This is a genomic window from Streptomyces profundus (assembly GCF_020740535.1).
Classification (GTDB): domain Bacteria; phylum Actinomycetota; class Actinomycetes; order Streptomycetales; family Streptomycetaceae; genus Streptomyces; species Streptomyces profundus.
In genome coordinates this window covers 4,674,531-4,789,873 of the sequence record NZ_CP082362.1, presented here as the reverse complement: position 1 = coordinate 4,789,873, position 115,343 = coordinate 4,674,531, and the positions used below count along the sequence as shown (strand labels likewise).

107 protein-coding genes, 1 tRNA gene, 1 pseudogene and 2 CRISPR repeat arrays (1 of these 111 only partly in view) are annotated in these 115,343 nt (G+C 70.4%); of the genes and pseudogenes, 56 read left to right on the top strand and 53 right to left on the bottom strand.

Going from position 1 to position 115,343, the window contains the following annotated elements; translation table 11 throughout:
- Positions 1–593 precede the first annotated feature (593 nt).
- From K4G22_RS21135 to K4G22_RS21080, 12 genes are all read left to right on the top strand, one after another.
- Entirely contained in the window at positions 594–1,388 is a 795-nt protein-coding gene (locus K4G22_RS21135) for a hypothetical protein (RefSeq protein WP_228081866.1), read from the top strand.
- Positions 1,389–1,750: 362 nt separating this feature from the next.
- Positions 1,751–2,002 (top strand): hypothetical protein, encoded by a 252-nt coding sequence (locus tag K4G22_RS21130; RefSeq protein WP_228084177.1) that lies wholly within the window; start codon positions 1,751–1,753, stop codon positions 2,000–2,002.
- Positions 1,999–3,546 carry a TrbL/VirB6 family protein gene (locus tag K4G22_RS21125; protein ID WP_228081864.1) on the top strand — a complete coding sequence of 516 codons (1,548 nt, stop codon included), beginning with the start codon at positions 1,999–2,001 and terminating at the stop codon, positions 3,544–3,546. The genes K4G22_RS21130 and K4G22_RS21125 overlap by 4 nt, the downstream gene beginning before the upstream one ends.
- Complete coding sequence (locus tag K4G22_RS21120) at positions 3,543–4,439, top strand: PrgI family protein (protein ID WP_228081863.1); 897 nt, start codon at positions 3,543–3,545, stop codon at positions 4,437–4,439. Before K4G22_RS21125 ends, K4G22_RS21120 begins: the two co-directional genes overlap by 4 nt.
- Entirely contained in the window at positions 4,436–6,223 is a 1,788-nt protein-coding gene (locus K4G22_RS21115) for a VirB4 family type IV secretion system protein (protein ID WP_228081862.1), read from the top strand. Before K4G22_RS21120 ends, K4G22_RS21115 begins: the two co-directional genes overlap by 4 nt.
- Entirely contained in the window at positions 6,220–8,610 is a 2,391-nt protein-coding gene (locus tag K4G22_RS21110; protein WP_322785118.1) for a DUF8128 domain-containing protein, read from the top strand. The genes K4G22_RS21115 and K4G22_RS21110 overlap by 4 nt, the downstream gene beginning before the upstream one ends.
- A gap of 107 nt (positions 8,611–8,717) precedes the next feature.
- Positions 8,718–9,566 carry a replication-relaxation family protein gene (locus tag K4G22_RS21105; protein ID WP_228081861.1) on the top strand — a complete coding sequence of 283 codons (849 nt, stop codon included), beginning with the start codon at positions 8,718–8,720 and terminating at the stop codon, positions 9,564–9,566.
- Positions 9,563–10,510, top strand: coding sequence for a C40 family peptidase (locus K4G22_RS21100; RefSeq protein WP_228081860.1), 948 nt, complete (start codon positions 9,563–9,565; stop codon positions 10,508–10,510). Before K4G22_RS21105 ends, K4G22_RS21100 begins: the two co-directional genes overlap by 4 nt.
- A 112-nt stretch (positions 10,511–10,622) precedes the next feature.
- Positions 10,623–10,946, top strand: coding sequence for a hypothetical protein (locus K4G22_RS21095; protein WP_228081859.1), 324 nt, complete (start codon positions 10,623–10,625; stop codon positions 10,944–10,946).
- Positions 10,943–12,175 (top strand): ATP synthase subunit B family protein, encoded by a 1,233-nt coding sequence (locus K4G22_RS21090; protein ID WP_228081858.1) that lies wholly within the window; start codon positions 10,943–10,945, stop codon positions 12,173–12,175. Before K4G22_RS21095 ends, K4G22_RS21090 begins: the two co-directional genes overlap by 4 nt.
- On the top strand, positions 12,172–12,744 hold the full coding sequence (locus K4G22_RS21085; RefSeq protein WP_228081857.1) for a hypothetical protein: 573 nt from the start codon (positions 12,172–12,174) through the stop codon (positions 12,742–12,744). Before K4G22_RS21090 ends, K4G22_RS21085 begins: the two co-directional genes overlap by 4 nt.
- Positions 12,744–13,355, top strand: a complete 612-nt coding sequence (locus tag K4G22_RS21080) for a hypothetical protein (RefSeq protein ID WP_228081856.1) — start codon at positions 12,744–12,746, stop codon at positions 13,353–13,355. Before K4G22_RS21085 ends, K4G22_RS21080 begins: the two co-directional genes overlap by 1 nt.
- A 147-nt stretch (positions 13,356–13,502) precedes the next feature.
- Here the strand turns inward: K4G22_RS21080 and K4G22_RS21075 are convergent, their stop codons facing one another.
- The 24 genes and pseudogenes from K4G22_RS21075 to K4G22_RS20965 form a co-directional block, all read right to left on the bottom strand.
- On the bottom strand, positions 13,503–14,324 hold the full coding sequence (locus K4G22_RS21075; protein WP_228081854.1) for a phosphotransferase enzyme family protein: 822 nt from the start codon (positions 14,322–14,324) through the stop codon (positions 13,503–13,505).
- A gap of 337 nt (positions 14,325–14,661) precedes the next feature.
- Complete coding sequence (locus K4G22_RS21070; RefSeq protein WP_228081853.1) at positions 14,662–15,321, bottom strand: hypothetical protein; 660 nt, start codon at positions 15,319–15,321, stop codon at positions 14,662–14,664.
- A gap of 25 nt (positions 15,322–15,346) precedes the next feature.
- The gene (locus K4G22_RS21065; protein ID WP_228081852.1) at positions 15,347–16,063 is read right to left on the bottom strand and encodes an SPDY domain-containing protein; all 717 of its coding nucleotides are present in this window, start codon (positions 16,061–16,063) and stop codon (positions 15,347–15,349) included.
- Positions 16,064–16,107: 44 nt separating this feature from the next.
- Complete coding sequence (locus K4G22_RS21060) at positions 16,108–16,854, bottom strand: SPDY domain-containing protein (RefSeq protein ID WP_228081851.1); 747 nt, start codon at positions 16,852–16,854, stop codon at positions 16,108–16,110.
- Positions 16,855–17,436: 582 nt separating this feature from the next.
- The gene (locus K4G22_RS21055; RefSeq protein WP_228081850.1) at positions 17,437–20,025 is read right to left on the bottom strand and encodes a BTAD domain-containing putative transcriptional regulator; all 2,589 of its coding nucleotides are present in this window, start codon (positions 20,023–20,025) and stop codon (positions 17,437–17,439) included.
- Positions 20,022–20,486, bottom strand: coding sequence for a pilus assembly protein TadG-related protein (locus tag K4G22_RS21050; protein ID WP_228081849.1), 465 nt, complete (start codon positions 20,484–20,486; stop codon positions 20,022–20,024). The genes K4G22_RS21055 and K4G22_RS21050 overlap by 4 nt, the downstream gene beginning before the upstream one ends.
- Positions 20,483–20,884 carry a TadE family protein gene (locus K4G22_RS21045; RefSeq protein WP_228081848.1) on the bottom strand — a complete coding sequence of 134 codons (402 nt, stop codon included), beginning with the start codon at positions 20,882–20,884 and terminating at the stop codon, positions 20,483–20,485. The genes K4G22_RS21050 and K4G22_RS21045 overlap by 4 nt, the downstream gene beginning before the upstream one ends.
- Positions 20,881–21,270: a TadE/TadG family type IV pilus assembly protein gene (locus K4G22_RS21040; protein ID WP_228081847.1), complete on the bottom strand. Its 390-nt coding sequence runs from the start codon at positions 21,268–21,270 to the stop codon at positions 20,881–20,883. The genes K4G22_RS21045 and K4G22_RS21040 overlap by 4 nt, the downstream gene beginning before the upstream one ends.
- Positions 21,263–21,484, bottom strand: coding sequence for a hypothetical protein (locus K4G22_RS21035; protein WP_228081846.1), 222 nt, complete (start codon positions 21,482–21,484; stop codon positions 21,263–21,265). Before K4G22_RS21035 ends, K4G22_RS21040 begins: the two co-directional genes overlap by 8 nt.
- Before the next feature lie 41 nt (positions 21,485–21,525).
- On the bottom strand, positions 21,526–22,419 hold the full coding sequence (locus K4G22_RS21030) for a type II secretion system F family protein (RefSeq protein WP_228081845.1): 894 nt from the start codon (positions 22,417–22,419) through the stop codon (positions 21,526–21,528).
- Entirely contained in the window at positions 22,416–23,315 is a 900-nt protein-coding gene (locus K4G22_RS21025; protein ID WP_228081844.1) for a type II secretion system F family protein, read from the bottom strand. The genes K4G22_RS21030 and K4G22_RS21025 overlap by 4 nt, the downstream gene beginning before the upstream one ends.
- The gene (locus K4G22_RS21020) at positions 23,312–24,667 is read right to left on the bottom strand and encodes a TadA family conjugal transfer-associated ATPase (protein WP_425336731.1); all 1,356 of its coding nucleotides are present in this window, start codon (positions 24,665–24,667) and stop codon (positions 23,312–23,314) included. The genes K4G22_RS21025 and K4G22_RS21020 overlap by 4 nt, the downstream gene beginning before the upstream one ends.
- Positions 24,664–25,389, bottom strand: coding sequence for a hypothetical protein (locus tag K4G22_RS21015; RefSeq protein ID WP_228081843.1), 726 nt, complete (start codon positions 25,387–25,389; stop codon positions 24,664–24,666). Before K4G22_RS21015 ends, K4G22_RS21020 begins: the two co-directional genes overlap by 4 nt.
- Positions 25,390–25,430: 41 nt before the next feature.
- Positions 25,431–25,976, bottom strand: coding sequence for an SAF domain-containing protein (locus K4G22_RS21010; RefSeq protein WP_228081842.1), 546 nt, complete (start codon positions 25,974–25,976; stop codon positions 25,431–25,433).
- Positions 25,977–26,153: 177 nt separating this feature from the next.
- On the bottom strand, positions 26,154–26,294 hold the full coding sequence (locus K4G22_RS21005; RefSeq protein ID WP_228081841.1) for a hypothetical protein: 141 nt from the start codon (positions 26,292–26,294) through the stop codon (positions 26,154–26,156).
- Between the two features lie 725 nt (positions 26,295–27,019).
- Entirely contained in the window at positions 27,020–27,502 is a 483-nt protein-coding gene (locus K4G22_RS21000) for a hypothetical protein (RefSeq protein ID WP_228081840.1), read from the bottom strand.
- 230 nt (positions 27,503–27,732) lie between these two features.
- Complete coding sequence (locus K4G22_RS20995; RefSeq protein ID WP_228081839.1) at positions 27,733–28,440, bottom strand: Scr1 family TA system antitoxin-like transcriptional regulator; 708 nt, start codon at positions 28,438–28,440, stop codon at positions 27,733–27,735.
- Positions 28,441–28,467: 27 nt separating this feature from the next.
- Positions 28,468–28,605: pseudogene (locus tag K4G22_RS32090) on the bottom strand (transcriptional regulator); the annotation flags it as partial.
- 114 nt (positions 28,606–28,719) lie between these two features.
- Positions 28,720–29,181: an NUDIX hydrolase gene (locus K4G22_RS20990; RefSeq protein WP_228081838.1), complete on the bottom strand. Its 462-nt coding sequence runs from the start codon at positions 29,179–29,181 to the stop codon at positions 28,720–28,722.
- 30 nt (positions 29,182–29,211) lie between these two features.
- Entirely contained in the window at positions 29,212–29,628 is a 417-nt protein-coding gene (locus tag K4G22_RS20985) for a DUF7848 domain-containing protein (protein WP_228081837.1), read from the bottom strand.
- Positions 29,621–30,073 carry a hypothetical protein gene (locus tag K4G22_RS20980; RefSeq protein ID WP_228081836.1) on the bottom strand — a complete coding sequence of 151 codons (453 nt, stop codon included), beginning with the start codon at positions 30,071–30,073 and terminating at the stop codon, positions 29,621–29,623. The genes K4G22_RS20985 and K4G22_RS20980 overlap by 8 nt, the downstream gene beginning before the upstream one ends.
- Positions 30,070–30,570, bottom strand: a complete 501-nt coding sequence (locus K4G22_RS20975) for an ATP-binding protein (protein WP_228081835.1) — start codon at positions 30,568–30,570, stop codon at positions 30,070–30,072. The genes K4G22_RS20980 and K4G22_RS20975 overlap by 4 nt, the downstream gene beginning before the upstream one ends.
- Positions 30,567–30,806 carry a DUF7848 domain-containing protein gene (locus tag K4G22_RS20970; RefSeq protein ID WP_228081834.1) on the bottom strand — a complete coding sequence of 80 codons (240 nt, stop codon included), beginning with the start codon at positions 30,804–30,806 and terminating at the stop codon, positions 30,567–30,569. The genes K4G22_RS20975 and K4G22_RS20970 overlap by 4 nt, the downstream gene beginning before the upstream one ends.
- Entirely contained in the window at positions 30,806–30,979 is a 174-nt protein-coding gene (locus tag K4G22_RS20965; protein ID WP_228081833.1) for a hypothetical protein, read from the bottom strand. The genes K4G22_RS20970 and K4G22_RS20965 overlap by 1 nt, the downstream gene beginning before the upstream one ends.
- Before the next feature lie 594 nt (positions 30,980–31,573).
- Here K4G22_RS20965 and K4G22_RS20960 point away from each other — a divergent pair.
- From K4G22_RS20960 to K4G22_RS20925, 8 genes are all read left to right on the top strand, one after another.
- Positions 31,574–32,473: a helix-turn-helix domain-containing protein gene (locus K4G22_RS20960; protein WP_228081832.1), complete on the top strand. Its 900-nt coding sequence runs from the start codon at positions 31,574–31,576 to the stop codon at positions 32,471–32,473.
- A gap of 2 nt (positions 32,474–32,475) precedes the next feature.
- Positions 32,476–32,673, top strand: coding sequence for a DUF397 domain-containing protein (locus tag K4G22_RS20955; RefSeq protein ID WP_425336730.1), 198 nt, complete (start codon positions 32,476–32,478; stop codon positions 32,671–32,673).
- A gap of 244 nt (positions 32,674–32,917) precedes the next feature.
- Entirely contained in the window at positions 32,918–34,255 is a 1,338-nt protein-coding gene (locus K4G22_RS20950) for an NsdA family TPR-like regulatory protein (RefSeq protein WP_228081831.1), read from the top strand.
- Positions 34,252–35,139: an aminoglycoside phosphotransferase family protein gene (locus tag K4G22_RS20945; protein ID WP_228081830.1), complete on the top strand. Its 888-nt coding sequence runs from the start codon at positions 34,252–34,254 to the stop codon at positions 35,137–35,139. Before K4G22_RS20950 ends, K4G22_RS20945 begins: the two co-directional genes overlap by 4 nt.
- Positions 35,140–35,476: 337 nt before the next feature.
- Positions 35,477–35,904: direct repeats of the CRISPR family, unit length 30 nt; unit sequence GGTCCTCATCAACCCCGGAGGGTTCGCAAC.
- A gap of 689 nt (positions 35,905–36,593) precedes the next feature.
- A complete protein-coding gene (locus K4G22_RS20940; protein WP_228081829.1) occupies positions 36,594–37,091 on the top strand; it encodes a hypothetical protein in 498 nt (165 codons plus the stop codon).
- 11 nt (positions 37,092–37,102) lie between these two features.
- A complete protein-coding gene (locus tag K4G22_RS20935) occupies positions 37,103–37,672 on the top strand; it encodes a GNAT family N-acetyltransferase (protein WP_228081828.1) in 570 nt (189 codons plus the stop codon).
- A 181-nt stretch (positions 37,673–37,853) separates the two neighbouring features.
- Positions 37,854–38,747: a phosphotransferase enzyme family protein gene (locus K4G22_RS20930; protein ID WP_228081827.1), complete on the top strand. Its 894-nt coding sequence runs from the start codon at positions 37,854–37,856 to the stop codon at positions 38,745–38,747.
- A 100-nt stretch (positions 38,748–38,847) separates the two neighbouring features.
- Positions 38,848–39,048 (top strand): DUF397 domain-containing protein, encoded by a 201-nt coding sequence (locus K4G22_RS20925; protein ID WP_228081826.1) that lies wholly within the window; start codon positions 38,848–38,850, stop codon positions 39,046–39,048.
- Positions 39,049–39,174: 126 nt separating this feature from the next.
- Here the strand turns inward: K4G22_RS20925 and K4G22_RS20920 are convergent, their stop codons facing one another.
- Both K4G22_RS20920 and K4G22_RS20915 read right to left on the bottom strand, forming a co-directional pair.
- The gene (locus K4G22_RS20920; RefSeq protein WP_228081825.1) at positions 39,175–40,605 is read right to left on the bottom strand and encodes a UDP-N-acetylmuramoyl-tripeptide--D-alanyl-D-alanine ligase; all 1,431 of its coding nucleotides are present in this window, start codon (positions 40,603–40,605) and stop codon (positions 39,175–39,177) included.
- 146 nt (positions 40,606–40,751) lie between these two features.
- Complete coding sequence (locus K4G22_RS20915; protein WP_228081824.1) at positions 40,752–42,092, bottom strand: NsdA family TPR-like regulatory protein; 1,341 nt, start codon at positions 42,090–42,092, stop codon at positions 40,752–40,754.
- A gap of 29 nt (positions 42,093–42,121) precedes the next feature.
- On the opposite strand from K4G22_RS20915, the gene K4G22_RS20910 reads away from it, so the two are divergent.
- Entirely contained in the window at positions 42,122–43,933 is a 1,812-nt protein-coding gene (locus K4G22_RS20910) for a UDP-N-acetylmuramate--L-alanine ligase (RefSeq protein WP_322785117.1), read from the top strand.
- On the opposite strand, the gene K4G22_RS20905 is transcribed toward K4G22_RS20910, so the two are convergent.
- Positions 43,930–45,339 (bottom strand): UDP-N-acetylmuramoyl-tripeptide--D-alanyl-D-alanine ligase, encoded by a 1,410-nt coding sequence (locus K4G22_RS20905; RefSeq protein ID WP_228081823.1) that lies wholly within the window; start codon positions 45,337–45,339, stop codon positions 43,930–43,932. The genes K4G22_RS20910 and K4G22_RS20905 overlap by 4 nt on opposite strands.
- A gap of 132 nt (positions 45,340–45,471) precedes the next feature.
- Here K4G22_RS20905 and K4G22_RS20900 point away from each other — a divergent pair, with 132 nt between their 5' ends.
- On the top strand, positions 45,472–46,416 hold the full coding sequence (locus K4G22_RS20900) for a D-alanine--D-alanine ligase family protein (RefSeq protein WP_228081822.1): 945 nt from the start codon (positions 45,472–45,474) through the stop codon (positions 46,414–46,416).
- A 1,163-nt stretch (positions 46,417–47,579) separates the two neighbouring features.
- Here the strand turns inward: K4G22_RS20900 and csb2 are convergent.
- From csb2 to cas3g, 4 genes are read right to left on the bottom strand one after another with little or no spacing between them, the layout of a single operon-like run.
- Positions 47,580–49,022, bottom strand: a complete 1,443-nt coding sequence (csb2, locus tag K4G22_RS20895) for a type I-G CRISPR-associated protein Csb2 (RefSeq protein ID WP_228081821.1) — start codon at positions 49,020–49,022, stop codon at positions 47,580–47,582.
- Positions 49,019–50,098, bottom strand: coding sequence for a type I-G CRISPR-associated RAMP protein Csb1/Cas7g (gene cas7g / locus K4G22_RS20890; protein WP_228081820.1), 1,080 nt, complete (start codon positions 50,096–50,098; stop codon positions 49,019–49,021). The genes csb2 and cas7g overlap by 4 nt, the downstream gene beginning before the upstream one ends.
- Entirely contained in the window at positions 50,095–52,302 is a 2,208-nt protein-coding gene (gene cas8g1 / locus K4G22_RS20885; RefSeq protein WP_228081819.1) for a type I-G CRISPR-associated protein Cas8g1/Csx17, read from the bottom strand. The genes cas7g and cas8g1 overlap by 4 nt, the downstream gene beginning before the upstream one ends.
- Complete coding sequence (gene cas3g / locus K4G22_RS31680; RefSeq protein WP_265590241.1) at positions 52,299–54,806, bottom strand: type I-G CRISPR-associated helicase/endonuclease Cas3g; 2,508 nt, start codon at positions 54,804–54,806, stop codon at positions 52,299–52,301. The genes cas8g1 and cas3g overlap by 4 nt, the downstream gene beginning before the upstream one ends.
- Before the next feature lie 1,165 nt (positions 54,807–55,971).
- On the opposite strand from cas3g, the gene K4G22_RS20865 reads away from it, so the two are divergent.
- Positions 55,972–56,059: transfer RNA gene (locus K4G22_RS20865), tRNA-Ser, on the top strand.
- A 798-nt stretch (positions 56,060–56,857) separates the two neighbouring features.
- Positions 56,858–57,420: a CRISPR direct-repeat array (repeat unit 30 nt; unit sequence GTTCCTCATCAACCCCAGAGGGTTCGCAAC).
- A 127-nt stretch (positions 57,421–57,547) separates the two neighbouring features.
- On the opposite strand, the gene cas2 is transcribed toward K4G22_RS20865, so the two are convergent.
- From cas2 to cas6, 8 genes are read right to left on the bottom strand one after another with little or no spacing between them, the layout of a single operon-like run.
- On the bottom strand, positions 57,548–57,811 hold the full coding sequence (gene cas2 / locus K4G22_RS20860) for a CRISPR-associated endonuclease Cas2 (RefSeq protein ID WP_228081818.1): 264 nt from the start codon (positions 57,809–57,811) through the stop codon (positions 57,548–57,550).
- A 10-nt stretch (positions 57,812–57,821) separates the two neighbouring features.
- Positions 57,822–58,802 (bottom strand): type I-B CRISPR-associated endonuclease Cas1b, encoded by a 981-nt coding sequence (gene cas1b, locus K4G22_RS20855; protein WP_228081817.1) that lies wholly within the window; start codon positions 58,800–58,802, stop codon positions 57,822–57,824.
- Entirely contained in the window at positions 58,802–59,332 is a 531-nt protein-coding gene (locus K4G22_RS20850; RefSeq protein ID WP_228081816.1) for a CRISPR-associated protein Cas4, read from the bottom strand. The genes cas1b and K4G22_RS20850 overlap by 1 nt, the downstream gene beginning before the upstream one ends.
- Positions 59,329–61,719: a CRISPR-associated helicase Cas3' gene (gene cas3, locus K4G22_RS20845; RefSeq protein WP_228081815.1), complete on the bottom strand. Its 2,391-nt coding sequence runs from the start codon at positions 61,717–61,719 to the stop codon at positions 59,329–59,331. Before cas3 ends, K4G22_RS20850 begins: the two co-directional genes overlap by 4 nt.
- Positions 61,716–62,411 carry a CRISPR-associated protein Cas5 gene (cas5, locus tag K4G22_RS20840; RefSeq protein ID WP_228081814.1) on the bottom strand — a complete coding sequence of 232 codons (696 nt, stop codon included), beginning with the start codon at positions 62,409–62,411 and terminating at the stop codon, positions 61,716–61,718. The genes cas3 and cas5 overlap by 4 nt, the downstream gene beginning before the upstream one ends.
- Positions 62,408–63,466, bottom strand: coding sequence for a type I-B CRISPR-associated protein Cas7/Cst2/DevR (gene cas7i, locus K4G22_RS20835; RefSeq protein WP_228081813.1), 1,059 nt, complete (start codon positions 63,464–63,466; stop codon positions 62,408–62,410). Before cas7i ends, cas5 begins: the two co-directional genes overlap by 4 nt.
- The gene (locus tag K4G22_RS20830) at positions 63,466–64,917 is read right to left on the bottom strand and encodes a hypothetical protein (protein ID WP_265590240.1); all 1,452 of its coding nucleotides are present in this window, start codon (positions 64,915–64,917) and stop codon (positions 63,466–63,468) included. The genes cas7i and K4G22_RS20830 overlap by 1 nt, the downstream gene beginning before the upstream one ends.
- Positions 64,905–65,606, bottom strand: coding sequence for a CRISPR-associated endoribonuclease Cas6 (cas6, locus tag K4G22_RS20820; RefSeq protein ID WP_265590239.1), 702 nt, complete (start codon positions 65,604–65,606; stop codon positions 64,905–64,907). The genes K4G22_RS20830 and cas6 overlap by 13 nt, the downstream gene beginning before the upstream one ends.
- A 700-nt stretch (positions 65,607–66,306) precedes the next feature.
- Here cas6 and K4G22_RS20815 point away from each other — a divergent pair.
- The 5 genes from K4G22_RS20815 (at position 66,307) to K4G22_RS20795 (ending at position 72,225) form a co-directional block, all read left to right on the top strand.
- Positions 66,307–67,728 (top strand): ATP-binding protein, encoded by a 1,422-nt coding sequence (locus tag K4G22_RS20815; RefSeq protein WP_228081812.1) that lies wholly within the window; start codon positions 66,307–66,309, stop codon positions 67,726–67,728.
- 827 nt (positions 67,729–68,555) lie between these two features.
- Positions 68,556–69,038 carry an NlpC/P60 family protein gene (locus K4G22_RS32010; RefSeq protein ID WP_228081811.1) on the top strand — a complete coding sequence of 161 codons (483 nt, stop codon included), beginning with the start codon at positions 68,556–68,558 and terminating at the stop codon, positions 69,036–69,038.
- Entirely contained in the window at positions 69,016–70,698 is a 1,683-nt protein-coding gene (locus K4G22_RS20805; RefSeq protein WP_228081810.1) for a serine/threonine-protein kinase, read from the top strand. The genes K4G22_RS32010 and K4G22_RS20805 overlap by 23 nt, the downstream gene beginning before the upstream one ends.
- 282 nt (positions 70,699–70,980) lie before the next feature.
- Positions 70,981–71,412, top strand: a complete 432-nt coding sequence (locus K4G22_RS20800; RefSeq protein ID WP_228081809.1) for a DUF7878 domain-containing protein — start codon at positions 70,981–70,983, stop codon at positions 71,410–71,412.
- 42 nt (positions 71,413–71,454) lie between these two features.
- On the top strand, positions 71,455–72,225 hold the full coding sequence (locus K4G22_RS20795; protein WP_228081808.1) for a transposase: 771 nt from the start codon (positions 71,455–71,457) through the stop codon (positions 72,223–72,225).
- A 172-nt stretch (positions 72,226–72,397) separates the two neighbouring features.
- Here the strand turns inward: K4G22_RS20795 and K4G22_RS20790 are convergent, their stop codons facing one another.
- From K4G22_RS20790 to K4G22_RS20775, 4 genes are all read right to left on the bottom strand, one after another.
- Positions 72,398–73,219, bottom strand: coding sequence for a phosphotransferase (locus K4G22_RS20790; protein ID WP_228081807.1), 822 nt, complete (start codon positions 73,217–73,219; stop codon positions 72,398–72,400).
- A gap of 738 nt (positions 73,220–73,957) precedes the next feature.
- Positions 73,958–74,692: an ABC transporter ATP-binding protein gene (locus tag K4G22_RS20785; protein ID WP_228081806.1), complete on the bottom strand. Its 735-nt coding sequence runs from the start codon at positions 74,690–74,692 to the stop codon at positions 73,958–73,960.
- 6 nt (positions 74,693–74,698) lie between these two features.
- On the bottom strand, positions 74,699–75,274 hold the full coding sequence (locus K4G22_RS20780; RefSeq protein ID WP_228081805.1) for a hypothetical protein: 576 nt from the start codon (positions 75,272–75,274) through the stop codon (positions 74,699–74,701).
- 26 nt (positions 75,275–75,300) lie between these two features.
- Positions 75,301–76,611: a DUF7224 domain-containing protein gene (locus K4G22_RS20775; protein ID WP_228081804.1), complete on the bottom strand. Its 1,311-nt coding sequence runs from the start codon at positions 76,609–76,611 to the stop codon at positions 75,301–75,303.
- 101 nt (positions 76,612–76,712) lie between these two features.
- On the opposite strand from K4G22_RS20775, the gene K4G22_RS20770 reads away from it, so the two are divergent.
- Positions 76,713–76,937: a transposase gene (locus K4G22_RS20770; protein ID WP_228081803.1), complete on the top strand. Its 225-nt coding sequence runs from the start codon at positions 76,713–76,715 to the stop codon at positions 76,935–76,937.
- 133 nt (positions 76,938–77,070) lie between these two features.
- On the opposite strand, the gene K4G22_RS20765 is transcribed toward K4G22_RS20770, so the two are convergent.
- The 3 genes from K4G22_RS20765 to K4G22_RS20755 form a co-directional block, all read right to left on the bottom strand.
- On the bottom strand, positions 77,071–78,528 hold the full coding sequence (locus K4G22_RS20765; RefSeq protein ID WP_228081802.1) for a serine/threonine-protein kinase: 1,458 nt from the start codon (positions 78,526–78,528) through the stop codon (positions 77,071–77,073).
- Positions 78,529–79,305: 777 nt separating this feature from the next.
- Entirely contained in the window at positions 79,306–79,866 is a 561-nt protein-coding gene (locus K4G22_RS20760; RefSeq protein ID WP_228081801.1) for a GNAT family N-acetyltransferase, read from the bottom strand.
- A gap of 208 nt (positions 79,867–80,074) precedes the next feature.
- Positions 80,075–80,695, bottom strand: coding sequence for an NAD(P)-dependent oxidoreductase (locus tag K4G22_RS20755; RefSeq protein WP_228081800.1), 621 nt, complete (start codon positions 80,693–80,695; stop codon positions 80,075–80,077).
- A gap of 54 nt (positions 80,696–80,749) precedes the next feature.
- On the opposite strand from K4G22_RS20755, the gene K4G22_RS20750 reads away from it, so the two are divergent.
- The 4 genes from K4G22_RS20750 (at position 80,750) to K4G22_RS20735 (ending at position 84,378) form a co-directional block, all read left to right on the top strand.
- Positions 80,750–81,097 (top strand): winged helix-turn-helix transcriptional regulator, encoded by a 348-nt coding sequence (locus tag K4G22_RS20750; RefSeq protein WP_228081799.1) that lies wholly within the window; start codon positions 80,750–80,752, stop codon positions 81,095–81,097.
- A gap of 513 nt (positions 81,098–81,610) precedes the next feature.
- Positions 81,611–82,240: a hypothetical protein gene (locus K4G22_RS20745; RefSeq protein ID WP_228081798.1), complete on the top strand. Its 630-nt coding sequence runs from the start codon at positions 81,611–81,613 to the stop codon at positions 82,238–82,240.
- Between the two features lie 169 nt (positions 82,241–82,409).
- Entirely contained in the window at positions 82,410–82,952 is a 543-nt protein-coding gene (locus K4G22_RS20740; protein WP_228081797.1) for a hypothetical protein, read from the top strand.
- A 226-nt stretch (positions 82,953–83,178) separates the two neighbouring features.
- Positions 83,179–84,378, top strand: a complete 1,200-nt coding sequence (locus K4G22_RS20735) for a hypothetical protein (protein ID WP_228081796.1) — start codon at positions 83,179–83,181, stop codon at positions 84,376–84,378.
- Positions 84,379–84,567: 189 nt separating this feature from the next.
- On the opposite strand, the gene K4G22_RS20730 is transcribed toward K4G22_RS20735, so the two are convergent.
- On the bottom strand, positions 84,568–86,292 hold the full coding sequence (locus K4G22_RS20730) for a S8 family serine peptidase (RefSeq protein ID WP_228081795.1): 1,725 nt from the start codon (positions 86,290–86,292) through the stop codon (positions 84,568–84,570).
- A 324-nt stretch (positions 86,293–86,616) separates the two neighbouring features.
- Between K4G22_RS20730 and K4G22_RS20725 the strand changes: the two genes are divergently transcribed.
- The 3 genes from K4G22_RS20725 to K4G22_RS20715 all read left to right on the top strand — a co-directional run bounded on the left by K4G22_RS20725 (position 86,617) and on the right by K4G22_RS20715 (position 88,803).
- Positions 86,617–87,210, top strand: a complete 594-nt coding sequence (locus K4G22_RS20725; RefSeq protein WP_228081794.1) for a hypothetical protein — start codon at positions 86,617–86,619, stop codon at positions 87,208–87,210.
- A gap of 318 nt (positions 87,211–87,528) precedes the next feature.
- Entirely contained in the window at positions 87,529–88,188 is a 660-nt protein-coding gene (locus K4G22_RS20720) for a hydrolase (protein WP_228081793.1), read from the top strand.
- Between the two features lie 225 nt (positions 88,189–88,413).
- On the top strand, positions 88,414–88,803 hold the full coding sequence (locus K4G22_RS20715) for a nuclear transport factor 2 family protein (protein ID WP_228081792.1): 390 nt from the start codon (positions 88,414–88,416) through the stop codon (positions 88,801–88,803).
- A gap of 87 nt (positions 88,804–88,890) precedes the next feature.
- On the opposite strand, the gene K4G22_RS20710 is transcribed toward K4G22_RS20715, so the two are convergent.
- The 4 genes from K4G22_RS20710 to K4G22_RS20695 form a co-directional block, all read right to left on the bottom strand.
- Positions 88,891–89,172, bottom strand: a complete 282-nt coding sequence (locus tag K4G22_RS20710) for a (4Fe-4S)-binding protein (RefSeq protein WP_228081791.1) — start codon at positions 89,170–89,172, stop codon at positions 88,891–88,893.
- A gap of 32 nt (positions 89,173–89,204) precedes the next feature.
- Positions 89,205–89,513 (bottom strand): GNAT family N-acetyltransferase, encoded by a 309-nt coding sequence (locus K4G22_RS20705; RefSeq protein ID WP_228081790.1) that lies wholly within the window; start codon positions 89,511–89,513, stop codon positions 89,205–89,207.
- A 133-nt stretch (positions 89,514–89,646) separates the two neighbouring features.
- Positions 89,647–90,114 carry a MarR family winged helix-turn-helix transcriptional regulator gene (locus K4G22_RS20700; protein ID WP_228081789.1) on the bottom strand — a complete coding sequence of 156 codons (468 nt, stop codon included), beginning with the start codon at positions 90,112–90,114 and terminating at the stop codon, positions 89,647–89,649.
- Between the two features lie 175 nt (positions 90,115–90,289).
- The gene (locus K4G22_RS20695; RefSeq protein ID WP_228081788.1) at positions 90,290–91,309 is read right to left on the bottom strand and encodes an acetylxylan esterase; all 1,020 of its coding nucleotides are present in this window, start codon (positions 91,307–91,309) and stop codon (positions 90,290–90,292) included.
- 222 nt (positions 91,310–91,531) lie between these two features.
- On the opposite strand from K4G22_RS20695, the gene K4G22_RS20690 reads away from it, so the two are divergent.
- From K4G22_RS20690 to K4G22_RS20655, 8 genes are all read left to right on the top strand, one after another.
- Positions 91,532–92,599: a LacI family DNA-binding transcriptional regulator gene (locus K4G22_RS20690; protein ID WP_228081787.1), complete on the top strand. Its 1,068-nt coding sequence runs from the start codon at positions 91,532–91,534 to the stop codon at positions 92,597–92,599.
- On the top strand, positions 92,596–94,194 hold the full coding sequence (locus K4G22_RS20685) for an FAD-dependent oxidoreductase (RefSeq protein ID WP_228081786.1): 1,599 nt from the start codon (positions 92,596–92,598) through the stop codon (positions 94,192–94,194). The genes K4G22_RS20690 and K4G22_RS20685 overlap by 4 nt, the downstream gene beginning before the upstream one ends.
- A 41-nt stretch (positions 94,195–94,235) precedes the next feature.
- Entirely contained in the window at positions 94,236–96,215 is a 1,980-nt protein-coding gene (locus tag K4G22_RS20680) for an ABC transporter substrate-binding protein (protein ID WP_228081785.1), read from the top strand.
- Positions 96,216–96,242: 27 nt separating this feature from the next.
- Positions 96,243–97,235 carry an ABC transporter permease gene (locus tag K4G22_RS20675; RefSeq protein ID WP_228081784.1) on the top strand — a complete coding sequence of 331 codons (993 nt, stop codon included), beginning with the start codon at positions 96,243–96,245 and terminating at the stop codon, positions 97,233–97,235.
- Positions 97,236–97,245: 10 nt separating this feature from the next.
- Positions 97,246–98,367, top strand: a complete 1,122-nt coding sequence (locus tag K4G22_RS20670; RefSeq protein ID WP_228081783.1) for an ABC transporter permease — start codon at positions 97,246–97,248, stop codon at positions 98,365–98,367.
- A gap of 7 nt (positions 98,368–98,374) precedes the next feature.
- Positions 98,375–99,457: an ABC transporter ATP-binding protein gene (locus K4G22_RS20665; RefSeq protein ID WP_228081782.1), complete on the top strand. Its 1,083-nt coding sequence runs from the start codon at positions 98,375–98,377 to the stop codon at positions 99,455–99,457.
- Positions 99,454–100,521: an ABC transporter ATP-binding protein gene (locus tag K4G22_RS20660; RefSeq protein WP_228081781.1), complete on the top strand. Its 1,068-nt coding sequence runs from the start codon at positions 99,454–99,456 to the stop codon at positions 100,519–100,521. Before K4G22_RS20665 ends, K4G22_RS20660 begins: the two co-directional genes overlap by 4 nt.
- A gap of 126 nt (positions 100,522–100,647) precedes the next feature.
- Positions 100,648–102,207 carry a cellulase family glycosylhydrolase gene (locus K4G22_RS20655; RefSeq protein ID WP_228081780.1) on the top strand — a complete coding sequence of 520 codons (1,560 nt, stop codon included), beginning with the start codon at positions 100,648–100,650 and terminating at the stop codon, positions 102,205–102,207.
- A 45-nt stretch (positions 102,208–102,252) separates the two neighbouring features.
- Here the strand turns inward: K4G22_RS20655 and K4G22_RS20650 are convergent, their stop codons facing one another.
- Positions 102,253–102,486 (bottom strand): hypothetical protein, encoded by a 234-nt coding sequence (locus tag K4G22_RS20650; protein ID WP_228081779.1) that lies wholly within the window; start codon positions 102,484–102,486, stop codon positions 102,253–102,255.
- A 73-nt stretch (positions 102,487–102,559) separates the two neighbouring features.
- Positions 102,560–104,353, bottom strand: coding sequence for an AMP-dependent synthetase/ligase (locus K4G22_RS20645; protein WP_228081778.1), 1,794 nt, complete (start codon positions 104,351–104,353; stop codon positions 102,560–102,562).
- 506 nt (positions 104,354–104,859) lie between these two features.
- On the opposite strand from K4G22_RS20645, the gene K4G22_RS20640 reads away from it, so the two are divergent.
- The 12 genes from K4G22_RS20640 to K4G22_RS20585 all read left to right on the top strand — a co-directional run.
- On the top strand, positions 104,860–106,278 hold the full coding sequence (locus K4G22_RS20640) for an NsdA family TPR-like regulatory protein (RefSeq protein WP_228081777.1): 1,419 nt from the start codon (positions 104,860–104,862) through the stop codon (positions 106,276–106,278).
- Between the two features lie 355 nt (positions 106,279–106,633).
- The gene (gene fabG / locus K4G22_RS20635) at positions 106,634–107,338 is read left to right on the top strand and encodes a 3-oxoacyl-ACP reductase FabG (protein WP_228081776.1); all 705 of its coding nucleotides are present in this window, start codon (positions 106,634–106,636) and stop codon (positions 107,336–107,338) included.
- 279 nt (positions 107,339–107,617) lie between these two features.
- Positions 107,618–108,712, top strand: coding sequence for a beta-ketoacyl-[acyl-carrier-protein] synthase family protein (locus K4G22_RS20630; RefSeq protein WP_228084170.1), 1,095 nt, complete (start codon positions 107,618–107,620; stop codon positions 108,710–108,712).
- The gene (locus K4G22_RS20625) at positions 108,709–109,245 is read left to right on the top strand and encodes a beta-ketoacyl synthase chain length factor (RefSeq protein WP_228081775.1); all 537 of its coding nucleotides are present in this window, start codon (positions 108,709–108,711) and stop codon (positions 109,243–109,245) included. Before K4G22_RS20630 ends, K4G22_RS20625 begins: the two co-directional genes overlap by 4 nt.
- The gene (locus K4G22_RS20620; RefSeq protein ID WP_228081774.1) at positions 109,242–109,748 is read left to right on the top strand and encodes a hypothetical protein; all 507 of its coding nucleotides are present in this window, start codon (positions 109,242–109,244) and stop codon (positions 109,746–109,748) included. Before K4G22_RS20625 ends, K4G22_RS20620 begins: the two co-directional genes overlap by 4 nt.
- 17 nt (positions 109,749–109,765) lie before the next feature.
- Complete coding sequence (locus K4G22_RS20615) at positions 109,766–110,428, top strand: UbiX family flavin prenyltransferase (protein ID WP_228081773.1); 663 nt, start codon at positions 109,766–109,768, stop codon at positions 110,426–110,428.
- Entirely contained in the window at positions 110,403–111,875 is a 1,473-nt protein-coding gene (locus K4G22_RS20610; RefSeq protein ID WP_228081772.1) for a UbiD family decarboxylase, read from the top strand. Before K4G22_RS20615 ends, K4G22_RS20610 begins: the two co-directional genes overlap by 26 nt.
- Positions 111,876–111,932: 57 nt before the next feature.
- Entirely contained in the window at positions 111,933–112,397 is a 465-nt protein-coding gene (locus K4G22_RS20605; protein WP_228081771.1) for an FAS1-like dehydratase domain-containing protein, read from the top strand.
- Entirely contained in the window at positions 112,394–112,816 is a 423-nt protein-coding gene (locus tag K4G22_RS20600; RefSeq protein WP_425336728.1) for a MaoC/PaaZ C-terminal domain-containing protein, read from the top strand. The genes K4G22_RS20605 and K4G22_RS20600 overlap by 4 nt, the downstream gene beginning before the upstream one ends.
- 51 nt (positions 112,817–112,867) lie before the next feature.
- Entirely contained in the window at positions 112,868–113,872 is a 1,005-nt protein-coding gene (locus tag K4G22_RS20595; protein WP_228081770.1) for a beta-ketoacyl-[acyl-carrier-protein] synthase family protein, read from the top strand.
- Entirely contained in the window at positions 113,869–114,942 is a 1,074-nt protein-coding gene (locus K4G22_RS20590) for a C45 family autoproteolytic acyltransferase/hydrolase (protein ID WP_228081769.1), read from the top strand. Before K4G22_RS20595 ends, K4G22_RS20590 begins: the two co-directional genes overlap by 4 nt.
- Positions 114,939–115,343, top strand: partial view of a 4'-phosphopantetheinyl transferase family protein gene (locus tag K4G22_RS20585; RefSeq protein ID WP_228081768.1) — the beginning only. 420 nt of this gene lie beyond the right edge of the window; the window shows 405 of its 825 coding nt (coding positions 1–405); its start codon is at positions 114,939–114,941; its stop codon lies off the right edge, out of view. The genes K4G22_RS20590 and K4G22_RS20585 overlap by 4 nt, the downstream gene beginning before the upstream one ends.

The following is a 115,343-nucleotide window of genomic DNA, read 5'->3' as shown; positions in this document are numbered from 1 at the left end:
TCCAGGCACAGCAGCGGCACAGGAGCACGGCGCGGGCCGTGGTGGGTGAACTCGCGACGGACACGGTCGATCGCCCACTGGGGCAGGAGCGGACTGGACGGGTCGTCAGTGCGCTGGTGGGGCTTTCCGGCGGGAGAGGGCGGGGCCAGCCACACGGTGGGGGGCGGCATCGAACTCGGGTGACGAGGCGCGGGGACAGGGGCTGCGGCCATGGCGCGGTGCGTGGACGGGGGCGCGGTCTCGTGCTGACACCCCTCATAGGGAAACCCGTCACCCCACCGTGCCAGCGCCGGCCGCGAGTTCCCTCGAACGCAGCACCCCCGCGCTCGGATGGCGAAGTCGCTGGTCAGGGGCGAAAGCGCAACGGTGACGCGTAGAGCGCTTGGCTCGCTCCTGGGGCGTCGATCCGGCGAGTGGTCAGGACTTTTCTCGGGGATTCTTCGCGCCTGTTCTCAGCTCGAACGGTTCCGGGTCGCCGCTGGTCAGGGGCCTGTTCGCCGTGCGTGGGGCGCGCGGGTGGCGCGGGTGTGGTCCGGGCGGTGCGGGGTGGTCGCTCGGCGCTGGCGAGGGTGTGGCGGGGGTGGTTGGCAGTGATGGCGGTGTTCGTGCACCACCGATCGCTGTTGGAGGCGTTCATGCACCGTCGAGTTTCCGGATCACCCGAGCCTGAGCGGGCCGGGGTGCGGGAGTTCTTCTCTCCGTTGGATGAGTTGGACCGGGTATTCCTGCGGTTGGGGCAGGAAGGACGTCCGGTGCGGTTGCCGCTGCCGGACGAGGAGGGTCCTGGGCTGGAGGTGGGAGAGCTGCGCGTGGAGTTGGCGCACCCGGCCACGAGTCCGGAGCGCAGGGCACACATCTGGAGTTCGGCCGTGGCGCGGGCCCGGCAGGGTGGGGAGCCGTGGGTGACCGTGGTCGCCGGGTTCGCGGTGCCGGTGCTGCGTCGCGTGCTGTCACGGGTCCCACGCGGCAAGGTCGAGCGTGGCGAGGTCGAACAGGAGATGCTGGCGGCGCTGACGGCCGCGGTACGCAGTCTCAACCCGTCGGCTCCGCAGCTGGACCGGGAGCTGTTCCGGGCCGCCGACCGGGCGGCACACCGAGCCGCGTATGCGGCAACCCGGCGAGCCCACCACACAGTTCACGCGCTGGACGATCGACCGATGGACCCGGCGCTGCTGAGGGCCTCAGAAGGCGAGGACGAGTACCTGGTGCTGTGGCGGGCCGTGGAGGACAAGGTGGTGACCCGCCGGCAGGCCCAGGTCGTCGCACTGACCCGGTTGAACGGGGAGTCGATGACGGCGCTGGCGCACGAGTGGCGGGTCAGTCGACGGCAGCTGTACCGCCTCCGGGAGCAGGCCGAGACGCGGCTGGCCGAGCACCTGGCCAGTTGAGTCGCGGTTGCGATAAGGGTGGCTGACCTGCGGTTTGGCACAGCCGACGGGGTCACTTCTCTATAGAGGGCGGATACCCGTACCGGTCGGGCCGGCCGGGTGTCCGCCCTCTTCGGTGGTGGCCGGGCCCCTTTGGGCTCGTGCTGACACCCGAGTCGTTTCCCACCTTCTGCCTCCTGTGGAAAGGAGTGCGTGCCGGCGGGGTGCGACCCGGTCGCCGCTGAAGAGGGCTGCTTGTCGCCGTTCGGCGCGCTGCCCTGTTGGAGGTGCCCCCTGTGTTGTTCGACTCCGTATCCGCCCGCCGACGCCGTCTGGGGTTGGTGTCGCTGTTCGCCGGTGTGTTGGTGCTGGCCGGTGCCGGGGTGGCCTGGGGGGCGGAGCGGTCGATCGAGGCCGTGGTGGTCAACCTGACCACGTGGATCGTGGGGATCGTGGCCCTGCTGGCGACCCTGTTCCTGACGATCGGTGGCCTGCGGTACCTGATGGCGGGCGGGGATCCCGGGGAGATCGAGGCGGCGAAGCGGGCGTTGAAGGCCGCCGCGATCGGCTACGGCATCGTCATCCTGGCCCCTGTCCTCGTGTCGGTGCTCAAGGGCGTCGTGGGGGGCGCGTGAGCCTGCCACATCGCGCCGTCACGGTGGCTGGTCTGCTCCTCGGGCTGCCGGTCGTGCTCGCCCTGTGGGTGTTGACGCCCACCGCGATGGCCGACCCCGCCGACCCCGAGCCCAGTCCCGCCCCCGGGCCGGCTGAGCTGGTCGCTCCTGACCCGTCGCCGTCCGCCGAGGACCTCGGGGATCTGCCGTCGGAGGGGGATGGTGGCGGGGGCGGTTGGTTCGACAACTGGTTCGGTGGCCTGTTCGGCGGGGGCTGGTTCGACCTTCCGGGCACAATCAGCGACGCGATCATGGACTTCATCGCGGAGTTGATCGAGTCGGCGGCCGAACCGTTCCTCGGCCTGCTGGGCGAGACGCTGCTCGCCACCCCGGCCATGTCCACCCATCCCGTGTTGGTGGAGATGTGGACAACGTCCTGGGGCCTGGCCCTCGGCTCATATGTGCTGCTGGTGATGGCCGGCGGGCTGACGTTGATGGGCTACGAGACGGTCCAGACCCGGTACGCGGTCAAGCAGATCGCCCCCCGGATCGTCCTCGGACTGGTGGCCGCCAGCCTCTCCCTCCTCGTGATGGGGCACGCCATCGACCTCTCCAACGCGCTGTCCGCCGCCATCCTCGGCTCGGATGCGGAGGGGCTCGGCGAGGGCCTGGCCCGGATGCTGCTGGGGGACACTCTCGGCGGGGGCAACCCCGTCCATCTCCTCGTCCTGGCACTGGTGTTGCTGGTACTGGTCGCCGGAGTGCTGGTCGGCTACCTGGTCCGCGTCGCCGTGATCGCACTGCTCGCCGTCTCCGGACCGCTCGCCCTGGCCTGCCACGGGCTCCCCCAGACGGAGGGCGTCGCCAAACTGTGGTGGCGCGCCCTGGCCGGGGCGTTGGTCATCCAGGTGGCGCAGTCCACGACCCTCGCGGTGGGGCTACGGCTGTTCTTCGCCCCCGGGAACTCGCTTCTGGTGCCCGCCGGGCCTGGCGAGTTGGGGACGTTGCTGGCCGGGCTGTGCATGTTCTGGGTGCTGTGGAAGATCCCCGGATGGGCCACGCAGGTCATCCTGCGCGGCACGCCGGCCACCGTGCCGCACGCCCCCGCGCCGGTACGGATGCTGCGCGGCGCGGCCCTCGCCATGCTGCTGCACCGCTACCTACCCGCCCGCCCCACCCCGACACGGCCCCCACCAGCCACCACCGGTCGCCACCTGCCACCACCTTCAGCAGGCGGAAGAAGCCGACCACCCACGAACCCGCCCGGGCCCGGCGCGCCACCGACACCGAAGCCAGTCAAGCCCGCGCCATCGCTCGTGCCTTCAGCACGGACCAGCGCGCCGCCGGCCTCTGCCGGTTCTGCGGTGAGCCGCGCCGCGCCACCCCCGAAATCCTCCGCAGGGCCACCGGCGGTGCCGACATCCTTCCGTCCTCCCGTTCCCGAGCCGCCCCGCACCACGCCGGCGCGACGGGCGACCGCTCCGGTCGACCACGCCGCGCCGCTCTTCCGCGCGCCCGAGACCGGCCCCGCACCCCCGTACTCGTCCGAAAGGAAGAAGAGTTGAGTCACTCGGTCCGCATCCCCGCCGACATCGAACGCGAGGACCGCATCCTGGGCCCGCTCACCGCGCGGCAAACGGCGATCGTGGGCAGCGGGGCGCTGTTGCTGTATGGCGGGTACTGGATGGCCAGGCCACTTGTGGGCGTTGTGCCGTTTTTGGTCATCGCCGTGCCAGCGGCCGGTGCGCTCATGGCCATCGCGTTGGGTCGGCGTGAGGGCATCAGCATGGACCGCTTCGCCCTGGCCGCCCTGACCCACCTCAAGGCGGCCAAGCGCCAGGTGCACGCGCCTGAAGGGGTGCCGGCGGTGCCGGACTTCCTCAGCAAGAGTCTGGTCAGAGCGGCCGGGCCGCCCCCAGTGGCCGCCGACCTCCCCTGCCGGGGAGTGGACGATGCCGGAGTTTTGAACGTTGGGCGGGATGGCAGCGTGGTGTTGGCGGAGTGCACGAGCGTGAACTTCGGCCTGCGCAGCGCGGCGGAGCAGGCCGAGCTGACGGCCGTCTTCGCGCGGTGGCTCAACTCGCTGACCGGCCCCACCCAGATCGTGTTGTGCTCCCACCCGGTGGATCTCAAGCCGGCTGCCGAGGCCGTCCACAGCGTCGGCGACCAGTTGCACCATCCGGAGTTGGCAGCCGCCGCGCGTGCCCACGCCGACTACCTCGCCCGACTCGGAGCCGCATGCGAGGTGCAACGCCGCCACATCCTCGTGGCCGCCCGCGAGTCGGACCGCAGAACCTCCGCAGGCAATCGCGCCCGTCAACGTCTCGCCGAGGCCACCAACGTACTGGCCGGCGCCGACATCGACGCCCGCCCGCTGAACGCCGCCGAGACGTCCGCCACGGTGCGCGACGCCTGCCAACCTTCCGATGCGCGTCGCGTTGAGGACGGTGACCGATGACCCGACCCTGGCGAACTCGCCCCACCCATGAGGTCTCCACCGTCCAGGCCAAGGAGTTGCTGGCCCCCGTCGGACCGCCCGCGATCGAGGTCCGGGCACACCACGTGAAGCTGGACCATGGCATGGCCCAGACCCTGGTGGTGACGGGCTACCCGGCCGAGGTGGCGCCGGGCTGGCTGTCCCCGCTGCTCAACCACCCCGGGCGCGTGGACATCGCCCTGCACATCGAGCCCGTACCCACCAGCGTGGCCGCCTCCAGTCTGAAGAAACAGCGCGCCCGCCTGGAATCCACCCGCCGCAGCGGCCTGCACCACGGGCAACTCGACGATCCCGAGAGCGAGGCCGCCGCAGCCGACGCCGCCGAACTCGCCTACCGCATCGCACGCGGCGAATCCCGACTCTTCCGCGTCGGCCTCTACCTGACCGTCCACGCCCCGGACGAACAGCACCTGGCGGACGAGGTCGCCGCCGTGCGCGCCGTGGCCGAGTCCCTGCTGATGAACGTGGAACCCACCACCTTCCGCGCACTGCCCGGCTGGCTGGCCACCCGACCGTTGGGCCTGGACACCATGCGGGTACGCCGCACCCTGGACACCATCGCCCTCGCCGCGTTCTTCCCCTTCGCCAGCCCCGACCTCCCCCACCGCCCCGACAGCGACCCCGCCGCCGGCGGGGTGCTCTACGGCCTCAACGCCCTCTCCAGAACTCCCGTGTTCTGGAACCGCTTCGCCCAGAGCCTCGACAACTACAACTCAGTCACTCTGGCCCGCTCCGGCGCCGGCAAGTCCTACCTCGCCAAACTGGAGCTGCTGCGCCTGCTGTTCACCGGAGTACGGGCCGCGGTGATCGACCCGGAGGACGAGTACCTCCGCCTGGCCCAAGCAGTCGGCGGCCACACCATCCGCCTGGGCGCCCCCGGCGTTCGGATCAACCCCTTCGACCTGCCGCGCGCAGCCGCCGACGAGGGCGAGACCCTGGTGCGCAAGGTGCTGTTCCTGCACACCTTCCTCGGCGTTCTCCTCTCCACCGAGTTGGACGCCGCCCAAAAGGCCTCGCTGGACTGCGCGCTCCTGGACACCTACGCCCGCGCCGGCATCACCACCGACACGGCCACGTTCACCAACCCGCCGCCCACCCTCGCCGACCTCCACCACGTCCTGCTCGGCAACGACAGCCCGGTGGCCCAAGGGCTCGCCGACCAACTCACACCCTTCGTGACCGGTTCGCACGCCCACCTGTTCAACGGACCCACCACCTGCGAACTGTCCGGACACCTCCTGGTCTTCTCCGTCCGACGACTCCCGGAGGAAGTCCGCGCGCCCGCCATGGTCCTCGCCCTGGACGCGCTGTGGCGTCGCGTCACCACCGGACCGAAACAGCGGCACCTGATCGTGGTCGACGAGGCATGGCTCCTGATGCGCGAACCGGAAGGCAGCCGGTTCCTCTTCCGGCTGGCCAAGTCAGGCCGCCGTCACTGGTGCGGACTGGCCCTCGTCACCCAGGACGCCGACGACGTCCTCGCCTCACCCCTGGGCCGAGCCATCGTCTCCAACGCCGCCACGCAACTCCTCCTCCGCCAGTCCGCCCAGGCAATCGACCCCATCGCCGAGACCTTCCTCCTCTCCCGAGGCGAACGCGACTTCCTGCTCACCGCCCGCAAAGGCGAGGCGCTGCTCCTCGGCGGCCACCGCCACCGGGCCGCCATCAACACGGTCGCCTCGTCTCACGAGCACGAGCTGATCACCACCGACCCCGCCGAACTCGCTGCCGGGCGGGATACGTGAACTCCCCCTGGATGACGGACTTCCTCACCGACCCGCTCTCGTTCTGGCGCACCGCCGCAACCACCGGCCGCGCGTTGATCGCCTCCCACACGCCGCTGCTGGCCACCGCCACGGCCACCGGCGTGGCCACTCTCGTCGCGCGTCCGCTCCTGGCTCGGAGACGAGCCAAGGTCTTCGCGCGAGGAGCGCGCTGTGTGAGCATCCAAGCCCCGCCCCAGGTGAGTGACCACGGTGGCGAGCTGCTGTGGGCCCAACTGTCCGGGCTGCTGCGCCCCTGGTGGCACCGCCTCGCCAGCGGTCAACCGCACATCGCCTTCGAATACGCCTGGACCCACCAGGGCCTGAACATCAGCCTGTGGACACCAAGCCAGGTGCCCATCGCTCTCGCACGTCAGGCCGTCGAGGCCGCCTGGCCGGGTGCCCACACGACCGTGACCGACGCGGCGCAGCCCGTTCCCGCAGGCCACACCGTCACCGCCGGACGACTCAGGCTCGCCCGCCCCGAAGTGGCGACCCTGCGCACCGGACACCACGTCGACCCCTTGCGCGCTCTGCTCCAGGCCGCCGCAGGGCTCAACGACGGTGAACGCGTCATCGTGCAAGTCCTGGCCCGACCGGCAACCGGACGGCGACGCCGACGCGTCAGACGCGCCGCCCGCACGCTGAAGACCGGCCACCACCACCGGTTCACGCCTCTGCGCGGCATGGCCGCCTGGGCCGCCCACCGACCCCAACCCGCCCTGGAAGCACGGCAGGACGCCGACCACCACACCGCCGTCAGACAAGCAGCCGACAAACTCACCGGCCCGCTCTGGGCCACCTCCCTCACCTACGCCGCAAGCACACCCCCCAGCAACAGCGCCCGAGAAGCCGTGCGCGGGCGAGCCCACGCCATCGCGTCCGCCTTCGGGCTCTTCGCCGCCCGCAACTGGCTCGTCCGCACCCGCCTCCCCCACCCCCACCAACGCCTGACACGACGCCACTTCCCCCATCGCGCCGCTCTGCTGTCCGTGACCGAGTTGGCCGCCCTCGCCCACCTGCCCACCGACCCGGACGCCCCCGGACTGACCCGAGCCGCAGCCCGTTCCATCCCGCCACCCCCGTCGATCCCCCCACCGAGCAGCGCCGCGCGCCCGCTGGGGCACAGCGACGCCGGCCCACGCCGCGCCATCGCCCTGCCCACCCACGCCGCACGCCACCACCTCCACCTCATGGGCGCCACCGGCTCCGGCAAGTCCACCCTGATCACCCACCTCGCCCTGGACGACGCCCGCCACCGGCGCGGCCTGATCGTCGTCGACCCCAAGGGCGACCTCGTCACCGAGCTGCTGGAACGTCTCCCCGAGGACTGCGCGGACCGCCTCGTCCTCATCGACCCCGCCGACCACAGGCCCCCGCCGTGCCTGAACGTCCTCGAAGGCGACGACAGCGACATGGTGGTGGACAACATCGCCGGCATCTTCCGCCGGATCTTCGCCGCCTTCTGGGGACCACGCACCGACGACCTGATGCGCGCCAGCTGCCTCACCCTCCTGCGCCACCACCACACCACCGGCCAGTCCGTCAGCCTCGCCGACATTCCCCGGCTCCTGGCCGAACCCGCCTACCGGCTCCGCATCACGCCAGGCGTCAACGACCCCCTGCTCCGCGGGTTCTGGACCGGATACGACGCCCTCTCCGAACCCGCCAAGACGGCGGTGAGTGGCCCGTTGATGAACAAGCTCCGCGCCTTCCTCCTGCGCGACTTCACCCGCCGCGCCATCGCCCACGGCCCCTCCACCTACCGCCTGGACGACGTGCTCAACGGCGGAATCCTGCTGGCCCGCCTCCCCAAAGGAACCCTCGGCGAGGAAACGGCCCGCCTCCTGGGCTCCTTCCTCGTCGCCCGCACCTGGCAGGCCGCCACCGCCCGCGCCCACCAACCCGAGCACGCCCGCGTCGACGCTTCCCTCTACCTCGACGAATGCCACAACTTCCTCAACCTGCCCTACCCCGTCGAAGAGATGCTCGCCGAAGCCCGCGGCTACCGCCTCTCCCTCAACCTCGCCCACCAGCACCTCGCCCAACTCCCCACCGACCTCCGCGAAGCCATCTCCACCAACGCCCGCAACAAGATCTTCTTCACCGCCTCACCCGAAGACGCCCGCGCCCTGGAACGCCACACCCAACCGAGCTTGGCCGCCCACGACCTCGCCCACCTCGCCCGCCACCAAGCCGCCGCCCGCCTCCTCACCGACCACACCGACACCACCAGCGCCTTCACCCTCACCACCAACCCCGCACCCCCACCAACCCCCGGCCGTGCCCACCACCTGCGGCAGTCCGCGAACAGGCCGCCAACTACGGAGACGGCTTCTTCGCCCACAACACGGGAGACCCTCACGTGAACCCCCCGCGCTCCCGCTACATCCCCCGCACCGCACTCCAACGCGGCCGACCCCACCACCGAGGCCGCGAAACCGCCACACTCGCCGGCCGGATCACACCCCGGGACATGTGGCTACTGGAGATGCTCCACGAGCACCGCGTCCTCACCTCCCACCACATCACCGCGCTCTGGAACACCAGCCACCGCGTCACCAACCGACGCCTACGCCAGCTCCACCAACTCCACGTCCTCGACTCCTTCCGACCCCTCACACCCCAGGGCTCCGCCCCCGAGCACTACACCCTCGGCCCCAGCGGAGCCACCCTCCTCGCCGCCCACTGGGCCACCGAAACCAAGCACCTCGCCTGGCGCAAGGACACCTGCACCCGCACCGCGTTCTCCCCCACCCTCGAACACGACCTCGCCACCACCACCCACCTCGTCACCCTCGCCGCCACCCACCACCACCAACCCCACGACGAGCTGACCCTGTGGATCTCCGCCCGCTCCACCACCCGCCTCTGGGGCGACCACGCACGCCCCGACGCCTACGCCCACTGGCACCACCACGACCAGGTCCTGCCGTTCTTCCTCGAACACGACACCGGCACCGAACCCCTCCACCGCGTCGAAGCCAAACTCGCCGGCTACGCCACCCTCGCCACCACGACCAACACCACCACTGCCCTCCTCATCCACACCTCGACCCCCACCCGCGAACGCCACCTTCGCCAACGCCTCGCCCCCATCGCCGCACACGAAAACCTCCCCATCGCCACCGCCCACACATCCGACGACTGGCTGCCCCTCCAACCCCCCACCACACAACGCCACCCCCTGAACCAACTCACTTCCTACTGGCCCCACCTCACCCCTGCCCTCACCCCACAGGCCCTCCAAGCCGCAGCCCACCCCACCGCGAACCGACCCCCCTGGCGCCCCATCCCACCCCTACCGCCCCTTCCGCCCCGGTGAGGAAGGCCATCGGCGCCACACTCACCACCGCCCTCACCCTCCTCATCGCCACCACAGCCGCTACCACCGGGCTCCTCCACCACACCGCACGCGCGGGAACGAACCCCCTCCCCAGCCGCCACGCCCTCGACGACATCCCACCCACCTACCTGACCCACTACCAACGAGCCGTAGCCGCACGCCCGGGACTGCCCTGGACGATCCTCGCCGCCATCGGCAAAGTCGAGACCGACCACGCGCGCCACCCCACGATGGTCTCTACCGCCGGCGCCCTCGGCCCCATGCAGTTCCTCCCCACCACCTTCGCCCTCTACGACCAACCCATCCCACCCGGCGGCTCCGACCCACCCACCCCCTGGGACCCCATCAACGCCACCCACGCAGCCGCCCGCCTCCTCTGCGCCCACGGAGCCCGCCAGGGACGCGATATCGAACGCGCCATCTGGCACTACAACCACGCCGACTGGTACGTCACCCAAGTCCTCGACCAAGCCACCCGCTACACCGCCCACCCCACCCCGACCAACACCGGCCCCGCCCCCAACCTCCAAGCCGCCATCGCCCTCGCCTACGCCCGCGACCAGATCGGCCTCCCCTACCTCTGGGGCGGCAACGGCCCCACCGCCGGCCACCCCGGCTTCGACTGCTCCGGCCTCACCCAAGCCGCCTACACCGCCGCCGGCATCCACCTCCCCCGCACCGCCGCCGACCAACACACCGCCGGCCCCCAACTCCCCCCAGAAACCCCCCTGATGCCCGGCGACCTCCTCTTCTACGGCACCCCCGACAACATCCACCACGTCGGCATCCACACCGGCAACGGCCACATGATCAACGCCCCCAGACCCGGCGAACTCGTCCGCGAAGAGCCCCACCGCTACCCAGGCGACGACTACCTCGGCGCCACCAGACCCTGGGCACAGGGCCTTCCGGGACCAAGCTGAGCGCCCCTGTGGCCCCAACTCGCCCCGCTTTCCCGAGCCTTCCATGCATGACAATGTGCATCCGTTCGATTACAGTGATACCTCCTGTGCTCTGAGTTGCCTTGGGGGGTTGATGAGCCGCAGCGATCTCTACCTGGACTATGACCGGTTGCAGGCAAACCGGGACAATATCCGCAATATCGCGCAGCTGATGGAACAGCCGTGCCAGGCGATGGCCGAGGTGGACGGCGCATCCATGGGGGTGTCGCGACTGGAGCGGCGGATGGACGACTTCGGCGGGGAGTGGGAGTACGGCATCTCCCAACTTGCCGAGTTCGCGGACGCCGCCGCCAACGGCCTGACCGAGGTGCTCAACGCCTTCCAGGCCATCGACGACGGCCTTGCCCAGGGACTCGACGACAGTGCTGGGGACGGGGAGAGGTACATCACCATATGAACTGGACCGTCCCCGTCGTCCCCACGCCCTCACAGCAGTACGAATATCCCGCCCTGGGATTCGTGCCCTGCCCAGGGGACGCCGCCACCACCAGCCACGTGGCCCAGCAAGTACGTCAGACCACCACCGCGCTCGGCGATGTCGTCAGCCTGCTGCGCGGCACCGGAGACAACGAGTGGCGCGGCCGCTCCGCCGAGGCGTGGCGCGAACAGTGGGACGACGACTTCCGCCCCAAGATCGAGGCCGCGCACGAGTCGTTCCGCATCGCGGCGATCGCCCTGGAAGAGTGGGCGAACCACATGCCCCGAGCCCAACAAGAAGCCCTCCAACTGGAGGAAGAGGCCCACGCCGCCCAGGCCCGCATCGACCGCCTGCCCACCCCCGCCGGCTTCGGCGAGATCCTCACCATCGAGGCGGACGAGGAACGCGACGAGGCCATCGCCGACGCACAGCGCGCCCAGGACGACCTCGACCGCGCGGGCGCGGACCTCGAAACCATCCGCCAACGAGCCCACGCCTTGGCCCAGGACTACACCGAACGCGGCGAACACATCGCCGACCGCCTCGGCCACGCCATGGACATCGCCCCCAACAAACCAGGCTGGCTCTCCAGCCTCGGCGACTGGCTGGGCGGCGTCATCGAGGACGTCGTCTCCATCGCACTCGATGTCCTCCAGAACATCGGCTCCTGGATCGCGGAGAACGCCGCCCGCATAGCCGCCATCGGAAACCTACTGGCGGCTATCAGTACCGTGCTCGGCGCGGCGGCGCTGGTCACCGGCGCGATTGGCGCGTTCGTACCATTCATGGCACCGCTGATGATTCCCACTTCGCTTGCTCTCAGTGGCATGTCCACCGGCTACGCGGCACTGGCCCTTGTGGCCCACGGCACCGCGCGGGTCGCAGGAGCAGACGTCTCTGTGCGCACCTTGGGACAGGATCTACTGGGCACTATTCCAGTGGCAGGGTACGTCCGCCACGGAGGGAACCTCGCCCGAGTGATCGGTAGCAGCACGCCGACCCAGATCATTAGTGGGGCGGCCTTCTGGGACAGCCTGGTGGGCACCATCGGAGACGCTTCCGCATTGGAATATCTCAAGCCACGAGACCTGCGCCAGGCATTCGAGATGGTCCTCCCGACAGGGGTCGGCACGCTGTGGGTGGGCTTCGAGAACGCTTGGCGTGACGGCGGTCGAGTCCAGGAGACGGAAGACGGTCCAGACCGATGAACGAGCACGAGTTCATCGCCCGGCTCGATGGGTCGGAGCGAGTTTCCGTCAACGTCGTCACAGATGGCCGGCTACTGGTCGCAATCGGTTATGAATTTGGCTACCGATTGGACGAGATACGAGGGGGAGCAACCTTCACGCTGGTGTTCCTGCGAGACGACAGCGAGGGGGCCCGGCGTCGTGCCGCCTGGGCGACGCATTTTTATCGCACCAACGGCGCCTGGTGGGACGGCTGTTGGCCGCCGCACCTACGCCATCTGCCGGACACGGTCACGCCCGCCCAGGCTGGTGCGGCAAGGATCGCGGTCCACCGTTTCGACCGCAATGGCACCTCACCCACCCGCGCCATCCTCCTGATCGGCGGGCTCGCGGCCCTGATAGGAGCTGGCTTCGGGCACGAAACACCAGCCTTGGCCCTGTCACTTCTTGCCCTCGCCGTCACGCTATTCGCCATCATGCCGAGCGCGGCTCGCTGGATCCTCACCGCACACAACCGCCAACTCGCCGTCGTCGAACGCTTCGAGAACCAACGCCACTACCCAACATCTCACGACCCGGAGGCGGCCTGATGAATGTCTCGTTCGACGTCCCCGCAGGCTTCACCAGCATCCCTCCCGGTATGACCCCCGAGGAGTCGGCTGCCTACGCCGACGCGCGCGCAGCTGGCTCGAAAGAGCAGCCCGAGACACCCGAAGCAGACGCGCTGGAACGGACCCATGTGGTCTCCCAGGTGCTGAGTCGGGCGGGCGCGTTGTATGCGGGTGCGGCGTTCGGACTGATCGACGAGGACCTCTCGGCAGCCACACTGTTGGTCACCGCGCAAAGATTCCCTTACGGCCTGGACGCAGTGGTCGCGGCCGAGGGCACCATGCAGGCCCTCGTGGCCGAACGTGGCCCGGACTGGACCGGAGAAGTCCGCCAACTCCCCTGCGGGCAACCCGCCGCAATCGTGGTCGGCGGCCGCTTGTATGAACTCCCGGACGTCCAACCTGCGGTTCCCTTCGCCGAGTTGCAGGCATTCATACCCGTGCCCGAACACCCGTCCCTACCTGAGCAGGCCATGTTGGTCGTCAGCTTCTCCACCCCGGCAGCCCGACACTGGGAGCGATACATGCCTACGGTCACCCACCTGCTCCGCACCATCAATTTCGCTCCCGGCGACCCGAGCAGTAATCGCTGACCGCCCGGGGGTCTGCTGCAGCGTCAAAGACGGCCTCCGGTGTCGTAACCGAGATGCCGCTGCAAGGCTCACTGCTGGTCGGCTTGCTGGCCAAGGGATTGGGAGCGGGAAGGCGCTCAGGTTTGGGTTCCCACATCAGCGGGGTGGTCAGGTCAGCCACTGGCGTGCCTCGTCCAGGCGTTGCTCGTTTCCGGCAGGGGTGTCGACGCCGGTGACGTCACCGTGCAGGATCCGCCCGGCGTAGTAGAGGGTGTTGATGGCGTATCGGAAGTCCAGGATCGGTGTGAGCGCGCGTTCGATCTCCGCGCGGGGCAGGGCGTCCTGGTCCAGGTAGGCGCGGAGCAGGGCTTGCGCGCCATCGGGGCCTTCGGCGTCCATCACCGCCGTGGCCACGTCGTATATCCGGGGTTTGAAGCTGGCGGCGCCCCAGTCGATGAGGCCGCAGGTGCCGGTGGTCGGGTCGAGCCGGAAGTGTTCGGGGGCGGGGTCGCCGTGCACGGGGCCCCATGTCAGCGTCTCCGGTCGGAGTCGCCGCAGTCGCGCCGTGACCGCTTCGATGGCCGGTCGAATCCACGGTCGCAGGTATAGGGCGGCGTCATCGCGGCTGTCGGCCAGCAAGTCGAACTGCGACCACGCCTCCCCCGGGGTGACGGGTTCGGTGCCGAGGATGCGGTGGACGCGGGCGAGAGTCGCGCCCATGAGCGCGGTGTCGCTGGCGCTGTGGCCCTGGAGTTCACGGCCCGCTACCCAGCGCAGCAGCGCGAGGGCGTGGTCGCCGACCGCAGTTGTCAGGTGGCCGGCGGACGATGGCACGGGTGCGCCGGCGAGCAGGCCCGCGTTCTCCACCTGGACCGACAGGCGCAGGCCGTAGTGGAATTGCTTCTCGGGCTCCCCTTGGGGTACGGCCTTGGCGACCCACCGGGTGTCTCCGAGGCGGACGTTCCAGGTCGCTGAATTCATGCCGCCCATCAGGGGCGTTACCTCGGCACCGGGTAGACCCCAGTGCGATGCCAGCGCGGCGGAGATCTCCTGGCAGCTCGGTACCGGCCGGGGATGGTCGGCCGGGTCGCCGTTGGGCGACGTGGCGTGTGAAGACATGGTGGTGAGGTTCTCCGGAATCGACAAGGGAACCGCCGCCGGGCACGGCGACGGCTTCGGCCTCGTGCGCGGCGCTTCACGTGCCGCGTAACGGATCACCTCACGCCATGGACGGTACCGAGACGAACGCCGGCGGGCCAGCGAATACCGCGAGTGGTGGGTACGGCGGGGACGACCCGCCGTACCCACCACAGCGACGGATCCGGTATCAACTCCCCTGCCGAGGCGCGGGAATGGCCGCGCCCGTGTTACTCGGTACGCCGTCGGCGAGGCGGTAGCGGCGGGGGGCTGGTGAGACCTGTTGGGCGATGCCCTGCTCGGTGAGGGTGGCCAGCGCGTTGGCGATGGCGCCGGAGCTTCTGCCGATGACGCGGCTGATGGCGGTGGCGGTGAACTCCGAGTCCGGGTAGGCGTTCAGGTGCTCGACCACCATCTTCCGCAGTTGGCCCGGTGCGAGGCGTGGGTGGGCTTGTGCGGTGACCGGTTGTGCGGGGGTGGGCGTGCCGGTAGCGGCGGGCTCGGTGGCCTCGGGAGTGACCGTCGGTGCCGGGTCCGGGTCGGTCGGGGGGTTGGTTGGCGCGGTGGGCTTGGGGGTGGGGAGGCGGTCGGGGTGGGGGTTCCAGCGGTCGGGGGTGCGGTGGTGGCCGGCGCGGGTGCCTCGGGTGCGGATGGCGAGGTTCTTCTCTTCCAGGAAGGTCAGGGCCTTGCCGGTGGTGGAGCGTGCGATGCCTGCGGCGAGGGCGAGTTCGGCCGTGGTGGCGTCGGGGTGCTGGGCGAGGGCCGCCCAGACCTTCATGAGGACTTTGGACTTCTTGTCGCTGGTGGTGGAGGGGTGAGGCAAGCGGGTGGCGTGGTCGTTGGTGGTCATGATCCGAAACCTCCGTGGGTGTGTCTCAGGCTTGCCGGATGGTGAGGTGGGGACGGACAACGGGGTGAATGTCCTCGGCGTAGCGGGCGACGGGTTCGGGGTTGAGGAGCGCGTTGCAGAAGTTCTTGACGACGTGGGCCGGAGTGGTGGCTGAGAAGCCGGCGTACCAGAGGACGTTGGCCGGGGTGAGGGCCGCTTGGATGTACCAGGAGAGGGTGGTGCGGAGGTCGCTGCCCCTGGCGCCCGTGGGGGGTGGGAAGTAGCGGACCCGAAGGTGGCCGGTGGGGTTGCTGTAGGTCATCGCCCCGCCCGCTATGTCGAGGTCCCAGTTGGCTTGGATGAGCTTTTCGGTGATGAGGGTGACGGAGTCCGTGGGGAGGGGGATGCTTCGCTGGGTGAGGAGTGGCTCCACCGCATCGGCGATGATCTCCGGTGGGCAGTCGCCGGTGATGACGGCCTGCCAGAGCGGCCCTTGGCCGCTTCGCCCGCGTTCCGAGATGTGCCAGGCGGCACCTGTCTCGCCGGTCATAAGGTCTTCGCAGGCGTGCGGGTAGGACACGCGATAGCGCTGGTCGCTCGGGTAGTAGTGGGTCGTTCCCGCGTCGTCGCGGGAGGTGAGCCAGCCCACGTGGGCCAGCAGTCCGGCAACCGGCTGCACGCCATCGGCGCCGGCGAGGTAGCGCGGGGTGATGAGGAAGTCCTGGCGGCTCGGGTGGTGGGTGGGGTGTGTGGGGTCCGGCATCGGGGTGGCTCCGTTCCTGGTGACTGGCGCTGGCCGGTGGCTTGTCAGGCGGCGGTACGCAGTGGCCGCGCGTACGGGGCCGTGGTCCGCGCGAGCTGGGCGCTGTGTCGGGTGAGGGGGTGGGGTGCGGTCAGGGCTTGGGTGAAGGCGGTGATCAGGTGGGGTGGGGTGGCTTCGTGGAAGGTGGCGTCCCAGAGGGCGAAGGGGTCGTCGCGTGTTGAGGCGGCGGTGACCGTCCACGCTTCGCGGGGTGGGACGAAGGCTCCGTCGGCCCGATAGTGGATCTCGACGAGGCCGTCCGGTGAGGTGGCGGTGATGGCGCACCGTCGGGTGGCGACGCGCCAGTGCGCGGTACGAAGGACTTCCCAGACGTTGTCCGGGTCGTCGTCCTTGTCGTGTGGGTCGGCGCGTAGCACGCGTTGACGTCGCTGTGGCCCCGCGCCGAGGTCGTGGTGGAGTGTTGTGGTGACGGCGGTCACGAATTCGGTGGGGGTGTCGATGCTGAAGGTGGCGGTCCAGAGTTGACCCCACGGGGCGCCGGAGTAGGCGCGGGCGTCGAGTTGCCAGTTCTCATCGAGGTCGGGGAGGTAGGCGATTTGGAGGTTGTCGGTGTCGCTGATGGCGTAGCTGTTGCCCGTGTCATCGCGGTAGCGGCGCCAGTGGTCGGCGGTGAGGGGGGCGAACGCGTCGTCGGGATAGTCGCCGCTGCCGGCCAGGTGTCGGGGGGAGACCGCCACGTCGTCCTGTGAGGTATCGCGCGGGGTGGCACGGAAATCAGGAATGGGGATCATCGTGGGTTTCTCCTATTCCGTTCAGCGGTTTCCATCAACCCCTATTCTTTCGGGGCCATTTCCAACATAGCTCGGGTTCAGTGGTGCTCGCCAGCTGAAACCGGGCTCTGAAATGATGGAATTCCCGTGAATTCGGAGGGACTTCTGTCGTCTTGAATGGAATGGGCCTTGGAAAGCGTCGTGCCCCGATTGAAGTCGGTGTGGTTTGGGGAATCCGCGCGGCGCTGAACGTGCGTCAGGGGCGGGCGGTCGGGGGGCAGGCGTCGTCAGGCAGGCGCGCAAGCAGGGGGCGGCGGACCGAGCACGGTGGGGGGAGTTCACGGGCGAGTACTGGTGATGAAGCTGGTGAGCGGGGCAGGCAGGCGGCGCACCGTTGAAGCGGAGAAGGGGGCTTCGGCCGGCGGTCGGGCGTTGGCAGATCGGGGTTCGTTACCTGTACCGATCTACAGTCGCGACGGACCGGGCCTGGTGAACGCGCCCCTGGCCTGCGGCTATGTGCGGGCCGGGTGGTCCGTTCTCGACGGGATCACCGGCAGGAGCGGCCTTGTGGAGCAGGGAGAGGACCGGCCGCAGTCAGCGGGCTCAACGCCGGGAGGGGGCGGTCCTCGTGGGGGCGGCGGGAGGCTGCGTCGACCGAGGGGTTGAGGTCCGTGGTGTCGGCAGCGTGAGGAGGGAACGGGTCGTGTCGCCGGGGCGCACGCCGATCTCCTTGAGGTGGCGGGCAAGGCGTTGGTAGGCGTGGTGAGCGGCCTCGGGGTGGCCGTTCTTGAGGTGGAGGCGGATGAGGCGTTGGCAGATGGGTTCGGAGGTGGGCTCCCATCCGGCGGCGCGTTCCAGGAGGTTGAGGGCCTGGTGGCGGTCTTCGGAGTGGGTGGTGTGGTGGTCGGCCAGGAGGATCGCGGCGTCGATGGCCTTGTGGTGGAGCCACTGGCGTAGTTCGTCGGCCCAGGGGTAGTCGGCGCCGTCGCAGAGGGGACCCTGGTAGAGGTCGATCGCCCGTTCCAGGGCTTGAGTGCGTGCTTCCGGCTCGCGGGTGCGGCGGGCGGCCTCGATGGCGTGGGTGAAGTCGACCGCGTCGCTGCGGACGAGTTGGGGGTCGAGGCGGTGGCGGTCGGCGGTTTGGAGAACGAAGGCGGCGCTGCGGCTTTCCGTCGCCTGACGCAGGGTGCGACGTACGGCGCGGCGGAGGTTGACGAGGTCTTTGGTTGCCTGTTCGGGGGTGGTTGAGAGGCGCAGGAGTTCGGTGAGGGTGTCGTTGCGCAGCCCCTGGGGGTGGGCGGCCAGGATGGCGAGGAATTCCTTGGCGGCTTCCTTCATTCCGAGGGGGATTTCTTCTCCTCGAATGAACAGTGAGATTCCGCCGAGGAGTCGGACTCTGATGGGCGGCTCTCTGCTGTTGTCCTCTTTCTCGACGACATCCGTGCGGTTTTGGTGAATGCTAACAATTCCGGGACCGATACCGCTGTCACGCTTGTCACTTGGTGGTGGGATCGACGGCGGTTCGTTCTGTGAGGTTTCCGGCTGGAGGCAGTCGATCAGTTCTGACGCGGTCTGCGCGGTGAGGGTGAAGAGTTGGGTGCGGCGAAGGGCTGGTCCGTGGGGTCCGGTGTGGTGTCGGACGGTGCCGTCGGCGGTGAGTTCGGCGGTGTTGCCCAGCTGGTGGTCGCCGATGTGCAGTACGGCCAGTTCGTCAGGTGCGGCGTCGGCGGCGAACGTGGCCGCCTCCGGCGGGACGTTGGTGTGCAGGAGAAGGATGTCCATCGGGGCCGCCTCCTCCGGTACCGCCTCGGTGTCCCGTAGGCGGGCACGCCGGATGCTGCCTGACTGGGCGATACGGAGCGCTTCCTGATCGTCGTCGGTGCGGATCCAGCCGGGAAGTCGTCCGACGGTTTCCGCGGAGGCAGGGAGTAGGGCGGTCAGCAGTGCGCGCGGGGCGATGAGTCGGGCTGCGATCGGCCGGGCCGGAGTGCGTTGGGCCGCGGTGAGGGTGGCGACGATCAGGGCTCGGACCGCTGCGGGTGCGCCATCGCCGTGGAACGACCAACCGCCTGGCGTGGCGAGGGTGTTGATGTCGAGTTCGGTGTGGTCGCGGTGGGCGATGGTGATGGTGCCGGGTGGTGCGGGGGCTGCCGGCGGTGGTCGTCGGGTGATCTCGGCTTCGAGGGCCTCGGCCTGGTCGCGTTCGGCGCGGATGGCGGCGAGGGTGGCATGGGTGGCGTTGCGCACGGCGCTGCTGAGGGGCACGGGTGCGGTGTCGACGGTGAGGTCGGCGTCGTGGTGGCGACGTGCGCGGAGGCGGGATCGTGCGACGGCGGCGGTGATACCGGCGGCGAGGGTGACGCCGATCAGCGCGGCCGGGCCCAGCGGAACGTGAACGGGGCGCGGGGCCCCGGCCTCCGGGTCCTTGACGGTGTCTTCCTCCTCGGCTTCCTGCGGGGCGCCGAAGTGGTCGGTAGGTTCGTCGGGACGGTCCTCGGACAGCGGGGGTGGCTCCGCTTCTACCGGAAGGTGGAGGGTCCATCCCGGGCGGAGAAGGTCGGGGTTGGTCAGCCGGCTGCCGTCCGGTTGGGCGATGTTGGTGGAGAGGGCGTAGATCTCGGGCCAGCGGATGGGGTCGTCGAGACAGCGCCCGGCGATCTCCCAGAGGGTGTCCCCGGGCCGCACGGTGTACGCGGAGTGCTGCCCCGTCGCGGGCTCCTCGGCGATCGCGTTCGTAGTCGTCAGGCTGACCGCCGCCGCCGGGGGAACCAGAGCGCTCGCCGTTGACGTGCGGAGGGTGGCCAGCACGGCGACGACAACGGTGCCGACGCAGAGGGCGGCCACCAGCCGGGGGACGTTCAGTGTCTCCAGGTGCGCGCGGTGCAGGTCGCCATCAGCGCGCAGGTGCACAAGGTTGCGGAGGTACCAGACCGTCTCCCGTGCCAGGGTCATCAGCATCGCGGCCCAGCAGAGCCAGCCCAGCAGCGCCAAGCATTGAACCATCAGCGGGTCGGTGAGCGGTTGGGCGAGCCGGTCGGTGAGATCGTCGAGGCCGGTGGCGCGTTGCGGCCAGGGCACGCCGGTGGCCGCCGCGAGGACGAGCGGCACCCCGATGAGCAGCAGGAGCAACGCACCGGCGGCAGCTGCCGCGTCGGCTCGGTTTCCACCCCTCCGGGCTCGGGTTCTGGTCAACGGTCTTCCTCCGGCGTCGTGCGAGCGGTTCCGCGTTCTGCGCTGGCGACCGCCTCGCCGCTGACGGCCAGCTGGTGGAGCCCGACCAGTCGCAGGATCTGCGTGGGTTGTTGACGGGTGACGCTGACGGTGACGCGGTCGCCCGCCACCCGGACGGTGGCCTCTCCCCCGGTGGCGGCTACGTAGTCCAGTGCGGCGGCTTGGGCGCGCTCCTCGTCGAGCCGGGTGTCGGCCTCGGCGCGAAGGGCCGTGATGTCAAGCTGCTGAGCCGCGCTGCGGGCCGCTTCCTGGGCGGTGTTCAGCGCGTTCGTCTTGGCCGCCAGGGCCATGCCGCCGTCGATGACGATGCCGGCCACCAGCCAGAGTCCGGCGAAGATCCCCACGACGAACCCGGTGATCTGCCCTTCGTCGCCGGCTGCCGCCCGTCGCCTCTGCCGCAGTCTGCTGCTGACTGACGTCATTCGGTGCTCCGGTAGGTGTCGACGGGCGAGGTGCTGGTGGCCGTCAGGGTGAGGGCCCCTGGCAGGCCGGTGCCGACGAGGTCGGTGAGGTCGCTTCGGCAGGAGACGGTCGCCGTCACGGTGCTGCCGGGGAGCAGGCCGTCGTGATCGAGGTTCACGGAGTGCTGGGCGCAGCCGGCGAGGGCCGCGCCGGCGGCCTGATGCGCGGCGCGCTGCGCGCGCTCGGTGTCATAGGCGAGGGAGGCCGCGCGGGCGGCGTGGTGGGCGGCGTCCTCCACCCGGATGCGGGCGTCGGCGACCCGGCCCAGACCCACGACCAGCATGGTCAGCAGAATCAACACGGGTGTGAGCAGGACCAGTTCGAGCGAGGCCGAGCCATCGTCCTTTCGACGGTTCACGGGGCGCCCTCCGGGGTGGTGAACCGCTCGACCGGCCCCTCCGCGCGCCCGCTGACGGTGAGGTTGAGCCCGGGGATGAGCGGGAGGACCTGGCCGTCGACGCGGACGGAGGCGGCCGACTCGGTGCGCGAGGTATGGACGCGCGCCTGGCGCAGAACCCGCCCGGCCGTGTTGTCGATGGCGGCCTGGGCCGCGTCGCTTCCCGCCGACTCGTCCCCGTCCGCCGCCCGGGCGTCGGCCAGGCCCTGGGAGGCCGCGAGTTGCGCGATGTGCTGGGCGTGCCAGGCCAGGGCGAACTGGACGGCCACCAGCAGCAACAGCATCAGGACCGGGGTCAGGACGACCAGCTGCGCGGAGACGGCACCGCGGTCTCGGCGGCTACTCACCGACCATCTCGACCTCCGCCTCCAGGTCCATGCCCTTGGCCCGGTCGATGACCTTGGTGGCGATGATGCCGCCCGCCGCCAGGCCCAGGACGGCCAGGACAGCGGTGATGATCACGGCCTCGGTGGCGTATCCACCGTCGGTGGACAGGCGTCGGCGGACCGTCCGCAGGTGACGGCGAACGCGGACGGGGAGGCGCTTGAGCAGCAGGAGCATGGTGGTGCTTTCCGATGGAACGAACGTGGAGGGCTTGGGTCCTACAGACCGGACAGAACGTGGGAGAGGGCCGGGGTCCCGATGAAGGTGAGGAACCCGAGGAACTGGAGCAGGACGGGGAACGCCATGCGTTCGGTGGCCGCCTGGGCCGCGCCCTCCGCCTGGGTGAGCTGACGTCGACGCATCGCCTGGGCCTTCGCCTGGAGAGAAGCGCGGACCTTCGCGCCCTCCGTGCCGGCGAGCATCACCGTGCCGGCCAGCTCCTCCAGTTCGCTGACGCCGGTGCGCCGGCCGAGGTCCCCGAGATGCTGCCAGGGATTGGTGCGGGTGACCTGGGCGGCGGCCAGTGCCCGCCGCATCTGGCCTGCGGCCCAGCCCTGGCAGGCGTTGGTGGCATCGTGGAGCGCCTGGTGAATGCCCGCGCCGCCAGCCAGGGAGATGACCGTCAGGTCCAGCACCACGGAGAGCGTGTGCCGCAGTTCCTCCCGGCGTCGGCGCGCGAGCCCGCGTACCTCACCGTCGGGGAGGAAGAAGAACGCGACGGCCAGCAACAGGCTGGCGGATGTCGGCATCCACCAACCCGTCCAGCCGACACCCACGGTCAAGAGGGCGCAGGCCAGCCAGGGGAGAAGGAGCCCGATCCCGGCCGCAGCGGCCTTGGTGGCGAGGAACGTCTCGACGCCGCGCTCGGCCACCACCAGGTCGCGTCGGAGCACCGAGGACGGCAGGCCGGTCGTTCGCAGCAGCGGTACCAGCCCGCGACCACACCGTTCCAACGGCCGGCCAGATCGAGGCTCTTCGTGTTCGTCGGTCGGGGCGGCGGGCCGGCTCAGGCGTGCCAGCGCGGTCGACAGATGCGGGCGGGGCGGGCGAAGGCCGTAGGCGAGGACGGCGAGACCGGCGCCGAAGAACGCGCCCAACAGGATCGGGATCATCGGCTCACCGCCGAGCGCGGCGCCGGCATCACCGGAACGCCATCGGTATCGCGGGACAGCAGACGTGGCGGCTCTGCGACGCGCGCGATGGAGTGCAACCACGCGAACGAGGCCGCGAACAACCCTCCTGCCAGGGCCAACGCCAACTGGCCGAGCGGTGTACCGAAGGGCTCCAGATAGGGCTGGTTGAAGACCATCAGCCCCGCCGCCAGGGTCAACGTCGTGCCGCAGCAGACGCGGATGGAGGTGCGGGTGCTGGTGCGCCCAGCCCCGACGCGTTGCCGCATGGCGACCTGGTCGCGCACGGCCTCGGCCAGGGAACCGAGCAGCGGGCCCAGTTGCGCGGCCTGCCGGTGCGAGGCGACCCGCAGCACGGTCACCACGGTGTCCGCCGCCGGGTCGTCCATCTCGACCGCGAACCGTTCCAGTGCCTCGGGCAGCGGCTGTCCCGCGCGAATGCGCTCGGCCAAGGCCGCCACTTCGTTCCGCACCGGGCCCGGCGCGAGAGGAGCGGTGGCCAACAGGGCCTGCCCCAGCCCGGCGGCGGCCGAGAGCGTGTCCCGGAGCATCTCCGTCCAGGTGGCGATGGCCTCCATCCGCTCGATCCGCCGAGCACCCCGCCGATCCGGCCCCAGCAACTGCGGCAGAGCGACCACACCGACGACAACCAGCACCCCCGCCACCGGCCACCGCGTCACCGCCACCACCAGGAGACCGGCGGCCAACGCGACGAAGAGACGCGGCTTCAACAAGGCTCGCCACCGGCCCCAGACCGACCGCCGCGCACTGGGCCGGGCAGCCGTACGCCGAAGACCGGCCACGGCCAGCATCAGGCCGGCCCCCGCCGCCGCGCCCAACCCGACGGCCAGCGGTACGAGAACGTCGTGCACCGTCACGACAACCCCCATCCACTGCTGAGGGCATCCAACGGCAAACCTGCGTCGTTCAACTCGCGCATGGTCTCCGGCCGCAGGGGCGCGGACAGGACGGCGCGACCATCGGGCCCCGGCGCGAAGACCTCGTTAGAGACGACCTGGGTGCCGTCCGCGTCCAACACCTCCCGAATGGACGTGACGGCCCGCCGCCGAGCCGCGTCCCACCCCAGGTGCACGACGAAGTGCACCGCCGAGGCGACCAGCAGATTCGTCGCCTCCGCCGACAACCGCTCGGGGGACTGCGCCGCGTAGGCGGCCAACTTGGTGAAGACCCCGCGCGAGGTCGAGGAGTGGATGGTCGACAGCGACCCGTCGTTGCCCTGACTCATGGCGTTGCACATCGGCACCACCTCCGACCCGCGGATCTCGCCGACGATCACGCGGTCGGGGGACATCCGCAGGGCCCAGCGCACGAGTTCCGCCTGGTCGATCGCCCCCTGTCCCTCGATATTGGCCGCCCGTGCCTGCATCGCCACCACATCCGGATGCGCGCGGCTGTCGGCGTCCAGCCGCAGTTCGAAGGTGTCCTCGATGGTCACCAGCCGCTCCTCGGGCGGGATCTGTGAGGCCAGCGCCCGCAGGAACGTCGTCTTGCCGACGTTGGTGCCGCCCGCGACGACGATGTTCTTCCGCGCCCGCACCATCGCCGCCAGAACATCCGCCACCGTCTGATCGCACATGCCCAGCCGGACCAGGTCCGCCAGGGTGACCCGGGTGAAGCGGTGTTTACGGATCGACAGGGAAACCCGCCGCGTCACCGCCATCGCCGCGAAGAGCCGTGACCCGTCCGCCAGTTGCACATTGACGCTGGGAACGCCCCGGTCGAAGCGGCGTTCGTCCTCGCCGGCCCGCGCCGCCAACAGGCGCACCAGCTCGACCAGCTCCTCGTCCGACCGCGCCACCGCCGGCCCACGACGCTTCGTCCCGTCGGCCAAACGCAGCCAGACCCGGTCGGCGCCGTTGACGGTGATGTTCTCCACCTCGGGATCGGCCAGCAGACGCTCCAACATGCCCGCGCCCAACACCGCGTCCAGGACGCTCTCGGCGGCGGCCGTTTCGGCCTGAGGGCTCGGCGAGGGGCGCCCGGCGGCCAGCTCGGCGCGGGCATGACGCTGCAACTCGTCGGCGACCAGCCGAGCTGCCGTCGCCCGATGCTCCTCACCACTCTCCTGCGGCAGGCCAGCCGACTCCCTCGCGTGCGCGTACTGCGCCAACCGTTGCAGAACGCTCTCCGTGATCGCCTCCGCCAGGGTCGAAGGAGGCGCCAACTGCCCCGGCAGCAGCAACTCCGAAGGCCCGCCCGTGCCCCTCACCGCCCGCTCCCCACCAGATCCTCGCGCCGGATACCGGACTCGGCCAACAGCTCGGCCAGCCGCGCCGCCGCCGAGGCGAGCGCCGAGGGCCGCCACCCGGACCCGCGCAGCCGACGCGGCACGGCCGCGCCCGACAACACCGCCGCCGAACGCGGCGCCCACGGCAACACGACCACCCGCTCCACCCCCACAGCCGCCCCGACCTCAGCAACCCGATAGGGGCACGGCCCCACCACGGCCAGCACGACCCGACGCTGATCCCAAGCCGGCTGGGCCTCCCGAAAGGCGAGCACATGAGCCAACGAGTCAACGCCCGCCCGGCACACCAGGACCACCGCATCCGCCAGCGCCACCAGCCCCGACGTCAACGACTCGACGCGCCCCACATCGACCACCACCGAACCGCGATCCTCCGGGCCACCACGCAGCGTCCGCCCCCGATCTTCCTCCAACAGGCGCACAGCCTCCCGGCACTGGCCGGCACCCGCAGGAGCCAGCACCGCCCGCACCCCGATCGGGAGATTCGAAGCCGCCCCCAACAACGAACCGGGCTGCGCCCTCCGGGCCGCAGCCGCAACGTCCAACAGCCCGGGACTGTGCGGGACTCCATGCCGAGCGGCCAGGTCACCACCGGCCTGATCGGCCTCGACCACCGCCGGACGCACCCCACCGTCGAGATCCACCGGCCACGCCCCGGCCAGCGCCACAGCCGTCGTCGTCACCCCCGGCGAACCCTTCACGGAGGCGCATGCGATCAGACGCCTCACCGTTCGTCCCCATCCCCCGAGCCGTCCTGCGAGGAGAGCACCGCCACCCGGGGATGGCTCAGCACGGCCGCACGCTCAGCCGCCGCCGACTCCACCAACAACGTCAACCGCATCCCAGTCAAGGACCCCACCTCCGCCACCTCGCTCACCGTGCCCACCACACCCCCCGGCACCGCACCGTCCTCTCCCGCCTGCCGCCCGGGAAACACCGCAACCCGCTGCCCCCGCTCCACCCTCGGCGCATCACCGGCCGCCACCGCGAACGCCACCTCGGAGAACCCCTCCGGCGGATACGCGGCCTCGCCCGCCACCTGCCCCGGCGCCAGCAACGAACCCCTCGTCAACGGCACGGCAGCCAACTGCCCCACCACCGTCCGCAACTCACTCGCGGCCACGACCCCACCATCCGCCGCCACTCGCACCTCACGCAGATCCCCGGGCGCGATCACATGACCGGCCGGCAGATCACCCGTCACCGCCAACACCGCCCGCCGATCCCCGGCCTCCCCCACCAACGCCGCGAACCCCACCGCCGACGCCACACACACCGAGGCCCCACCCCACACCCAACCGGGCCGCCGACGCACCACCCCGGGCACCGCCACACCCCGGGCAGACACCGCCGGCCGCGCCGACGTGGCCGCAGAAGACAAGGAGGAACTCAACACACCACTCCACAGAGGAAAAAGAACAAGAAACGGGTCGCCGAACGCCCGGACTCACCGGCTGGGCTGATCCACCACCAGAGCCTGTATCTCGTCCACCGTCACCGGGACCTCCCGCTTGGTGCGCAGTCCGGGAACCCTCCCGGACTCACCCGCGCCCTCCCAGACGACATCCCACTCCAACTCCGCAGACACCGTAAAGACGCCACCGGGCTCCGCCAGCGACGAACGCGTATAGGTGTATCCACAATCCGGCGACTCATCCCCCGGCGAGAAGTCCGCCGAAAACGGCGTCCCAGGCCCGGAGCACACGACGTCGCCCCCGTCCCCCATCGACCAACGAACCCGCACCGGCCGCGCCACCGCCGTAACCGAAACCCCAGGAACACTGGCCGTCTCCTCAACCGGCCCCCACCCCTCCGACCCGACCCACAACCACGTCGGCACCCGAACCATCTGATAGGCATCCTCAGACGGACTCATGTGAATGACAGGCGAGGGCAACGCCAACTGCTCAACCGCCATCCGTCCGACTTCGGACGCCTCGGGGAGAGGGCCCTCCTGACGCTGGGACCCGGTCCTCGTTGGGGCTTTCACGAAGCAGAGGCCGGAGGTGACACTCGGCCCGGAGAGGTTCGTCGGGCATGGCTGCGGACGTTCCCAGTCGGGTCGACGGCTTTCCTTGCGCTCAAGCTCGGAAGAACGTGGCTTCGCGGCTGCTTCAGCCCCGCCAGGTGAGCGGTCAGCGTCCTGAGCCGCCGAAAACTGCTCCCCCGTGGAAGCGGTCAGGCGGCAACGTCCGCCCTCGCAGGACACGTCGCCATGCGACGGAACGGCGCCACTGGCAAAAGCAGGCGGCGCTGAGTCAAGCAACAGACAGGTGACAGCTGTGGAAAAAAGCAGAGCGTGCCTGCGGCGTCTCAACATGTTCCCGGTTCTTCCAGGTACAGGTCGGTGACCAGCCAGCGGCTCTCGCGCAGCTCGACCGTGGCGTGAGCCGTCCGCCGGTTCCCTGGAAGGTCATCCACAGGATCTCCCTCAGGGGTGTAGAGAAGCCACTCGGTTTCGTCGAGGCAATCCTGCAACACCCGCTTTTCGGCCGAGGATTCGACCACCGACACCTCATGCGAGGGGCGCCCTCTGGCGACATGCCCATTATCCGCGTTCCAGGAGATAATGAATTCGAGAAGCATCAACCCATTGTCCGCAGCGTGGTCATCCAACCTGGGATGATCGACGTCCGAGGTTCGCGAGGCCACGACCGCGTCCTCCCACATCGCTGTATAGGCCACAACGGCCTCATCCTCTTCCAAAGGCGTCACGGAGGGCGAAGGAGGCTCCGGATCGACCTGCTCAGCTTGGCCGGAATCTGTCGAACTCCCGCACGCCACCAAGCCGGCCACGAACGCCATGGAAAGCGCCGCCCGCCAATTCACCTAACCCGACCCCCTGCGGTACCCGAACACCCTGCTGTGTGGCCATGATGCCTGACAAGTCAGGTTCAATCAGGGCCGATTAGCCCACTTCAGCGACGGCGAATTTGGGAAAACCTTTCAGCACAGGTTTATGTCACACCGAAGACGCAACCGGCTCCGCCATCGCACCGGGAGGTCCCGGGCGGCCAGTCGTCTCGTCAGGAGAACCAACTGGCGGTTGCTTCCCGCTCGGCGAGTTGGGCGAGTTGAACGGCGGCTTCCTCGACGGCGGCGAGGCTGCCCTCCGGACAGAGGGCATCGTTCTCGCTGTTCACAAAGCACCATTCGGCGGATATGGCCGTGGGCCCGGCGGTGCTGTAGGAAATCCAGTGGGTGGCGGGTTGGGCGTAGAGGCGGGTGCTGCGGCGGGTGATTTCGGTGAGGGCACCGGGGTATCCGCTGGCGCCAGCGGTCAGGGGGAGGACGCGGAGGGTGAGGCGTCCGTGGTGGGCGGTGTCGCGGAGGGCGCGCAGTTGTTCGGCGAGAACGCCGGGGGGTACGACGGTGCGGCGCAGAACAGACGCATCGAGGATGAGGGTGGTGTCGGTGGTGGTGAGCCCGGTGGTGGGGAGCCAGAGGTGGGTCCCTTCGTGGCCACTGGGGCTGTCCGGGCCGATGACTTCGGCGGCGGGTTGAGAGGGGTGGTGGGTGGTCCAGGGGAGGTGGGCGTAGAGGGCGTCGGATTCGCGGAGGGCCATGGTGTAGCTGTGGGTGCGGAAGGCGGGCGGGATGAGGTAGGAGGTGAAGTGGCGCAGTCGGTCGGCGTCTTGTTCGCAGGCGCGCAGCCGGGCGTGGCAGCCGGGTCGGGTGTCGGCGAAATGATCACGTGCGGCCGGAGGGGCGAGAAGCTCATCAATGGTTCTCAAGCAGCGGGGGCAGCGCAAGCCGTAGCTCTTGAGGAGGGTGCGGACGGCATCGGGTTTGCTTTGAGAGATGCCGAGTTCCATCCGACAGACGCTGACGACGGACGCGCCGATGGTGCGGGCGGCGTCGGCGAGTCTCAGCTTTCGGTCCCGACGAAAGGCCCGCAGGTAGGCGCCGACGACGGCGTGGCCGGGGTAGATGGCTGACTCCTCTGTCTCTGGGTGGTGTTCGGCGCCCGGCCGCCGAGTTGGCGGCGGCCGGGCGGGTGTGGGGGGTCGTGTTCAGTGGAAGGCGGCCTCGGGGCGGTCGCCGTCGACGAGGAGGGGGAGGGCGCGGCGGCGTCCGGCGGCGATGATGGCGTACTGGTAGAGCCCTGGGGGTTCGTGCAGTTCCCGCAGCGGCACCCAGCCGACGCGCGCGTTGGGTTCCATGGCCGGCACTTCGGGTAGTTCCTCGCCGTCCAGGACGTAGGTGACTCCGTCGACGATGCCCCGGTCGTCGGTGGTGAGGGTGAAGGCGAGGACTTCGGTGAGGGCGCGGTCGTAGCCGGTGGTCTCCCGCAGGGTCTTGCGCGCGGTGAGGATGGGGCAGCGTCCGGGGAGCACGGTGCCGTGCGGCAGGACCCAGCCCTCATCCCCGGGGGTTTTCTCGCCGCGCACCATCAGCGCGTGGTTGCCGCCGGTCGTGGCCAGGATATGGAAGGTGATCGGCAGTGGGCTCGGTCCCTCAAGGGGCATGGACATCGGTAACTCTCCTGCTCGTGGGGTGGGTTGTCAGGTGGTGAGGGCGGGCAGCAGCCCGGCGGCGGCGGTCAGCAGGCACATCACGCCGACGAACGCCGGCCCGGCCGTCCGCTCCAGGAACGCCCCAACGGGGCTCGCCCGCCCATCCCCGCCGCCCTCGCGCTCCTCGGGCCGGGGCTCGACCCGCCAGTGCCGCTCGGTCCTGGCCAGGTAGCGGGTGTGCGTCGGCTCCTGCTGCGAATGCTGGAGACACCACACCGCGACGGGCAACGCGTCATCGTCGAAGAGCGGCGACAGCTGCCCGCAGTGAAAGCACTCCGCCCCATAGATCGCCTCCGGCGCCCCCACCCCCCGCTCCTCACACAACACCCGGTCCGCGCCCCGGACGATCGAGACCGGCTCAACCGCCTCGCTCCCGCCCCGCAACGACCGGTTCGGCTCACTCATCGCGTTGATCTCCCTTGCTCGGGTAGGTGGTTGTCGGGTCCCCGGGCCGGGTGACAAGCCGGGACAGCCGGGCCCCGAACGAGGTGCGGGGCCGTGGGTCCCGGCATCGGTAACGCAGTGGCTCAGGCGGGCCGCCCGCGCCCAGCGGCCGGTACAGCGGGACCAGCCGCCCCGTTCCGTCGACGGGCGCGTCCCGCGACGCCTCGGCCGTATCCCAGACCATCGCGTGCAGCCGCTCCAGACACGGCCAGCACGCGTACATCGCCGCGCTCGCGCCCACCGTGGTCACACAGCCGAGCCAGAGCACCGCCGTGATCCGGTGCTCGCAGAAGAACCAGCACGGACCCCGGACCCACGCCCCGTTCCCGTCCCCCGGCGCCGGCGTCAGGAACTCCCAGTCCTCGGTGGGACTCGCCATCATGGGGTTGCTTCCCGGGTGGCTCATCGACCAGCCTTCTCGGGGAAGGCATCCCAGCACGCGAACCACACGATCTTGCCCAGGGCCGGGCCGGTGTCCGACGTGTACTGCTTGGGCATGAACCCGAAGGCATCCGCCATCTCACGCAGCAGCCACAGACCCCGTCCGTCTTCAGCGAGGTCGTCGGGGGTGTGGACCACGGGCAGGTGTTTCGACTCGTCAAAGACCTGGACCACGACATCGGGCCCAACCCGCAGAACACGCAGCCAGCACCGGCGGGTCGTCGAATGCCGCACCACATTGGCAAGCAACTCCGAGACGCCGAGGGACACGACACATTCCGTTTCCCCGGCCGCGCCCCACCGGGCAAGCACCACTTTCACCTCGCGCCGCCAGCGAGCGATGACTTCGGGGGTACCAGTGAACGCATCGCTGTAAAACGCCTCCGGCACGCCCGGCCCGCGTTCCTCGCGCAGGACCCAGTCCGCGCTCTTGACGATCGACTGCGGCAGGGGATCGTTCACTGCCACTCACCCGCCTCGAACCGGTAGGTCCGGGTGATGTGTTCGCGGTAGACGAGATGGTCCGGGCGCTGTTTCAGGTGCTCGGTCGCCCACTCCGTCCCGTCCTCGGCGTCCTCACCCTTCGGCCCGAAGAACTCGCAGGCCACGCACTGCATGACGAACCGTGTCGGTTCCGCGTCCGCCGCCTGGTCGGGCTTGAGGATGTACTCGCGAAAGCGGTAGCTGCGCCGGGGCATCAGGGACTCCCGCCATGCATCAGCCGGTTCCGCGCGTTCCTGGCGTTCAACGCACGTACCCGCTCACGCAGGTGCGGCAGCGGACTCGTCTCCTCGCCGTCATCCGGCGCCGGACTCTCGTCACCCTCGTCGCCCTCGGAGGAGGGGGTGCTCTCTTCCAGCGGTTCAGTCATATCTGCGATCACCAACCCGTTCGCATCAGGTGCTGGCTCCATGTCCCACCCCCGGTGAGCGGCGAGACGTTCAAACTGAGAGACCCGCCTCCTTCGGCCCGGCATCCGATCTCGGACCGAAGGAAGAGGCCCGTGCCGCCACCCGACGGCGGTCGGGTGGCGGCGGGTTCCGCCCAGCCGGAGAGGTCGCCTCCGGCACTGGGCACGGCAGGAGAGAGCCTTCTCACGGCTGGACGGAAGCTGACCGACAGCGCAGCGCTCGTGCGCCACCCGCCGGCCGAAGAGGGGGACCGACCGGTCCGGTATCCGCCCTGAGCGGCTACGTGTTGAGTCGAGGCATGGGCATACTCCTGCCGGTAAATGAGCGGAGATCAGCACCGCAACTGAGGGTGTTTGTGCGACCTCGTTGTGTTGCGGCCAATCGGAGTATGGCAGGGGATCCTCCCTTGGTGTAACTCTCACCAAGGAAGTGTCCGCATGGTCGTTCCGCAGGAAACCTCGTCCTCGCCCGCACGTTGTTCCACCGTGTAACTTCCTTGTGGGTAGGACAGGTCGGCGGGACCAGCGGGGACAGAAGCTCAAGGGAGAACCGCGATGACGGACAGACCGTTCGAGTCCGCAGAGGAATCGGGACCCACAGCACGCCGCCGCCAACTCGGCATCCGCCTCCTCGCGCTGCGCGAAGCGGCAGGTCTCACCGCCGAGGCTGCCGGTGAACAGGCCGGCGTCTCAAAAGCCACGGTCAGCCGTTATGAGCGGGCCAAGGGAAATGTGCGGTGGAATCAGGTCGACCAGCTATGTCGCGTGTACGGGGTCTCGGACACCGAGCGGGCGGAGCTGGTCGAGCTGGCGAAGAACTCGCGTGTCACCGAGGGCTGGTGGGTCCCTTATGCCAGTCGCCTGCCCAGCCCCATGCGGCTGCTGTTGGCGATGGAGAACGAGGCCACTCGCATCAGCCAGTACACGACCGGCGTTGTTCCCGGCCTTCTCCAGACTGTCGAATACGCCCGTGCGATCAAGGAAACACCAGGCAGCGCGGTGCCTCCTGATGACGTACCGGAATACCTCTCCTTGAGGATGCAACGGCAACGGGTACTGGATGGCCCGGCCGCACCGACGTTCCACGTCGTACTGGACGAGGCCGTGCTCCGGCGGTCCGTCGGAGGGGCGGAGGTCATGGCCGCGCAGCTAGAGCATCTGTTGAAGCGGGCCGAGGAGCGGCACATCAGCATCCAGGTGCTGCCTTTCTCAGCCGGCGCGCACAGCGCGGCCCTCAGCAGCTTCATCGTCTACGGCGGTGCCGATCCCACGTTGGACATCATCTTCATCGAGACAGCGGTCGGTTCGCTGTTCCTGGAGGAACCGGGGGCGCGGGAGCACTACGGCAGCGCCATCGACTTCCTGCGCCGAGAAGCGTTGGATTCCGTCTCCTCGGCTGAGTTGATCGCCGAGGTCCGTAACACCCATCTGAGCGAAAAGCAGCGAGGGAAATAATCGTGGCCGAGCAGCCCCAGTGGTTCAAGAGTTCCTACAGCGGCACACCCAACAATGAATGTGTGGAGTGCGCCTCGGCGCCGGACGGCGTCCTGGTGCGGGACTCCAAGAACATCCAGGGACCGTGCTTCCGATCGTCGTTCCGGGCGTGGACTTCGTTCACCAGGGCGCTGAACGATGGCGGGCTCAGCCAGCGCTGATGGGCCGGCAGGTCGTTGAACCGTTCGGCTCGGCACTTCCCTGAAGTACCCGAGCCGACCGTTCGAGTCGGCCGGCACCACGGCTGACACTCGCGCGGAATCGCCCCACGCCTCGTGTTGTGACGGTTACCGGAAGGGTAGGAGCCCTTCCGTCCGGCAGCATTCTCGTCTTGAACGGAATGACGATGCGGACCATTCGATGCTCGCGGCGTTGTCCGCATCGGTGTACCAAGGGAGTTGCCTCATGCCGCAGAAGCCGAAGCCGCTCGACGACACCGCCTCCACCCGTGCCTGGTTCGGCGTCGAGTTGCGCAACTGGCGCAACACTCGGGGGCTGTCCACGGTCACGCTGGGGCGAAAGGTGCACCTCAGTGGCACTTCCGTTGAGCGTATCGAGAAGGCCGAGCGCTCCTGTAACGCCGAGCTTGCGGCTCTGTTCGATGACGTGCTGGAGGCGGGTGGCGCGCTCCGAAGGCTCTGGCGGAGAGTGGAGGCGAATGCGGACAAGCGGGGTGCCGATGCGGACAACCGCCGCTCGGAGCCAACGCCGCCACGGAAACTGTCGTCCGTCGAACGCCGCGCGTTTCTCGCCACCGGCGGTCTGGCCGCCGTCAGCCCGGGCGTCTTCGCCGAGATGATCCAACGGCTCGGGAGGACCGAGCTGCCCAAGGTCGTACGCCCCGAGGACATCGACCAGGTACGCGCCGCCGCGCGCGATCACGCCAGCTGGGACCACCGCCACGGTGGCGGCGGCATCCTGCGCACCGCCGCGTTCGGCCAACTCGCCTGGGCCAAGGGGCTGCTCGACATCTCCTGTCCACCCCGGCTGCGCTCTGAGCTGTTCACCGAGGTAGGACACCTGGCCATGGTGGTGGGCGCGAGCGCCTTCGACGCCCATGAACACGACGATGCCGCTTCCCTGTTGGACTACGCCCGCCAGTGCGCGGAACAGGCGGACAACTGGCATCTGCGCGCCCGGGCACTCAGCCTGCGCTCCCGGCAGATGATCTGGCGTGGCTCCCCCGACCAGGGCCTCACCTACGCCGAGATGGGGCTCATTCGCGCCGATCGCCTCACCCACCGCGAACGCGCCATGCTCCACAACGCCCGAGCCCGCGCCCTGGGCAAGCTGGGCGACCGGCAGCAGACCCTGACCGCGATCGGCCGCTCGGACGACATCTTCGGCCACGCCCGCGAGGACGAGGACGCGCCGTGGATGGCGTACTACGACTACGCCCAACACCACGGGGACACCGGGCACGCCGCCTTCGACATCGCCCTGCTCCCTGACCAGTCACCCACCCTGGCCAGTGCACGGCTGGAAAGCGCCATCGAGCACCACACCGATGCCTACGTCCGCTCCCGGGCACTGTCGGGCACCAAGCTCGCCACCCTGACCATGACCACCGGCGACCCGAGCGAGGCGACGGCCATCGCCCACCGTTCGCTGGACGAGATCGGCCTTCTGAGGTCCCAACGTGCCGCCACCGACGTGCGGGACTTGGCCAATGCGGCTATCAAGCACGCCCGGCGACCGGAAGTCGCCGAACTCCACGCACGCATCAGGACAGTGCTGGCATGAACGAAGGCATACGAGCCCGGCAGTCGCTCGCCATCCTGCGCGAGATATGCGCCGTCGCCGGCTTCGACGCCACCGGAGCCGAGCCCATCCGTCTCGGCGAGAACGACCTATGGCGACTCCCCGAACACATCGTCGTACGCATCAGCCGCGCCGAACAAAGCGCGGCGGCGGAACGCGAGGTCGCCGTCACCCGTTGGCTCGCCGACCACGCCGTACCCGCCGTCCGCCCCCTGGCCATCGAACAACCGCTGCACGCCCAGGGCAGGCCGGCGACCTTCTGGGAAGAACTCCCCCGACACCACCCCGGCACCGAGACCGACCTCGCCCCGCTCCTCCGCCAACTGCACGACCTCCCCCAACCCGACTTCCCCATCGGCCAGCTCAACCCGCTGATCCGCGTCAAGGACCGGATCGTCACGGCCACCACCATCACGGAACAAGACCGCACATGGCTGCTGTCGCATTTTGAAGCCCTCCGTCACGACTGGGAGACGCTCCCGACCGGCCTGCCCCACAGCGTTGTTCACGGCGACGCGTGGGGCGGCAACTGCGCCATCACCGTGGACGGGGCTGTGCTGATGGACTTCGAACGAACCTCGCTCGGCCCCCCGGAATGGGATCTGACCTCCACCGCGATACGAAGCGACACCTTCGGCACCCTCTCCCACGAGGACTACCAGCAATTCTGCGACGCCTACGGCCACGACGTCACCACCTGGCCCGGCTACCCCACCCTCCGAACCCTCCGCGAACTCCGCGCGCTCACCTTCGCCCTCCAGACAGCCACCGACAACCCCGCCGCCATACCCGAAGCCCACCACCGCCTCTCCTGCGTCCAGGGCAGGGCCGGGCCCCGCCCTTGGGTGTGGACATCGGTCGCCTGAGAGCAGGCGCGCGTCGCCTCGTGTTGGGAGGCCCTCTGCATGGTGGGCGGGAATTCAAGGTCCTTAGTGGCCCCCCGCCACGACACCAGCCAGCAAGCACTCTCGGCTACCCTCACGTCCAAGCTCTCATAATTAACCTGCCAGCATTTCAGGTGTGCCTCCTGTGCCGAAGCCAGGCCGGCTCCATCAGCCCAAGACTCCACGGGCCGCTCCCGCGCCTCCTGCGCAACGCCCCTTCCATCTTTCTGACCTGCGACGTTGCACTACCACCAGAGTGCTGCACTTTCACCCACCCACGGCACCCTGATCTGACCTTCAACCAGCGGCTTTACACTCGGGTCCTCATCAACCCCGGAGGGTTCGCAACGCCGACGCCTGGATCGCCATCAGCCGCTGCTCCAGGTCCTCATCAACCCCGGAGGGCTCGCAACAGGGAGACCTGCCCGGCTACCGCACGCTGTTCCCCACGTCCTCATCAACCCCGGAGGGTTCGCAACGCCGACGCGACGTAGTCGGCCGCAGACCGCGCCGCCGATCCTCATCAACCCCGGAGGGTTCGCAACATGACGATCGGGGTGGGCGGTGGGCTCCACGGGGGCGGAGGTCCTCATCAACCCCCGAGGGTTCGCAACGGTGCGGTGCGGCTGGGGTGGCTGCCGTGCATGGCCCGGTCCTCATCAACCCCGGAGGGTTCGCAACGCCGTGCGGTCAGGGCAGTGGGTCGGGGCCGGGTGGGGTCCTCATCAACCCCGGAGGGTTCGCAACTCGGGATGCCCGCCGGGTGCTGGAGCACATGTTTGCCCTCCGGATCGAAGACCTCCTGGGGCCAGTGCCCGATGGGTTAGCAGGTGCCCGATCCGGCACGAGTGTGCCCTCGGAAGTCGCGATGTCAGACACCCGTCTCCCTCACGGGGAGACGCTGCTCGACATGAGAGGGATGGCAGCCATGGCCGCGAATCGCGCGCTGCGCTGGGCAATCACCGCCGAGAGTGCTCAACTCGGTGAGGAGACAATGGGCTCCCTCACGGACGAGGTACACCGCCTGGCCGAGTCCTACCCCCTCGTCCCCCTGAACACGATCCTCAGCGATCTCGTCGAGGCGCAGGACTTGGCGTTCCGCTTGTTGGAGAGCGGAAAAGCGAAGCCGACGCAGGCCCGTGACCTATACCTGGTGGCCGCGATGACGGCTGGCATGCCGGCCAAGAGCAGTCACCACCTCGGGGACCCGGCCGCCACGATGCGACAGGCCCGCGCCGCCTGCATCTGCGCCGAGCAAGCCGATCACAACCCGATGGGTGGTTGGGTCCGCGGCCTCCAGTCCCTCATCTCCTATTGGGCCGGACGCCCCGGGGGAGGCACTTCACTTCGCGCGACGCGGCACGGCCGACGACCCGGCTCCCGGTGGCACGGTTGGCGTCCGGCTCGCCAGTCTGGAAGCCTGAGCGCATGCCCTGGTGGGTGACGCCGGTGGAGTGGAAGCGGCGGTCCATCGGGCGGACGGCATCCGCGACGACGTGGCCCCGGACGATCTCGACACGATCGGCGGCCTCCTGACGTTCGGCCACGCGCGCCAGCTCTACTACGGGGCGGAGGCAAAGGTTCTGCTGCCTGGAGCCGACGACGCCGGGCAGGCCGCACAGGGCGCCGTCGCCGCATACGAGGCCACCCCCGACAGCGAGCGGGCGTTCTCAGATGAGGCAGGCGCCCGTACGGTCCTCGCCCTTGCCCGGATAGGCGCCGGTGCACTGGACGGCGTCGAAGAGGCCATCAGTCCCGTGCTGGACCTGCCCGTGGAGCAACGGCCCGCCGGAGTGGCCATCAGCGCCCGCCGCGTCCACCAGGCGCTCTCCTCCGGACCGCATCGCTCCGCCGCGCCTGCACGACAGCTCCGTTCCCAGCTGGAGCAGTTCACCGCGACATCCCACACCAGCCCTCCCCAGCTGATGCCGTAGCGTCCACCGGCATGTACCCGATCAACCTGTCCACCGACCGCCTGTCCCTGCGCGAGATCACCACGGACGACGTGGACGCTATCCATGCGATCTACGGGAGCGCGGAGGCGACCCGCCATCTGTCCTTCGCACCGCGCAGCCGAGCCCAGGTCGGAGGGATCGTCGCCCGGTCGATGGTGACCGCCGTCGCGGAGCCGCGAACGGAGTACGCCCTCGCGGCGTCCACGGCGAGTGCCGGACTGATCGGATACGCCCGGCTCGCCCTCGACGGACAACGAGCGGCCCAGATTGGCTTCGCCCTCCACCCCTCGGTATGGGGACGCGGCCTGGGCACGGACCTGGTCGCCGCGCTTCTCCAGCTGGGCTTCAACAACCTCGGCCTGCACCGCGTCTGGGCCGCCCGCGCCCCGAAGAACACCGCATCCTCCGCTCTCCTCCGCCGAGTCGGCATGGTCGAAGAGGGCACGATCCGCGACCACGTCCACGTGGGCGGCGCATGGCGCGACTCCGTGACCCATTCCATCCTGGAACACGAATGGGCCCCAGGCACCCGGGACTACAGGCACCACGGCTCCAAATGAGTACACACGAAGCCCCAAAGCAGCTCAAAGAATCGTTCGGCAAGGGATTCGGGCAGCACCTCGCATTCGCCGAACGAAGGCAACCTGATACTTCCTGTCGCACCTTCTGCTTCATGGCAGAACGAGACACCGGCAAAGGCATGAACGGCGCTGCCCGGCGGATCCGGACTACCGTCCTGCCATGACCGAGCAACGCGTCGCCGCCTCCTTCGCCGTCCTCCAGCGGGTCGCGGCTGCTGCCAGCCTCTCCACAGCGGGCGCGGAGCCCATCCGCCTTGGCGAGAACGACCTGTGGCGGCTGACGAACAAGGTCGTCGTCCGGATCGCCCGCCCCGGCCAGCAGGCCGCCGCCGCCCGGGAGATCGCCGTCACCCGCTGGCTCGCCGAGCACAACGTCCCCGCCGTCCGCCCGCTCCCCATCGACCAACCCATCCGGGTGGACGACCGCAGCGCCACCCTCTGGAAGGAGCTTCCACCTCACCGACCGGGCACCGGAGCGGAGTTGGCCTCGCTCCTCAGGACCCTCCACGGGTTGCCACAGCCGACGTACGGCCTCGGACTCGCACGGCTGGACCCGTTCGTCCGCCTGGCCGAGCGGATCAGCGCCGCCAGCGCGCTCGCCGACCACGACCGGCAGTGGCTCCTGAACCACCTCGTCACCCTGCGGCAGCAGTGGGACACGCTCCCCGCCGGCCTGGCCGAAGGCGTACTCCACGGCGATGCCTGGCGCGGCAACGTCGCGACCACCGAGACCGGCACAGCCCACTTGCTCGACTTCGAGCGCACCTCGCTCGGCCCGCCCGAGTGGGACCTCACGGCAACCGCCGTCGACCACGAGACTCTGGGGGCGCTGTCCACTACGGAGTACGAGCAGTTCTGCACTGTCTACGGCCACGACGTCATGACCTGGCCCGGCTACCCGACGCTCCGGGGCATACGCGAACTCCGCAAGGTTACCTTCGCGTTTCAGATCGCCAGCGAGAATCCCGCTGCGGCTGAACAAGCCCATCACCGCCTTGCCTGCATCCAAGGACAACATGGCCCACGCCCCTGGCGCTGGCACCCCGCAGCCTGATTCCGGCAGCGGCCAGCAAGCAGGCGGGGCGCACCACCGGCCGCCACGAACTCATCAACGACATCAGGAAGACGCTGTGACCACAGAGAGAATCGAACCGTTGAGCAGCACATCAGGTGTCCGGTGGATCAAGTCATCCCGAAGCGGCAGTACCAACGACTGTGTTGAGGTCGCCGCGCTGGCGAAGGAGACGCACGGCGTCCGCGACTCCAAGCGCACGGACGGCCCGATCCTGACCTTCGGATCGGCGTCCTGGCAGGCGTTCCTCACGGACGTCGGCGACAACGACGCGGCCCGCTAAAGCGCGAACCGACCACACACCAAGACGACACAGCCCTGGCATCGAGACCGACCTACCCCTACTCCTCTGCCTGATGTACGACTCCCCAGCCCGGCTTCCCATCGGGCAAGGCCGGGAGTCGCCCGTTCATCCTCTGCGGTCGGGAGCTGAGATTTCTAGGTCTTGCAGGTGTGAGTGGAGGGTTTGGCCGAATGTCTCCAGGCCGACTCTTCTTGACGCCTTCACCAGGACGACGTCTCCAGGCTGCAACAACGATTTTAGGAGCGGTAGCAGGGCATCGGGGGTATCGGTTGCCTCGGTGCGCAGATTCGGGTGGGCGGTCACGGCGTGGGTGGCGAGGGTGGTGACTTCGTTGGTGGTGCCGACGGTGACGAGGATGTCGATGGCCAGTTCGCCGAGGAGGCGTCCGATGTCCGCGTGGGTTGAGAGGGCCTGGTCGCCGAGTTCCCGCATCTCTCCCAGGACCGCGATGGTTCGCCGGTTGGTGCCGATGGAGGCGAGGGTGTGGAGTGCGGCCCGCATGGACGCGGGGCTGGCGTTGAACGCGTCGTTGATGATCGTCAGGCCGGCGCGCTTTTGCTCCAAGGGTTCCAGGCGCCCTTGTGCCTTGGGTTCTGCCTCGGACAGGGCTTGGGCGATCTGGTCGGTGGCCATGCCCAGGATGTGAGCGCCGGCGGCGGCTGCCAGCGCGTTGTGGACCTGATGGGCGCCCAAGCCGCGTAAGCGTACCGGGGCTGTGCCGTGTGGCGTGTGGAGGGTGAATGCGGCGCGGCCGGCGTTCAGTTCGATGCTCGTTGCGCGGATCTCCGCTTCGCGTTCGGGGTGTGCGCTGAACCGGACGACGCGGGCTGGGGTGCGGGTTTCCATGGCCGCGACGCGAGGGTCGTCGGCGTTGAGGACGGCGACCCCGCCTTCGGCGGCAGGAGGCAGGGCTTCGACCAACTCGCCCTTCGCCGCCGCGATCTGATCACGGCCACCGAACATCGCAAGGTGGGCATCACCGACGTTGAGCACGAGGCCGATCCGTGGGGTGGCCAGCGATGCCAGGTGAGCGATGTCGCCCTGGTAGCGGGCGCCCATTTCCAACACCAGGTAGCGGGTGTTCTCCTGGGCGCGCAGGACGGTCAGGGGCAGGCCGAACTTGCTGTTGAACGACTGGGGGGAGGCGACGGTGACACCGTGGTGGGCGAGGACCTGGGCGAGGAGGTCTTTGGTGCTGGTCTTGCCGGCGGAGCCGGTCACGGCGATGACCTGTGCCTCGGTGCGGGTCAGGACGTGTTGCGCGAGGCGTCCCAGGGCCGTGGCCACATCGTCCACGACGATGGCTGGGACGCCGACCGGGCGCTCGGCCAGCACGCAGACGGCTCCGGCCGTGACCGCCTGGGCGACGAAGTCGTGGCCGTCGACGCGGGCGCCGGGCAGTGCGACGAACATGCCGCCTGGGCCGATCTGGCGTGAGTCGCTTGAGGTGGTCCCGGTCACCCTCAGTTGGGGGTCGGGGGTGTCGTGCAGGGTGCCGCCGGTCGCGGCTGCGATCTCGGCGAGGGTCAGGATCACGAAGCGCTCCCTACTTGGAGGGGTCGGCGGTGTGCGGCGTGCCGTACGTGGCCCGACGCGTTGGCGGGGGGCGTCCGATCGAGGCGCGGCTGCCTGCCCCGGGGCGGGTGGCGTCGCCGGGGCGAGGAGGAAAGGAGAGGGCGGGGTCAGGCGGTCAGGGTGCTGTGGGCACGTTCGTGGAAGTCTCGGGCCTCGGGTGCGGAGGAGTTCCGCAGGCGGTTGGCGAGGTCGAGAAGCGGTGCGGTGGTGCGGCGTGAGGTGATGGTTTCGGTGAGGTCGAGGGCCTGGGACGCGGTGGAGCAGGCCGCTTCGACGTGGCCGGCGTCGTACTCGGCGTCGGCCTGTCGGCTCAGGTAGAGCGCCCGGTCTCGGACGTAGGCGGGGTCGTAGAGGTTTGCGGTCTGGGCGAACTGCTGGGCGGCGAGGTCGGGCTGGCCCATGTCGCGGTGGCTGCTGGCACGTGCGGCGGGGATGTCGGGTGCTCCGAACCAGTAGGCCCAGTCGGGGTCTTGGTGGTCGCCGGCGTCGGCGAGCAGGTGCTCGGCGCGGTCGAGGTCGGCCCAGCATCCCTGATCCCGCAGGTGTGCGCGGGCGCGGGCTCGGCGTGTGGTGAGCATCGCCTCGACGCGTGGGGTGGTGCGGCCCCTGAGTGAGGAGAGCGCCACCGTGGTCATCGTCTCGGCGTCCTGTGGTCGATCGGTGTTGTAGGCGGCCACCGCCCAGAACCCAAGAATGTTGGCGCCCAGTGCGTCGTCGCCGGCGATCCGGGCGGCCCGCAGTGCGCTCTCGAAGAGGGCGTCGGGGCATACGTTGTGCACGTCGAAAACGGCGGCGGCCCGCTGGCGGGCCAGGTCGGCGACCGCCGCGTACAGGCGAGCACCGTGGGCGTCGCTGTAGTCGCGGTTGCGTAGCAGGTCGGTGGCCAGTCGCAGGCTGGCGGCGCTCTCGTCCAACAGCCGGCCACCGCCACCGAGGTCATCGGCGTGCCAGAGGTCACGTACCCGCGTCTCGACGTGGGCGACGGCGGCTTCGCCGATGCGTCGGGCGCTGGTGATCTGTCCGGCGGCGGCCGGGTCGGCGGTGAGCCATTTCCACAGGCTGGCGGTCAGGGTCGTGCCGGTGAGGATGCCGAACGTTCTGCGTTCCATGAAGTTCTCCTCCCAGGACTCGGTGAGGGCGGCGAGGGTGCCGTTGGGAGTCCATGGGTGGTCGGGGGGCTGCTGGAGTGGGTCGGACTCCAGCCAGTGAGGCCAGGTGGGCGGGTCCACAGCCTCGCGATCGAAGCCCAGCCACTCGCCGATGAGGTACTGGGTGAGGTCCTCCGGCCGACGCGGCTGGCCCTTGCCACGCCCTTGCCACCGATACGCGTCGCCTTTCTGCGGGTTGACGTGCTCACCACGCTGCTCGGCCAGCGTCCGTAACTCCCTGGCGAACTGGGCGCTGGACGTGTTCCGGGTCCGAAGCGCCCGGGTCAGCGGATGCATCATCTGCTCCCCGTGGTGAGGACAAAAATGCGGTGCGCGATCAATCGACGGTAGCGGCCTTGTCCCCGTCACGGAATAGGCACGGAGGGTGCGCTGAAGGTGCTCGCAAGCGCACCTCTACCGCACCTCGGATCGGCCTTCCCCCAGGTGGGGGCGTGCGTCATGGTGATGGCGGGCTCACCGCGCAACCCGCTCGACGCGGCGGTGCGGGCAAGGGCCACTGCCGCCGCCAGTCCAGCGGCAGTTCGCTGGCCGGTTCAACGCCGAAGCCGCCTCCGCCGGAACCGCGCGGGGGTCGGACCGTGACCCGCCGGGTCCCGGTCGCTGCTTTCCTCCTCCTCTGCGGTCGGCAGGGGAGGTCCACGTCAGGCACCACCTCACTCAGAGGAGACACCATCGTGTGTGAAACCAGGCATGTGGAGATCCCCCCGCCGCCAGCCGGTCCGTTGGACCTGAGCCGGCCCCACTTTGTGGGTATCTGCGGGGCGGGCATGTCCGCGCTGGCCCTTCTGCTCGCCCACCGTGGTGCGCGGGTGTCGGGTTCGGACATCCGTCCGGGTCAGCGGGCCGCCGCGCTGGAAGCGTCCGGCTGCCGGATCGCGACCGGGCACCACGCGTCCAACAGCGCGGGAGCGTCGCTGGTCATCTGGTCCAGCGCCGTCGACGCCGACAATCCGGAGATCCTCGCGGCGCGGGCAGCAGGCGTGCCGGTGGTCCACCGTTCCCAGCTGCTCGCCCAGCTCGTGTCGCACGCCGACCGGTCGGTGGTCGTGTCCGGGACCCACGGGAAGTCGACGGCCACGCTGATGCTGACCGCCGCCCTGGGCCACCGCAACCCGTCCTGGGTGGCCGGGGCCGCCTCGGTCGCCGACGGTCTCAACGCGCGTGCGGGCTCGGGGCTGTTGGTCGCCGAGGGGGACGAGAGCGACCGCAGCGTGGCGGGGTATCGGCCCGATGTGGCGGTGGTGTTGAACGCCGACGACGACCACCCCGAGACCTATGCCGGCACCGGCGATGTGGTCGCCACGCTGACCGGCTTCGCCACCGGCGCCGGGGCGTTGGTGGTGTGCGCCGACGATGCCGGCGCACGTGAGGTCGCCGACCGTGTCCGACGGCGCAACGGCGGTGGCAGGGGTACCCGGGTGGTCACCTACGGCGAGAGCACGGGCGCCGACGTGCGGCTGTTGTCGGTGGTGCCCGCAGCGGCGGGTAGCACGGTGACCGTGCTCGACCCCGGCGGGGCGCGGGCGTCGTGGACGGTACGCACCCCCGGCCGTCCGGCGGTTCTCGCGTCCGTCGCCGCGTACGCGGCGGGCCGGACCCTGGGCGAGGCGCCCGAAGCGTTGGCGGTCGGCATGTCCGGCTTCGCGGGGGTGCACCGAAGGATGCAGACCCTCCCCGGAACGCGGGATGGGGTGAGGGTGGTGGATTCCTTCGCCCACCACCCCACCGCGATCCGCGCGGACCTCACCACCGCGCGGGAACTGGCCGCCGGCGGCCGGGTGATCGTCGCGTTCGAGCCGTGCGGAGCACCCCGCGTACGGGTCCTGGGCACGCGGATGGGCGCGGCGCTGGCGGCGGCGGACGAGGTGGTGCTCCTGCCGGTGCGGGACGCGTTCGCCCCGGCGGCCGGGCCGGTGGGCGTGGATGGGATCGCGCGGGCCGCCGTCGCGGCCGGGGCCCGCGTGCACCAGGCCGCAGGGCTGGCGGAGGCCGCCACCGTGGTCACCGCCGCCGCCGCCTGGCCCGGGGATGTGGTGGTGACGATGGGCGTGGGCGAGGTCGCCGGTCTCGCGACGCTGATCGCGCCGGCCCTGGACCGGCCGGTGGCCGCCGTCGTCTAGCGGGTGTCGCTCACGGGGTCGGGCTGGGCCAGGCACACCGCCACATGCTCCAGCCCGACGCTGTGGGAGCTTTTGACCAGGACGACGTCACCGGGGCGGAGCAGTTCACGGGCCACGGTCAGGGCGTGGTCCCGGTCACGGCATTCGACGACCTCCAGGTCCGGCCGTGCCTGCTTCGCGGCGTCGGCCATCGCCCGCGCGTCGTCCCCGCCGACCGTCACCAGCACACCGAGCCCGGCGTCGGCGGCCAGACGGCCGACCCGAGCGTGTTCCTCGCCGGCGTCCGGACCGAGTTCCCGCATCTCCCCCAGGACCGCGAGGGCCCGGCGCTCGCCTCTCATGGCCGTCAGCGCGTCCAGGGCGGCCCGCATCGACTCGGGGTTCGCGTTGAACGCGTCGTTGACGATCACGATGTTGTCCGGTCGGTGGGTGACCTCCATCCGCCCGGCGGCCACCAGCCGCGCCCCCGACAGTGCGGCGGCCGTCAACCCCACATCGGCGCCCAACGCCACGGCGACCGCCGCTGCGGCCAAGGCGTTCGACACCTGGTGGGCACCGTGCAAGGACAGTTCAACGCGCGCCCGCTCGCCCCCCACCACCAGGCTGAATGAGGGGCGGCCGGCCGAGTCGAGGGCGACATCGTCAGCCCGCACATCGGCAGCCCGCCGGGCGCCGAACGTCACCACCCGGGCGCGGGTGCGCGAGGCCATGGCGGCGACCAGCTCGTCGTCCGCGTTCAACACCGCGATGCCGCCCTCGACGGCCGAGGGCAGAGCCTCGACCAACTCACCTTTCGCGGCAGCGATCTTGTCCCGACCGCCGAACTCACCGACATGCGCGGTACCGACGTTGAGCACCAGGCCCACCGTGGGCGGCGCGATGCCCGTCAGATGCGCGATATGGCCGATGCCGCGCGCCCCCATCTCCAGCACCAGGAAGCGCACATCACGATGCAGCTGAGTGATCGTCAACGGCATCCCCAGCTCCCCGTTGAACGACGCCACGGTGGCGACCGTCGGCCCCAACTCGGGCAACACCTGGGCGATCAGGTCCTTGGTGCTGGTCTTGCCGGCCGAGCCCGTCAGCCCGATCACCCTCGCCTCTGGCACAGCGGCCAACACCGTACGGGCCAGCGCCGCGAGCGCGTCCAACACATCGTCCACCACCACGGCCGGAACACCGACCGGCCGGGCGGCCAACACCGCCACCGCCCCGGACGCAATGGCTGTCTCCGCGTAAGCGTGCCCGTCGGCGTGCTCGCCGGGCAACGCGGCGAACAAGCCACCAGGCGTCACCGCGCGCGAATCGCAGACCGTCGGCCCGGTCACCAGCACGGCCGGGGCGGGCACATCGCACAGACGGCCGCCCACGGCGGCGGCGACGGCTTCGAGCGAGAGGGGGATCAAGGCGACTCCCAGTCAGGAGGAGAGAACGTGCCCGGCGCGGCACGCGCCAGCCGGGTCGGGGCTCCGACCGTAACCCCTGAGCGCCCGTCACCCCCCGGCCACATGCCGAACCACAGACAGGAGCACCACCCGATGGCCACGCACGTCCCCGGGCCCGGCCGGATCGCCGTCATCTCCGGCGGCACATCCAGCGAGCGGGAACGATCCCTGCTCTCCGGCCGCACCGCCCACCAGTCCCTGAGCCGGCAGGGCTACCACACGACCCTTCTCGACGCGGCAAACGAGGACTTCACCCACCAACTCCTCGCCACGCAACCCGATGTAGCGCTGCTGGCCATCGCCGGCCAACGGGCCGAGGACGGCAAACTCCAAGGACTCCTGGAACTGCTGCACATCCCCTACACCGGATCGGGCGTCACCGCCTCCGCCATCGGCATGCACAAGCCCCTCGCCAAGACCCTCATAGCCGCAGCCGGAATCCCCACCCTCCCCACCATCGACCTGACGTCGGCGATCGCCGACGTCCTGCCGTGGCCAGTGATGCTCAAACCCCGATCCGAGGGCGGCTCCATCGGCATCACCCTCTGCCGCAACGCCCACCAACTCGACGCCGCCCTCCACACGATCAACCCCGCTGACGGCTGGTTCGCAGAACCCTTCGCCACAGGCACTCCCGTGACCTGCGGAATCCTGGAGATCAACGGGAAGCCGACAGCACTACCCCCGTTGGAGACCCTGCCCACCGGCCCCGGCGTCGAGTTCTACGACTACACCACCAAACGCACACCCGGCTCCTACCAATACCGATGCCCCGCCACACTCACACCCGCCACCACGGAAACGATCACCACCGCCGCCCTCACCGCACACCACGCCATCGGATGCACCGGCTACTCCCGAAGCGACTTCGTCGTCCCACCCCAAGGACCACCCCTCTGGCTGGAGATCAACACCCTCCCCGGCCTCTCCCACAACGGAAACCTCGCAACCATGGCCGCTGCGACGGGCATCGACTACGACCACCTCATCCGCCTGATCCTCACCACCGCCCCAACCTCCGGAAAGTACCGGCCATAATCGTCCCCTCCCGGGACACGAGGGCTCGCGGCCCGGATCAGATATAGCAGGGCGGGCTGGTAGGCAGTCACCGCTTCATCGGGTCCGCACACCCCCGTCTGGGACACTGATCCGCCGATGGCCGGCGAGAACGGTGGCTGCGGTGATCCAATGAGGAGAGCGGGGCTTACGACGTCGGCAGTTCATGGCGACGCCTGCGCGTTAGGTGTCTTCGCGCTGGCCAACCTCGACGACATCACCCGCCGCACAGCGCCCGTTGGTGGCACCTCGGTCTACGTAGGCCGGGGCGAGATCGCCGCAGTACGGCAGATGTCCCCGGTACTCAGACACGCCCGCCCTGGACTGCGACCGCCACACAGCCACCACCGCACTCGCGGACGTCGTGGTTCAGCCCGAAAGGCAATGCCACCGCGCCCAGAGCGGAATTGACAGCGCCGCTTGACGGAAGATGCAGAAGCCGCAGGCGCTCTTTCAATCGAGCCACCAGTTGGGCCACAGTGCAGTCCTGGACAGCAGCAGGCAGGGCGAAAGCCTGACACCCCGTTCAATGGGGCCACCCGCCAGGGCTTTGGTGCTGGCTCGAGGGCCGCTGGCTCTCCCGAACGACGAGCACCTTCAATGGGGCCGCCCCTCGGGGCGGGGGTGCTGGATTACTTCGACGCCGAGGGCGGGGTCAAGATCCACCCCCTTCAATGGGGCCGCCCGTCGGGGCGGTGGTGCTGGGGCTCCTACGCGGCCGTGCGGGAGTTGGCAGAGGACCTTCAATGGGGCCGCCCCTCGGGGCGGGGGTGCTGGGTCGCATTCGCCGTCCAGATGTCCTCCGTCACCCAATCCCTTCAATGGGGCCGCCCGTCGGTGCGGTGGTGCTGGCATCGGCGAGATCGCCGACCGGCTCGGCGTCAGCAACCTTCAATGGGGCCGCCCGTCGGCGCGGTGGTGCTGGGGGCGGTCCCGTGACCCGCGCGCCAGCAGAGCAGGCCCTTCAATGGGGCCGCCCGTCGGCGCGGTGGTGCTGGGCTTGTGAACTGGTGGTTTGTGGTTGTGGGGTGCTGGAGGAGGTGCGAGCGGGAGGCGCATAACAGGGTTTATGAGACATTTTTCTTCGGTGCGATCCGGGGTTTCCGGGTGTGCTTGGGGTTCCGAAGTCGTTTCAGGGGTTGGGGTCATTGGGTGGGGTTGAAGGTGCCGAGGCCGAAGTGGGAGTGGCGGCCGAGGGTGAGGGGGCCGGGGATGTCGTGGGGGAAGGTGAGTTGGAGGCCGTAGGCGGGGCGGGCACTGGCGAGGGTTTCCTTTTTGGAGCGGCGATGTCGGGTGTGGCGGGACCAGGGGCCGGGGGTGATGGTGATGTCGGTGGGCGTGGGGAGGTTGCGGTGGCCGAGTTCGCGGGTGATTTCGGCGGTGAGGTAGGTGTGGAGTTCTTGGTTCTTCTTGCGGTGGCGTGGGGGGATGAAGGGGGTGATGGTGGTCCACCGGGTGGCTGGGGTGGTCCAGTGGGCGGGGAGGACGTCTTTGGCTGGGCCGTAGGCGGTGACGCGGAGGTGGAGGTTGTGGGGGCCGGGGATGTCGTGGGGGACGCCGATGGTTCGGGTGCGTGCGGTTTCGTGGATGGCGTGGAGTTCTTCGTCGGTGAGGCCGGCTGGTGCCCAGAGGATGATTTCGTCGATGTGGTGGCCGTTGGTGGTGTGGGGGAGGAAGTGGGTGTGGCGGTGGCCTTGCATGGGGGTCTGGTCGGCGTTCTTGCCGGCGAGGACGCTGGCTCGTTGGAGGCGGTCGGGGTGGGTGGTGGTGAGTTGTTTGATGCAGGCGGCTCGGAGGGCGTCGGTGAGGGTCAGTGCTTGGGTGAGGGGTGGGCGGGCGCGGTCGGCGAGGGTGAGGCGAACCGCGGTGATGTCGGGGCGGGTTCGGGCGGTGGCGCGGGAGTGTCGGTGGGGGGTCGGGTCGGGGAGGGGGAGGGTGTAGGGCAGGAGGCGGGTGTTCGGTGGGTAGCGGTGTTTGCCGGCGCGGATGTCGATGGGGCGTTGGGTGAGGGCGGTGAGGTCGAGGGGGCCGGCGGGGGCGAGGAGTTGGATGGTTTCGGTGGCGGGTGATGTCTCGCTGTTGTCGTTCCAGAGTTGGAGTTCGCTGGGGGTGTGGGTGTCGGTGGGCGGTGGGCCGTCGTGGAGGCGTGCTTCGGTGATGCTTTCGGAGCGGCCGAGGTAGGGGATGGCGTGGCAGAGCAGGTTGAGGGCCTTGTGTTGGGCGGGGGTGGGGGCGGCGGTGTGCCAGGTGAGGTAGAGGGTGGCGTCGGCGCCGAGGAGGGCGAAGGCGTCGATGGCTTTGTCGGTGCTGTGGTTGTCGGCCCGGTGGTGGGTGTCGGGGTGGTAGTGGCGGGTGTGGGCGAGTTGGTAGGGCGGGAGGTGGTAGACGGGTGGGGCGGCGAGTTGGTGGAGGAGGGGGTGGATGGTGTCGGTGTCGAGTTCGGGGTGGCGGGTTTTCCAAGCGGCGTAGAGGGTGCGCAGGATGCGCCAGGGTGAGGGCGGGAGTTCGACGGCGCCCTCGTTGAGGTAGCGGCCCCAGGGGGTGGCGTGGTAGCGGCGGTTGGGGAAGGGGAAGGCGAGGGTGATCACGCGGACGCGGCCTCTTCCTGGGCCTCGGCGTTCTCCGTCGTAGCGGGCGCCGGGACGGTCTTCTTCCCGGTGGGCTTGCGTGGCTTCTTGGGCTTGTCGTCGCTCCACAGCACCGTCAGGGGGCCGGTGTGGTCGAGTTCGGCGATGGTCTGGGGCAGTAGTTCCTGTAGCCGGTGGGTGAGTTGTTGGGTGGTGGGCAGGAGGGCGGTGCCCTGGATGTCGCCGGCCAGGTCGAGGTCGCAGGCGGTGCGCAGGCGTAGGCCGGTTTCGAGGAAGGTGCGGATCTCCCAGAGGGCGAGTGTGGTGAGGAGTTCCGTGGTGTGGGGGGTGAGGCCGTAGGAGCGGAGGAGTTGGACGTCGACGCTGAACTGGGCCTCGATCCGGCGGGCGGTGTACTCGACGCGGGAGAAGGGGATGGAGCCGTAGCCTTCGCTGCTGCCGCCCAGGGCGGTGCCTTCGTCGCCTTCGCCACTGGTGGTGTGGCGGACGTGGTCGGACTTTCGGCCGCCGCTGATGGCCTGTTCGATGTCATGGGCCTCGATGGCGCCGCTGACGGCGCGGGCGAAGCGGGGCTGTCCTGGCCATGCCTTCTGGTTGAAGAAGCAGCCGTGGAGGAGAACGAGCGGGTCCAGCGACATCAGGGAGCGAGCCATCGCTGGGTAGTCGAGGGGCTTGTGGTTGGCCAGGTCGAGCCGCTGGCCGATGACCTGGGCCATCGATCGGTCTTCGAGTTGGGCTTCGCGGACGAAGGGGGAGGCCAGGCGGTGGGCTTCCTGGCGGGAGGAGGTCAGGAAGCGATGGGGTGGGCCGTCGGCGTGACGGACCTCGACGTGAGGCAGGTCGGATAGCAGCGCGATCGGGGCCTGTTGGGTGGGGTCCCAGGTGGTGTTCTCCAGGCGGTTGGCCATGGACTGGGTGGATTCCACCAGCAGGGAGCGGACCGGAGCACCGTCGTCGTTGTAGGAGGTGAACTCCGCGGCCCCAAGGTCGGGGAAGCCGGTGGGCTGGAAGCGGGAGCCGAGGGCGGGCCGCAGGGGTGCGCGCAGCCGGATGCGGTTGGCGGAGGTGTCGATCACGAGACGGCGTCCTTTGTCTGCTGGTGGTTCTTCTGCTGGTAGGGGCGAGGAAGCCGGGCGGTGACGCTGACCTGGGTCAGGGCCCGGGCTCGGAGGTCGGTGTGGGCGGGGATGAGCAGGGTGGCGGCCAGACGCGTCCCGTCCACGAGGGTCGGCAGGTCGCGCGGGGTGGGGATGGGTGGGCAGTGGGCTTGGCGTAGGCGGTTGCGGGCGTCGGCCAGGACAGGCTCGATACGACCGGCGCGAAGCCGGTTCGCCCAGTCCGGGCGTGGCCGCAGAACAGGGCTGAATGGTGCTCGTTCCGGGTGGAGTTGGGAGCGCATCAAGGGGAGGGCGTCACCGTAGAAGGGCAGCAGGGTGGCCAGGGCAGTGCGCAGGGGAGGGTCGGGGGTCTCTTCGACTGGCGGACGGACGGTGGTGCGCCAGCCGAGGATGAGGAGGCCGCGCAGCAGCTCGGCCAGAAGCTGGTCGTCGAGCAGACCGTCCAGAAAGTCCTGTACCAGGCCGGAACCCGGCGGGGCCTGGGTGGCCGTGGCATAGCTGACGGACGGCATCGCGCCCTGGTCGGCCGCTTGTGCGGCGACCTCCCAGAGGCGGTGCTGGTGTGCTGCGGCCAGTGCCCGAGGCAGGGTCGCCCCGTCCAGGTCCACTCCGCTGGGGGGCGCACCCTGGCTCCAGGCCAGCCGGCGCGAAGGCTGGTTGGTGCAGCGGGTGAGGAGGGGACGCAGGGCTGGTGGGCCGCCAGGGCGGTGGGAGAGGCTGGCGAGGGCGGCGGCCAGGGACAGTTCGCCTCCGAGCCAGGCGGGCCGCCAGCTGGGGCGCTCCCTGGGCTGGAACGGGCGCGTCTTGCCGCGCATCTGGGATGAGCGGGCGACTGCCTCGTGCAACTGACCGAAGCGCCTGACAAATACCGCCGTTTCGACATCGGGCTCCGCGGTGCCGGCGGCAAGAGCGAACATGCTGGCCTTGGCGCGACGGGCCAGACTCGCCACGCCGGCCGGCATCGGGCCGCGGAGCCGCTCGACCCAGTCGAACGCCTCGTTGAGGAGGGTGAGTTGTCGAGCGCGGGGGCCGACGGGGACGTCCCCGGCTCGGGCGGCGAGGGGGTTTTGCCCGAGGCGTTCGACGATGACGAACCGGCGAAACGCGGTGATGTTGCGGTCCACGCCCAGCGATCCGGCGGCGCGGGCGAAGTCGAACCCGTTGCGGGCCTGCCGGCCACGGTACTGGGCACGGCCCTCGCCCAGCAGCTGTTCCAGTTCGGAGAGCCGGGCCGGGCGTTCCCACAAGGGCGCCCAGAACTCGCCCTTGCCGTTCTCGTCGGCCGCCGTGCTGTATCCGTAGGGCGTGGAGCGGACCACAAAAGGGCTGGCCAGACCGGTGGCGTGGTTGCGGCGCGCCACCGAGCTGGCGAACAACAGCAGGCCCTCACAGGTGAGAACCACCCGCCAGGGGTTGATGAACCCGGCGTCGTCAAGCTTCTCGAAGACGGAGGAGTGGATGCCGCCGACGCGCCCTGGGTCGTACTGGCCCACCGCTCCCCGCAGGTACGGGGCGCCTTCGACTCCGGTGAGCGTCGAGCGGGCCCAGGCCAGGGACCGGCCATGCGCGTCCAGGGTCGCGTTGAGGACCTGCTGGAGGTAGCCGGCGGACAGCTCCTGCCGGCGGAAGTTGCCCCCGGTGCCGGCCAGCGGGTTGTAGGAGACGTCCTCCAGGTCGAGGGCGAACGCGGCGTCCAGCCAGGGCAGAGCGTTCTCGGGGAGCCGGTTGCGGCACAGGGTCAGCAGGCTGGTCTTGTGCTTCTCGCTCCACATGGTGCCCCCGGCCCAGCCTCGCGCCCGGCCTTCGGCCACCACCGTCCGCCCAACGGCCACCGCCTCCCGCAGCGGGCCGAGCCGAGGGTCGGTGGTCTCCTCGACCGCGGCCAGGGTCCGCTCGGCCTCCTTGCTCTTGCCGTTGCCGTTGAACCCGGAGCCGGCGTTCCACGGCGAGATGATCGGGCTGGGTGTGAACTCCTCGCTCAACCAGCCCACCAAATTCTCGCCGCTCAGCGTGCTGTCCAAGATCGGCACGCCCTGACGCCATGCCAGCGTGGCCCCGGGATCGGCCTGGGTGGCCACCGCACGCAGGACCCCCAGAGCGCACAGGTAGTCCGCCAGGCTGACCGCTTCCATGCCTTGCAGGCCCACACCCCGCACGCTCACCACAACTCCTCCTGCTTCCCCTCGGACTCGCCCGAGCTGGCGGCGGCACGTTGTCGCGGTAGCGTGCCGGACTCCGGTAGCTCCGGTGGTGGATCGGTGCGGTAGCTGCGGCTGGCCCGCCAGTCCGCCATCCGCACCAGCGCCTCCAGCCAGCCGACGCGGAAAGGCCCGGCATCCAACCGATCCCGCAGGGCAACCACCCGCTGGACCCAGGAGTCACCGACGGCGTTCGTCGAACCGCCCAGGGCCATCACCGACAGATCCAGCTTGATCTCCGGGACAAGGCGCCCGTCGGACGTCTCAACCGGCCCGACCGCCTCCCCCTGCTCCACCCCCAGCAGGCGCGGCGTCCGCGACTCCCCCTCGGCCCCGACCGAGCGCACCGACACCCGCACCTTCCCGTGGTGGGCCGCCGCCAGATACACCGCGAGGTCGGCCTCCTCCACCTCATCCAGCAGCCCACTGGACGGGTCCAGCATCATCAGCGCCGTCACCAACTCGTGCCGGAAGTAGGGACGCTCGTGGCGCAGCCGCTCCCCCGGGCCCTTCGCCCAGGGTCCCTCCCCCGGCGGCACCGCGTCACCAGCCGCCCGAGCCAACGAGCAGCAAAACACTTCATGCGACTTACCAAGGTCGTGATGCCGGGCGGCGACCCGCGCCGCAAGGCGCTGCGCGGGCGAAACGTCCACCGCCTCACCGGCGGACGCGAGGAGCCCCGCCAACTCCGCCTCCACATCCCGCCCGTGCTCCGCCAGACTCACCCAGCGGTCCCCCTGCGACCACCGGTCGCCAGCCAAGCCGTCGGCGGCCCGTGTCCGCGCCGCGACCACTGGCACCGGCGTCCGGGATTTCGGCGCCCACCCGGTCTCCACCTGGTAGCCACCCAGCCGGGCGTCCATCAGGAACACCTCTCCCGGCCGAACCCCCTTCGGCGCCACCCGGCGCCACAGGCCGTCGACCTGGTCGTACAGCCACAACCGGCCCGCCTTCGCCAACCCCCGTAGGTCATCCAACGGAGCCGGACACAACTCGTCCCGCCCCGGAAACCGCTCCCCCTCCTCACCCGGCCGCCCCTCGGACCAGGACCGCCAGGCCACCTGCCCGGTCAGCTCCTGCCCGTCCCGAATCCACCGACTCACGTCGACATCCGCGCCACTCAAATCCGGCATGGTGTCCCACGGCTGCAACAGGTCCCGCCGACGCAGCTGGAGATACTCCACCTTCTGCTGGACCACCGACGTCCCCAACATCTCGGGCAGCGTGACCTCCGCCCCTTCCCAACCGGCCAACGTCTCGGCCGAGGCCGCCAGCTCCTCCTCCGGATAAGGGGCGGACGCCCGCTTCCCCCCGGGAGGCCAGGCCCACAGCACCTCAGCGCCAGGGTCATCGCCCGTCCGGTTGCACCGCCCACACCGCTGCAACACCGACGTCCACGGCGCCACCTCGGTGAACAACACCCGCGACGTCATGTCGACCCCGGCCTCCAACGCCTGGGTACTGACCACGATCTGCCCCGCCCCCGCACACCCCGCCATCACCCGATCCACCAGCCGCCGACGGTCACCCGGCCGAAACTGCCCATGCACCAACACCACCTCGGGCGCCGCCCCCGCACCGGAAAACTGGCGGGACAACGTCTGAGCCACCTCCACCGCACGCCGCACCGTGTTGAAGAACGCCAACGTCCGCGTCCCCGCCACATGTCGACGGGCCAACGCCTCAGCCACCGCCCCCGGATAGTCCTTCGGCTCATCCGGCACCACAAGCCGCTCAATGCGCCGCAGCGCGCCCAACCGCTCGGCCAACACCTCCGTGCCACGGTCGGCGGCGCTCAACTCCACCGGCACGGGCGGCACGGTCCGGTCCGCCGTCACCAACTCGACCGGATCCACCGTCGCCGACATCCACATCGACGACGACCCCACCGCCGTCCCCAACTTCTCCCGCAACGCCTGCAACTGCACCGACGTCCACAACGCCGGACCCATCAGCTGCGTCTCGTCGAAGATGAACTGGCTCCCGTTGTGCAACAGCCCGAACGGCACCGGCCACCGCGCCCGAGCATCCCCGTACCCGCGCAGCAACAGTCGCGACAACACCATGTCCTGCGTCCCCACGAACACCGCAGGCCGAAACGGATCCATCTGCCAGGCATCGTCGTCCCGGGCCTCACCACCCATCAGGACATGAACCCCCACCTCCCCGCCCAGCCCCAACTCCCCCACCCAGGCCGTCACCTTGTCGACGACCTGCTCCACCAACGTCCGCATCGGCAACACGAACACCAACCGCCCAGGCGTCCCCGCCCGCACCCCCGCGTCCGGATGCTCCAACAACCGCCACAGCCACGGCAGCACCGCCGCCTCCGTCTTCCCCGACCCAGGCGGCACCCGCAACAACTCCGGCAACCCCTCCACCGCAAGCCGCTCCTGAAACGGAAACGCCTCACGCCCCGTCGCCCGACGCATAAACGCCCCGAACGACACACCCAACTCGCGCGCCACAGCCCACTCCCCACCACACGGTGACGGAACCAGTACGCGCAGCATCCTGCCACCCACCACTGACAACGGAACGTCAGACGGCGGGCACAGGGCATCCACCAGCGGATACGTCCATGGCACCGATGGCGCGAGAGGAGGGCAGCCACCGCTCCGGAAGCGATTCAACCGCCACAACGTCGGCGGCTCGCCCCGCGACACCCCCCGTCAATGGAGCCGTTCGCATGGGCAGGGGTACAACGGGTACACACCGAGGCCGACGACATCAGCGGCAACGACCTTCAATGGGGCCGCCTCGGTGGGCGGGGTGCAACGCCGGTCGATGGTGGACCGTCTGCGCCGGGACCTGGCCCTTCAATGGAGCCCCCCGCGTGGGCGGGGGTGCAACTCCCGGGTGATCATCCGGCACTGAGCAAACACCGTCGTCCTTCAATGGAGCCGCCCGGGTGGGCGGGGGTGCAACGACCGGGACGGCATCCGGCACCCCAACCTGATCGACCTTCAATGGAGCCGCCCGGGTGGGCGGGGGTGCAACGACATGCCCAGCACCGTCCAGCCGCACCGCCTGGTCCTTCAATGGAGCCGCCCGGGTGGGCGGGGGTGCAACAACGAGGCCCTGGCCTCCTCCGGCGCCTCCTCGGCACCTTCAATGGAGCCGCCCGGGTGGGCGGGGGTGCAACGGTATCGCCTACCGCGACGGCACCACCGGAACCGTCCTTCAATGGAGCCGCCCGGGTGGGCGGGGGTGCAACGACACCGGCGACACCATGGCCGTCACCGCCCTCATGCCTTCAATGGAGCCGCCCGGGTGGGCGGGGGTGCAACCGCGCCTCGCGCTCGACGCTGCATCAGATCGTTGGCCGACCTTCAATGGAGCCGCCCGGGTGGGCGGGGGTGCAACGGCCTGCGAACTGGGGTGATTACGTGCCGTGGTGGGTGACGCCGTCGGGCGGAGTGCTTGATTGCGGAGACTTCGGACATTCTACTTCGGTGCGATCGGGGAATTCCTGGCATGCTTCCGGTTCCGAAGCTGGGTTCATGGACGGCAGGCGGTGCGCCCCCGAAGATACCTTCGGCGTGAGCGGGGAGGCAGATGGTTCAGCCACATGTCAGCAGCGACCCGCGTCAAATGTGCGTCGAAATCCCCTGCCAAGCAAGGCCACTGGCCGCCAAAGCGCAGGTCAGTGCGCCGTTCGCCTCCCAACCCCGGGTGCCTTCTAAGCACTTGGCCGCAGGTTCGAGTCCTGCCGGGGGCGCGCTTTCTTTTGAGCCGCCGTCTATGCGCGTTCCCGCAGGTGAGCGGGGGCGCTCGCCCCGAGCCGCAGGCGGCTCGGGCTCGGGCACTCGGGGGTGCTCCCCGCCCCTCTCCACTCCCCTCGCGCCGGTTGTGTCCGTTTTGTGGTGACGAGCTCCGGCTGCCCACGGTGAACACACGGAAAAACCGGCCGCCGCCTCGGCGCGGTCGGCGGCCCGGCCTACTGTGCCGGGAATCACAGACCCGCCGCGCAGGCCCAGGACGAGTTCACTCTTCCGTGCCCATCTCCCCACCCACCGGACGACCGAACGGCCTCAACGGAACACCCGGCTGGCCGGTGACGTCGCGCACCGCGACCTCCCCACCTACCGCCCCCGCCGACCCGACAGCCCCCGGCGCGCCACAGCGGGAGGTGGACACCCCGCGATGGCCGGCGCCAGACACAGCCGTGGGGAGCACCGCCGAGGGACATCGACGCGACGACGCGGAGGCTCCGCCCAGTACGCGGACGCCAAGACCGAACCACTCCCCCTCCACCCCCACCCCAGCCCCCTCGGACCACACCCACAACCGAGCACTCCCAGCACTCCCAGACAGCCTGTCAGCATCCCAGGTGCGGCCCTGCTACCAGAGCTAGGCTGACTCCATCAACCCAACACCCCACGGACCACTCCCCCACCACCTACACGGCGCCCCACTCACCCCTCTGACCTGCAACGTTGCACTACCGTCAGACCGCTCCACTTTCACCCCCACGCGACACCCAGCCCCACCCCCCAACCAGCGGCTTTACACTCGGGTTCCTCATCAACCCCAGAGGGTTCGCAACAGGACCGCCTGCCGCTGCTCAACCAGCTGCGCAGGTTCCTCATCAACCCCAGAGGGTTCGCAACGCCGGGTCACAAGCCAGGCGGTGAAGTGCCGCTCGCGTTCCTCATCAACCCCAGAGGGTTCGCAACACGTCTGGCGGGCCGGACTGAGAGGGGCGTTGTTCTGGTTCCTCATCAACCCCAGAGGGTTCGCAACCCCGGGTCTCCGTCCCCACCCTTGGCGCGCTTCTTGCGTTCCTCATCAACCCCAGAGGGTTCGCAACTGGTGTCGGGCAGGGCCGGTGTTCCGTCATGGACTGGTTCCTCATCAACCCCAGAGGGTTCGCAACATCCGCGACACCGGCCAGCAGCTGGCCCGTGACAACGCGTTCCTCATCAACCCCAGAGGGTTCGCAACCCGTTAAGGGGAGGGGTAATGCCCGGCTTAGCCCCCGGGTCCCCATCAACCCCGGAGGGTTCGCAACGCGAGGGGAAGGCCGTAGCGGGCCATACGGAGGGGCAGGTTCCTCATCAACCCCGGAGGGTTCGCAACCGCACCAGCTCCACCGCGGCGGGCAGATCAGCCAGTCCCCATCACCCCCCGAGGTTGACACACCTCCCCCGGCCCGTCCCGCAGTTGATGCCGCTCCTTGTCACCGTCGGCTAGAGGACGTGTGCAGCTACAGGATGTCGCCTGGGCCGCCGAGGTTTTGGCCGAGGGTGGTGGATTGGACGGATTCTGGGGAGCGGGTGGTGTAGGCGACGATGCTGTCGTGTTCGGGGTCGATGGTGGCGTTGAGGGTGGCCATCAGGGCGCGGTACTGGGCGGTGGAGAGTTCGCCTTGGAAGTGGCTGCGTTGGGTCCAGTGGAGGTACTTGCGGCAGGCCTTCAATACTTTGGGGTTGCGTTCGACTGCGGTGTCGTAGACGAGGATGACGTACATGGCGGCGCGCTCACCACCAGGGCCGGAACGGCTTGTAGGGCTTGTCTTCGAGGCATAGGCGGACGATTTTGAGGGCTTCGAGGTGGATGAGTTCCTCGTAGCTGACTTTTCGTTTCAGCGTGCGGTGGTAGACGGTGGTGTCGAGTTCCTCGCGCATCAGGACGGCGACCTTCTTGCGGCCGTTCTTGCTCAGAGATGCCCTGCCGACCTCGGTTTCGAAGTCGGACGGTTTGAGGTGTTTCTGGCTGGCGGCGCGTTTGAGGAGGCGTTCGGCGAAGAGGGGTTTGAATGGTTCGGCGAGGTCGAGGGCGAGGGTGTTGCGGCGGCGGTCGGTGTCGGCGTGGAGGAAGCCGATGGCGGGGTGGAGCGGCGTGCTGCGGATGGCGGTGAGGACGCGGGCGTAGACGAGGGTGTTGAGGTAGCTGATGAAGGCGTTGCCGGCGTTGGTGGGTGGGCGGCGGGTGCGGCCGTTGAGGCGGAGCCAGGGCGGGAGTTGGGTGTCGAGGACGGCCCAGCCGGTGCGGCGGTAGTTGCCTTCCTGGGCCATGATCGCGTCCCGTTCGTCACAGGATGGGAGCTTGGCGCGGAGGGTGGCGAGGGCGGGGTCGAGGTGGTCGGTGTCCAGGGACCAGCGGAGGTTCTCGCCTGCGGCGAGGATCAGGGCGCGGCCGATGGTGGCACGTAGGTCGGGGTCGGCGGTGAGTTCGACCTGGCGGCGGAGGACGGGGCCCGAGGACATCGCGTCGGTGGGGGCGAAGTGGCCCGCGTGGTTGCCGTAGTGGTCCAGGACATGGAGGCTGACGCCGTTGCGGCTGAGGATGGACAGCGCGGAGGTGTTGATGTCCACGTGGTCGAAGGCGATGAGGTCGCGGACGTCGGTGATGGGGATGCGCACAGGCGTGTTGTCGGGGCGTTCGATGCGCAGGCTGTCGTCCTCGCGGCGAATGCGGCAGGGCTCGGTCAGCCAGTAGGTGCGGCCAACGGCGGGCATCAGTCTCCCCAGCAGTAGTCGAGGTAGGAGCAGCCCCGGCACTCGCGGCGGGGCAGGCGGGGTGGGGTGGTGGGGGCGGCGATGACGGAACGGGCGAGGGCCTCGTCCTGGCGGGCCTGGTCTCGGGCTTCGTCGTTCCAGGGGACGTCGACGGTGCGGCGGATGAGGGGGTAGTGGACGACGCCGCCGCGCACCGCGACGCCCCGGCGTTCCAGGAGGAGGCAGTAGTGGCGGACCTGGGCGGCGTGCGCGGGCGCTGGCGCGCGGGAGGATTTGGTCTCGTGGATGACGGCGCCGGCGGTGACCCAGTCGATCTTCGCTTCGCCGAGGTCGATGTCGCGGCGGCGGGTGAAGGTGGTCTCGTCGATGACTTCACCGAACGCGACGAGGTCGCTGCGCTGTTCGGGGCGGTAGCCGTGGGTGTAGAGCCAGAGTTGGCGGGGGCAGTGGTGGAGGTACTTGAGGTGGACGCCGCCGAGCGGGGCGTCATCGGAACCCGGGCCCTCGTCCGGTGAGGGGGGTTGGTTCACAGGACGGTCTCCGGTTCCTCGGGCGGCATGAGGCCGAGGGTTTCGTCGTAGCGGCCCTCGATGACGTGGACGTGGAGGGTTCGGTCGTATCGGGCGCGGTAGGCGGGCAGTTGGGTGTAGCGCAGGGGGATCAGCAGGCCGGAGGCGAGGAGCGGGTCGCCGTCGGGGCCCTTGACGAGGGTGTGGAGTTCGGGCGCGTCGTCCTCGTGCACGGCTTCGACGCTGTCGAACTGTTCGCTGAGCCGGTGGGCGAACTCGCCCCGGTCGTGGAAGGGGTCGGTGAAGGTGAGAAAGGTTTCGGTGAACTCGTCGCGGGCCCTTCGGGCCTCCTCTGCCCAGCTACGGCCCCAGGCGGTGTCGTAGGCGTCGGCGAGGAGGGTGTCGATGGTCTCTTCGCTGAGGGCCGCCGAGCCGGTCTCGACGTGTCGGGTCAAGGCGCGCCAGGAGGCGTCCATGGCGCCCTTGGCGTAGGGGCGTTCGGTCTCGGCGCGGTGGACGCGGAACTCGACCGCGCCGTCCGGGTGTCGGCCGCGGCGATTGACGCGGCCGGCGCGTTGGGCGACGGCTTCGATGGGGGCGCATTCGACGGCGCCTCGGTCGAAGTCGAGTTGGAGGCTGACCTCGACGGCCTGGGTGGCGACGACGAGCCCGCCGCGCGCCGCCCGCTCGCCGACTGCGCGTTCGGGGTGACGCTTGAGCAGACGGGTCTCGATGGCGGCGCGGTCGCGGTTTCTGAAGCGGGAGTGGAGGAGCAGGGCCGCGTCGGGGTCGTCAGGGCGGGCCTTGCGGGCGTCGTCCGCCAGGAGCGCGTAGAGGTGCTGGGCGCTGGCGACCCGGTTGACGATGACCAGCACACTGTGCCCTTCGGTCAGCCAGCCGCGCAGTCTGTCGATGCCGGCAGACGCGGTGATGGGCTCGTCGTCCAGGGCGAGTTGGTGCCGGACGGGGCTGGTTCCTGGCGGTGCGCGGTGGAGGGTGACGGGTTGGGTGAGGGACTCGCGGACGATGTCGATCATCGGTGGGGCGAGGGTGGCGGAGAGCACGGCGGTGCGGCTGCCGAGGCGTTCCCACAGGCGCATCGCGGCGCAGATCCGGCCGAAGGTCTCCGGTTCGTAGGCGTGGAGTTCGTCGAGGACGAAGAGGGAGTTGGCCTGTTCCAGCAGGACGGAGGAGTAGGCCGGTCCGGCGATGGCGCCGTTGAGAAGTTGGTGGGGGGTGGCGACGCGCAGGCGTTGGGCGAACAGGCGCATGGCGCCCGCCTGTTGGCGTGCCTTGGTGGCGTGGGCCTGGGTGGGGGCGCAGTCGTCCTGGGTTGATTCGGTGAGGAGGGTGTGGGCGACGGTGCCGTGCAACAGGCCGATATCGGGCTGTCGCTGTCCCGGGGCCGGGGTCAACGTGGCGGTGAGGCGTCGTCGGGCGGCGTTGAGGGAGGCGCGGTAGGGCAGTGTCCACACCACGCGGGGTAGTCCTGGCAGGTGGGCGAGTTGGCTGGCGGCCCAGGCCAGGCCGGCCTCGGTTTTGCCGCTGCCGGTGGGGGCGACCAGCAGCAGATGACCTTCGCTGGCGGCGGCCTGCCGTTGGTGGGGGTAGGGGGTGTGGGGCAGGCGGGCCAGATAGTCGGCGGTCAGCGGCAGATGGGGCTGGAGTGCGACATGGGCCGAGCCGGCGCGGTCGGCGAGGGTCACCGCACCCTGGGCGAGGACGGCGAGCAGGCCACGTTCGGGAGCGACCGGCCGTTCCCAGGCGACGAGGAGCCTGGCCAGGGAGAGGCGAGCACGTTGGGCGAGCGTCGGGTCATCGGGCGAGGGAACGGGCGGGTCGAGGTGGAGCATCCCGGCGAACCAGGCCAGCGACTCCCGATGGGTGCCGCGCTGGACCTGGACGGTGGATCCGCCGTTGGGGTCCGGGGTGCGGGTGAACGCCTCGTCCCAGCGGGTGGCCGAGGTGTACAGCGCGTCGAGACTGGGCTTGCCGCGCGGAGCCTCGCCGGAGAACAGTGGGCGGTGGTGGGTGGCCACCAGGGTGGCGATCATCAGATGGTCGTGATGCGGCCAGCGCCCGGCCGTGGCCAACAGATCGACATAGGCCAGTGACAGCACCTCGTGCCGCTCGCCCCAGAGCGGCCCACCGGGCCGTACCTGCCGCTGGAAGCCTTCCGCGATCTTGCCGGCGTCGTGAAGCAGCGCGGCGCGCCGCACCCGTGACCAGAAGTCCGGCTCCGCGGCCAGCAGCCCGGCCTGGCCGATCCGGGCCTCCACCTGGGAGACGGTCTCGTAGACGGTGAGGGAGTGGGATGTCAGCCGCTCGGGGTCTTCGACGGGCTTGGACTTGGCCAGAACCTGGGTCAGCGGACGTGCCCCGGGCGTGCCGGTCACGGTGCGATTCACGGTTCGAGCAGCCAGACGGCCTGGCCCTCGTGGGAACCCGTCTCGCGGTAGGCGCCGCGCACCGGGCCGACCGGGCCGGGCGCGTCACACCACAGGTACTCGGCCCAACGGGTGGCCAGCCGGTCCGGCGAAACGCTGGAGGCCATCCGCACCGACCGGGCCGAGCCGCCGTCGTGGCCGCCGAGCGGGGCAACGGCATAGCCAACGGCGGCTTCCGCCGCCGGTTCCAGCAGCACGCGGTCACGGGCCTTCGGGTGGACGATGTCCTGGGAACGGCCCAGCCGCAGGGCCCAACGGGGGCGTCGCAGCGCGCGGGCGACGCGTTCGCCCTCCTCACCCGGCAGCCACAGCATGAGGTGAACGCCCGCCAGGAAAGGCCGGTCGCGCAGCGTCATCCCGCCCTTGGCGGCCGGGGCCCGGCCACCGACCGTGGGGTTGGTGGCGTTGGACAGCACCGGATGGTAGGTCTCGGCATCGACGCCCCTGCCCTCCACCCGGGCGGCCATCCCGAAGGGCAGCGTCTCCGCCAACTCCCCCGTCGCCGCCGCCAGCAGGCCACGCACCGTCGAGGGCGGAGGCAGCGGCAGACCACGGCTCAGCCCGGGGAAGAGCGGGTCGCGGAACGAGGCGACGGGCGCGAAGAACGCCAACCGCCACGCCGGCAACGGCTGCCGCTCCAGCGTCACGGTCACCGTTCGGGATCCTCGAACCACATGTCCAGCTCACCGTCGCGCAGCTCGGCCGCCAGATCGCGCAACACCGTCCGGGGATGACCGATCACGATCTCGCCCGCCTCGATCTTCTCCTTGCAGTGCCGCTCGAAGGTCTCCCGTTGGTCGTCGGCGAAGCCCGGCCGCCAGCCGACCCGCACCGGGGAGAGCCACTCGCCCTCCCACGCCTCCAACTCCGCCAGCAGCACGTCACCGCGCACCCGCAGGCCACGGCCGGGCTCGCCGTCCACCACATGGGCCAGCGGGTTGACCCCGCCCTTGAACGGCACCAGAACCAGCAGATCCGGCACCCGATCCCCGTAGTGCAGCGCCTGCTTCGCCCCACCGCTCAGCTGCGCCATGGCCTCCAGCAACAGCGCGGCGCGCTCCCGCCGTTCGGCGAGCGGCAACCGCACCGCCGGCTGGTCGCGGAACGTCACGCTGGACGCCCCGGCCGAGGCCGCCTCGGCGACCTGGAGCGCGGCCTCCTGGCTCAGGTAGTTGGGCCGTCCCACCCCGGTCTTGGTGGGCAGGGTGAACGTGCCGACGCGCGGCAGATCCAGCAGGAAGGGGGCAGCCAGGTCGGCGGTGAAGAACTCGTGCTCGTGCAGCACCGGCTCGCTCACCCCGCGCGCCATCACCCCGAAGTCGTCCGTGACCCGGGTCGGCGCCACCGACAGCAGGGTGCCCAACATGAACGGGCTGTCCCGCAGCGTCGTCGCCTCCGAGTCCCCCTTGGGGCCGGCCTTCATATAGCCGAACAGGTCATCGTCGGCGTAACGGGCGGGATTGGCCTCGGTGTTGGCCTTCTGTGCCTTGTTCTGTGCCTTGCCGACCCGGGTCACCGGGGAAGGCACCGAACCCATCTCCACCATGCTCTCCCGCAGCCACCGCCGCACGGCCTGCGCCGACACATAGGGGAAGGTGCCCTCATGGGTGCGCACGGTCTTCACCTTGGCCTTGGTGGGCTCACCACGACCGTTGTTCGGCGCGGCGGCCCGCACCGACAACACCATCTTCCCGGCCAGATACGCCATTACATCGCCCCCAGGGAGTCGTCGGCCAGGATGGCCGCCTCGTCGATCTGCTTCTCGAGCGCCGCCACCTGCTCTGCTTCCTCAGCGTCGGCCGGCTTGTCGTTCACCCGCACTTTTCGTTCCTGGAGCGCCTGCACCACGGCGACGCTCAGCAGCAGCCGCTGCTCCCAGGCGCGGGGATGCCGTTGGATCAGGCGCTTCCAGTGCTCCCCGTCCGCGGTGATCTCGCGGCCGTCCAGGAAGAGCCGGCTCTGCGCCCTGTGCAACACCCTGCCCAGCTCATAGGGGTTGAGGGCGACGCGCTGATACTCCGCCCAGCGCCCCCTCGGCCCGCCACTCCCTCCGTGCTCGATCCAGTCCACGAGCAGTTGCGTCACCGGTTTCAGATCCGGATCCATCCCGAGCACCTCCTTGGCATAGGTCATGGCGAGTCGCGCGAGACACGTCGCGTGTTGTGGGGTCCAGCGATGCTCCGAGCCGGTCAACAGGCGGTGCAGCTCCCAGAGGAAGGAGCGACCGCGACCGTCCTCGACCTCGAACACCAGCCGCGCCGCCTCGGCCGCACCGCCGCTGACCACGGCGCCCTGCTTGTCGCGCCGGGTCAGCGCGATCTCCAACAGCCGCCAGCCGCGCCGCAGCGGCGCGTTCCCCTCCACCAGTGCCAGAAAGCGCGGCACGGCCCTGCGGGTATAGGTCACCCGCAGCCACGGCTCCTGGTTGTCGTTCTTGAAACTCCACAACGTGGACGCCGACAGCTCGACCCGTGCGTGCCGCAGGGCCCGCAGCGCCACCAACTCCGGCCGCCCGTCAACCCCAAGCCGTTCGAACCCCAACTGCATCACCCGCCGGGCCCGCAACACGTTCCGCTCCGCGAACCGCCGCTCGGCCACCTCGCTCTCGCAGGAGAACACCGTCGCCGAACCAGCCGTCACCCACGCCCCATACGGCAACGCCCAGGCCGCCACCCGACACCCACGACACACCGGCCAGCCGGGCACCCCGGGGGGCAGCGTGTTCAGCATCTTGTTGGTGTCGAACAGCGGAAGATTCGACTTCGACCAGACGGCCCTCGCGGAAACGCCGCAGAACGTACACGGGCGCGGCCTGCCTTCCCCTTCTGGCTCCGGAGCGAACAACTCCAGGATCGCGTCCCGCAGCGCGTCCCGGTCCTTGGCCCGCTTGCTGTGCGTGGCCTTGGAATTGGGATAGAGCGCGAAGAGGACCTTCCACCAGTCGTAGGCTGCCGTGCCCTTGTCGGCCACGGCAGCCCGGGACGCGTCCTCGGCAATCCGCGCCGCGACCAGCGCCAAGTCGGGCCCCGTCACCTCCGCCGGGCTCGCCCGCTCCGCCAACACCGCCACAGCCCAGGCGCCGGCGCGCTGCAACGGATGACCGGACATCGCCAACGCCCCCTGATCCACCGGGAGTTGGGCGACGCTCACCGCACCCACCCGAAGCCCTGCACCGTGTCCAACCCCAGCCCCCAGCACCGCACCGCCGCCACAAACCGCCGGTCCGCCTCCAACGCCACCCGCACGCGGGCCCCGATCCTGGGCGCCCCCCGCACGGTGAACCGCCGCCTCGGCCCCGCGTCCACCACCCACACCCCACGCGGCGCCGGCAGACCCAACACATCCGCCTTGTGCACCAGGTTGTGCCGCAACCGCTCGACGTAGTGCTCGTCGCCCGGCAACAGATACCGCCCCTCCCGCTTCACCACCACCGGGGTCACCGAACTCAGCTCCACCAACCCGTCTTCCCTGCCGTCGGCCACCTGGTCCGCCTGCTCCAGCTCCACCCCCCGGATCGACAGCCGCGCCGAGCCCCAACGAATCTCCGACCGCGCCGCCAGCCCGCGCACCAACGCGGAAGCGATCTCCGGCACCGGCGACCCGAACCACAACGAGCCATCCTGCGATGTCGTGAAAACCCCCGCCCGCACGGGCGCTCCCCTGAACAACGGACTCGTCATCCCCACCGGCCGCAACGGATGCCCACCCCACCCACCGTCATGCAACGACCGCGCCAACTCCGGCTCCACCTCGGACAACAGCCCATACAACGCCCCCCGCGCCGGCCCATGCACCTCCTCCCACGGCACCACCGGCACATCCGCCGCGACGTCCACGCGAACTCTCACCACACCCCCACGGCAGGATCGATAGACTCATCCGCACATCACCGCGAGCAGTGGTGCGATGACACGCAGTGCAAGATAGTCGCAGGCGACGAGCCAGCGGACGAAAACACCTAAATGCAGACGAAGCTCGCCTAGTTGTGATAGCGAGCTTCCAGTCACAGCGAGTCCGCCAAGGCTGGCCCACACCTCGGGCTCCCGAACGAGGCTGGCACCGCAAACCAACACCCAGCCACCTCGACACCCCCCTTGACCAGCACCGACGCACCACCGCCGACCCGCTGCACCCCACCCCGAAGAGCAGCCCCGTCTACCCACTCTGACCAGCACCTTTACTCTCGGGCCCTCATCAGCCCTGGGGGGTTCGCAACCAGCGCGCAGCCGCGGCGCCCGCCCGTCGCTCACGTGGCAGCCCGGACGGACCGGCGGTCCTGCGTGCCTGCTCCTCGCGCTCGGTGTGAGCACGCCGGGTGCCCCCTGCGGCTCGGGTCTCGGCTTCCGCCAGCTCTCCTCTGACGGAGCCGCCGACGGCCTCGCGCAGCCCGCTTCCGCTCGCGCTGGCGTTCCACGGGGTGGGGGACGTAGCGACGGCGGAGGTCGCGACGCGTCACACGCCTGGAGAAGAGTTGCGGAGCAGATAGTATCGCTGCCGATACTATCTAGGGTGTCGCGCAATGACGCTGCAACGACAGGATCGCCTCTCATGCACCGCTTTATCGGTAGGGACCAGGAACTCCGCACGTTGCGGCGCACGCTCGACGAGGTCAGCGCCGAGGCCGGCTCGGCCCAGCCGGGCCAGTGCCTGCTCATCCGGGGTAGGCGGCGCGTGGGGAAGTCCACTCTGGTCGAGGAGTTCCTTGCCCGGGCAGCCGTCCCCCATCTGTTCTTCACCGCCGCCGGCGGCTCCGCGGAAGACGAGCTGGCGGAGCTGGTCGATGCCGTTGCCAACTCCTCCCTGCCAGATCGCTCGCTCTTCACAGAGGAAACGCCGAGCCAGTGGAACGCGGCCTTTCGGCTCTTGGCAGAGATTCTGCCCGATGACGCCCCGAGCGTGGTCGTGATCGACGAGGTCCCCTACCTCATGGAACGCGTCGACGCCTTCGAGGGGATGCTCCAGCGCGCCTGGGACCGGTTGCTCAGCCGCAAGCCCGTCCTGCTGCTGCTGGTCGGTTCGGATCTCTCGATGATGGAATCACTCGACAGCTACGACCGTCCGTTCCACCAGCGAGGTCGGGAGATGGTCGTGGGGCCGCTGACCCCGGCGGACATCGGCGAGATGCTCGACCTGGAACCGGCCGCCGCCTTCGACGCCGCACTCATCACGGGCGGGCTGCCGCTGATCTGCCGGGAATGGCAGGCCGGAGCCTCGATGTGGGACTTCCTGGACGCGTCCCTGGAGAACCCGATCTCCGCTCTCCTCGTCTCGGCCGAGCGCTCGCTCGCTGCCGAGTTCCCACCGCAGGCGTTGGGCAGGGACGTACTGCGGGCCATCGGATCGGGCGAGCGGACCTTCACCAACATCGCTCGGGCCGCCGGCGGCATCGCCCACAGCACCCTCAGCAGGGCAGCCAACCTGCTGATCGACAAGCGTGTAGTGGCGGCCGAACTTCCGATCTCCCTGCATCCCTCGAAAGAGCGCCGCTACCGGGTGGCGGACCCCTACCTCCGCTTCTGGCTGGCGTTCCTCGATCCGCACATGGCGGAGATCGAGCGCATGCGGGGCGACCTCACCCTGGCCCGAATCCGAGAGCGGTGGACCAGTTGGCGGGGACGTGCTGTCGAACCCCTGGTCAGGGAGTCCCTCGCCCGGATCCTGCCGGACGGCGAACTGCCCGCCGCCCCCGCTGTCGGCGGGTACTGGACGCGCAGCAACGACGTCGAGATCGACCTCGTGGGTGCGGATCGGCAACCCGTGGCGAAGCAGTTGCTGTTCCTGGGTTCGGTCAAGTGGCTTGAGACGGCCCCCTTCGACGCCCATGACCTGGCCGCCCTGCACAAGCACAGGGCCGCGCTCACCGACGAACCGATCCCGCTCGTCGCGGCCTCCCGAAACGGCGCCACCTGTTCCGGCCTTCAGGCGGTCTTCGGGCCGGACGAACTCCTCAGGGCATGGCGGCCCCGCTGATCCGACAACCATGCCGAGCGGACGGTCGCCCACGGGACCGGCCGGATGACAGAGGCCGTTCCGGTCATCACCCGTGCGCGCGGCTGGTTGGCCTTGATCCGCCGAAAGGGGCACGAGATTCCAGCGGCTCCAGACGCGCAGAGGGAGCGGGCTCCAGGAGTGGGCGCGATAGCGAAGGACCTATACGCCGACAGAGGCGGACACCTCCAACCGGACTGCGGCCGGGCCCCCGCGTGCACAGGGATCCCACCAAGGCTGTGGCTCTACCATCTGCTGGTCAGCATTCCAAGTGCGGCCCCTGCTACCAGAGCTAGGCTGGCTCCATCAGCCCAACACCCCACGGACCACTCCCCCAACCACCTGCGCGGCGCCCCACTCACCCCTCTGACCTGCAACGTTGCACTACCGTCAGACCGCTGCACTTTCACCCCCACGCGACACCCAGACCCGCTTCCCAACCAGCGGCTTTACACTCGGGTCCTCATCAACCCCGGAGGGTTCGCAACCCCGGCGCTACCCGCCGACGTGGTCCGTCAGCCTCGAGCCCTCATCAATCCCGGAGGGTTCGCAACCGCTGGCGGCCCCGCTGCTGTGGATCGCCGCCGGCATGTCCTCATCAATCCCGGAGGGTTCGCAACATACGGTGAGACAGGCAGTCACAGGGAGGGCATTCATGGTCCTCATCAACCGCGGAGGGTTCGCGGCGCGCCCATCAGGCGGCCGGCGAGCGGCACGTCGCCGGTCCTCATCAGCCCAGAGGGTTGGCAACGTGACGGGTTCATCGCTGGGCGGCGGGCCTGAAGGTGAGGTGCCGGAACGGGCATGAGATGCGGCCTTACACCGCCCTCCCACCCCGGCTTCGACGGCTCCGGCCTCACCCAAGCCGCCTACACCGCCGCCTACCAACACGCCGCCAGCCCCCAACTCCCGCCAGCCCCCGCATGCCCGGCGACCTCCTCTTCTACGGCACCCCCCACAACATCCACCACGTCGGCATCCGCACCGGCAACGGCCACATGATCAGCGCCCCAAGCCCGGCGAACTCGTCCGCGAAGAATGCCACCGCTACCCAGGCGACGACTACCTCGGCGCCACCAGACCCCGGGCACACCCCTGTATATCTCCGTAAGGGGATTTCGTTTTCAGTGTCCTGTCATCAACTGGTCCCCCTGGGTCCGGGATTCACGAGCATGGCTGTTTTCCGAGAGCGAACAACGCTTCCCTCGGTTCGATTTCAGTTGGTATCGCGCTCGTGTCAACGGCCGCCGAAGTCGCTAGGGTTACCACGTGTTGACTCCTTTAGCGGCTGACGACCCGCCGTCCATAGCTGGTTACCGGATCACGCACCGGGTTGGCGCAGGGGGAATGGGAAGGGTTTATCTGTCACACACGCCCGGAGGGCGGCCGGTCGCCATCAAGGTGATCCATCCGGAGCTGGCCTCGGATCCCGACTTTCGGCAGCGGCTTCAGCAGGAGGTACGCGCCGCCCAGCGTGTCCAAGGCCCTTATACGGCCCCCGTCATCGACAGCGACACGGAAGGGCCGCGGCCGTGGTTCGCCGCCGCATACGTAGCGGGCCCCTCCCTGTATGCCGCCGTCCGGACGCATGGCCCGCTGCCACTGCCCGCCGCGGCTCGCCTGCTGGCCGGCATCGCCGAGGCGTTGCGGGGGATCCACGGCGCGGGTGTGGTGCATCGGGACCTCAAGCCGTCGAATGTGCTACTTGCCCAGGACGGTCCGAGAGTCATCGACTTCGGCATCTCCCGGGCACTCGACTTCACCTCGCTCACCCGTAGCGGATTCACCGCCGGCACGCCCGCGTTCATGGCACCGGAACAGGCGATGGGCCAAACGGCCACGGCCGCCGTGGACATCTTCTCCCTCGGCATGGTCGCGGCCTTCGCCACCATTGGCAGCCCACCCTTCGGAGACGGCCCGCCGCCCGCTGTGCTGTATCGGATCGTGCACGAGGAACCCGATCTGGCGGGGTTGCCGCCCGCCCTGCGGGAGTTGACCGCCCGCTGCCTGGCCAGGGAGCCGGCGGAACGCCCCACGGCCGCGGAGGTGGTCGAGGAGTGCCAACGGCTGCTGGTCGACGCACCGGAGTCCGCGGACGGATGGCTGCCTCCAGCCGTCGCCGCCGAGGTGGAACGCCACCTCTCCACGGTCACCTCGCTGCCCCCGGCGGTACCCGCACCCGCCGCGCCCGGACCAGCCGTCCCGCCGCCGGGCGCTTGGGGCCCGGGGACACTGCCCCCGGCCACCGCCCAGCGCCGGGGGCGTGGGCGACTCGTGGCGTTCCTGCTCGCCACCGGCCTGTGCGCGGCGCTGGCCGGCGGGGCCATCGGTGCCATGGTGCTGGGCGGCGATGACAACGGTGTCGAGGCCGGGAGCGGAGGTGACGACGATGCGGACACCCGTGGGGGAGACGGCGGACAGGAGGAGCCGTCGCCCTCACCGACCAGCCCGGAACCCAGCGACGAGCCGGAGCCGGACCCCGAGCCCACCGAACAGCCGGAGCCGGAGCCGGAGCCCACCGAGCAGCCGGACCCGAACCCCGAGCCGGAGGATTATGCGGACATCGACATTCCCGCGAGGTACATGATCCTGTTCACGGACGATCCGCCCACTCCCCGCCCCGTCGACAACGGTGGTCACGGCAGAGGCGACTTCAGCTACTCGTACTTCACCAACTCGTCGTTGAGCACCGAGCCGGACAACAACATGGTCCTCCTGGAGCCAGGACAGGACGGATCCCTGGACGTCTGTCGCGCGGAGACACGTTTCACGAATGACATCGTTTCCAACTACATCTCCCCCGGCATCCAGATCTGTGTCACCACCGCCCGCGGAGACATCGCCCTGGTCACCCTCAACGAGCGTGTGACCAGGACGAACTCACCGAGCAGCTATGTCAACATCGACCTGACGGTCTGGCGTAGCGCATCCAGGCCCGACGCGGACAACTGACACCGTCGCCTACCGCACACCGCACCATGGAATGCACGGGCCACTCCCGAAGCGACCAGCCGCTGGAAGAACGCGCTCAACGCCCACGACATCACCTTCAACGGCCGCCTCACCGCAGTTCGCCAGGAATACCCCTTGCTCGACAGGCCCTCGGCGGGCCAAGCCTAAGGGTTGTCCCGCTAATCGAGGGTCGGCTGGGGCACCAGACGTGACTTGGTAACGTTCTGCGCATTTGGGTGGCCCGGACGTGCTGAGGGCCTCAGATCGCATGGAGGCCGGGCGGTGCGGCTCGTCTGCCGGAACTTTGGACTGTCGGATCTGCCGCGGCGCGGACTCACCCCGCAAGAGGCTCCACTGGCAGTGCTTCTCCTCGACATCGAGGCAGAGCTCTCCATCTGGGAGCAGGGGCAGGTGGTGTGGTCCGAAGAGGCGTTCCCCGTGGCGGAGCTGGCGTACTACTTGGCGCTCTGGCTGCAGAGGCCAACTGCCGGCCATGAGGAATTCGAGCTCGACTCGATGCAGGCGGAGGAGGGGCTGATCCGCATCGTGCACTCCGATGACGGCTGGCGGGTCGGCTCCATCTACACGCCGGACTTCTGGACCTCTCCCGTCACCTGGGACGTCTTGGTAGCGGCGATCAAGCAGTTCGACCGCTCCGTGCGCGAGGGCGTTGCCGCGATGGGGATCGAGCCTGCCTTCATCCCGGAGCCCTGACGGCGGGGATAGGCCTGTTGCGCACAGTGGAATGATCACCGTGTGGCTAGTGTGATCACGGCGTCGGAGCCGTCTTGGATAGCCCCGTTCACCGGGCTGAGCGCGCGGCAGTTCGGCAAGTTGGTCACCGCGCTGCGGCGGGAGGGGGCGGATCCGGTCCGCAAGGGCCGGCCCTGGAGCCTGCCATTGGAGGACCGGGTCCTGCTGGTCGCCGCGTACTGGCGCACGAACCTCACCCTGCGCCAGCTGGCGCCGTTGTTCGGAGTGTCGAAGTCGGCCGCGGACCGCATCATCGATCGCCTCGGCCCGGCACTCGCGCTCCAGCAGCGCAAGAGGTTCCGCAAGGACACCGTGCTGATCGTGGACGGCACCCTGGTCCCCACCCGCGACCACCAGGTGGCCGAGCAGTCCAAGAATTATCGGTACTCCACCAACCACCAGGTCGTCATCGACGCCGACACCCGGCTCATCGTCGCCATCGGCCGGCCGCTGCCCGGCAACCGCAACGACTGCAAGGCCTGGGAACTGTCCGGCGCCAAGGACTCCGCCGGCCGCACCACCGTTATCGCCGACGGCGGCTACCAGGGCACAGGCCTGATCATCCCGCACCGCCGTGAACGCGGCCAAGCCGATCTACCGGCCTGGGAAGAGGAGCACAACGCCTCCCACTGCAGGGTCCGGACACGTGTCGAGCACGCCTTCGCCCGCATGAAGACCTGGAAGATCCTCCGCGACTGCCGCCTGAAAGGCGATGGCGTCCACCACGCCATGCTCGGCATCGCCCGCCTGCATAACCTCACCCTCGTCGGCTGACCAGCAGACAAGCAGGTCAGCCAGCAGACCCGAGGTCATTTACGGGACAACCTTTAGGATCGAATTCCCCCGCGGGCATGAGCGGCACAGGGTTGGCGCGGTGATCATTGAGATGATCGCCGCGAGCGCTCCATTGCGGTCCAGATGACGGCGGCACGATTCCTTTTGGCGGTCAGGCCAGCCACCGGCGTGCCTCCTCCAAGCGTTCTTCGTTTCCGGAAGGGGCGTCGACGCCGGTGACGTCACCGTGCAGGATCCGCCCGGCGTAGTAGAGGGCGTTGATGGCGTACCGAAAGTCCAGGATCGGTGTCAGCGCGCGTTCGATCTCTGCGCGTGGCAGAACGTCCTGGTCCAGGTAGGCGCGGAGGAGGGGTTGCGCGCGGTCAGGGCCGTGGGCGTCCATCACCGCCGTGGCCACGTCGTACATCCGGGGCTTGAAGCTGGCCGCGCCCCAGTCGATGAGACCGCGGTTGCCTGTGGACGGGTCGAACCGGAAGTGTTCGGGTGCGGGGTCGCCGTGCACGGGGCCCCACGTCAGCGTCTCAGGGCGGAGTCGCCGCAGTCGCGCCGTGACCGCTTCGATGGCTGGTCGGATCCACGGCCGCAGGTTCAGGGCGGCGTCATCGGGACTGTCGGCCAGCAGGTCGAACTGCGACCACGCCTCCCCCGGGGTGACCGGTTCCGTGCCGAGGATGCCGTGGACGCGGGCGAGTGTCGCGCCCATGAGCGCGGTATCGCTGCTGCTGTGGCCTTGGAGTTCGCGGCCCGCTACCCAGCGCAGGAGCGCGAGAGCGTGGCCGCCGACCGCGGTCGTCAGGTGTCCAGCGGACGTGGGCACGGGTGCGCCAGCGAGCATGCCTGCCTCCTCCACCTGGACCGACAGACGCAGGCCGTAGAGGAACTGCCCCTCCGGCATTCCTCGGGGTACGGCCTTGGCCACCCATCGGGTGTCCCTGAGACGGACGTTCCAGGTCGCGGAGTTCATGCCGCCCATCAGGGGCGTTACCTCGGCACCAGGCAGAGCCCAGTGCGATGCCAGTGCGGCGGAGATCCCCTGGCAGCTCGGTACCGGCCGGCGCTCGTCATTCGAGGAGACAGTGGGATCCGGGGCGGGGTGGCCGGGCGGGCCGCCGTTGGGCGACGTGGCGTGTGACGACATGGTGGTGAGGTTCTCCGGATTCGACAAGGGAACCGCCGCCGGGCACGGCGACGGCTTCGGCCTCATGCGCGGCATTTCACGTGCCGCGCAACGGATCACCTCACGCCATGGACGGTACCGAGACGCCCCCGGGCGGGCCAGCGAATACCGAGGGCACGGCGGGAAGTACCGGCCGTACCAACCTCAGCGAGAGCCCCCTCCCCACTGGCTCCCCTTGCGAGGTGTTGGAACGGCCGCACGGATGCTGCTCAGAATGGCGTCGGCGGGGCGGTAGCGGCGTGGGAACGCACCCGGCGCCGAACGTGCGCTCGGGGCATGCCGCGAGTTCGCCAGGGGCAGCGGTCGCACAGCAGACCGCAGTCACTTAGTCGGCCTTTGACTCGGCCGGCGAACCGTGCCGTCGGAAGCACGTCGCGGTCTCCGTCGGCGCGGGCGTGGTGGTGCGCGGCGCGGCTGAGGCACGGTGGGCAAACGTGAGGGTGCGCAGCAACTGACCTGTGGCGGAGGGGCCCTCAGCGCAACGTAGGGACGATAGCTGCGCCTGCTCGATACGTATGGTCGAGGGCCTTCGGCTCAGGCCGTGGTTTCGCTCAGCGCGGTGTAGGCCGCTTCCGCGCGGCGGCCGGCGACGGCGTCGGCGGGAGCGTGGGCCAGGAAGCCCTCGGTGCTCCCGGTGTAACGGATACGTCCCGCCTCCAGGACCGTGACATGGTCGGATTCTTCAGCGAGGTCAGCGACATCGTGGGTCGAGAGCAGCACCGTCACCTCGTCGGTCAGCGTGGCCAGCACGTCGCGGAAGACTCGTCGCTGTCGGGGGTCCATGCCGGCGGTCGGTTCGTCGAGGAGCAGTACGCGCGCCCCGTGGACCAGCGCGGCGGCGACACCCACCCGGCGCAGTTGTCCGCCGGACAGGCGGCGCGCCCGGGTGTCCGCTTCGTCGGCGAGGTCGACTCTGGCCAGGGCCGTGGCCGACGCGGTCCAGGCGTCGGTGCGGCTCATGCCTTTCAACCAGCCGGTATAGGCGACCTGTTCGCGGGCGGTCAGGGCAGTCATGGCGGTGATGTGTTGTGGCATCCAGGCGACGGCGCCGCGGTAGGCGCGGGCCTGTGAGGGGAGGTCGTCCAGGCTGACGCTGCCCTTGCGTGGGCGGGTGACGCCGGCTGCCAGCCGTAGCAGGGTGGATTTGCCGGCGCCGTTCGGGCCCAGCAGCACGGTCACCCCCGGCGGCAGCCGGTAGTCGAGCTCGCTGAGTACCGGGCGGGCCCATGGGCGGTATGCGTAGGTGCAGGCGCGGAGTTGGAGAGTCATGGGTCCTCAGGTGATGGAATGGGCCACGGTCCGCCAGCGGACCGTGCCGTGGAGCAGGAGGCCGATGGTGAGGGCGAGCATGGCGGCGAGCGCCGCCGGGGCGTCGCCACCGGGCTTGGGCAGGACGGTCCAGAACGCCCAGTGCCCACCCCCGGAGTAGCCGACGAAGATCACGGCGAAGACCCAGAGCACCGGCGCGGCGATCGCCGGCTGACCGACGAAGACCCGTACGCACAGCAGCAGTCCGGTCAGGAAGGCGACGTTACGGCCGGAGGCCACGGCGTGGTCGTTGCCCGCCAGCAGATGGACCGCGCCACCGACGGCCAGGGCGGTCGCGCAGACGCCGATGACCAGGCCGGCGTCCAGCGCGCGCACGCGTCGGGTAGCGGTCTCCTCCGCCTCAACCAGCCGGGAGCCGAGGCTGAGTTCGAGGGCGGCGACAACGGGGATCGGGGCCATCAGCACGAAGAGCACCGGATTGGTCGACCCACTCAGGATCGAGGGCAGTTCGACCGTGGCATCCCCCAGCACCATCACGGCGGCCGTGAACACGCCGAGCGCCACCAGGAGGACGGAGAGCACTCGCCGCGCTTTGAGCCACCACCACATCAGGCCACACCCGCGCTCTCGCCGGAGGCACAGGCCGCGGCCAGCGCGTTCCGGTACCAGTCGGCCTGCTCCGCTGGCGACAGCTCCGTCACCGCCACCGCTTGTTCCTCGATCTCCTCAAGTATCCGGGCCCCGTCCTGGTACACCAGCAGTTCCTCGCGCTGGCGCCGTAGGTAGTCGTCGGCGACGCCCGCGACGCCCGCCGCCCACAGCATGACGGTGCGCGCCGTGGTGCCGTCCGGTTCAGCACAGGGGAAGACGACGACGGTGTCGACGACGGCCAGCCGGGTCGTGTCGGCGGAGTGCAGACTGGTGAGGGGGAGGCGCCAGGTGTCGGGTGCCCTCTCGCCCTCGGCGATCAATCGGTCCTCCACCCGTGCTGGCGGCTCGACGGCCACACCCGCGTCTGTCAGCAGCCGCAGCGTCTCGCCGATGTCGGCGCGAACGGTGGGCAGGTCGCCAGCGGTCGCCGCAGGCATGCACACGGGCAGCTCGTCACCGGCGCAGCGCACCTGCGCGTGACCGGTCGAGGTCGGGGGCGAGTGCCCCCAGTCCCGCACCATGGCATAAGCGCCGACCGTTCCCCCGAGCATCGCCAGGCAACCGGCCACCGCGCACCCCACGCGCCACGCCGGCCGCCAGACTGGCGTGGTCAACAGGGTGAGGCCGAGCGCGATGGCGCCGGCGAACAGCACGGGCGCCCCGACAGAAGCCGTCGTCGGCAGCTGACCGAAGCCCAACTCCCCAGGGTATTGGCCTGATATGTGCCGGAGCCAGAACGGTTCATAGGACCAGGCGGCTGCCACCGCGTAGAAGACGACCAGCGCGAGCACGGGCGCCACCACTATGCGGGGCAGCACCAGCCCGGCCGCGAAGCCGATGAGCGAGTGGGCGACAGCGAGGGCCCACGCCATCCCGGGCAACACCAGGCTCACCACGGTAGGTGCCTGCCCCTCGTGCCCCAGGGCGAGGCCGATGGCAAGGCCGGTCATCAGGCCGGCCAACAGCCACACCGGGGCCAGTGCCTGTGCGATCAGGCTGGCTCGGGAACGGGCAGGGCCCAACGCCCAGACCCCGTCCCGCCGCAGTCGTCCGCTCTCCCACGCGCCGAGCGCCGCCGCCGTCGCGTAGATCAACGGATAGACACTGAGCAGCACGGCCGAGACGGTGCGCGGCGCATAGCCCAGGCGCGGGTCCCCCAGGCGGTAGTCGGCGAGGTAACCGCCGTAGAAGTAGAGCACGATCAGCGCCAGCGCCGGCGGCGCGAGCCACAGCGCGGCCGACGCGCGCAACCAGGTTCGAAGTCTCATCAAAGTCCGGTCGTGATAACGGGTGAATCCGGGGGTGGGCGTCGGAGTGTTCGACACCACCCACGGAGGGCCGATCCGGCCAAAGTGGCCCGCCGCAAGCAGTGCGCCGCCCCGCCGAGGTGGGCTGTGTCGAGAAGTGGCAACCGGCCTTCGACCTGATCGACGAAACGAGGTCCTGGGGCATCGAGGTGCCCCAAGTCATCACCGACGGCGGCCAGGGAGACACTGCCGCCTTCCGGCACCGCCTGGAGACACGCAAGCTCCACCACATGGTGGCCATCCCGACCACGACCACCACGCACCTCACAGAGACGGCGCCAGCCTGAGCCTCTTCTGAGGCGTCCGCGAACTGCGGACAACGCCCCTCGCGACCTGGACCGGCGCCTGCCCACCTGTCACCGCGACAGGCCAGACCCCGCGCCGACATGACCAAGCGCACCACTCGGGGCTGTGGTGGTGCTACGGCGCGGCGGATCTTGCGGCCCGGCGGGCGGCTGCGGTGAGCCAGGGCCTGATGGAGCTGTCGTTGGTGAGGTCGGCGCGGTAGGCCACCGCGACGGTCACGTAACTGTGGCGGTGCCAGGACTGACTCCAGCGGTAGCTGCGGTAGACCTTGTCGGGGCAGTGTTCGAGGCCGCCCCCGTCCCGGGCCCTCCAGATGGTGAGCTCCCAACGCGGCTTGCCGCTCAGGTACGCGAGCATGTCCTGGGCGGTCGGCATGTCGGGGAAGGCGAAGACCTGGACGCAGACGTAGACGGGGTTCTCGGGCGTGGCGTGGGAACCGGGCTGCTCCGCGTAGACACCGGCCACCACATTGGTACAGTCACGGCGCGTGAGTTCCTGGGCCACATGGCTGGGGCCCGCCTCACGGGGGTGGTGTGTGCCCTCGGCGATTCGCGCGAACTTGATGCCCAGGTCGTTGGTGAACTGCTGCGGCAGCAGGGCGTTCACGGTGAGTGTCTCGTCAGTGGAATCGCGGCCCCGCTGCCCGGGCACGGAGACCGTGGGCGGGAGAGGGACCGTGCCTGGCTCTGTGAGGGGTCGGGTACGGCCGTCTACAGACTCGGGCCTGGGTGTGTGGTCGATGTGCCGTAGCGCCTGGGAGAGGTCAGCGGCGTTCGGATACCGGTGCTCGGGGTCCTTGCGCAGCAAGGCGAGCACGAGTTCGTCCCAGGCGGGTGGGATGTCCGTGGACACCGCGCTGGGCGCGGAGGGTTCCTGAGTGAGATGGGCCGAGAGGTAGCCCACGGTGTCGGGGGCCTGGAACGGCAGCTGGCCTGTGATCAGCTCGAAGAGCAGGCAGCCGAACGCGTACAGGTCGCTGCGCGGTTCGGGGAAGCCGCGGGCTTGTTCGGGTGCCATGTAGGGGGGTGTGCCCACGATGAAGCCGGTCTGGGTGAGGCGGTCCGCGGTCGCGTAGGGGTCTGCCCCTCGCGCGATGCCGAAGTCGAGGACCTTCACGATGCCGGAAGGTGTGATGAGGATGTTGGACGGCTTGATGTCCCTGTGCATGATTCCGGCGTTGTGCGCCTCAGCGAGCGCGTCGCCTATCTGCGCGCCCCATCGGGCCGCGTCCGGCAGGGCGATGGCGCCTCGGCGCAGCATCGCGTCCAGACCCTCGCCCCGGATCAGCTCCATCACCAGGAACGGAATCCTGTCGCCCGCGGTGCCGGTTTCGCCGAAGTCGTGGATGGTCACGATGTTGGGGTGCTGTAGCCGGGCGGTGATCTGTGCCTCGCGCAGGAACCTGGCGCGCGCCTCTTCGCCGCGGCTTCCGCCGCCGGCCAGTAGGGAGATCACCTTGACCGCGACGGGCCGGCCCAGCGTCTCGTCCTGCGCCTCCCACGCCTGGCCCATTCCGCCCTCACTGAGCTGTCGCACCAACCGGTAACGGCCCCCCAGGAGCTGGTCTCGCACTGCTATGCCTCCCCCGTTTCGAACATTCCTGTCCCGGCTGCTGGCGAGCTGGCGCGATGGGCATCGCGACGCGACCGCGTAGGTGACACGCCCGTAACCCAGGAACCCGCCAAGCGCCAGGAGAATCCGCCAGGACAGCCGTCCTGATCCGGACCAGCGTTCCATTCCCGGCGCGTCCCCGGTCGCGGAGCGCGCCTCTCCTCCACCGCTGCAACGGCGCGCGCCTGCCGGAACGTTAGCCCGTTGCCCGGCCGCAGTCCCACAACTTCCCTCACAGGGACGCCAGGTCGGGCGCCGCGGTTCCGCGACCGGCACTTGCCGATCCCCACGCACGGCGCCCCGCTCCGCACTGCTGTCGCCCGTCGCCTCGCCCGCGAGGGCTTCTATCAGTTCTGCCGACAGCGGCTGGTTTCTCGGTGAGGGCGGCGTCGCGGTCGGCGGTCGCGCGGAGCCGGTCGCGCTCAGCGGCGTCGATGTAGATGCTTTCACCGCGCTGGACCGGGATCTGGTTGAAGTAGGGGTCGTTGGGGATGTTGAAGCGCGGCTCGGTGGAGGCTCCGGACAGGCGTGAGATGCGGTGCTCGGTGTGGGTGACTGGGCGCGGACCAGGCCGAAGTGGCCGATCTCGAAGTGGGTGACCTGACCGGCGGGGTCGGCGTGGGCGACCAGGTTGCCCTGGCCGTCCCAGCTCTGCGGGCCGGCTGTTGCCGGGCGTCACAGGTCCGCCGCGTTGGTTCGCCGGCGGGGCGCGGGCCGAAAGGCGGGCCGGGCTCGGTCCTAACGGTCGGCCGGCGGGGGCCACTCGCGGCGGAGGAGGCCGAAGACCCAGGAGTCGGAGATGTCGCCGTTGACGACGCAGTCCTCGCGGAGGGTGCCTTCGCGGACGAAGCCGAGCTTCTCAAGGACCCGGGCGGACGCCACGTTGCGGGTGTCGGTCTCGGCCTGGACGCGGTTCAGGTCCAGGGTGTCGAACGCCCACCGCAGGACGGCGTGCGCCGTCTCCGTGGCGTAGCCGTGGCCCCACGCGGCGGCGTCGAAGACGTAGCCCAGGGACGCGCTGCGGAAGTCCGGGTTCCAGCCGGTCAGGCCACACCAACCGATGAACGCGCCGTCGGAGAGGCGGTCGACGGCCACCCGCGCTCCCGTGCCCTCCTCCTCGATGGTCCGGCAGGTCGCGATGAAGCGCTGGGCGCGGGCCGGTTCGGTCCACGGCGGGGAGTCCCAGTAACGCAGCACGGTGGCGTTGCTGTGCAGCGCGTAGAGCGGCGCCGCCTCGGCGTCGGTGAACGGCCGCAGCCGCAGGCGGGCGGTGTGCAACTCGGGGGTGGGCAAGGTCATGCGGAGCATCCTGCCGCGTCACGCGCACCCCCGACCATTCGTTTATCCGAACGGTCGGGGGCACCAGCCCCACGGCGTCGGCTGTCGCACTCCGCCGCGCACGAGCGCGAGGTCGCCGTCTCGGCCGCGACCCGCGCGATCGGCCGGGTCGTGCGGCGTTCGGTCAAGCGCCGTCGGCCCGCAGCAGAAGGCGACGCGTGGCGATGCGTCACCGGTGCTCGTCGACGACCGCGCCGCCGGGTGGTCGCAGAACGCCGACATGCTCGCCCAGTCGCTCGCCAGGCCGCTCGGCAAGGTCGACGAGTGCGCGGGCGTGGTCGGCGTAGGTGATCTGTGCACCGAGGGTGCCGACGTCCGTCAGGGTGTAGCCGGCGTAGGGAACGCTGGTGCGGTCGAAGTCTCCCGCCGGACTGACGGCGGTCCACGCCAGGCCCGACCGGGTGAACGTCTCCAACGCGGCACGGTGCCCGAGGGAGAACGGGCGGTACTCCGCCGGGAAGGCCGCCGCGTCAACGGGGGCGACTCCAGAGGCGTCTGGGAGCAGTGACGCGATACCCACCCACACCAGGCGGCTGACGCGCGCTTCGAGAAGGCCGGCCGCGAGGCTCGTTGCCGCGCCACGGTAGAACTCCACCGGGTCGCCGTCAGAGGGTGCGACGGCGACCACAGCCGCGTCGTTCCCGGAGGCGGCCCGGGCCACCACCAGCGGATCGGTGACGTCCGCCTCGGCCTTCCGTAAAGCGGTCACGTGGTGTCCACGTCCGGACGCCTCGGCTGCCGCAGCGGCCCCGGCCTGGCCGCCGGCTCCAAAGATCACGATGTTCAACATGGGCACGACGTTAGGCCGACGTCCGGTTCCCGATCGGGTACCTATCCTTGCCGTATGCGTCGGACGACTGCCATTCCGTTCGACGACGAACTTTGCCCGTCGTCGATGCTTCCGGTCCGGATGCGGAACAAGTGGGCCCCTCTCGTGCTACGGCTAATCGACCACGGCCACACGTCGTTCAACGCTCTCCGACGGGAACTGCCACGCGTCGGCCCCAAGGAGCTCACTCGCGCTCTCCGCTCACTGGAGCGGGACGGATTCGTCACCCGCGGCCCGGCCGGCTACCGCCTCACGTCCCTCGGGCGGAGCCTGCTCAAGCTACTGCTCCACGTCTCCGCGTGGACGACGGAGCACTGGGACGAGATCGTCGACGCACGGGAGGTCGGCTCCACCGCCCGGTGAACCACCGGTCATCCCGTTGGGCGCCCATGACCTGGTCGCTTCGCACAGGCACGGGGCCGGGCCAGCCGACGGACCGATCCCGCGTCGCGGTCTCCCGAAGCGGTCACCGGTCGGGAACGTGCACCCCCCGGTGCGGATCGGCGGGGTGTCCTCCATCGTCGAGTCGGTTCTGTGATCGGTAGGGCCGGTCGCGGGAGAGCATCGCCGGCAGAAGGGATGTCACCCGCTCCCGCTGGGCCGTGCACGGAACGCCTCCGCACGTCCAACGGGATGGCAGAGAACGGGTAGCGCGTCGTGGCGATCCCGAACCGGACGGGAGGCGGGGCGACATGCGGCGTGTACCGGTGACGCGGTGGCCGGGCGATCCCGCGTCGGTGTGGGGGCACGCCTCGACAGGAACGGTCTCGGAGCCGGAGCGGCCGTGGGGCGTGACCCCCCGTCCGGGCGGTGGGGCGATCCGCGGGACCACCTCTGCGACGGGCTGTTGGACACGGAAGCGACGGAGTTGGGCCCATGGCACGGAGAGAACGAAGCGAGCGGATCGTGACGCGGGTGTTCGTGGGCACCGGCCCGGACGCGCCGTTCCTGGTCCGGCATGACTGGGCCATCCCGGCCCTCGTCTTCGGCGGCTGCGGCGTCTTCGGCGCCGTGACGCTGTGGCTGACCTGGATCGGGTGGGGACACGTGCTGGTGTGGGCGCTGATCGCGGTCGGCGCCCTCGCCGCGGTGCTGATGGTCCGGATGCTCGCGCATCTGCGGAGGGCGACGCGCGGGCCCCTGCCGGCGCTCGACCGGACGCCGCGCACCGCGACCGTCGTCCTCAACGCCGACAACGGCGAGGGGCACACGCTGCTGCTTCGCTACACCGGGGCGGACGGCGGGCCGCACAGCGCGCAGTTGGCCGACTCCCCCGACGACACCTGGGTCGACGCGTTCACCCCGGGCAGCACGTGGCAGGTGTACACGTTCCGCGACCCGGAGCTCGCCGACTCGGTCGTGTTCCTCACCGAGGCCCACGACGAGGTGTGGCGCGACGGGTACGTGCTCGACGGTGTCCGCATCGGCGGCGAGGGCGGGCCGCTGACGCCGGGGCCGGGATCGCCGTTCCTGCGGGAGGACGGGAAGTGGAGGTTCGCCCCGTGACCGGCAGGTCGAAAAGTGGACGCGTCCGGCGAGAACCCCGGCGACGCGGGCGCGCGTCCGCCGTCGGGCGCGGCACGAACACGCCTGCGGGGCCGGACGATCCGCAGGACGTCCGGTTCGTCGAACGCGGGGACGAGGACGCCCGAGGGCGAAGGAAGGAGGCACGCCCATGAGCGCGGCGAAGACCCCGGAGACCCCGGAGACCAAGGCGCGCGCACGCCGGTGGTCCCGCGTAGAGCGCTTCGCGGTGCGGATGACGTTCGTCGCCATCGGGCTGCCCCCGGTGGCGTTGGGGGTCGCGGTGCTGCTGCACATGAACGGCGACGACAGCGCCTTCGGCGTCGTCTGGTGGGTGGTGGGGGCGGCGGCGGTGGTGCTGGTGGCCGCCGCGTTCCTGGAGATCCACGCGCAGGGCCATCTCACCGAGGCGAAGTTCGCCGCCGGCTACCTGTCCGCCGGCATGGTCGACGAGGTGATCGAGGAGCCATCGGAGGTACTGGCCCCCTCCACGCTCACGCTCATGATCACCGCCGAGCTGCCCGGGCGGGTGAGGATCCGCCGGAGGCTGGACAGCTCGATGTACCAGGCCGGCCCCGGTGCACGAGTCGGGCAGACGATGATCTTCCGCCACAACACCCTCGACCCCGACGACCTGGGGGACGTGGTGTTCGTGAGGTTCACGGGCATGGTTCAGAAGAGGCGACGCCGATGACGGGCAGGGACGCCGACGGGAGGACGCAGGGGCTCCGTGCGGCACGTGGGCGCCAGGACCGAACAACTCCCCCCGCACGCACGCCACCCCCTGGCCCCGGCGAATATCCTTGGGCAACGCTCACGACCGAGCGCGCCCAGCAGCCCAGCGCCCCGGGCGGGCGAGACGGCGGAGTTGGTCCGCCGCTCATCGGTTTCGAGAACGCCTGGCGGCGAGGAGGCGACGGGTGAACGACGACGAGATCATCCGGTCGTTCAACGTGCGGGAGCAGGTCTCGCTCACCGTCGACCGCGCCCCCGCCCGCGTGGTCGCCATCGCGCACGAGTACGGCTACGCCCTCGACGACTACCTCATGACGGTCCGACCCGTCCTGTACCGGATGAGGTTCGTCCGCGACGACAGCGAGGAAGCACGACGTCGCGCGGCCTGGGCGGACCACCACCACCGCACCTCCGGCGCCTGGTGGGCCGCCTGCTGGCCCAGCCCACCATCCCCCTCGGGCATCTCCCCCGACGACGCCGCCGCCTACCGCATCGCCGTCCACCAGCAACGCCACCACCCATGGCGTCAACTGCTCCTCGCCTTCGGCGTCCTGATGTCCCTCGCCCTCATCGGGGCCTGGGCCCTCGCCAGGGTGTCGATGCCCGCCGCCGTGCTCCTGCCCCCGGTGACGGCGGGACTCGGCGGCTGGCTCATCACCTGGAGCCGACGAAAGGCACGGGCCGCGCTCCCCGAACACGTCGCGCTCCTCGCACAGTTCGAACGCCAGCGGGTCCACCCCTCGTCTGGGCAGCCAGGAGGAGGCAGGGCTGTCCCCGTGTGGATAGCATCGCCTGGCCAGAGCGAGACTTCCGCACCGGCGCCAGGCGTCCCGGGCCAGCGAGGAGGCCACGTGAGCGAGAAGTACTCGCCTATCCCGGAGCTGAACCTGCTCAAGGAGTTCGAGGAGCGGATCGGTCCGGTCTACTACTCGGACGGTTTCGAGCTGCGCGAGTACGGCGCGGACGCCGGCCTCCATACCTGGTCGGAGCATCCGGAGTTCCTGAGCCGGTTCGTCCCCTTCGCGCAGGCCAACGGCTCCGGCTCCGACTACGCGCTCTGGCGGTGCGACGATCGGACCGACCTTGCCACGTTGCCCGTCGTCCTGGTCGGCGACGAAGGGCACCTCTATGTGATCGCGCGAAACCTGATGGAGCTGTTCCAACTTCTGGCCATCGACAGCGAGCCCGTCGCCGACTTCGGTTTTCTCGCCGCTGAAGACGTCGAGGAACACAGCGACGGCCACCATGAGTTCCTCACCTGGTTGAACCAGAACTTCGGCCTTGTGCCGCCGAAGGACCCGCACGCGCTCTGGAGCGGGCGAAAGGAGACTGACGATCGCTTCAGGGCGTGGGCGAGCCGGTTCGTCGAGCTGGACGACCGCTGACAGCCCATCAGCCGCGTCGTGCCGTTCGGCCTGTGGACAGTGCCCCGGCCAGCCCACCACCGCACGCTCCGGATCCGGCCCAGCCGCTTCGGTGGGTCGGCGGCCGGCGGGGGAACGGGGCGCCCGGCAAGGCGAGTCGCGTCCATCCGACGCGGATCGGCATGCCGAGCGCCCCGTCTCCGTTCGTCCTCAGGGCACGGACAGCGAGGAGTCCAGCTGGGTGCTGCGGCCCTCCTCGTCGAAGGCCGTCACCGTGATCTGGTACTCCCCGCCCGAGGGGAAGCTGCGATCGAAGGCCCATCCCCGGATGATCGCGCCGTCCACGTCCCACTCGAAGGGCTGGGGGGACGGGGTCTCACCGGACGCCAGGTACGGGGCGGAGCCGCAGTCCCAGTGCGCGGCGCGCTCGTAGCAGAAGGTGCTGACCCAGAACGGAACGGGCTCGCCCGCGCTCTCGCTGAGGCCGACGCGGGTGGTCCAGCTGTGCGTGTCGCCCACGGCGTCGGTCACGGTCAGCTCGATGGCGTGGGAGCCGGGAGCCATGGTGTGCGTGACGGTCTCGCCGGAGTCCTGCCGGCCGTCGCCCAGGTTCCAGTCGTAGGCGACGATACCCGCGCGCGACCGGGAGTCACCGCCGTCGAAGGTGCAGCTCCAGGCGCCGTCGTCGCCCAGCGAGCAGTCGCTGCGGGCGAAGGCGCGCAGCGGCCCCGGGTCCCTCGGCGGGGCCACCTGGATCAGGACGTTGCCGCTGCCGGCGCCCGGATCGTCGATGGCGTCATGGACGAACACCGACTCCACCAGATAGTCCCACCACAGCTCCATGGGCTCGGTGCCCTGGTAGTCGTGCAGGCCGAGGGCCAGCACCCCGGTGGTGTGCGCCGCGGCCATGGAGGTGCCGGTCAGCGTCTCGGTCGCGGTGTCGTCGCCGATCCAGGCGGCGGTGATGTCCTCCCCCGGGGCGAACCCGTTGACGGCGGGGCCCCAGTTGGACGAGGGGTGGCGGCTGTCGTCCGCCGTGCTGGCGGCGGCGGTGATCACCCGGTTGAGGCGGGCCGGGCTGACCTGGGACGCGTCCTGGTCGGAGTTGCCGGCCGCGGCGACATAGTGGACTCCCGCGGTCAACGAGGCGTTGACGGCGGCGTCCAGCGCCTCGTTCGCGGGGGTGCCGATGCTCATGTTGACCACGGAGCTGTCATCGGCCCGGGCGGTGATCCACTCGACGCCGGCGATGACATCGCTGACGCTGCCGGCACCGGTCGCGTCGAGCACCTTCACGGACACCAGGGACGCCTGCTTGGCGACCCCGTACTCCGTGCCGGCGGCGGTGGAGGCCACATGGGTGCCGTGCCCGTTGTCGTCGGTGCCGTCGCCGCCGAAGGCGTCGAAGCCGGGCACGGCCCGACCGCCGAAGTCCTCGTGGGTGTGGTTGATGCCGGTGTCCACCACGTAGATGGTGGTGTCGGCGCCGCCGTGCGCCGGGTGGGTGTAGGACGCGTCCAGCGGGAGCGCGGGCTGGTCGATGCGGTCCAGGCCCCAGGACGGCGGGTCGTCCTGGGTCTCGGTGGCGACGGTGACCAACTCGTCCTGGTAGACGGCGGCAACGGCGGGGTCGGCCGCCAGTCGCGCGGCGTCCTCCTCGCTGGCCTCGATGGCGTAGCCGTTGATGACCGTCTCGAAGACGGTGCCGACGGTGGCGTCGTGCTCCTCGACGAGCTCGGCGGCCGTCTCCGAGCCGGCGGCGACCTCCTCGTTCAGCACGACGATAAAGCTGCCGTCAATGGCCGTGGCACTGCCCGCACCCACGATCTCGCCCGGCCTGTCGGGCGTGGCCTGGGCGATGGTCGGTATGAGGACGCCTACGCCCAGTACGGCCACCGCGCCGGCGGCGATGGCGCCGGCTCTCCTGTGGGTCATCCATGATCCTTACGATGAGATAGCTCCGAAACGTTCGCTCGCAGAAACGTTCGCTCGCGCAACACCGTACCGTAACTACCCTTTGAAATAAGGCGACTTCAAAGGTGCAACCAATCGCACTGCAAAGCACCCTTGCCGGCGTCCGCCGGGCCTGGCGGCGCGACGCCCCGGGGACGGCGACCGCCCCCGTCCGGCACCCGGGCGCCGTTCGGGCGGCACGGACAACAGCCGCCCGCCGGCGGCCCGTTCGGCCTTGGCCGGCGGCTCCGCCGGGCCGCCGCGTGCCATGCTTGGCGGTCCCGGTCGACCAGAACCTTCGCCGAGGTGGGCAGGCGGTCCAAACTGTTGAACGAGCACGAGTTCATCGCCCGGCTCGACGGTGCGGAGCGAGTCTCCGTCAACGTCGTCACCGATGGCCGACTTCTCGTCGCCATCGGCTATGAGTTCGGCTACCGCCTGGACGAGATACGGGGAGGAACGAGCTTCACGCTGGTGTTCCTGCGGGACGACAGCGAGGAGGCCCGGCGTCGCGCCGGATGGACGACGCGGCTGTACCGCACCCATGGGGCCTGGTGGGACAGCTGTTGGCCGCCGGCCGTGCGGCACCTACCGGACACGGTCACCCCCGCCGAGGCCGGAGCAGCCAGGATCGCGGTCCACCGTTTCCGGCGCGCCGGCACCTCACCCACCCGCGCCATCCTCCTGATCGGCGGGGTCGTGGCCCTGATGGGGGCTGGTCACGCGCACGAGACGCCACCGCTGGCCCTGTCGCTTGTCGCACTCGCCGTCGCACTTCTCGCCGTCACCCCGGCCGCGGCGCGCCGGATCCTCACCGCCCACAGCCGCCAACTCGCCATCGTCGAACGCTTCGAGAACCAGCGCCACCACCCCCCACCTCACGCCCCAGAGGCGGCCTGAACGAAGCGCCTGGTTCGGGGCCCGCGGGCTCGACCCACGCCCCTTCCGGCATGCCCCCGAGGATTTGCGCTCGCTGCCCCTCGCACCCTCGCATACCCACGCACCCACGCACCCGCCCTGGCCGGCCCGACGCCTGCCGCCAACCCAGGGGCGGAGGGCACTAGTTGACAGCTCAACTACCGACACCTAACGTAGGTGACGCGTCAACCAGATGGTGGGGGTCGCCAGTCGACCAGCCCGTGTTCGGCTGCCCGCGGGCATCGAGATCCGGTGCGCCGCCCGCGGCCCGTGGACGCACAGCTCCAGAAAGGGAATCCCATGAGCACCGAGACCAAGGCCGGACTCGACGCGCTGCTGACGCCCGAGGAGAGCGTCCTCGTGCTGATCGACCACCAGCCGTTCCAGTTCGCCAACCTGAACAGCCACGAACCGACGATGATCGTCAACAACGTCGTCGGGCTCGGCAAGGCCGCCAAGGTGTTCGACGTCCCGACGATTCTGACGACCGTTCTGGAGGAGCGCGGCGGCCTTCTCCTCCAGGGGCTACAGGATGTGTTCCCGGAGCAGAAGCCGATCAACAGGACCCTCATCAACACCTGGGAGGACGAGCGCGTCGTGGACGCCGTCAAGGCGACCGGACGCAAGAAGCTGATCATCGCAGGCCTCTGGACGGAGATCTGTGTGGCCATGCCGGCCATCCAGGCGGCGGGCGAGGGCTTCGACGTCTTCGTCGTCACCGACGCCTCGGGCGGCGTCTCACCGGAGGCGCACGACATAGCCGTGCGGCGCATGGCCCAGGCGGGCGTGGTTCCGATCACCTGGGTGGCCGTGATGAGCGAGTGGCAGCGCGACTGGGCCCGCGAGAAGACCATCGCCGGCGCCACCGAGATCATGCTTCAGCACACCGGTGCCACCGGTGTGGCCTTCGCCTGGGAGACGCAGCTCCTCGCCGGAGGGCGCGGCGGAGACGGCGCCTGACGGGCCGTCGCGCCCCCGAGGCCCCGTGGCGTTCGTCCGCTACGACGGCCAGGGGGAGGTCGACCGTGTTCCGGGAGGCGCGAACGGTTGATCGACGGGGACGGGCCGATCCCGTCGCCGGTGGCCACGGCTCCAGCGGCGCTCCGGGACGGGTTGCCCCGCGTTCCGGCAACCCGTCCTCGGTGCCCCGGGCATCGACGAGTTGGTGACAAGGGAAGTCTGACCATGACCAGTGGTACCGCGCCTGACCAGGCTCGGCGTAACACCGAGACCGTGCTCACCGCCATGCGGGAGCTCTTCGTCGAGAAGGACCTCACCGCGCTCGACCGGTACTGGGCCGAGCCCTACGTACAGCACAGCCCCCAACTGCCCGGCGGTCTGGAAACGCTCCGCGCCGTGGTGCCGGGCCTGGAGGGCTTCTCGTGGGAGCCGAGGCGGATCGCCGCCCAGGGCGACCTCGTGTTCACCCACAGCATCGTCCACGGCTGGGCGCCGGGACCCGTCGTCATCGTCGACATCTTCCGGCTGGAGAACGGCCGGATCGTCGAGCACTGGGACGTCGTCCAGGACCTCACCCCGCCCGAGGCGACCGTCAGCGGCAACCCGATGATCTGACCGCCGAGCGGGCGGGGAGGAGCGGCGCGGCCCTCGTCCCGGTGAGCGGAGCGTGCGCCGTGGCCACGCTCCGCTCACCGCGCACGGTCAACCGCCGGGGGGTGCTTCGGCGGATCGGGCGGGCCGGTCCGGCGCCTCCGCCCCGCCGTCCGCGAGCTGGTATCGCAGCGCGCCCGAGGGGCAGCGCCGGACCACCTCGGCCAGGCGATCGGCGGCGGCGCCGTCCGGCTGGATCCACGGGCGCCTGCTCGTGTCGAAAACCTCGGGCAGGCCGTTGACGCACTCGGCCGCGTGCCGACAGCGCCCGGCCTCGAACGTGACCGTGATCGCCCGCCCCTGGTACGCCTTCCGCTCAGCTCCGCCGCTCATAACGGGCCTCCGTCTCCGCCGTGTCCGGCTGTTCAGTCGCTGACCTGGCTGCGGGACTGGTACAGCAGGTCCTGGTAGTCGGGGTGGCGAGCGATCCACGCCGCGAAGAAGGGGCAGGTCGCCAGCACCCGCAGGTTGGCGGCGCGCGCCTCGTCCAACGCGGTGCGGGCCAGCGCGGACCCGACGCCCCTGCCTTCGTACTCCGGCGCGACCTCGGTGTGCAGGAACGCGATGAGTTCCGTCGTGCGCAGGTAGTCGGCGACGCCCGCGACCCCGGCCTCGCCGTCGACCCGGGCCTCGTACCGCTTCGCCGCGGGCACGTCGCTCACTTCAACCGCCATGGTGTCCTCCATACGTCCCTCGACCTGGGTCTCCGCACCACAGTAACCCCATCCAGTTGATGCATCAACTTGTTGCGGAAGCGGGGCGGCGGGAGAGGCCCGCCCGGCGACGAACTCGTCGCGACCCCGGTCGTCAGTCGGGCTGTCGCTCCATATGGGCGAGGACGCGGTTCGAGATCCGGGCGAGCGCGGCGAGTTCCTCGGCGTCGAGGGCATCGATGAACAGGCGGCGGACATGCTCGACGTGCGTGGGCGCGGCATCCTCGATCGCCTGGTAGCCGGCCGCGGTGGCGACGATGAACGCGCCGCGCCCGTCGTCGGGGCACTCCTCCTTGGCCACAAGACCGCGCTTCGCCATCCGCCCGACCTGGTGGGACATCCGGCTCTTCTCCCACTCCACCAGCTTGGCCAGGTCCATGAAGCGCATCCGCCCGCCGCCGGTCTCGGTGAGCTTGGCCAACACGATGTAGTCGGCGGCGGACATTCCGGAGTCGGCCTGGACTCGGCGGGAGAGCCGTCCGATGAGCTTCTCCTGCATGCGGATGAAACTGTCCCAGGCGGCCTGCTGCTCCGAGGTCAGCCAGCGAGGCGATGCGTTCATTGAGGGAGTGTAGCGAGATCGTTGACAGCTCATCTATCCCGCTGACGTGGCCGATCCCGATTCCACGCCCGGAACCCGCCTTGGGCGCGACCCGGTCAGCCGGGGTGCCGCCGGCCAGTTCCGGTCGGGACCGCCGCCACCGGCACGTCGCCGCGGGGCCGGCTCAACGGTCCGCTCAACGATCAGGTCGTCGCTCGTCGGGGGTCTCCGCGAGGAAGCGGTGGGTGGAGCGCAGGAGCGCGGCCTGTTCTCTCGCCGCGTCCGGGTGGTCGAAGTGGCCGGCGGTCAGGACGAAGAGCCGGCGTGGGCCGGCCAGCGCGTTGTGGATCGCGAACTGCCCGGGCGGCGGCACCACCGGGTCGAGGAGCGCGGCCCCGACATGGGTGGGAACGCGCAGGTGGGAGGCGGCCGTCGCCGCGTCGAAGTAGCGCAACACGTCGGCCACGCCCGGCCGCACGCGGTGCAGGCGGCGCACCGCCTCGCCGCTGCCGGCGCAGGGCAGGGTCAGCCGCAACGGGTGGTTGCCGAAGCTGGGCACGGTCAGCGCCGCCGCGCTGAACCGCTCGTCCCAGGGCAGCGCCAGCGGGCCGATGCCGCCGCCGAAGCTGGTGCCCAGATAGGTCAGTTGGGCGGCGGCCTCGGGGACCAGCTCCAGCAGCGCCGTGGCCGCGCACCAGACGTCGGCGGCACAGTCGCCGTGCACATAGGTGTCCCGGGACGCGATGCCGTGCAGCACGTGTTCCTCCGCCGCCTCGGGTATGTCGGGGAAGCGGCTGAGCGCGCCCAGGCCCCGCAGCACGGGCCAGACGGTGGCCGCACCGGGCGGTGGCAGCGTCGGGTCCGGGCGTTCGCGACCGCCATATCCGTGGGTGGCCACACAGCCTCGGGTGACAGGGCCCGAGGCGGGCAGGGTGAGCCAGCCGCCGATGCGCCGGCCGCCGACCGAGCCGAAGTCGACGCGGTGGGTGCGGTGGGCGGCGTCCCGCTGGACCAGGGGCCCGATCCTGGGCCTCACCTGGACCTCGGCCGCCCTCGCGAACCGAAGACGCCAGAAGTCGGCGAAGTCCCCGGGCGCCGGCGGGGCGCCCACGGCCAACAGCCCCTCCGGGTCGTACCCATAGGTCGGATCGAACGGCCCCGCATACCTCAACCGCCTGACGCGAACGTTCGCTTCGGCGAACTCTGCCGTTTCCATCGCGGTGCTCCTCGGTGTGCTTCCGGTGGCCGCCCTACGAAACCTGAGCGGCACGGGACGGCATGGGACGGACCCAGCCTGCCTCGCGCCGGGCCGCCGAAACTTTCTCGGCGCATCGTCTTGACGCCCCCCACGGCGCTCCCTACATTCGCTGCAACCAATCAGCAGACAACTCGTCTTGCCTGCTGATGAGTTGCCGATACGAACCAGCGAGGGGAAGCAGTGCCAGTGAATCGCCAGCGGCGGGCGCCGACCCAGGCGGATGTGGCGCGCCGGGCCGGGGTGTCCCAGGCGACGGTCTCGGCCGTCGTCAACGAACGGGCCGCCAGCAGCCGCATACCGCAAGCGACCGAGCGGCTCGTCCGGCAGGCCATCAGCGAGCTGGGCTACGCGGCCAACCCCGCCGCCCGCTCCCTGAAGGGCAAGGGCAACCGGCTGCTGGGGGTGCACACCTTCGAGGCCGTCTTCCCGATCAGCAGCCGGGACTTCTACCACGAGTTCCTGATCGGGGTGGAGGAGCAGGCCGTGGCCGAGGGCTACGACCTGGTGCTCTTCACCTCGACCGAGGACCACAACGGGGAGCGGCGCCTCTACCGCGACGGCACCAACCGGCTGAACGTCGCGGACGGCAGCGTGCTGCTCGGTGTCACCCACGACCTCTCCGACCTGGCGCGCCTCAGCAGGGACGGCTACCCCTTCGTCCACATCGGCCGCCGGGCCGTGCCGGGCGCCGAGATCGACTGGGTGAGCGCCGACTACACGGCCGGCACCCGGGACGCGGTCGGCTCCCTGACCGAGGCCGGCCACCGCAGGATCTGCTATCTGGGGCTCACCGACCGCACCGAGCCGCTCGTCGACCGGGAGGCCGGCTACCGCGCGGCCTGCGCGCGGGCGGACATCCCGCCGCTGCCGGTGCTGATGAACCCGGGTCAGCTCGAACAGGAGTGGTTCGACCTGGCCGTCGACTCCGGCATCACCGCCTTCGTCACCGAGGAGGAGTCGCTGACCGGCCGGCTCGCCGAGTTCGCCGCGCACCGGGGCCTGCGGATTCCCGCCGACCTCTCCGCCATCACCCTCCGCGACACCGGCGGCGGGCCCTACCCCGGGGTGGCCTGGAGCTCCCTCGGCATCCCACGCAACGAGATCGGAAGGGCCGCCGTGCGGCTGCTGGTCGAGACGCTCGCCGAGCCGGACGCGGCGCGCCCGCGGCAGCTCGCGCTGCCCTGCGCGCCCCCGGAACCCACCACCATCGCGCCGCCGCCCACCACCCGCCGCAAGGGGGACTCGTGACCGAGACCAGCGCCGACCTCGCCGTCATCGGGGGCGGGTTGGGCGGCGTCGCCGCCGCCCTCGCCGCCGCCCGCAGCGGCCTTCGGGTGCTGCTCACCGAGGAGTACGACTGGCTCGGCGGGCAGCTCACCGTGCAGGGCACCCCGCCCGACGAGCACCCCTGGATCGAGCAGTTCGGCGCCACCGCCTCCTACCGCGCCCTGCGCGAGGGCATCAGGGAGCACTACCGGCGCTGGTACCCGCTGACCGCCGAGGCGCGCGCCGACCGCGCGCTCAACCCGGGGCGCGGCCGGGTGAGCGCCCTGTGCGCCGAGCCCCGGGTCGCGCACGACGTGCTGCGCGCCCTGCTGGCCCCCTATCAGGCGTCCGGGCGGCTGGAGATCAGGACCGGTCTTGTGCCGTGCGCGGCGACCACCGACGGCGACGCCGTCACCAGCGTGACCCTGCGCTCCACCCGCGACGACGAACGCCTCACCGTGACCGCCCCGTTCGTCCTGGACGCGACCGAGACGGGCGAGTTGCTCCCGCTCACCGGAACCGAGTACGTCACGGGGTTCGAGTCGAGGGAGGAGACGGGGGAACCGCACGCCCCCGCCCAGGCCCAGCCGGACAACATCCAGGCCGCCTCCTGGTGCCTGGCCCTGGAACACCGGGCGGGCGAGGACCACACCATCGACAAGCCGGACGACTACGGGTTCTGGCGGGACTACCAACCCCCCTACTGGCCGGGCCCGTTGTTCGGCATGGTGGCACCGAAGCCACAGACCCTCGAACCCACGAGACGGCTTCTCGAACCCAACCCCGACCCCGACGACCCCGCTCCGCCGATCGCGGGCGACCTGGATCTGTGGGCCTTCCGCCGCGTCCTGGCCAGGGAGAACTTCACCCCCGGCTTCCTGGAGTCCGACGTCGTCATCGTCAACTGGCCGATGATCGACTATGTCGAGGGGCCGCTCCACGGCGGCGACGCCGAACAGGACGCCCGGCATCTGGCCGGCGCCCGCGCGATGAGCCGCGGTTTCCTCTACTGGCTCCAGACCGAACTGCCGCGCGCCGACGGCGGGACGGGCCTGCCCGGGCTGCGGACCCGCCCCGACGTGGTGGGCACGACCGACGGCCTGACCATGGGCCCCTACCACCGGGAGTCCCGCCGCATCCGGGCCGTGCACACCGTCACCGAGCAGGAGGTCTCCCTCGCGGTGCGCGGGGAGCGCGGCGCGGTGGTCCACCACGACTCGGTCGGCGTCGGCTCCTACCGCATCGACCTGCACCCCTCCACCGGAGGGGACAACTACATCGACATCGGCTCCTGCCCCTTCCAGATCCCGCTGGGCGCGCTGCTGCCGCGACGGACGGTCAACCTGCTGCCCGCCGCGAAGAACATCGGCACCACCCACATCACCAACGGCTGCTACCGGCTGCACCCCGTCGAGTGGAACATCGGCGAGGCCGCCGCGCTGCTGGCCGTCTACTGCCTGCGCGAGCGGGCCACCCCGCACCAGGTCCACGCCGACGCCCGGCACCTCGCCGACTACCGCGGCCTGCTGACCGACCACGGCGTCGAGCTGTCCTGGCCCCGGGTCCACGGGTACTGAGCAGCGCCGTGTCCCATCACGGAGGAATTCAGATGAACGCGATGACGCGTACGACAGGCCGCATCAACCGGAGAAGACTCCTCGCCGCCGGCGGCGCCATGGCGCTCGGCGCCGGGACGCTGACCGCGCTCGGCGGGTGCAGCCTCTCGCCGGACGGCGGCGGCGACGGGGGCGGCGCGGGGGACGGCGAGGGCGAGGCGCCCGAGCTGCGCCGCCTGGTCGAGGAGGGCGAACTGCCGCCGCTGGCCGAGCGGATACCGACCAACCCGCTGGTGGTGACCCCGGTGGACCAGGTCGGCAGCTACGGCGGCACCTGGCGCAACGCGCTGATCGGTGCCGGCGACACCTTCCGCCTCCAGTACACCGTGGGCTACGAGAACCTCGTCCGCTGGAACCTGGACTGGACGGCGGCCGAGCCCAACGTCGCCGAGTCGGTGACCGTCAACGGCGACGCCACCCGCTTCACCTTCCGGCTGCGGGAGGGCATGAAGTGGTCGGACGGCGAGCCGTTCACCGTGGACGACGTGCTGTTCGCCTTCCAGGACATCGCCATGAACCGGGACATCATCCCCGACACCCCCGGGCATCTCACCGCCGGCGGCGAACCGGCCAGGCTGGAGCGGGTCGACGACCACACCCTTGAGCTGGTCTTCGCCGCGCCCCGCGCGCTGTTCCTTGAGGAGCTGGCCAGCGGGCCGAGCGACATGCTGACCCGGATGCCCCGGCACTACCTGGCGAGGTTCCACCCCGACCACGGCGAGGACGCCGACGCCGCCGCCCGCGAGCTGGACTACTCGGGCGCGGTCGAGCTGCTCCAGGACGCCATGTACGCCGGCGCCCTGTGGAGCAACCCGGCCCTGCCCCGGCTGCACGCCTGGCTGCCGGGGAACGCGGTCGGCGACGGCACCCGGGTCCGTTTCACCCGCAACCCGTACTACTGGAAGGTCGACACGGAGGGCAACCAGCTGCCTTACCTCGACGGGATCGACTTCGAGATCGTCCAGGACGCCGAGGTGCTGCTGCTCAACGTCCTCCAGGGCGAGATCGACATGCTGGACCGGCATGTCACCACCACCCGCAACAAGCCGGTGCTGGCCGCCGAGCGGGAGGCGGGTGGCTACCGCTTCTTCGACCTGGTGCCGGACAAGCTCAACACGCTGACCGTCATGTTCAACCTGACCTGCCGGGACGAGGCCAGGCGCGAGGTCTTCAACCACCGCGACTTCCGCGTCGGCCTCTCCCACGCCATCAACCGGCAGGAGCTGATCAACGCCCTGCACGCGCGGCAGGGCGAGCCCTGGCAGGTGGCGCCGGCCAGGGAGTCGGAGCTGTTCGACGAGGAGATGGCGAAGCAGTACACGGAGTACGACCTCGACCTGGCCAACGAGGCTCTGGACCGCACCGGTTGGACGGAGCGCGACGGCGACGGGATACGTCTCGGCCCGGACGGCCGGCCGATCTCGTTCCGGGTCCTGGTGGGAACGGGCGCCGGCAAGCCGGAGTTGGCCGACGCGCTGGAGCTGATCCGCCCCGACTGGCGCGCCGTGGGCATCGACATGCGGGTGCAGAACGAGGACGAGACCCTGCGCGTCCAGCTCATCCAGGCCAACGAGCACCAGGCCCTGGTCTGGGACGGCGACGGCGGTCTCGACACCGTCAACACCCCCAACTTCTTCATGCCGGAGTGGGGGGACAACTCGGCCTTCTGCCCCGAGTGGTACACCTGGCTCGCCACCGGCGGCGCCGAGGGGCAGGAGCCGCCCGAGGCCGCGAAGGAGCAGTACCGGATCTACCACGATCAGCTCGCCGCCGAGCCCGACCGCGACCGGCGCACCGAGCTGATGCGGGAGATCCTGGCCATCGCCAAACGCGAGTTCTGGACCATCGGCGTCTCCACCGCGCTGCCCGGCTACGGCATCGTCGGCGAGGACTTCCGCAACATGGTCCAGGAGACGTACTTCGCCGGCACGTTCCCGTACCCCGGGGTGACCAACCCCGAGCAGTACTACATCGAGTCCTGAGCGCGGACGGAAACGGGACGGTCCGCGGTGCTGAGCTATGTGGCACGTCGGTGCCTCTACATGATCCCGACCCTTTTCGGGATATCGGTGGTGGCCTTCGCCATCATCCAACTTCCCCCGGGCGACTTCCTGACCACGTTGGTCTCCCGGATGGAGAACCAGGGCGAGCGGATGGACGAGGCCCAGCTGGCCGCCCTCCGCGAACGCTACGGGCTGGGCGATCCGATCGTCCAGCAGTACCTGAAGTGGATGGGGAACATCCTCCTCCACGGCGACTTCGGCCAGTCCTTCGAGTACAGCAAGACGGTCTCCTCGCTGGTGATGGACCGGCTGCCGATGACGATCGTGCTGGCCGTGACCACCCTGCTGCTCGGCTGGGTCATCGCCTTCCCGATCGGGCTCTACTCGGCGGTCCGCCAGTACTCGCCCGGGGACTACCTGGCCACCACCGTGGGCTTCCTGGGCCTGGCGATCCCCAACTTCATGATCGCGCTGATCCTGATGTACCTGGGCTACAGCCTGTTCGGGATGAGCGTCGGCGGGCTCTTCTCGCCGGAGTTCGAGGACGCCGCCTGGAACCTGGGCAAGCTCCTCGACCTGCTCGCCCACCTGTGGGTGCCGGTCGTCGTCCTCGGCACCGCCGGCACCGCCGGGCTGATCCGCATCCTGCGGGCCAACCTGCTGGACGAGCTCCGCAAGCCGTATGTGGTGGCCGCCCGCGCCCGGGGCATGGGCGAACGCCGGCTGGTGTGGCGGTATCCGCTGCGGGTCGCGCTCAACCCCTTCGTCTCCACCGTGGGTTGGGTGCTCCCCGGGCTGGTCTCGGGGGAGGTCATCGTCTCCCAGGTGCTCTCCCTGCCCACCACGGGACCACTGCTGCTCGGCGCCCTGCGCAGCCAGGACATGTACCTGGCCAGCTCGATCATCCTCATCGTCAGCGTGCTGACCGTCATCGGCACGCTGCTCTCCGACATCCTGCTCGCCTGGCTCGACCCCCGGGTCCGGCTCGGACAGCGGTAGGGGGCCCGCCATGCCTGCCGAACTCCCCGAAACCACCGACCCCTCGACCGAACGGGCCGTCGAGCGGCACTACACGGCCTCCCAGTGGCGGCTCGTGTGGTGGCGCTTCCGCAGCCACAAGCTGGCCATGGCCGGCGCCGCCGTGGTCCTCGCGCTCTATCTGGTGGCCCTCTTCGCCGACTTCCTCGCGCCCTACGGCACCGAGCACTTCGACGGCGACCTCCCCTACGCGCCCCCACAGATGCTCCACCTCGACGGCGACGGCCTCTATGTCAACGGCTACACCACCAGCGTCGACGACGAGACGTACGAGCAGACCTACACCGAGGACCCAGGGCAGCGGATCTCCGTCGGCTTCTTCGTCCGTGGCGAGGAGTACCGCCTCCTCGGCCTGATCCCCTTCGACCGCCACCTCATCGGCCCCACCGAGCCCGGCGCGTCCGTCTATCTGCTGGGCGGCGACCGCACCGGGCACGACCTGCTGTCCCTGCTGATCCACGGCACCCGGGTCTCCATGACCATCGGCCTGGTCGGCGTCGCCCTCGCCTTCGTCCTCGGCGTGGTCATCGGCGGCGTCTCCGGCTATGTGGGCGGCAAGACCGACACGCTGCTCCAACGCCTCGTCGAGTTCTTCATGTCCATCCCGACGCTGCCCCTGTGGCTGGGCCTGGCCGCCGCCCTGCCCTACGACTGGGGGCCGATCCAGCGCTACTTCGCCATCACCGTCATCCTGGCCATCATCGGCTGGACGGACCTCGCCCGGGTCGTCAGGGGACGCTTCCTCTCCCTGCGCGGCGAGGACTTCGTCACCTCGGCGCGGCTCGACGGCTGCCGACCACCCCGGGTGATCTTCCGGCACATGCTGCCCTCGTTCTCCAGCCATCTCATCGCGTCGCTGTCGCTGTCCATCCCCGGGATGATCCTGGCCGAGACCTCGCTGAGCTTCCTCGGCCTCGGCCTCCAACCACCCGTCGTGAGCTGGGGCGTGCTGCTCCAGGACGCGCAGAACGTCCGCGTCCTGACCAGCGCCCCCTGGCTGCTGATCCCCGGCCTCGCCGTCGTCGTCGCCGTCCTCGCCCTGAACTTCGCCGGCGACGGACTGCGGGACGCCGCCGACCCCTACCGGAAGTGAGCCGAAGGTGACGACCGAGACCACCGAGACCACCGAGACCACCAGCGAGAGCCCGCCCCGGGTTCCGTTCGCCGAGAGCCCGCTGCTTCAGATCGAGGGGCTGAAGACGCACTTCCACACCCGGGAGGGCACCGTCCGTGCCGTGGACGGCGTCAGCTTCGCCGTGCCGCGCGGGCGGATCGTCTGCGTGGTCGGCGAGTCGGGCTGCGGCAAGAGCATGACCGCCCGCTCCGTGCTGGGGCTGGTCGACGAGCCGGGCCGGATCGTCGCCGGCAGCGTCAACTGGCACCCCGAGAGCAGGGACCGGCCCGTCGACCTGGCGGCGCTCGACCCCAGGGGCGCCGAGCTGCGCGCCGTGCGGGGCGGCGAGATCGCCATGGTCTTCCAGGAGCCCATGGCCGCGCTCTCCCCGATGTACACCATCGGCGCCCAGCTGATCGAGGCCATCCAGCTGCATCTGCCGCTGGGCCGGTCCGAGGCCAGGGAACGCGCCGTCTCGCTGCTGCGCCGGGTCGGCATCCCGCGCCCCGAACAGCGCGTGGACGCCTACTCGTTCCAGCTCTCCGGCGGGATGTGCCAACGCGCCATGATCGCCATCGCGCTGGCCTGTGACCCCGCGCTGCTGATCGCCGACGAGCCGACCACGGCGCTGGACGTCACCACCCAGGCCCGGATCGTCGACCTGCTGCGGGAACTCCAGGCGGAGACCGGCATGTCGGTGCTGTTCATCACCCACGACCTGGGCGTGGTCGCCGAGATCGCCGACGAGGTGGTCGTCATGTACCTGGGCCGCGTCGTCGAACAGGGGCCGGTGGACGCGGTCTTCCACGATCCCCAACACCCCTACACCCGGGCCCTGCTCGGCTCGATCCCCCGCATGGGCGCCGGCAACCGGCAGCGGCTCGCCACCATTCCCGGCAATGTCCCGCACCCGTCGGAGCGCCCCGCCGGTTGCCCGTTCCACCCGCGCTGCGCGCACGCCGTGCCGGGGGTCTGCGACCGGGCCGAGCCACCGGAGACCAGCACCGCGCCGGGCCGCCGGGTCCGCTGTGTGCTGCACACGCGGCCGACCGAAGGAGCCCCCGAATGAGCCCCCAGCCACCGGAACGCGAACCCCTCCTGGACATCAGGGGGGTGGCCGTCCACTTCCCCGTCCGGCGGGGGCTGTTGGGCCGCACCGTCGGCCAGGTCCGGGCCGTGGACGGGGTGGACCTGGCCGTGCGGCCGGGGGAGACCCTCGGCCTGGTGGGCGAGTCCGGCTGCGGCAAGACCACCCTGGGGCGCGCCGTCGCCCGGGTGCTGACGCCCACCGCCGGATCCGTCCACTACCGGCGGAGCGACGGCCAGTCGGTGGAGGTCGCCACCCTCTCGGGGCGTGCCCTGCGCGCGTTCCAGCGGGAGGTGCGGGTCGTCTTCCAGGACCCGTTCTCCTCGCTCAACCCACGGATGACGCTGCTCCAGATCATCGGCGACCCGCTGCGCTCCTACGGCATCGCCACCGGCTCCGAACTGGAGGACCGGGTCGCCGAGATGCTCACCCGCGTCGGCCTGTCCCCCCGCTATCTGCACCGCTACCCGCACGCCTTCTCCGGCGGCGAGCGGCAGCGCGTCAACATCGCCCGCGCCCTGATCGTCCGCCCCCGGCTGGTCGTCGCGGACGAGCCGGTCTCCGCGCTCGACGTCTCCGTCCGCGCCCAGATCCTCAACCTGCTCCGCGACCTCCAGGACGAGTTGGGCCTCACCTATCTCTTCGTCTCCCACGACCTGTCGGTGGTGGAGAGCGTCTGCGACCGGGTCGCCGTCATGTACCTGGGCAAGATCGCCGAGGTCGCCGAGACCGCCGAGCTGTACGCCCGCCCCCGGCACCCCTACACCGAGGCCCTGTTGTCCGCCGTGCCGCGCCCCGACCCCCGGCTGCGGGACACCGGTCGCCGGGTCAGGCTCGCCGACGACCTGCCCGATCCGGCCCACCCGCCGAAGGGCTGCTCGTTCCACACCCGCTGCCCGCACGCCAGGCCAGGCGTCTGCGACGTCGCCGGCCGGCCGCCGGCCCTGGCCCGGCCGCCGGGCGACGCGGCGGACTCCCGGTCGGTCGCCTGCCACCGCGCGGGCGAACTCGACCTCGCCGGGCTGGAGTTGAACCAGACCCCCTGATCCGGGGCCCCGTTCCCCAGCTCCCCCCGTTCCCCCCCCCGTTCCCGAGGAAGGGAGGCTCCCCCGCACCACCCGGCACCACCCCCCACAACCGAGCACGTCCTCGTTCCGTGCAAGGAGAGCCGCGTGACCACGCATCCATCCACACCATCCACAGCGTCAAGACTGCCCAGGTTCCTCCGACTGCTGACCGCCTTCCTCCTCCCGTTCGCCCTCCTCACCCTGCCAACCTCGGCCGCCGGCGCCGACGATCCCTCGGCGCGGGCCGTCCAGTGGCTGTCCGTCGACGGCAACCAGATCACCGACGAGGCGGGCCGCCCCGTCACCCTGCGCGGTGTCTCGGTCCTGGCGCCCCGGCACAACAGCGAGTGCCCCGAGTGCTCGCCCCGGCCCATCGCGGACATGATCGACCTCTCCGTCGACGCGGAGCAGGGCTGGCACAGCAAGGTCCTCAGGCTCCCGGTCACCGAGTGGGCGCCCAACGACTCCCTGTCCCTTGAGGACAACTTCGCCCAGTACATCGACCCCTATGTCCAACAGGCGATCGAACTCGGCATCTATGTGATCGTCGACTTCCACCGCGTGCAGAACTACGGCGATGTGGCGGGCGGCACCCCGCAGTCCGTCGTGCGGGAGTTCTGGGAGTACGTCGCCCCTCGGTACGCGGACGTCCCCAACGTGATCTTCGAGGTCTACAACGAGCCGCTGACGCCGGCCGACTGGCCGACGTGGAAGGCCTACATCACCCCGGTGGTGGACGCGATCCGCGCCGCGGCCCCCAACAACCTGCTCCTGATGGGCAGCCCCAACTGGTCGACCATGGTCAACGAGGCAGCGGCCGACCCCATCGCCGACGCCAACACCGCCTACGTCTACCACCTCTACCCCAACCAGGGCCCCAGCAGCGTCGCCAACCTCGACGCCAGGTTCGGGAACGCGGCCGAGACGGTCCCGGTGGTCCTCACCGAGTTCGGCTGGAACCCCGTCGGCGACTACAGCGACGCCGTCACCGCCGGCACCACCAAGTGCTGGGGCGTCGGCCTGCGCAACTACCTGGACGCACGCCCGTGGATCAGCTGGAACGCCTGGGTCTTCGACAACTACTGGAAGCCCCAGATGTTCGACCACGACTGGAACCTGATGGGCGGCGAGCACCAGGGCCAGTTCGTCCAGGACTGGCTGAGCCAGCTCTCCGACCACAACCAGCCGGGCGTCGACAACCCGCCGGGCGCGGGCGACGACCTCGGCGTCCCCGAGTCACACAGCGGGATCGTGGTCGACAACGGCTCGCCGGGCTACGCCGACACCGGCGACTGGGTCACGGGCGACACCGCCCACGGCTTCTACGGCACCGACTACCGGCACGACGGCGGGCCCGAGGCCGCGCCGGGCCGCAGCGCGACCTACACCCCCGAACTGCCCGCCTCCGGACGGTACAACGTCTACATGTGGTGGGCACCCGACCCCAACCGCGCGTCGGCCGCGCCGGTGAGCGTGGAACACGACGGCGGCACCGCCGAACTGACCGTGGACCAACGCGCCGGCGGCTGTGACTGGAACCTGCTCGGCACCTACGACTTCACCGCCGGCGCCGGCCAGACCCTGGAGCTCTCCGCCGAGGCCCCGGGCTACACCGTCGCCGACGCGGTCCTCTTCGAACCGGCCGACACCCCCTCCCGCGACTGACCCGACACCCACCGGGACGGGCCCCGCCACACCGGGGCCCGTCCCTCAACCGGTCCTGGTGGGGCTGCGACAACGCGACGCCTCACCCGAGGCGTCGGCCCCGCCCGACGGGACGACGCTCGGCCGGCCGAGCGGGGCGAGCTTGGCGAGTTCGTCGGCGATCCACGGTCCCACGGTGGGCGGACTCACGGACGCGGCCCTCTGTTGCGCCTCGACAGCCGCTCCCAGCACGTCGCGGACGGCCTCGAAGGCGGGTTGTTGTCTTCGCTTGAAGGTCACCGAGACGAGGGGGCCACCGGCCCGGTGTGGGCGGTGGACCCCTCGTGTGCTGTCGGCGCTCGGGCGGGGCGGGTCAGGAGGTGTAGATGGCTTCGATCTCCTGGGCGTAGTCCCGGAACACCACGGCCCGCTTCAGTTTGAGCGACGGGGTGAGGTGGCCGGACGCCTCGGAGAACTGGACGTCCAGGATGCGGAACTTGCGGACCGACTCCGCCTTGGACACCATGGCGTTGCCGTCGTCGATGGCGCGCTGGATCTCGGCGAGCAGGTCGGGATCCTCACGCAGTTGGGCGACGGGGGTGTCCGCCGGCTTGCCGTGCTGGCTGGCCCAGCGGGGCAGGAACTCGGCGTCCAGGGTGACGAGGGCGCCGACGAAGGGCTTGCCATCGCCGACCACCATGCACTCGCCGACCAGGGCGTGCGAGCGGATCCGGTCCTCGATGACGGCGGGGGCGACGTTCTTGCCCCCGGCGGTGACCAGTATCTCCTTCTTGCGGCCGGTGATGCTGAGATAGCCCTCGTCGTCGAGGGAGCCCAGGTCGCCGGTGTGGAACCAGCCATCGACCAGGGCCTCGGCGGTCGCCTTCTCGTTGTTCCAGTAGCCCTCGAATATGTGCTGACCGTTGAGGAGCACCTCGCCGTCCTCGGCGATGCGGACCCCGCTGCCCGCCAGCGGCGGGCCGACCGTGCCGATCTTCTGGTGGTCCCAGGGGTTGACCGTGGTGGCGGCGCAGGATTCGGCGAGGCCGTAGCCCTCCAGGACGGTGAGGCCGAGCCCTCGGTAGAAGTGGCCGAGGCGCTCGCCGAGGGCGGCCCCGCCGGAGATGGCGTGCGTGGTGCGTCCGCCGAGGACCGCGCGCAGCTTGCCGTAGACGAGCCGGTCGAAGACCTTGTGCTTGAGCTTCAGGCCGACGCCCGGGCCCGACGGGGTCTCCTGGGCGCGGCTGTAGGCGATGGCGGTGTCGGTGGCGACCTCGAAGATCTTCCCCTTGCCGCCGGCGCGGGCCTGGGCGCGCGCCGAGTTGTAGACCTTCTCGAACACGCGGGGCACGCCGAGCAGCAACGTCGGCCGGAACTGGCTCAGTTCCTCGGTGAGATCCTTGACGTCGCTGACGTGGCCCAGCTTTATCGGGGCCATCATCGCGTTGACCTGGGCCACGCGGGCCAGGACGTGCGCGAGCGGCAGGAAGAGGAGGATCGAGGAGTCGTCCCGGAACAGCGGGGCGTTGCGGGCGATCGTGTTGCCGCACTCGGCGAGGAAGTTGCCGTGGGTGAGGACGCAGCCCTTGGGACGGCCGGTGGTGCCCGAGGTGTAGTTGATGGTGGCCACGGAGTCCGCGCGGGCGGCCTTGGCCGCCGCCGTCACCTGCTCGTCCGTCACCTCACGGCCGGCGGCGGTGAGTTCGGCGATGCCGCCGGCGTCGATCCCCCAGAGGTTCTTCAACAGCGGGAGCCTCGGCCGCAACTCGTCCAGGATGGCCTGGTGGTCGGCCGTCTCGACGATGCAGGCGACGGTGCCGGAGTCGCTGAGGTTCCACTCGACCTGTTCGGCGGAGGAGGTCTCGTACACGGGGACGGAGACGCCGCCCGCGTACCAGATCGCGAAGTCCAGCAGCGTCCACTCGTAGCGGGTGCGGGACATGAGGGCGACCCTGTCGCCCGGCCGGACACCAGCGGCGATCAGCCCTTTGGCCACCCCGCTGACCTCGGCCAGGAACGTGGTGGCCGTGACATCCTGCCACTTCCCCGCGACCTTGCGGGCGAGCACGGCGCGGTCGGGGTGCTCTGCGGCGTTACGGATGACGATGTCCGTGAGATTGCCGTCGGGCGGCACATCGTATAAAGCCGGGACGCTGAACTCGCGCACGGCGGCTCCTTCTTCTCGGCACGGCTGCGGGGACACGCGGCACAGCGGAGGCCGGGTGCTGACGGCCCGAAAGGTACCAGCTGGTAGGGTCCGCGTACAGGCAATGCTACAGGCGAGTTACCGCGCCCCCCTATCGCCCGATTCGGTAGGCGGTTTGGCGATTTCCTGGGATACGCCGGGCAGATGTGCTCGTCCGTCATGAAGGTCACGCCTGAACATTCGGCATCGGCCGAAAATCCTCTTCCCGTTCGACCCATACGACCCGCTACCGTCATCACGGTCTGGTAACCGTATGATTACGAACAGTCGAGCCTTTCGCTCCTCACCCCAGTGACCCCGCGGCGGAACGTTTGTTCCGATTCCGCTCAGCCCGCGCACCGCGTCCGTGGTGCGCTCCGTGGACATCGCACCTTTGACGGTCCGGCCGATTCGGGGTCCCGCCCGAGCCGACCGAATCCCCCACCGGCTCAAGCGAAACGTGTCACCGAGAGGAGCACACCTTCCCGATGCACCGAGAAGACCGAAGTACGGCAACGCCCCGCCGGCACCGGCATCCTCTCGCCGCCCTCCGGAAGAAGGCCGGCTACACGCATGGCGAGTACGCGCGTCTGATCGCCGCGACCCACGCCGAGTTGGGTTTTGGCCACATGGCGGCACGCCGGGAGAAGGTCGCCCGCTGGGAGGCCGGCCGGGCCGTCCCCGAGCGGACCGCGCAACTCGCCATCGCCCACATCCACGCCGTGCCCGAGGCGGACGTCGACCGACTGGTCTGGCCCGACTGGCTGCACCTGGCCCACGGCGACGCCCGTCAACTGGAGTTCCCCTGGACCACGGCCACCGTCCCCGACGCGATCAGGGACGCCGTCGCCGCACGCCAACAGACCCAGCAGGGCTACCTCCTGGCGACCGGCTGGGCGGCGAAGTCGCTCGCGGAGAACTGGCTCGACGCCATGAAGGAGGCCCTGGCCAGAGCCCCAGAACCGCCCCCGCCGAGCCGGGCGGGCCGGCTGGGTTCGCGCTTCTCGACCGCCACGCTGGGCTCCGTCCTCCAGGCGTGCACCCGGCTGCGCACCCTGCACACGTTCGCGGGCCGCTTCACCGCCGGCTGGCTCGTGCCCGCCAGCGAACAGGAACTGCGCCAGCTCGCCGACCACTTCGCCGCCGACCCCGACATGCTGAAGGACGACGGCCGCGGCCTGCTGACGGTGGCGGCCGAGGGCCTGTCCCTGTGCGGTTTCATCGCCCGCCTCCAGGGCGAGCATGTCAACGCCCAGCGGTACTACGTGGCGGGGCTGCGCTGTGCCACGGCCGCCGGTGACGCCGAGGTCGCCTCGGCGCTCATGACCCTGCACGCCGCCCAGTACCTCGATCTGCACCTCCACGAGGAGGCCACCGAACTCCTCACGGCCGCCCGGACGTTGCTGCGCCGCTGCGGCACCCCCGTGCAGGACCCGGCGCTGCCGACGCTGATGCACGCGCAGATCGCCCGGGTGCACGCCCAGCGCGGCGACGACCTCGGCCGCCGCCGGGCGCTCCTCGCTGGCCGCACGGCGCTCGCCAGGGCGCCGCACCACGAGCCCACGCCGATCCTGCCGATCCGCTGCGACCGCTGGCTCCAGCTGATGGAGGGGGTGTCCCTGTTGGAACTGGGCCGGCCCGACCGGGCGATCAGATGCTTCGAGCCGGTGCTGACCGAGCGGACACCGCAGCTGAAGCTGCCGCCGTCGGTGCGCTCGCTGTATCTGCTGCGGGCCGCCGAGGCACAGGTCGCGCTCGGGGACGCGGCCGGCGGGGCGGAGTCGGTCGCCAGGGCGAACACGCTGCTCGGCGGCATCCGGGCGGCGGCGTCCGAGCGGGTAAGGATCGCGCTGCGGGCGTACGCGCATCTGCCGGAGGTCCAGAGCCTGCTGGCGGCCCCCGTCTGACCCGCGCCGGGCCGGTGCGGGCCCGGCCACGGCACGGCGGCGTATTCGGCCGCCCGACACCGAACACATCGGTGTCGGGCGGCCGAACGCGTTTTCGGTATTCCCGCGGCGCGGCCCGAAAGCGGGCCTGGCACGCCGTCAAACGTGCCTCCGGTGTGCCCCGTGCGCCGGCCAGGCGCCAAGGCACAGCCGAGGCACAGCGGAAGCCGTAGCAGGCGCGGCCCTTTGCGATGAGACTTCATTGACCGCGCGGTGCGGAACCGATTCTCCCCAAGAGCAAGGGCGCATTCCGACGGCCCGCACGTCGGGCCGGGCGCTTCACTTCTTCACGACCATCAGGCTGGAGATTTTTCGCATGAGTCGATCTGTCCTGGTAACCGGCGGGAATCGCGGCATCGGCCTTACCGTGGCCCGGCGACTGCGTGCGGGCGGTGACCGGGTCGCGGTGACCTACCGCTCGGGCGAGCCGCCGAGCGACCTGCTGGCCGTGCGGTGCGACGTGCTGGACGCCACGGCGGTGGACGAGGCGTTCACCAGGGTCGAGGCCGCACACGGGCCGGTGGAGGTGCTGGTGGCGAACGCCGGCATCACCCGGGACAAGCTGCTGATCCGGATGTCGGAGCAGGACTTCACCTCGGTGATCGACACCAACCTCACCGGAACGTACCGGGTGGTCAGGCGCGCGGCGAAGGGCCTGATGCGGGCGCCGGCGGGCCGGGTGGTGATCGTGTCCTCGACCGCGGCGCTGAGCGGGGTGGCGGGACAGGTCAACTACGGCTCGTCCAAGGCGGGGTTGATCGGCATGGCCCGCTCCCTGGCGCGCGAGTTCGCGCCGCGCGGGGTGCTGGTGAACGTGGTGGCCCCCGGGCTCACCGACACGGCGATGAGCACGGCTCTGTCGGAGACCCAGCGGGGCCGGATCGTCGGGCAGATCCCACTCGGCAGAATGGCGACGCCGGAGGAAGTGGCCACCGCGGTGGAATTCCTCGCCTCCGAACAGGCCTCCTACATCACGGGCGCGGTGGTCCCGGTCGACGGCGGTATGGGAATGGGGCACTGACATGTTCGATGACGTGTTCCCTCGCACTTCCCAGCGGGCCGGGGAGCACACCGTCGCAGGTGGAGAGGTGAACGGGCGTGTGTGGTTGAACCGCGAAATGTTGAATTCCGTTCTTGTTTTGGTTCCGAACCTCATGAACCGCGCGGACGCGAGCGGCGGATTCCGGCCGCCCACGCTTCTTCGGCCCGCCGCTCCGACGCCGACGGAATTTCCAGGAGGCTTCAGGTGAACACTGCACACCCACCGGACCGGACCGGCCGGGAGGTCGCCGTCACCGGAATGGCGGTCACCACCGGATACGGGCAGGGCGTCGACGCGCTGCGCGCCGGCATCTGGTCGGGCGAGCCGGCGTTCGTGCCGGTGACCCGGTTCGACACCAGCCGCTACCGGGTCGGGATCGCCGCCCAGGCCGACCCGGGGCTCGAACTCGACACGGAACTCCGCGCGCTCACCGAGGAGGCGCTCAAACAGGCCGGGCTCTCGGCGAGCGAGCGCGCGGACGCGCCCCTGGTGATGGCCCGGCACGCGGACCCGGCGGTGTCCCGACTGCCGCGCGCGGAACAGGAGTCCCGCCCGATCGGCGACACCGCGCGCTGGCTCTCCGAGGAGCTGGGCCTCGGCGGCGCCGGGCGGACGTACATCAACGCCTGTGTCGCCGCCAGCACCGCCGTCGCCGAGGCCGCGCTGCTGATCTCCTCCGGGCGCAACGACCGGGTGGTCGTCGCCGCCGGGCATCTCGTGGACGCGGAGTCCTTCACCACCTTCAACGCGGGCCGGGCCCTCGCCCCCGACGGGCGGCTACGCCCCTTCAGCTCCGGACGCAAGGGGCTGCTGCTGGGCGACGGGGCCGGCGCCGTGGTGCTTGAGGCCGTCGACAGCCGGACCGGGATGCGCCCCCTGGCGAAGCTCACCGGCTGGGGCATGGCGGGCGACGCCCACCACGTGTGTCAGCCGCACCCGCGGGGCCTGGGCATGGCCCGCGCGATCAGCCGCGCCCTGGACCGGGCCGGCCTCACCCCGGGCGACCTCGACTACGTCAACGCGCACGGCACCGGCACGCCCTACAACGACGCCGCCGAGACCGCCGCCCTGCACCGGGCCTTCGGGGAGCACGCCGAGCGCGTCCCGGTCAGCTCGACCAAGTCGATGCACGGACACGCCCTCCAGGCCGCGGGCCTGGTCGAGCTCGTGATCTGCCTGCTCGCGCTGGAACTTGGCAGCCTGCCCGTCAACTCCGGCTATCTGGGCCCCGACCCCGACTGCCGGCTCGACCTCGTCCTCGACTCCCCCCGGCAGGTGACGGCACGCCATGTGCTCAGCCTGAACGCCGCGTTCGGGGGAGCCAACACCGCGCTGGTGGTGAGTGCCGCATGACGACCGCAGCGAATCCGACCACGCCCCTCACCGTGCTCGCACGGGCGAGCTGGTCCGCCGAGAGCGGCCCACGCCCGCCCGACCTGCCCGGCTTCACCGCCTCCCCGTTCGCGCCGATCATCGCCCATGTCGCCGACCGGTGTCTGGGACAGCGCCACCACGAGCCGCCCCTACCCGCGGGGCAGGGCGAGTCGACGGCGATGGTGCTGGTGTCCAGGCTCGGCGACATGGCCACCGAGGCCGCCGTCACCGGCTCGGTCGACGAGGGCACCAAGGCGTCGCCGCTGCTGTTCTACCAGTCGGTGCCGAGCGCCGTGCTCGGCCTGGTCTCGGCCCGCTGGGATCTCGGCGGGGCCGTCATCTGCGTCAGCCCCGCCGGCGAACCGCTGACCGAGGCCATGGACCTGGCGCGGCTGCTCATCGAGGACGGCGACACCGAGAACGTCCTGCTGGTGCTGGTCGAGCTCGCCGTGCGGGACGACCGTCCCGACAGCGCCGAGGCGCTGCTCGTGTCCGCCGGGGAGCCGGCATGACGGAGACCACGCGGGACCTGCCGCCGGCCAAGGAGATCGCCCTGCTGCGCCAGGGCTGGTGGTTGCACGACGCCCGCTGGTACCAGGCGGTGAAGAACCGCTTCGGCCAGGACGTCGCCAACGAACTCAACGCCGAGGTCATGCGGTTCGTGGCGCGCCGCGTCGCGACCCTGTACTCCCGGCAGCACCCCACGGCGGCCGGGGCGACCTCGGAGGAGGTGGCCGAGGCGCTGGAGGCCCTGGCTGGGCTGATGTTCACGCGGGCGATGGTCCGGCTGGAGTCGGGCGGGTTCGAGGGCGACACCTGGGAGACCGTCATCAGCGAGCACTTCGCGCTGCGGATGCTGAAGGCGAGCAACTCCCTCGCCGGCTACCAGTGCCCGTGCCTGGAGCTGCGCGCCGGCTGGTTCGAGGGCATCGGGGTGCGGGCCGCTGACGAGGTCGTCGAGTGCATGCGCGAAGGGGCGTCCGTCTGCCGCTTCCGCGCCTGCCTGAAGCCCTGAGGCGAGGAGGGAACGCGATGCGACTCGTCGTGGCCGTGACCGGGGCGACCGGGGCCGTGCTGGGGGTGCGGCTGCTCCAGGAGCTGCGCCTCCACCCGGAGGTGGAGACTCATCTGGTCATCAGCCGGTGGGCGCGCACCACGCTGCGGGCGGAGACCGGGCTCGGCGCCGGCGCGGTCACCGAGCTCGCGCACGTCGGCTACTCCCCCGACGACCAGGGGGCGGCGATCGCCTCGGGGTCGTTCCGCGTGGACGGCATGATCGTGATGCCGTGCAGCATGAAGACGCTCGCCGCGATCAGGACCGGGTACGCCGACGGGCTGATCGCGCGTGCCGCGGACGTCACCCTCAAGGAACGCCGGCGACTGGTGCTGGTGCCGCGCGAGACGCCGCTCGGGGACGTCCATCTGGAGAACCTGCTCGCGCTCTCGCGCCGGGGCGCCGTGGTGCTGCCGCCGATGCTGACCTTCTACAACCGCCCTTCGACCGTGGACGACATGGTCGACCACGTCGTCGCCCGCGTCCTCGACCAGTTCGGCGTCGACTCGGGCCGCGCCCGCCGCTGGGAGGGGTTGCGTCACGACGCGCCCGCCCTCGCCGCGACCGGGCGCGACCACCGCTCCACGACCGTGAACGACCGGGAGGGCCGTGCGCATGAGCCACTTCACCGACCTGCGTGACTACATCGACGCCCTCGACGCCCTCGGCGACATCCGGAGGGTCGACCGGCCCGTGAGCGCGGACCTGGAGGCGGCGGCGATCACCCGGCGCAGCTACGAGATCCGCTCCCCCGCGCCGCTGTTCACCCGGATCGCCGAGGACCGGATCGGGATGCGGATGTTCGGCGCGCCGGCGGGCGTCAGCTCCAGGCCCGACATGCGGCTGGCGCGGCTCGCCCTCTCGGTGGGGCTGCCGGCCGAGACGGGGGCGGCCCAGCTGGTCGACCATCTGGTCCGCACCCGTGACGCCCCGCCCGTGCCACCACGGACGGTGGCGCGCGAGGGCGCGCCGTGCAAGGAGAACGTGCTGCTCGGCGACGACGCGACCCTCGACCGGTTCGCCGTCCCCCGGATCCACGAGAAGGACGGCGGCTCCTATCTCAACACCTGGGGCGTGATCATCGCCAGGACGCCCGACGGGGCATGGGTCAACTGGTCGATCTCGCGGATCATGATGCTCGACGGGAAGCGGATGACGGGCCTGGTGATGCCGCCGCAGCACCTCGGCCTCGTCTGGCAGGCCTGGGCCGAGCGCGGCGAGCCGATGCCGTACGCGCTGGTGCAGGGCGGCGCCCCGGCGATCCCCTTCGTGGGCGGCATCCCGCTGCCGCGCGGGGTGGACGAGGCGGGGTACATCGGCGCGCTGCACGGGGAGCCGGTCGACGTGGTGCGCTGCGAGACGGTCGACCTCGAGGTGCCGGCGCACGCCGAGGTCGTCATCGAGGGCCATGTGTCGACGGGCCGCGACAGCCTTGAGGGGCCGTTCGGCGAGTACGCCGGCTATGTGTCCACGCAGTCCTCCTTCCAGCCCGTCTACACCGTCGAGGCGATCACCCACCGCTCCGAGCCGATCTGGCCGATCGTCCCCGAGGGCCGGCCGGCCGACGAGTACCACACCGTCACCGGCACGGGGCGGGCCGCGAACGTGCTGCACGCGCTGCGGCGCGCGGGCCTGCCGGTGACGACGGCGTGGATGCCGTTCCCGGCCGCCATGCACTGGACGGTGGTGACCGTGCCCGACGACTGGCGGTCGAAGCTGCCCGGCGTGGACACCGGCGAGTTCACCCGGCGCATCGGGGAGGTCATCCACAACAGCGGCGGGCCCAGCGCGATGATGCCGGTCACCTACGTCCTGGACGACGACATCGACCCGTCCGACGAGGCCGACCTGCTGTGGGCGCTGGGCACCCGGCTGCATCCGAGGGACCGCCGCTACTCCTGGGACGCCGTGGTCCTGCCGTTCATGGCCTGTTACGGGGAGGACGAGCGCAAGGCGATGCGCGGCCCCAGCGTCGTCCATGACGGGCTGCTGCCCGCCTGGGGCGACGGCCGTCTGCGGCACAGCTCCTTCGCCCAGGCGTACCCGTCCGACATCCGCCACCAGGTCCTCAAGCACTGGGACGACTGAGCAGCGCACCCGACAACGAGCCCTCATCCGACCGCTACCCGATGGAGCGACAGCGACGTGGCGTTGAATCCGGGCTGCGTGGGCACGACGTACCCGCCCGCGCGCCCCTACCCAGTGGAGGCGGAGACGATCCGCCGCTTCGCCGAGGCCGTGGGCGACCCGGCCCCCGTCTACACCGACCTCCGCGCGGCCAAGGACCTCGGCCACCCGGCCGTCCCCGCGCCGCCGACCTTCCCGTTCGTCGTGGCCATGCGGGCGATGGACGAGGTGTTCAGCTATGAGGACATCGGCTTCGACCCGACCTATCTGATCCACGGCGAGCAGCGCTTCGAGTACACCCGCCCGGTCAGGGCCGGTGACCGGCTGGTGACCACGGTGGGGATCACGGGCGCGAAGCGGCTGCGCGGCAAGGACGTGCTGAGCCTGCGCGCCGATGTCGCCGACGAGGACGGGGAGCCGGTCGTCGCCCTGCACATGACCTTCGTCTCCCTGAGCGCCGTGGAAGGCGGTGGATCCGCGTGACGGACGCCGAGCGGATCGAGGTCGGCACCGAACTCCCGGTCAGGAAGGTCACGGTGACCCGTGGCGGCCTGGTGCGGTACGCGGGTGCGTCGGAGGACTTCAACCCCGTCCACTGGAACCCGCGGGTGGCGCGGGAGGCCGGGCTGCCCGAGGTGATCGCGCACGGCATGCTCACCATGGCGATCGCCGCCCGCACCGTCACCGACTGGACGGGCGACCCGGGTGCCGTGGTGGAGTACCGCACCCGCTTCAGCCGGCCGGTGTTCGTCCCCGACACCGCCGAGGGCGCCTCGGTCGAGGTGCGGGGCCGGATCGCCGCCCGGATCGACGAGGACCACATCCGCGTCGACCTCGTGGTCGCCGCCGGCGGCACCAGGGTGCTGAGCGAGGCCCGCGCGATCGTCCGGCTCACCGGGTAGGCCCTGTCCCCCGGAATCCCCGAGCGGACCCCAGACGGAAGAAATGGACGGATGAACCTTTCACCGGTCTTCCTCACCGCACCCCGCTATGTCCTGGGCGAGATCGAGGAACCGTACACCGCCGTCGAGGGCCTGGCGGCCCGCGTGGCGCACTTCGCCATCCCGATGGCCCCCGCGACCTGGGGCTGGGGCAGCTTCTTCCGCACCGAGCGCACCCCGGCGGAGCTGGCGGTCGCCAGCGGCGAGGCCACCCTCGCCGCGGCCGGCGTGGAGCGGGACTCGGTCGACGGGCTGATCCTCTGTACCAACTCCTTCCCGAGGTCGGTGGACGACCACGCCGGGTTCGTGGGCGCCGTGCTCGACGGCCTCGGCCTGCGGAAGACGGCGTTCACCTGTGGGATGACGCTCAACCGTTGCAACAACCTGCTCGCCGCGCTGCATCTGGCCCGCTGTCTGGTGGCCGCCGGCGGCCACCGGCGGGTGCTGGTGGTCACCGCCGACCGGATCGCGGACGAGTCCGTGCGGCTGGAGAAGTTCGCGCTGTTCAGCGACGGCGCGGCGAGCTGCCTGGTGAGCGCGGACGAGCCGGGCCCCGACACGTTCGCCGTGCTCGCCTCGGCCTCGGCGCAGGACCCGGCGGTGCTGGGGGTGCGGGACCAGATCGACGCACGGCTCGCGATCGCCGTCAACGAGGAGCTTGAGCGGGCCACCGGCATTCCCCACGAGAAGGTCGCGGCGCTGCTCCCGGCCAACCTGGTCAGGCCGCTGATCACCATGAAGGAGCGGCAGGCGGGCTTCACGGCCGCGCAGTTGCGGATGGGCAACGTCGAGCGGCTCGGCCACTGCTTCGCCGCCGACCCGGTGATCAACCTCGCCGACCTGGTGGCCTCCGGAGAGGCGGAGCCCGACGGGCTCTGCCTGCTGGCCTCCAGCGTGCCGGGCGTCCGGCACGGCGTCCTGCTCCGGAAGGTCCCGGGGCCAGGTGCCACCCCACGCGTGACGTCGAAGGAGACGGATCGGATGAACACCGGCACGGCCACCGAGGTGCGGCCATGACCACGGACGCGGCCATCCCGTTCCTCCAACTGAGCGGTGACCCGTACGAGTTGGGCCGTCAGCACGGGGCCGCCCGAGCCGGCGCGCTGCGCGCGTTCCTGGACGACGGGGTCGCCAGGCTGAACCATCTGCTGGACCACCCCGTGTCGCCGGCCTCGCTGGCGCCGCCCCTCGGGGCGTTCCGGACGGCGATCGCGGCGGGCGTCCCCGACCTGGCCGAGGAGATCCGCGGCCTCGCCGACGGGGCCGGCCTCACGGAGGACGAGGCCCTGCTGCTCCAGGTGCGCCGCGAGGTCCTCGGCTACCGCAGCACCCGCCGCCCCCAGGGCGACTGCACCACCTACGCGCGGGTCGCCGGCCGGCACACCACCCTCGCGCAGACGGTCGACCTCAGCGGCGACCTCGACGACCAGACCGCGTTCCTTTCGCTGCGCGCGACCGGCTCGCCGCGCGAGGTGCTGATGCTGAGCTTCGGCGGGCTGCTTGGCTACCTCGGCATGAACAGCGACGGCCTCGCCGTCGGCATCAACCTGGTGCTCGGCGGGCCGTGGGGGCCGGGGATACCGCCGTACCTGGCGGTGCGTCACCTGCTGGACCGGGCCGGTTCCGTGGCCGAGGCGCTCGACCTCCTCCAGGGGCTGCGGCTCGCGAGTTCCCGTTCGCTGATGCTGTGCGACAGGCACGGCGCGGCCTGGGCGGAGTCGATGGACGGCCGGCTGCGGATCGTCCACGACACCACGCTGGCTCATACCAACCACTTCCTGCACCCCGACTTCGTGCCGCGCGACGAGCTGAACGTGTTCGCCAAGAACGGTTCGCTGCGCCGCCTTGAGGCGTGCGCCGTGCGCCTGAGGGCGCTCCCGGACGACGCCCCGGCCGTCGACCACCTCGGCCTGCTGTCGACCCCGCCGATCTTCGTGCCGGACAACGGCGACATCCGCCGTGAACGCACCGTCGCCGTGGTCGCGATGCGGCCCGCGCTCGGCGAGGTACGGCTGCTGGGCTCCCGGCCCGAGCGGGAACCGCTGGTGTTCACGACGGGCCAGGTCGTCCGGGCGGCGGGCGGATGAGCGCCGGGGTGGAGGGCTGGCTCGTCGCCCTCGACGACACCGCGCACACCGTCTGGGACGACGCCGGCTGCCGCGCCCACCTCTCGCCCCGGGAGGAGCGGCGCGCCGAGCGGTTCCTGCGCCCCGAGGCGGCCGTCGCCTACGTCCGGGGCCGCTCGGCGATCCGCGTGGTGCTGGGGCATGTGCTGGGCGAGGCACCGGGCGAGGTGCGGATCGCCACGGCGCCGGGCGGGGGGCCGGTGCTGTTGGACCATCAGGACCGGTCGGTCAGCTGGTCGATCACGGCCGGCGTGCTGCTGGTCGCGGTGGGCCGGGGCGCCAGGGTCGGCGTGGACGTCGAGGTGCTGCGCCCGGTGCGGTCACCGGCGAGGGTGCTGCGGACGTTCTACCCGGGGGTGCAC

What these genes read in the sequence shown, in the direction of transcription:
- K4G22_RS20815 (WP_228081812.1), top strand. Translation starts at nt 66,307, where the DNA reads ATGCACCGCTTTATCGGTAGGGACCAGGAACTCCGCACGTTGCGGCGC.
- K4G22_RS20670 (WP_228081783.1), top strand. Translation starts at nt 97,246, where the DNA reads ATGCCTGCCGAACTCCCCGAAACCACCGACCCCTCGACCGAACGGGCC.
- cas1b (WP_228081817.1), bottom strand. Translation starts at nt 58,802, where the DNA reads ATGCCCGCCGTTGGCCGCACCTACTGGCTGACCGAGCCCTGCCGCATT.
- K4G22_RS20990 (WP_228081838.1), bottom strand. Translation starts at nt 29,181, where the DNA reads ATGTCCATGCCCCTTGAGGGACCGAGCCCACTGCCGATCACCTTCCAT.
- fabG (WP_228081776.1), top strand. Translation starts at nt 106,634, where the DNA reads ATGAGTCGATCTGTCCTGGTAACCGGCGGGAATCGCGGCATCGGCCTT.
- K4G22_RS20950 (WP_228081831.1), top strand. Translation starts at nt 32,918, where the DNA reads ATGCCGCAGAAGCCGAAGCCGCTCGACGACACCGCCTCCACCCGTGCC.
- K4G22_RS20965 (WP_228081833.1), bottom strand. Translation starts at nt 30,979, where the DNA reads ATGACTGAACCGCTGGAAGAGAGCACCCCCTCCTCCGAGGGCGACGAG.
- K4G22_RS21070 (WP_228081853.1), bottom strand. Translation starts at nt 15,321, where the DNA reads ATGACCACCAACGACCACGCCACCCGCTTGCCTCACCCCTCCACCACC.
- K4G22_RS20775 (WP_228081804.1), bottom strand. Translation starts at nt 76,611, where the DNA reads ATGAGACTTCGAACCTGGTTGCGCGCGTCGGCCGCGCTGTGGCTCGCG.
- K4G22_RS21135 (WP_228081866.1), top strand. Translation starts at nt 594, where the DNA reads ATGGCGGTGTTCGTGCACCACCGATCGCTGTTGGAGGCGTTCATGCAC.
- K4G22_RS20785 (WP_228081806.1), bottom strand. Translation starts at nt 74,692, where the DNA reads ATGACTCTCCAACTCCGCGCCTGCACCTACGCATACCGCCCATGGGCC.
- K4G22_RS20970 (WP_228081834.1), bottom strand. Translation starts at nt 30,806, where the DNA reads ATGCCCCGGCGCAGCTACCGCTTTCGCGAGTACATCCTCAAGCCCGAC.
- cas7i (WP_228081813.1), bottom strand. Translation starts at nt 63,466, where the DNA reads ATGGCGTATCTGGCCGGGAAGATGGTGTTGTCGGTGCGGGCCGCCGCG.
- K4G22_RS21065 (WP_228081852.1), bottom strand. Translation starts at nt 16,063, where the DNA reads ATGCCGGACCCCACACACCCCACCCACCACCCGAGCCGCCAGGACTTC.
- K4G22_RS20705 (WP_228081790.1), bottom strand. Translation starts at nt 89,513, where the DNA reads ATGGCGGTTGAAGTGAGCGACGTGCCCGCGGCGAAGCGGTACGAGGCC.
- K4G22_RS21095 (WP_228081859.1), top strand. Translation starts at nt 10,623, where the DNA reads ATGAGCCGCAGCGATCTCTACCTGGACTATGACCGGTTGCAGGCAAAC.
- K4G22_RS20715 (WP_228081792.1), top strand. Translation starts at nt 88,414, where the DNA reads ATGACCAGTGGTACCGCGCCTGACCAGGCTCGGCGTAACACCGAGACC.
- K4G22_RS20760 (WP_228081801.1), bottom strand. Translation starts at nt 79,866, where the DNA reads ATGACCTTGCCCACCCCCGAGTTGCACACCGCCCGCCTGCGGCTGCGG.
- K4G22_RS20915 (WP_228081824.1), bottom strand. Translation starts at nt 42,092, where the DNA reads ATGATGCATCCGCTGACCCGGGCGCTTCGGACCCGGAACACGTCCAGC.
- K4G22_RS20615 (WP_228081773.1), top strand. Translation starts at nt 109,766, where the DNA reads ATGCGACTCGTCGTGGCCGTGACCGGGGCGACCGGGGCCGTGCTGGGG.
- K4G22_RS20935 (WP_228081828.1), top strand. Translation starts at nt 37,103, where the DNA reads ATGTACCCGATCAACCTGTCCACCGACCGCCTGTCCCTGCGCGAGATC.
- K4G22_RS21080 (WP_228081856.1), top strand. Translation starts at nt 12,744, where the DNA reads ATGAATGTCTCGTTCGACGTCCCCGCAGGCTTCACCAGCATCCCTCCC.
- K4G22_RS20595 (WP_228081770.1), top strand. Translation starts at nt 112,868, where the DNA reads ATGAACCTTTCACCGGTCTTCCTCACCGCACCCCGCTATGTCCTGGGC.
- K4G22_RS20710 (WP_228081791.1), bottom strand. Translation starts at nt 89,172, where the DNA reads ATGAGCGGCGGAGCTGAGCGGAAGGCGTACCAGGGGCGGGCGATCACG.
- K4G22_RS21075 (WP_228081854.1), bottom strand. Translation starts at nt 14,324, where the DNA reads ATGGGCGGCATGAATTCAGCGACCTGGAACGTCCGCCTCGGAGACACC.
- K4G22_RS21085 (WP_228081857.1), top strand. Translation starts at nt 12,172, where the DNA reads ATGAACGAGCACGAGTTCATCGCCCGGCTCGATGGGTCGGAGCGAGTT.
- K4G22_RS20980 (WP_228081836.1), bottom strand. Translation starts at nt 30,073, where the DNA reads ATGAGCCACCCGGGAAGCAACCCCATGATGGCGAGTCCCACCGAGGAC.
- K4G22_RS20610 (WP_228081772.1), top strand. Translation starts at nt 110,403, where the DNA reads ATGAGCCACTTCACCGACCTGCGTGACTACATCGACGCCCTCGACGCC.
- K4G22_RS20755 (WP_228081800.1), bottom strand. Translation starts at nt 80,695, where the DNA reads ATGTTGAACATCGTGATCTTTGGAGCCGGCGGCCAGGCCGGGGCCGCT.
- K4G22_RS20590 (WP_228081769.1), top strand. Translation starts at nt 113,869, where the DNA reads ATGACCACGGACGCGGCCATCCCGTTCCTCCAACTGAGCGGTGACCCG.
- K4G22_RS20985 (WP_228081837.1), bottom strand. Translation starts at nt 29,628, where the DNA reads ATGAGTGAGCCGAACCGGTCGTTGCGGGGCGGGAGCGAGGCGGTTGAG.
- K4G22_RS21115 (WP_228081862.1), top strand. Translation starts at nt 4,436, where the DNA reads ATGACCCGACCCTGGCGAACTCGCCCCACCCATGAGGTCTCCACCGTC.
- K4G22_RS20730 (WP_228081795.1), bottom strand. Translation starts at nt 86,292, where the DNA reads ATGACCCACAGGAGAGCCGGCGCCATCGCCGCCGGCGCGGTGGCCGTA.
- K4G22_RS21050 (WP_228081849.1), bottom strand. Translation starts at nt 20,486, where the DNA reads ATGACGTCAGTCAGCAGCAGACTGCGGCAGAGGCGACGGGCGGCAGCC.
- K4G22_RS20930 (WP_228081827.1), top strand. Translation starts at nt 37,854, where the DNA reads ATGACCGAGCAACGCGTCGCCGCCTCCTTCGCCGTCCTCCAGCGGGTC.
- K4G22_RS21105 (WP_228081861.1), top strand. Translation starts at nt 8,718, where the DNA reads ATGTGGCTACTGGAGATGCTCCACGAGCACCGCGTCCTCACCTCCCAC.
- K4G22_RS20620 (WP_228081774.1), top strand. Translation starts at nt 109,242, where the DNA reads ATGACGGAGACCACGCGGGACCTGCCGCCGGCCAAGGAGATCGCCCTG.
- K4G22_RS21035 (WP_228081846.1), bottom strand. Translation starts at nt 21,484, where the DNA reads ATGCTCCTGCTGCTCAAGCGCCTCCCCGTCCGCGTTCGCCGTCACCTG.
- K4G22_RS20680 (WP_228081785.1), top strand. Translation starts at nt 94,236, where the DNA reads ATGACGCGTACGACAGGCCGCATCAACCGGAGAAGACTCCTCGCCGCC.
- K4G22_RS21060 (WP_228081851.1), bottom strand. Translation starts at nt 16,854, where the DNA reads ATGATCCCCATTCCTGATTTCCGTGCCACCCCGCGCGATACCTCACAG.
- K4G22_RS20900 (WP_228081822.1), top strand. Translation starts at nt 45,472, where the DNA reads ATGGCCACGCACGTCCCCGGGCCCGGCCGGATCGCCGTCATCTCCGGC.
- K4G22_RS20625 (WP_228081775.1), top strand. Translation starts at nt 108,709, where the DNA reads ATGACGACCGCAGCGAATCCGACCACGCCCCTCACCGTGCTCGCACGG.
- K4G22_RS20750 (WP_228081799.1), top strand. Translation starts at nt 80,750, where the DNA reads ATGCGTCGGACGACTGCCATTCCGTTCGACGACGAACTTTGCCCGTCG.
- K4G22_RS32010 (WP_228081811.1), top strand. Translation starts at nt 68,556, where the DNA reads ATGCGGCCTTACACCGCCCTCCCACCCCGGCTTCGACGGCTCCGGCCT.
- K4G22_RS20630 (WP_228084170.1), top strand. Translation starts at nt 107,618, where the DNA reads ATGGCGGTCACCACCGGATACGGGCAGGGCGTCGACGCGCTGCGCGCC.
- K4G22_RS20695 (WP_228081788.1), bottom strand. Translation starts at nt 91,309, where the DNA reads ATGGAAACGGCAGAGTTCGCCGAAGCGAACGTTCGCGTCAGGCGGTTG.
- K4G22_RS20740 (WP_228081797.1), top strand. Translation starts at nt 82,410, where the DNA reads ATGAGCGCGGCGAAGACCCCGGAGACCCCGGAGACCAAGGCGCGCGCA.
- cas2 (WP_228081818.1), bottom strand. Translation starts at nt 57,811, where the DNA reads ATGTACGTCATCCTCGTCTACGACACCGCAGTCGAACGCAACCCCAAA.
- K4G22_RS20945 (WP_228081830.1), top strand. Translation starts at nt 34,252, where the DNA reads ATGAACGAAGGCATACGAGCCCGGCAGTCGCTCGCCATCCTGCGCGAG.
- K4G22_RS21030 (WP_228081845.1), bottom strand. Translation starts at nt 22,419, where the DNA reads ATGATCCCGATCCTGTTGGGCGCGTTCTTCGGCGCCGGTCTCGCCGTC.
- K4G22_RS20960 (WP_228081832.1), top strand. Translation starts at nt 31,574, where the DNA reads ATGACGGACAGACCGTTCGAGTCCGCAGAGGAATCGGGACCCACAGCA.
- K4G22_RS21090 (WP_228081858.1), top strand. Translation starts at nt 10,943, where the DNA reads ATGAACTGGACCGTCCCCGTCGTCCCCACGCCCTCACAGCAGTACGAA.
- K4G22_RS20660 (WP_228081781.1), top strand. Translation starts at nt 99,454, where the DNA reads ATGAGCCCCCAGCCACCGGAACGCGAACCCCTCCTGGACATCAGGGGG.
- K4G22_RS20640 (WP_228081777.1), top strand. Translation starts at nt 104,860, where the DNA reads ATGCACCGAGAAGACCGAAGTACGGCAACGCCCCGCCGGCACCGGCAT.
- K4G22_RS20790 (WP_228081807.1), bottom strand. Translation starts at nt 73,219, where the DNA reads ATGGGCGGCATGAACTCCGCGACCTGGAACGTCCGTCTCAGGGACACC.
- K4G22_RS20745 (WP_228081798.1), top strand. Translation starts at nt 81,611, where the DNA reads ATGGCACGGAGAGAACGAAGCGAGCGGATCGTGACGCGGGTGTTCGTG.
- K4G22_RS20700 (WP_228081789.1), bottom strand. Translation starts at nt 90,114, where the DNA reads ATGAACGCATCGCCTCGCTGGCTGACCTCGGAGCAGCAGGCCGCCTGG.
- K4G22_RS20720 (WP_228081793.1), top strand. Translation starts at nt 87,529, where the DNA reads ATGAGCACCGAGACCAAGGCCGGACTCGACGCGCTGCTGACGCCCGAG.